Here is a 115343-nt window from a genome sequence, read left to right as displayed (position 1 = left end):
GGGCCCGGCGGTCCGAGGAGCGGATGCGGCAGTTCGTGGCGGACGCCTCGCACGAGCTGCGCACACCGCTGACCACCATCCGCGGCTTCGCCGAGCTGTACCGGCAGGGCGCGGCGCGGGAGCCGGGGGAGACCGCAGGCCTGCTGCGCCGGATCGAGGACGAGGCGTCCCGCATGGGGCTGCTCGTGGAGGACCTGCTGCTGCTCGCCCGGCTGGACCGGGAGCGGCCGATCTCCCTGGCGCCCGTGGAGCTGCCGGTGCTCGCCGGCGACGCCGTCCAGGCCGCCCGGGCCGTGGCCCCGGACCGCCGCATCGAGCTGGACATCGCGCCCGGCTCCGGGCCACTCGTGGTGTACGGGGACGACGCCCGGCTCCGGCAGGTGATCGGCAACCTGATGACCAACGCGTTGACGCACACGCCCGCGGACGCCTCGGTGACCCTGCGGCTGCGGGCCGAGCCGGGCAACCTCGCGGTCGTCGAGGTGGCCGACACGGGCCCCGGTCTCACCCGCGAGCAGGCGGAACGGGTCTTCGAGCGGTTCTACCGGGCCGACGCGGCCCGGACGAGGCGGGCCGGCGGCAACACCGGCACGGGCCTCGGTCTGGCCATCGTGGCGGCGCTGGTGGGCGCCCACCACGGCACCGTCGAGGTGGCGGAGACACCCGGCGGCGGGGCCACGTTCCGCGTACGGCTGCCGCTCGTTCCCGAGACCGACGAGAGCGGCGAGTGACTTTCAGCCAACTTCCAGGCCCGTTCCAGGCGGGTCGCAGTGGCACGGGAGAAGGTGGATCCATGACCGAGTACGAGTCCGACCCGCAGCACCGGCCGGCGACCACCGACGCCGAGCCGTCGCACCCCACCGCCGAGCTGCCGCGCGTGGAGCGCGCGCAGTCCGACTCCCCGACCACCGACCCGGCCCCGGCCGGCCCGGTCGCCCGGGACGCCGACCAGACCACCGCTCTCACCCCCGGCTCCGCCACCCCGGAGCCCGCCGGCACCGACGGCGCCCCCGCCCCCGACACCGCGGGCGCCGAGCCGACCGTGCCGGTCGCCACGACCGCCGGCGCCGCCGCGGGCGCCGAGCCGACCGCGCCGGTCGCCACGAGCCCGTACGCGCCCGGCGGGAGCTACCAGCCGCCGGCCACCCCGAGCTTCCCGGGGCAGCCGACCGCCGGCCAGCCGAGCCACCCCGTCTCCGGCCAGCCCGGCTACCAGCAGCCGGCCGGCGGCGCCTACCACCCGGGCGGCCACTGGTACGCCAACCAGCACTCCGGCTGGGCCGGCGGGGGCCAGCCGGGTGCCGCGCAGCACCCGTACGGCCAGCAGCCGCAGCACCCCGGTCACCAGCCCCAGCACCCCGGCCAGCAGCCGCAGCACCCCGGGCAGCCGGTGCCGCCGTGGGCCGCCGCCGCCCCCGGCGCCGGGCCCCGGCCCAGCCGGATCGCCAAGTTCGCGGGCGCCGGCGTCGCGGTCTTCGCGCTGATGCTCGGCTCCGGCGTCGCCGGCGGGGCGCTCGCCATGGCGCTCGACGGCGACGGCACGACCATCACCCGCACCTACTCGGCCGCGCCGGTCATCAACAGCGCGGACCTGCCGAAGATCGCCGCTTCGGTGCAGGACAGCGTCGTCTCCATCGCCACCGACAGCGGCGAGGGCTCCGGCGTGATCCTCAGCGCCGACGGCTTCGTCCTCACGAACAACCACGTGGTCGCCTCGGCCAGCGGCAACACGGTCCGCGTGGTCTTCGCCGACGGCACGACCGCCGAGGCGGAGATCAAGGGCACCGACCCGAAGACCGACCTCGCCGTGGTGAAGGCCAACGGGGTGAAGGACCTGAAGGCGGCCACCTTCGGCGACAGCGACGCCATGCAGGTCGGCGACCAGGTGCTCGCCCTCGGCAGCCCGCTGGGCCTGCAGGGCTCGGTGACCGCCGGCATCCTCAGCGCCCGGGACCGCACCATCCAGGCCGGTGAGGGCCAGCAGCAGGACCCGCGCCAGGCTGCCTCCTCCATCGCCGGCCTGCTCCAGACCGACGCGCCGATCAACCCGGGCAACTCCGGCGGCGCGCTGGTCAACACCCGCGGTGAGGTGATCGGCATCAACACCGCCATCGCCACCTCGGGCCAGAGCACCGGCAACATCGGCGTCGGCTTCGCCATCCCGAGCAACAAGGCCAAGGACGTCGCGGGCAAGCTCCAGCGCGGCGAGAAGGTGAGCCACCCGTCGCTCGGCGTCAGCGTCAACATGGCCGAGGGCGGCGGCGCGCTGGTCGCCTCGGTCACCCCCGGCAGCGCGGCCGAGAAGGCCGGGCTCCAGCGGGGCGACGTCATCACCCGCTTCGGCGACAAGGTGATCAACGACTCGGACGACCTGGTCGGCGCGGTCCAGGCCGGCAAGGTGGGCGACCGGGTCGAGGTGCACTTCAAGCGAAATGGCGCCGAGCAGAGCGCAACCGTGACGCTCGCCGAGACGTCGTAGTCCGTATCGAGACCTGCCTCCTCCCTCCGGCGGCGGGTGACGGGGTCAAGGGGGTTGGCTCCGTCACCCGCCGCCACCTTCTTCCGACGGCGGTTCACCCGGTCCGGGTGAACCGCCGTCACCCGTGCCGGGGGCAGTGTCGGCAGCACCGGCGAGGGGAGGGACGGAATGGGTACGGCAGCCGTCGCCCGCGAGGACCAGCGGATCCAGCAGGACGTCCTGGCCGAGCTGGCCTGGGACCCGCAGGTGCAGCCGAACGAGATCGGGGTGAGCGTCGACCAGGGGGTGGTGACCCTGACCGGCGCCGTGGACAGCTCGGCTCACCGGTGGGCCGCGACCCGCTGCGCCCACCGGGTGCGCGGCGTGCGGGCGGTCGCCGACGACCTCGAGGTACGCCTGCCGGGCAGCCCCGGCGTCACCGACTCCGACATCGCGATCGCCGCGAGCCGGGCCCTGGAGTGGGACAGCTTCGTCCCGGCCGATCGGCTGGACGTCACGGTCGCGAACGGCTGGGTGATGCTGCGCGGCGAGGTGGAGTTCGGCTGGCAGCGCCGCAGCGCCGAGCGGGAGCTGCGCCGGCTGCGGGGCGTACGCGGCATCACCAACCTCGTCGAGGTCCGCCCGCCCGCCCCGACGGACGCCGACCGGATCGTCCGCGACGTGCGGCACGCCCTGCGGCGTGTGGTCGGCACCGACGGGGTGTCGGCGGCCGTGGACGGGGACACGCTGGTCCTCAGCGGCCTCGTGCGCTCGTTCTGGGAACGGGACCAGGCGGTACGGGTGGCCTGGCAGGCGCCCGGCGTACGGGCTGTGGACGACCAGCTGGTCGTCGCCGACTGAGGGCGGGTGCCCGCCCCGGTCACCGGCTTCACCGGCGTCCGGGGCGTCCGGTTTACCGCACCGGCCAGCGGGAAAGCGCGACCACGCGCACCGGCGGACCGCAGGCGGGGAGCAACGGGGGAGGCACATGGCCCTGACCCATCCGACGCCCGACCAGGCGGCGGAGCGGCCGCTACGGATCGCCATGGTGGTTCCGCCCTGGCTGTCCGTGCCGCCGCCCGGCTACGGCGGGCTGGAACAGGTCGTCGCGGGGCTGGTGGACGCCCTCACCCGGCGAGGGCACGCCGTGACCCTGTTCGGCGCCGGCGAGCGGCACGGCACGGACGCGGAGGCGTTCGTGTCGACCGCGCCGGACCTCCAGTACCCGCGGCTCGGCGAGTCGCTCCCGGAACTGGCCCACCTGGCACGGGTACGCCACCTCATCAAGGCGTCGGACTTCGACGTCATCCACGACCACTCCACCATCGGTCCGCTGATCGCGGGGCGCCGCGAGGTGCCGACGGTCGCGACGGTGCACGGCAATCCCGTCGGTGAGTACGGTGACGTGCTCAGCGAAACCGACCGGGGAGTGGGCCTGGTCGCCGTCTCGCACGCGCAGCGCCGGCTGAACCCCGAGCTGCCCTGGGTCGGCACGGTGCACAACGCCCTGGACGTGGAGGACATCCCGCGCAAGGCCGTACCCGCGGCGGGCCCGGTGCTCTGGCTGGCCCGGTTCAGCCCGGACAAGGGCCCGGACGTGGCCATCCGCGCCTGCCGTGCGGCGGGGCTGCCATTGCTGCTGGCCGGCAAGTGCAACGAGCCCGCGGAGCGCCGTTACTACGACGAGGTGGTGGCGCCGATGCTCGGCGACGGCGTCGAGGTGGTGCTCAACGCCGACCGGGAGGCCACGCTGCGGATGCTGCTCGACGCGCGGTGCCTGATCATGCCGATCCAGTGGGAGGAGCCGTTCGGCATGGTGATGGTCGAGGCCATGGCGACCGGCACCCCGGTGGTCGCGCTCGGCCGCGGCGCGGCGCCCGAGCTGGTCCGCTCCGGGGTCACCGGGCTGATCTGCGGCACCGTGGAGGAACTGCCGGAGGCGCTGCGGGAGGTGGAGCGGCTCGACCCCGCGGACTGCGTGGCGCACGTGTCGGCGAACTTCTCCACGGGACGGATGGCGCAGGGCTACGAGGAGGTCTACCTGCGCGTGGCCGGCCCGAGCGGCGGCATCCCCGAGCCGGTGCGGGCGGCCACCCGCTGAACCGGCTCAGGTCCGGCCGCCAACCGCCGGGCCGGCTCAGGTCCGGGCGCCGCCCAGCTCGGCGATCGCCGCGTCCAGCCGGTCGGCGTACGCCGGGCTGATCCCGCCCTCCCGGAGCCGGACCGCGACCTTCTCGCGGAGCCGGGCCACCGGCGGCGCCAGGTCGTCGCGCCCGCCGCCCGCCGAGGCTCTCAGGTTGCGCAGCTCGTTGCGGAGGTCCACGCCCACGTCGGAGCGGATCTCCCCGGCCGTCAGCCCGGCGCCGATCAGCCCATCGACCCGATGGGCGGCCTCCATTAGTGGGCCGGTCGGTGGGGCCACGGTGGACGGTGCGGGCCCGCGGCCGCCGTCGGGTGCCGGCGCGTCGGCCGCCGTCGGCGCGGCGGCCGCGCCGGTGGGGGACGCGCCGGGTGTGCCGGACCGCTCGGGCAGCAGCGACGGTACGGCGAGCGCCGCGGCGACCGCGAGCAGCGCCGGGACCAGCAGGGCGGCCCGGCGCGTACGTCGGATCCCGCCGGCGTCGGGCGCGGGACGGGCCGGCCGCGGTGGTGGGGCCGGCAGCTGCTCCCGGAGGACGGCCGCGAGCTGGCCAGCGGTGGGCCGGCTCGCCGGGTCGCGGGCCAGGCAGCGCCGCACCGCCCGGGCCACCTCGTCCGGCAGACCCGGTACGCCGGCCGGCGTGGGCGGCGGCCGGTGCGCGGCCAGGGCGGCGCTCACCTGGTCCCAGGTGTCCGCCGGATAGGGCACCCGGCCGATCAGCGCCTCGTACAGCAGCACGCCGAGGGAGTACACGTCCGTCGCCGGCTGTGCGGGCGCGCCGTCCAGCCGCTCCGGCGCCACGTACGCCGGGGTGCCGAAGGTGCCACCGTCCTCGTCCTCGTCGGGGGCACCGATCCGGGTGGCGATGCCGAAGTCGAGGATCTTCGCGCCGGCCGGGGTGATCATCACGTTGGCCGGTGTGACGTCCCGGTGCACGATGCCCAGGCGGTGGGCGGCGGCGAGGGCGTCCGCGACCTGGACGCCGATCCCGACCGCCTCGGCCCACGGCAGCGCCCCGGCGGTGAGCCGCAGGTCCAGCCGCTCGCCGGCGAGGAGTTCCATCACCACGAACGAGGTGATCGAGCCGTCCGGCGCCACGGCCTCGCCGTAGTCGTGCACCGAGGTCACGTGCGGGTGCACGAGCTGCGCCGCCGCCCGGGCCTCCTCGCGTACCAGGTCGCGGAACCGGGCGTCGGCGGCGAGCGCCGGGGCGAGGACCTTGAGCGCGACCATGCGATCCAGGACCTCGTCGTGGGCCCGCCAGATCACCGACATGCCGCCGGCGCCGATCTGGTCGAGGAGCCGGTATCTGCGGGCCAGCAGCCGGCCCGGACGCAGTGCCTCCGTCACGGTTCGCACCTGCCTCGGGGTGGGAGCGGTATCAGGTTGCGTGAATGTGACCGGCATGTCAACGCGCCGGAAGGATCCGTCGAGAGGTCGACCGATATCGATCAGCACGGATCCGGGTGGCTCGTCGCGGCCGGGTGGCCGGCCCGCTCCCGCCGTCGCGCCGAACCCCGTGGCAGCGCGCGGGCAGCGGGGCCGTGCCAGGATGAACGGCATGGCGGGGGGACCGGTCGCGTTCGTGCTCGGCGGCGGCGGCGTGCTCGGCGCGGTGGAGGTCGGCATGCTGCGCGCGCTGTTCCGCGCCGGCATCCGACCGGACCTGGTGCTCGGCACCTCGATCGGCGCGGTCAACGGCGCGCTGGTCGCGGCCGATCCGACCGAGGCCGTCACCGACCGGCTCGTCCGGCTGTGGGCGTCGCCCGAGGCGAGCGAGGTGTACGGCGACTCGGTCGCCCGCCAGCTGCGCCGGTTCGCCGCCCGTACCCACCTGCACTCGCCCCGCCCGCTGCGTCGCCTGCTGGAGTCGGAGCTGGGGGCGGAGACCACCTTCGCCGACCTGCGGGTGCCGTTCCGCTGCTGCGCGGCCCACATCGAGCGCGCCGCCGAGGTCTGGTTCGACCGCGGGCCGGTGGTGCCGGCCGTGATGGCCTCCGCCTCGGTGCCCGGGCTGCTGCCGCCCACCGAGATCGACGGCGCGCACTACGTGGACGGCGGCATCGTCAACTCGATCCCCATCGGCGAGGCCGTCACGGCGGGCGCCACCCGGATCTTCGTCCTCCAGGTGGGCCGTATCGAGCGGGAGCTGTCCCCACCGCGCCGGCCCTGGGAGGTCGCGCAGGTGGCCTTCGAGATCGCCCGCCGGCACCGGTTCTTCCGCGAGATGGCCGCGCTTCCCGAGGGGGTGGAGGTGCACGTGCTGCCGACCGGCGGGCTCAACCCGCGCGACGACACGCCGTGGGCGTACCGGGACATGGCGGCGGTGGGGCGGCGGATCAGCCGCGCCTACACCGCGTCCCGGCGGTACCTGGCCAACCTGGAACGCTGATGTCGCTGCCGCCGCGCTGGGTGCGGCGGGTGCTGCTGGCACCCGCCGTGGTCCTGCTCGCCGTCGTGGTGGTCACCACGCTGCCGGTCTGGGCGCTGGTGGCCGCCGCCCTGTCGCCGCTGGTCCCCGGCCGGCTGCGACCGCTGCGTCTGCTCTGGATCGGCTGCGTCTACCTGGTCTGGGACGCGGCGGCGCTGCTCGCCCTGTTCGGGCTCTGGGTGGCGGCCGGCTTCGGCGCGCGGGTGCGGTCGCCCGGATTCCAGCGCGCCCACTACGTGCTCGCCGGGCGGTTCCTGCGGGTGCTGTTCTGGCAGGCCCGGTGGACGCTGCGGCTGCGCATCGACGTGGTCGGCGCCGATCCGGACACCGCGCTGGTCGGCCGCCCCGAGCTGGTGCTGTGCCGCCACGCCGGTCCCGGCGACTCCTTCATCCTGATCCACGCGCTGGTCAACTGGTTCAAGCGCGAGCCCCGGATCGTCCTGAAGGACAGCCTCCAGTGGGATCCGGCGATCGACGTGCTGCTCAACCGCCTGCCGAACCGTTTCATCGCGCCGTCGCCGGACCACGACCGGAGCGAGGTCGTGGTGCGCCAGGTGGGGCACCTGGCGACGGGCCTCGACGACGACGACGCCTTCGTGATCTTTCCGGAGGGCGGTAACTTCACCCCCCGGCGGCGGCTTCGTGCCATCGCCCGGCTCCGCTCGCTCGGCCTGGAACGGATGGCCCTGCGCGCGGAGCGGATGCGCCACGTCCTCGCTCCGCAGCCCGGCGGCCTGCTGGCCGCCCTGGACGCCGCGCCCGACGCCGGGGTCGTGTTCGTGGCGCACACCGGGCTGGACCGCATGCTCACCGTCGCCGACGTCTGGCGAGAGTTGCCCATGGACAAGCGCATCATGATGCGGTTCTGGTCGGTGCCGCCAGAGGAGATCCCCGCCGACCGGCAGGAGCGCATCGACTGGCTGTTCGACTGGTGGGCCCGGATCGACGCGTGGATCGAGGCCAACCGCGACGGCGTGCTCGCGGCCGACCGTGACATCGCCGCGTAGGGTGCGGTCGTGGACCAGATCAGTGTGGTGACGACCGTGGTGGACGCCCGTTCGGTCGCCGACGTGCTGGCGGCGGCCGCCGTCGCCGGCCGGCTCGCCGCCTGCGCGCAGGTCGGCGGCCAGGTGGACAGCACCTACTGGTGGCGGTCCGCGGTGGAGACGAGCAGCGAGTGGTCGGTGCAGTTCAAGACCGCGCCGGACCGGGTGTCCGCGCTGGTCGACCAGATCCGGTCGACCCACCCGTACGAGGTGCCGGAGATCCTCGTGACGCGGGTGGAGTGCGGGGATCCGGCGTACGCGACCTGGGTGTACGAGCACACCCGTCCCTGAGTACGCGCACTCTGGGCGGGGCGTGCCCGCTCCGTCCACGATGGCGCGGTGGAGGACACCTACCCCTGCCCCGCGTGCCGCGCCCCGGCCGACCTGGTCACCGGTTGCTCCGGTTGCCGGCGGCCTCCCGACCCCGAGGCCGCCGAGGTCATCCGGCTGGACCGGGAGATCGTCGCGCTCGGCGCCGACGTGGAGCGGGCGCGGCTCGCGTACGCCGATCTGATGGAGCGACAGCGACGTGCCCGGGAGCGGCGGGCGGAGCTGGCCGCCGCGGTGCGCGCTCGGGTGCCGGTCGTCGCGGCGCCCGCCCCGGCGCCGCCGCGGCCGCTGCTGGCCGTGCCGGGCGGGCCGGAGACCTCCACCCGTACCGTTCAGGGCCTGCTCTTCGTCCTGGGCGGACTCCTGCTCGGTACGGCCGCCGTGGTCTTCACGGCGGTGGCGTGGGCGTCCGTCGGGGTCGCCGGCCGCGCGCTGATCCTGGCCGCCGTGACCGTGCTCGCCCTCGCCGTGCCGCTGCTCGCGGCGCGGCGCGGTCTGCGCGGCACCGCGGAGACCGTCGCGGCGGTGGGGCTGCTGCTGGTCCTGCTCGACGGTTACGCGGCCTGGTCCGTGGACCTCGCCGGGGTCGCCGGCTGGCCGGGCACCCGCTACGCCGCGCTGGTCGGGGGGGCCAGCGCGGCGGTGGCGCTCGGGTACGCCCGGATCAGCCGGCTGACCGGCCCGTGGTTCGCGGCGCTGCTGGCCGCCCAACCGGTGCTGCCGCTGCTCGCCGCGGAGGCGCGGCCGACGGCGGCCGGCTGGGCGGTGGTGCTGGTCGGGGTGTCGCTGCTGGACCTGGCGGTCCTGATCGTCCTGACCCGGCGGGCGGCGGACGGGGGAGCCGCACGGGTCGGGCCGGCGGTGGTGGCCGGGCGGGCGGTGGCGTGGGCGGGGTTCGGTGGCGCCCTGCTGGGCGCGGCCGGCTGCGCACTGCCCCCACTCGCGCAGGGCCGGGCCGCCGGTACGCCCCTGCTGGCCGGGCTGCCGTTGCTGCTGGTGGCCGCGGCCCTGGCCGGCGCGGCCCTGCTGGCCGGCGGTACGGCGTTCCGCCGGATCGCGACCGGCCTGCTGGTGCCGGCGCTCGCCGCCGCGCTCCTGCGCCCGGTCGCCGAGCTGCGGCCGTCCCTGCTGCTGCTCGCCGCCGCGCTGGTCGCCGCCGGGCTGGCCGTCGCGGTACGCCTGCTCCCCGCCGGGTGGCGCGCCGGCCCGCGGATCGCCGCGCTGCTGGTGGCGCTCGGCGCGGCGGCGCTCACCGGTCTGCTCACCGCGCTGCTGGCCCTCGACGCCGTGGCTCGTTCGCTGCCGCCCTGGCACGGTGCCGCCCCCGGTCCGGACCTGCCCTGGGGGTGGCAGCTTCCGCTGGCCGTCGCCCTGGGCGTGGGTGCGGTGGCGCTGCTGGCGCCGCGCACCGCGCGACCGGTCGCCGGCCCGCCCGGCCTGGCGCTGGTGGCACTCGCCCTGCCGGCGGCCGTTCCGGCCGGCTGGCCGGTGGCGGTCGGGGCCGACCTCGTCGCGGCCGTGGCGCTGCTCGCCGCCGTGGTGCTCCGGCCGGCGGCCCGGGCCGGGTCGGCGGCTGTCGGCGTGGCCGTCCTGCTCGGGCACGCGCTGCTGGTGGGGATGGCCGCGCCGGGCGGCGCCCTGACCGTCCTCGCCGTGGTGCTCGTCCTCGGCCCGCTGGTGGCGGGGCTCGGTCGGCGGGCACCGGGGGCACCGCCGGCCGTCACCGGGTCGGCGCTGCTCGCCGGGCTGCTGGCGCTTCCGGCGGCGGTCACGGTGGCGCTCGTCGCCGCCGGGGCGCCCGCCTGGTGGCAGTCCCGGGCCGCGCTGGCCGCCGTCGGGCCGCTGCTGGTGGCCCTGTATGCGGTGCGCCGGCACTGGCCGGACCTGCGCGGGTACGCGGCCACCGGCCTGGCGGTCGCGGCGACGGTCACCGGCCTGGCACCGGCGCTGCCGTCGGTCGCGGACCCGCTGGCACCGTACGCGGCGCTGGCCGTGCTGCTGCTCGCGGCAGGGCTGCCGGCGCGTACGGCGGCGCGACCGACGGCCGGTGACACGAGCCTGTCGGTGCCGGCCGCCGCGATGGACGGTGCGACGGGCCTGCCGGCGCGCCCGCCCGCCGGGCCGACGGACGGTGTGGCGGTGCTCCGGCTCGCCGGCGCGGCCCTGCTGGCCGTGGCGGTGGTCGCCGCCGCCCCGGCGGTGCTGAGGGCGCTGCTGCTGCCGTACCGGCGGGTGGTCCCGGCGTGGTCGGGTGCCCCGGCGGCTGTGGCGGTGCCGGAACTGCTTCCGGCCGGGCTGGCCCTGGCCACGCTGGCCGTCGCCGTGGTGCTGGCCGCGCGCGCGGTCGGGGCGCGCCGGTCGGCGGCGCCGCTCGCCGCGCTGCCGTTCGCCGTGGCCGTGCCGCCCGTGCTGCTGACGGCGGCCGGGGCGCCGTGGCCGGCGGCTCCGGCCGTCGCGCTGCTCACCGGCCTGGCCGTGCTGCTGGCCGCAGCGCTGCTCGTTCCGCGACCGCTGCTCGTCCCGGTCGCCGTGCCCGTCGGGCTGCCGCTGGTCGCCTCGGGGATGGCGGGGCTCGTCGCCACCGAGGCGGGGACACTGGCCGGCCTCGGCGTGCTGCTGGTCGCCGCCGCGACGGCCGGCATCGCCGGCCGGCGTACGGAGGCGCGGGTCGTGGGCTGCCTGTCGGCGGTGGCGGCGGCCACCGGGCTCGCGGTCACCGCCCCGCTGGCCGGGGACCTGCCACTGCGCGACGCCGCGTTCACGGTGCTCGCCGTGGCCGCGGTGACCCTGGCCGCGGCGGCGCTCCCGGCCCGTGCGGCGCTTCCGGGTGATGCGGCGGCCCCCGGCGCGGCGCACCCCGGCGGCACGGTGCTCGTACGCCGGGCGCTGGACGCCGCCGCGCAGGGCGTGGCGCTGGTCGCGCTCCTGCTCACCCTCGACGCGTACCGGCACGCGGCGGCCGTCTCCGTCCTCTGGGGAGCCGCAGTCGGCCTGCGGTTGCTGCGCCGGGACGAGCCGGCCGATCGGCGGTGGGTGTTCGCCGGGATCGCGGGCGGCAGTGAGCTGCTCGGCGCCTGGCTGCTGCTGGCGGCCGGCGGCGTGGTGCTGCTGGAGGCGTACACCCTGCCGGCGGCCGCGCTCGCGCTCGCCGCCGGCCTGGTGGGGCTGCGGACCCGGCCGGGACTGACGAGCTGGCTCGCCCTCGGCCCGGGGCTCGGGGCCGCGCTGGTACCCAGCCTGGTCTCGGTGCTCGTGGCACCGGACCCGCAGCCGTGGCGGCGGTTGCTGCTCGGCACCGCGGCGCTCGGCGCGGTGCTGGCCGGCGCGTCCCGCCGCTGGCAGGCGCCCGTGCTGCTCGGCGGGTCGGGCCTCGCCCTGCTCGCGCTGCACGAACTCGTGCGCGGGTGGGACCTCCTGCCCCGGTGGATCTTCCTGGCCGCGGGCGGGCTCGCACTGATCGGGTTGGCCGCCACCTACGAGCGGCGCCGGCGCGACCTGCGCCGGCTCCGGGTGGCGGTCGGACGGATGACGTGACGGGTGGAGGTAGGGCGTGCCCTACCTCCGATCCGGGGGCTGTCAGGGTTACTCAGAGCAACGGATCTCCGGAGACTTGACGTCGGGGAGTCGAGCCGTACGGCCGGCCGGACGTCGAGGAACAGGAGCGATTATGGTGCTCGCAGCGGTGGCGGATCCGCCGGTACGGCGAGGGAGCGACTACTCACAGTTGTCTCGGCGGGTCAGCGGGGCCGGCCTGCTGGAGCGGCGCCCCGCCCGGTACGTGACCCGGATCGTGCTCACCCTGGGCGCCTTCGCGGCCGGCTGGGTGGCCGTGTTCCTGGTCGGCGACTCGTGGTGGCAGGCGCTGCTGGCGGTCGGGCTGGCGGCGGTCACCACCCAGGTGGCGTTCCTCGGGCACGACGCGGGGCACCGGCAGATGTTCCGCCGGCGCGGCCCGAGCGAGGCGGTCGGCCTGCTCTGCGGCAACCTGGCGGTGGGCCTCAGCTACGGGTGGTGGGTCGACAAGCACAACCGGCACCACGCCAACCCGAACCACGAGGACGAGGACCCGGACGTCGGCGCCGGCGCGCTGGTCTGGTCGTACGAGCAGGCGCTCGACACCCGTGGCTTCGGCCGCTGGCTGGCCCGGCGGCAGGCGTACCTGTTCTTCCCGATGCTGTTGCTGGAGGGGCTCAACCTGCACGTCGCGAGCATCCGGGCGGTCGTCGGCCGGGGGCCGGACGGCCGGTTCGAGACGCCGATGCGCCACCGGGCCGTCGAGGCGCTGCTGCTCGCCGTGCACACGGCCGGCTACGTGGGTGCCCTGCTGCTCGCCATGTCACCGGGCAAGGCGCTGCTGGTCGCGGCCATCCACCAGGGACTGTGGGGGCTCTACATGGGTTGCGCGTTCGCCCCGAACCACAAGGGCATGCCCATGCCGACCGCCGCGGACGAGCTGGACTTCCTGCGTAAGCAGGTGCTGACCTCCCGGAACGTGCGCGGCGGCCGGTTCGTCGACCTGGCGCTGGGTGGGCTGAACTACCAGATCGAGCACCACCTGTTCCCGAACATGCCGCGGGCGAACCTGCGACGGGCCCAGCCGATCGTCCGGGCCTACTGCGTCGAGCGCGGCATCCCGTACGCCGAGACCGGCCTCGTGGACTCGTACCGGCAGGCGCTGGCCCACCTGCACGAGGTGGGGCGACCGCTGCGCGGCTGAGAGAGCGCGACGGGGCGCGGCGCCGAACGGCGCCGCGCCCCGTCGTGATGCGCTCAGGTCAGTTGCCGAACGCCTTGATGAGCTCCTCCGGGGCTTCCTCGGTCTCGCCCGCCGGCGGCTTGTTGACCTTCACCTCGGTGCCGAAGTCGGAGTAGGTGGTGGTCATCTTGCCGAGCGACTCGTGCAGCACGCTGGTGTCGATGGCGAACTCGGTGAGCCGGCCCTCGCCGTCGACCTTCGCGGTGAACGGCACGGCCTTGGCCTTGTCGCCGAGGGCCGCGATGTCCTTGTCGTCCGGCACGCTCTTCGTGTAGTCCATCGTGCCGGAGAAGCTGCCGGAGCCGGTCTCCTCGACCTTGACCACGCTCTTGATCATCTTGTTGGCGCCACCCGGGTCACCCTCCGGCATGAGGTTGAGCTGACCGCTCTGGCCGAGCTTGGTGGCGTCCATGTGCAGCCACTTCTCGGGCAGCCCCTCCATCCCGGTGATCTTCAGGTAGGCGTCGTTGCCCGCGATCAGCATCCGGATCTTGCCCTGGCCGCCCAGGTCCATCGTCATGTCCCCGGCCTTGCTGGTCGGATCCATCACGCCACTGCCGTTGAGGATCGACGAGTCGATCTTCATCCGTACGCTCTGCTCGTTGAGCTTCTGCGCGGCGGCGGTGAGCTTGCCGAGCGCGTCCGCCGGGGCGCTGCTGGCGGGCGCGGCGCTGGTGTTGCCACCGGCGGCTGGGTCGTCCGCTCCCGTCTGGTTGCCGCAACCGGCCAGACCGAGCCCGAGCGCTGCGACGAGTGCGACCCCCGTGGTCGCCAGCCGTCGAGTTTTCATGATGGATAACTCCTACGTGAGGGTTGGGCCGGTGACGACGCGAGTCGATACCGGCCGGGCCGCTGGCCAGCCTAACCAAACGGCTCCACTGGCACATGTCGATACCGGGCCGGCGTGGCGCGGACGCGTCGCCTGCGGTGCCCACCGGCGTGGCGCGGACGCGTCGCGTGCCGTGCCCACCTGCACCGGTAGGGTCGTCCCATGGCAGACGTGCTCACCGCTGAGGCGGTGGAACAGGAGCCGGGCGGGCTGGCCCGTCGGATCGGCGAGATCATGCGGAGTGCCCGATGAGATTCGAGATCAGCAAGGTACTGGACGCCATCGAGGGGCGGGTCTGCACGGACCCGTCGCTGGTCCGGGCCGTGGTCGACCTGGCCGAGGTGATCCGCTACCAGGACATCGACGGTGGCCGGCCGGCGAGCCTGCTCCGGCTCGGCATGGTGATCGACGCGTTGTCACGGCAGCTGGAGGAGGACAGCGTCCCGGTCTACGCCGTGGTGCACCGGGCCCTGCTCTCGGACGCGGACCTCACCTCCAACGAGCGGATGGTGGTCCGACGGTGGGCCGACGACGGGCTCGTCGAGGTGCTCGACAACCCGGGCGACCGGATGCTGGAGGTGGCCGACCTGCTGGGCCTGCCAGTGCTCAGCCGGGTCCGCTTCGACGGGCTGCGCGGTCGCTTCCCGTGGCTGGTGGAGCAGCCCGGCCGGGTGCTCGCCCCGGTGCCCGGCGCGGGTGGGCCGGCGTTCGTGGCGCACGTGGGTGGCGGTGACACGCCCGTGTCGGGCGACCGTTCGTCGGTCGGGACGAAGTTGCTGGCCCGCGAGTGGCGGTGCCCGGAGTCGGGCTGCGCCCTCTTCGGCAGCGGCGGTGGTGGCTCCTTCGCGGACCTGGCCCGGGTGCAGCGCAGTCCCGCCGCACAGGCGCCGCCCAGCCTGCGGAACGGGGTGCCGACCTGCCCCCGGCACGGCACCCGGCTCCGTGACGTGGGGCCGCGCCCGCGTACGGAGGTGCTCGCGGTGCGGATCGGCGGGCTGGTCCGGCGCCGCTTCGTCCTCAGCGAGGAGCAGCCGGTGCTGGTCGGCCGGGCGCCCGACGGCGACGGCGGGATCGTGCTCGGGCAGTGGCTCAACGACGAGGCGCGGCGCTGGATCAGCCGCAACCACCTCCGGCTCGAGCTGCGCGTCGGCGAGGTGATCGTGACGGACGTCAGCACCAACGGCTCGGGCATCCGCCCGGGCGGCTCGATGGCGGAGGGCGACCGCGTGCCGCTCGCGCCGAAACAGTCCCGGGTGCTCGCCGAGAACGACATGGTGGAGCTCTACCCCGGGGTGCAGGTCGGCCGGGCCGAGGAACTGCCCACCGGCGCGCCGTTCACGCCGGCCTCGGTGATGGCCGAGGCCCCCACGATGGCGATGCGCCTACCCCGCCCCTGACCCGGCGCCCCGGGAGCGCCGACCGCGAGGCTTCCCGCGGTGATCATGAAGTTGTTGCCCGCCGATACGGCGTGTCGCGGCAACAACTTCATGATCGACGGGGCGAAGGAGCCGAAAGAAGGGGCGGGCGCTACCGGCGCCCGCCCCTTCTCGGTACGCCGGTTCAGCCGGCCAGGACGGCGGCCAGCTGGGCCACGGCGTGGTCGATCTCCTCCTCGGTGACCACCAGCGGCGGGGCGAGGCGGATCGTGGACCCGTGGGTGTCCTTGGCGAGGATCCCGCGCTCGGCGAGCCGCTCGCACGCCTCCCGGCCGGTCATCAGCGCCGGGTCGATGTCCAGGCCCGCCCAGAGGCCCCGGCCGCGTACGGCGACGAGCCCCTTGCCGATCAGGGCCCCGAGGCCGGCGTGCAGCCGGGCGCCCAGTTCGGCGGAACGGCGCTGGAACTCGCCGGTGGCCAGCAGCCGGACCACCTCGACGGCCACGGCGCAGGCCAGCGGGTTGCCGCCGAAGGTCGACCCGTGCTGGCCCGGCTTCAGCACACCGAGCACGTCGGCGTCCGCGGCCACGGCGGACACCGGCACGATGCCGCCGCCGAGCGCCTTGCCGAGCAGGTACATGTCGGGCGTGACGCCCTCGTGGTCGCAGGCGAAGGTCGCGCCGGTGCGGCCCAGGCCGGACTGGATCTCGTCGGCGATGAAGAGCACGTTGCGCTCGGTGCAGACCCGCCGTACGCCGGGCAGGTAGCCCTCCGGGGGCACCACGACGCCCTGCTCGCCCTGGATCGGCTCGAGCAGCACGGCCACCGTGTTCTCGTCGATGGCGGCGGTCAGCGCGTCCAGGTCGCCGTACGGGACCACGGTGAACCCGGGCGTGTACGGCCCGAAGTCGGCGCGGGCGTCCTCGTCGGTGGAGAAGCTCACGATGGTGGTGGTGCGGCCGTGGAAGTTGCCCTCGGCGACGACGATGTTGGCCTGACCGGTCGGCACACCCTTGACCTGGTAGCCCCACTTGCGGGCCACCTTGATCCCGGTCTCGACCGCCTCGGCGCCGGTGTTCATCGGCAGCACCAGGTCCTTGCCGCACAGCTCGGCCAGTTCCCGGCAGAAGTCGGCGAACTGGTCGTGGATGAACGCCCGGCTGGTGAGGGTGAGCCGGTCGAGCTGGGCGTGCGCCGCGGCGATCAGCTGCGGGTGGCGGTGCCCGAAGTTCAGGGCCGAGTAGCCGGCCAGGAAGTCGAGGTAGCGGCGGCCGTCCACGTCGGTCAGCCAGGCGCCCTCGGCCGAGGAGATCACCACCGGCAGCGGGTGGTAGTTGTGCGCGGTCCAGCGCTCCGCGTCCCGGACGGCCCCCGGCGTCCGCAGCATGTCGTCCACGATCACTTGCTTGCCTTTCCCTGTCGGAGTCGCAACGTGCAGCACTTCGGTCCGCCGCCGGCCTTACGCAGCTCGGACAGGTCGACACCGATGGTCTCGTAGCCCCGGTCCCGCAGCTTGGCGGCGAGGTCGGTGGCCTGCGCCGGCAGCACCACGTGCCGGCCGTCGCTGACCGCGTTCAGGCCGAGCACCTCGGCGTCGGCCATGGTGGCGTGCACCCCGTCGGGGAAGAGCCGGCGCAGCGCCGCCTGGCTGCCGGGTGAGAACGCCTCCGGCAGGTACGCCACCGTCCGCTCGTCGAGGACGGTCAGCGCGGTGTCGAGGTGGTAGAAGCGCGGGTCGACGAGCTGCATGGTGATCACCGGGTAGCCGAAGACCTCCTGCAACTGGGCGTGGGAGGCGTGCGCGGTGCGGAAGCCGGTGCCGGCGAGCAGCACGTCGCCGACCAGCAGGATGTCGCCCTCGCCCTCGTTGACGTGCTTCGGGTCGTACAGCTCGAAGCCGGCGGACTCGAACCAGGCGCGGTAGGCCGGCGCCTCGTCCGCGCGCTGCGGGTCGCGGAACTGCACGGCCATCGCCTTGCCGTCGATCACCGTGCCGCCGTTCGCGGCGAAGACCATGTCGGGCAGACCGGGCACCGGAGCGATCTCCTCGACGGTGTGGCCCAGGTCGCGGTAGACCTGCCGCAGCTGTTCCCACTGCCGGATCGCCAGGTCGGCGTCCACCGGCGCGGTCGGGTCCATCCACGGGTTGATCGCGTAGTCCACGGCGAAGTACGTCGGCCGGCACATCAGAAAGCGCTGGCGGATGGCGTCCATCGTCATTTGTCCTGCTCCCAGGGTCGGGCGCGCCCGGCCACCGTCGGCACGCGGGCTGGCGCCGTTGTTCAACGTTATGCGGTGCCGCCCGGCAGGATCCACCGCCGAGGATTGCGCAGGCCGACTGTTCGTTGCGTCTGGGGAGCAGTGAGCGCCGAATCGTTGCGTCTGAGGCGCCGAGGAGGCGCGGCCGGGCCGCCGGCTTCCGCCGCACCCGCCAGGGAGCGGGTCGGGCGGGTCGCTCCGGCGGGGCCCGGCAGGGTCGCCTCCGGCGGTCGCCCGCGCCGCCGGAGGCGGAAACACTTCAGGGGCGGCGAACCGCCGCCCCTGAACCTGTGTTCCGCCCCGCTGGTGAACCACCAGACTGGTCGGGCTCGCCCGGTGAACCACCGGTGCCGTTGCCGGCGCACCGCCGGCGGGCCGGACAGTGCCCGCTAGAACCTGTCCACAAACTGTGAATCAAGCCACTCGCGGAACCGCTGTACCCAGTCGCCGTCGGTGGTCGGCCAGTCGAACTGACCGGTCATGGCGAGCACACCCAGCACCACGGCGGCGAGGCCCAGCCCGATGCCGAGAAGCGCGTCGGTCTTGCCCGCCACGTGCCGCCGACGGGTGGCCATGAGGCCCAGCACGGCGAGCACCGCGCCCACCGCGCCGAGGCCGATGCCGTACCCGGCGAGCGTGCCGGTCAGCACGAACAGCACACCGGCGACCCCGACCACCAGGCCGAGGGTGGCGAGCAGGCTGGCCCGCGGCTTCGGCCCGACCGCCACCGGCCGCTCCGGCTCCGCCCGGTCGGCGTCCGGAACGACGGGGCGGTCGCGGTCCGCGCCGTCGGGGCGTACGGCCCGGTCCCGGTCGAGGTCGACGGTGGCGCCGTCGACCGTGCGCTCCAGGGTCGGGTCCGGGTCACGCCGGGCCCCCGACTCGACCGGCCGCGCCGTGGCGGCGCGCGCCACCGCGGCCCGTTCCGACGCCCGCGGGTCGGCCGCCGGCTCGGTGCCGGCGGCGGCCCTGCTGCGGTACGTCGTGCGGTCGGCGTCCCGCTCGGTCGCCGTCGCCCCCACGGGGGCGGTGCCGTCCGTCCGGGTCGCGCCCACCGGGGCCGTCGCGTCCGCTCCCGTGGCGACGGTCGCGTCACGACCGTCGGTGCGGCCGTCCAGGTTCTCGTCCCGCGTCGGCGCCGGCTCCGACCGGCGCGACAGCGAAGGAATTCTGACCACAACACACCTCCTGTCTCATGCGGGGTGGCCGTGGAACGGGTGGCACCCCCACGCGGTACCTCACCGGATTACCCAGATGGCCGTTTCCCGACACCGAGGCGTCCTCGTACGCCGAAGCCGGGAATCACCCTTGCTTAATGGTCAAGAATCGTTGACCATTAGCCGCATGCCTACCGACGATCTCCCCGAGGCGTTTCACGTCACCACTGACGAGCAGCTACGCGCCGTCTCCAACCTCACCCGTCACCGGATCATGGCCGTGCTCCGCTTCGAGCCCGCGACGATCACGCAGATCGCCGAGCGAGTCGGCCTCGCGAAGGGAAGTTCCAGCTACCACGTACGGCTGCTCGAGCGGGCCGGCCTCATCAAGGTGGTACGGACGCGGAAGGTCCGGGGGGTCACCGAGCGGTACTACGCGATGGCCGCGCGGTCGATCGTGCTGCCGGATCCGGGCGAGGGAGGGCCGGACGTGCTGATGCGGCACGCGGTGGCGGACCTGGAGGCGTCGCCGGCCGATGGCGAGCGGCACGTACGGATGGCGCACCTGCGGCTCACCGAGGAGCAGTTCGCGCAGCTGGGGGCGCGGCTGCAGGCACTGGCGGACGAGTACCGGGAGCTGTCGGATCCGTCGCTGCCGGACGCGTCACTCGTCTTCGCGCTGTTCCACCCGGCACGGCGCGAGCAGGCCGAAGGGGACGCCAAGTGACCTCAGACGCCCGGACGTTGCCGACCGGGTTCGGGCGGCTGTGGACTGCGCAGACGGTGTCCTCGCTCGGTGACGGGGTGACGCATGCCGCGCTGCCGCTGCTCGCGTTGACGGTGACGCGGGATCCGATGGCGCTCGCCGTCGTCACGGCCGCGGGGACGCTGCCGTGGCTGCTCTTCGGGGTGCTCGGCGGCGCGCTGGTGGACCGTTGGGACCGTCGACGCGCGATGTGGGTCGCGGACACGGCACGCGCGGTGCTGCTCGCGGCAACCGCGGTGGCAGCCGCGCTCGACGTGCTGAGCGTTCCGCTGCTCGCGGCCGTCGCCTTTCTGCTCGGCCTCGGCGGACTCTTCTTCGACACGGCCGCCACGGCCTATCTGCCGGATCTGCTCCGCCGCGACCCCGCACTCCTGGAGCGCGCCAACTCCCGCCTGCGCGGCGCCCAGACCGCCATGTCCGGTTTCGCGGGGCCGCCCGCGGGCAGTGCCCTGCTCGCGCTCGGGCGGGCGGTTCCGCTGCTCGCCGACGCGGTGTCGTTCATGCTCTCGGCGCTGCTCGTACGGTCGCTGCCCGCCATGCCCCGGCCCGTGCCGGAGGTCCGCGAGTCGCTGCTTCGGCAGGCGCGGGCCGGCGCGTCGTACGTCTTCCGGTACCGTCTGCTGCTCGGGCTCGCGCTCCGCCCGGCGGTCGGGAACATCGCCTTCCTCGCTGTGGGGACCGTCCTCGCCCTCTTCGCGCACGACCGCCTCGGCATCGGTGCCTTCGGCTTCGGCCTGCTCCTCACGGCAGAGGCCACCGGCGGTCTGCTCGGCGCGGGCATCGCCTCCTACCTTGGCCGACGACTCGGCACCGGCACCGCACTGACCTGCACGGCCGCCGTCGAAGGGCTCGCCATCCTGGGTCTTGCCGCCGCCCCGAACCCGTACGTGGCCGGTCTCGCGCTCGCCGTCTGCGGAGCCGGCATGGGCGCCACGATGGTGCTCGGGCCCTCGCTCCGGCAGGCCATCGTCCCCGCCCACCTGATGGGCCGGGTCGCCTCCACCTCCCGCATGCTCGCCATGTGCGCCGCGCCGCTCGGCGCCGTCCTCGGCGGCTGGCTGGCCACCGCCTACGACGTACGCACCCCGCTCTACACCGGCGCCGGCATCCTCCTTGCCATGACCGCCGTCACGGCGACCATGACCAGCAACCGCCGGGTCGAGGCGGCGCTACGTGCCTCTTCCGAGCGTGAGAGTCCGGCACCGGACAGCCGCCCCGCCCGGGTGACCGACGCCGCCGTCTCGGCCTGATCGGTGCACCCACCAGCTTCGAAATCACGACTACCGGAAAATCGTCAGATGCGCTATTCGACAGCCGCTTCGACATGACCGTCAAGGCCGGCGCGGCGGACTCCATCCGGGCGGTGGAGGACACCGTCACCCGTCACCTGCTGCGATTCGCGACCACGTGGCAGTCGTGAAAACGCCTGGCTACCCTTGTCGCTCGTGCCAGAGGGACACACCATCCACCGCCTGGCGGCCCGGCACGCCGAGCTGTTCGCCGGCGACAAGGTGCACGCCAGCAGCCCGCAGAGGCGGTTCGCCGAGGGCGCCGCCCTGCTCAGCGGCACGGTCCTCGAGGCCACCGAGGCGTACGGCAAGCACCTGCTGCACCACCATGCCGGCGAGATGACGCTGCACGTGCACCTCGGTCTGTACGGCAAGGTCACCGACGGCGCCGGCGAGCCGCCCGAGCCGGTGGGCCAGGTGCGGCTGCGCCTCACCAGTGACCGGCACTGGCTCGACCTGCGCGGTCCGACCGCCTGCGAGGTGCTCACCCCGCCCGAGGTGGATGCCCTGCGGGCCCGGCTCGGCCCCGACCCGCTGCGCGCCGACGCCGACCCGGAGCGCGCGTACGCCCGGATCTCCCGCAGCGCGACGCCGCTGGCAGCGCTGCTGCTCGACCAGTCGGTGGTGGCCGGCACCGGTCTGATCTTCGTGACCGAGGCGCTGTTCCGGGCGGGCCTGCCGCCGACGCTGCCCGGCCGCCGGCTGGGCCGCGCGGCCTGGGACCGGCTCTGGGCCGACCTGGTGACCCTCATGAGGCTCGCCGAACGGCAGGGCCGCATCGACACGGTCCGCGACGAGCACCTGCCCGAGGCGATGGGCCGGGCGCCGCGGGTCGACCGGCACGGCGGCGAGGTGTACGTCTACCGCCGCCCCGGCGCCCCCTGCCACGTCTGCGCGACGGCGGTCAGCCGCGGCGACATGGCCGGGCGCAACCTCTACTGGTGCCCCACCTGCCAGCGCGGCTGACGCGCGGGCCGCTCGGGTGGCTCACCCGATCGCGCGCAGTACGCCCCGGGACCGGCGGCGGAGCCGTTCGACGGCCTGCGTCGTCGCCTCGTCGGCGGGCAGGAGGACGACCAACTCCTGCGCGTCGCTGCTCGGCAGCTCCAGCGTCTCCCGGCGCCAGCGGAGCTCCTCGCCGCCGGGGTGGTGGAGCCGGAGGGGGACGCGCGGCGGCGGCAGGTGGCGGTTCAGCCGTCGGGTGAACTCCTGCCCGGCGACCGGCGCGAGTTCGGCCGTGAACCACTCGGACGTCTCCACCGAGGGGCCGAGCCACAGGTCGAAGGCCCGTTCGTCGGCGACCTGGTCCCAGTCCGGGAACAGGGTGCGGGCGCGCGGGTCGGTGAAGACGTAGCGCGTCAGGTTCGGCGTACCGGTGTCGAGCAGCCCGGTTCCGCGCATCACCAGCTCGAATCCGCTCGTGTACGCGAGCACGTCCCCGAGACGGTTGGTGACGAACGCGATCCCGGGCTCGAGAAGCCGGAGGGTCTCCCGCACGGTGGCGCGGACGTGGCGGTTGGGCGGCGCGGGGGGCTGGCGCCGGGCGCACTCACCACCGGTGATCTTGGCGAGGTAGCGCAGGTGGTTGCGCTCCGTGGGGTCCAGGCTCAGGGCGTCGGCGAGGGCGATCAGGATGGCGGAGGACGGGTTGCGGTCCCGGCCCTGCTCGATGCGCGTGAGGTACTCGACGCTGATGCCGGCGCGCGTGGCCAGGTCCGAGCGCCGCAGCCCGGGGGAGCGGCGCCGGTCGCGGGCGGGCAGCCCGAACGACTCCGGCTGGATGCTGTCGCGCTTGGCGCGGATGAAATCGCCGAGCGGCGTACTCATGATCCGAAGTCTAGGTCGGCTGGCCGCCGCCGGGAACGCCGTAGCGTGGCCCCCCGGGGGCCAGCCTGAGCCCGGTCTGGTTGCCACCGTCGCCACGGCGGACCGTGGAGCGCATGACGGAGAAGCACACCTTGGCCATCGTCGTCGGTAGCGTCCGCGAGGGCCGGTTCGGGCCGGTCGTGGCGTCCTGGGTCGCCGGGCAGGCGCGCGAGCACGGCGGGTTCGACGTCGACGTCGTCGACCTCGCGAATTTCGAGATCCCGCTGGCGTTGCCCGCGGTCTCGCCGAAGTTCGCCGGCGACGCCTACCCGCGCCCGGCGGCGCTGGCGTCGCTGGCCTCGCGCCTCGCGGAGGCGGACGCGTTCATCCTGGTCACCCCGGAGTACAACCACAGTTACCCCGCCGCGCTGAAGGCGGCGATCGACTGGCACTTCACGCAGTGGGCGGCCAAGCCGGTGGCCTTCGTGAGCTACGGCGGGGCCGCCGGTGGCCGGCACGCCGTCCTCCACCTGGAGAACGTCCTCACCGAGCTGCACGCGGTGACGATCCGCGACGGCCTGGCCTTCCCGAACTACTTCACGGCGTGGCAGGACGGGCGGCCGCTGGACCCGGCGGCGCCCGGGTACGCGAAGACCATGCTGGACCAGCTCACCTGGTGGGCCGGCGCGCTGCGTGCGGCCCGCGCCGCTACCCCCTACCCGGCCTGAGATCGCCGGCCGCCGATCCTGCGCGGCTCAGGAGCGGCGGCCCGGCGGGCGCCGGTCCCCGGGAAGGCTCCCGGGGACCGGTCACGCCTCGCCGAGCAGCCAGCGGACCACCTCGATGTGGCCCGGGACGGGCCGCCCGTCGGCAATGCCCCAGGCCAGGGTCTGCACGACCGTCCAGCCCCGCACCCGCTCCCGGTCGAGGCCCAGCTCGGCGCTGAGCCGGTCCAGCCGGTAGCGGACGGCCTGCCGGGAGTGCCCCAGCTCCGCGCCGCGCACCATCGCCACCACGCCGAACTCCCGCTCGCCGGCCAGCGGCTTCGGGTCGATGACGAGCCACGGGTCGCGGGTGGCCCGCAGCACGTTCCCGGCGTGCAGGTCCTGGTTGACGAGGACCTGCTCGCCCTGACTGGGCGCCAGCTCGGCGAGCAGCCCGAGCGCGGCGTCCAACAGCCGCCGCTCGTACGGGCGGCCGGCCCGGTCCCAGGTGACCGGCATCCGGTCGGCCCAGCCGGCCGCCTCCTCGGCGAGGGGCGTGAACGGCGGGCCGGCCGGCACGAAGAGCCGGGGGAGCAGCGCCACGACCGCGTCCAGCGCGTGCCCGGCCGGCAGGTCGTGCAGGGGCGTGCCGGGCATGCAGCGTTCGATGAGCAGCGCCCGGCGCTCCGCGTCGTGCGCGAGCAGCCGGACCGCTCCCGCCCCCGCCCAGTGCGTCAGGGCCGTGGCCTCGTGCTCGCTCTCGGCGTCGGGGTACTGGAGCTTGAGGACCGCGGGAGTGCCGTCGGGCAGCTCGGCGGGCGCCGCCAGCGAGGCGAAGGCGTACGGGAACGGCGGGCCGACCCGCAGCGACCAGCGCGCGGCGCACGCCGCGAGCCGGTCCGGCAGCTCGGACAGCCAGGCCCGTCCCGCGGCGGTCCCTCGTACCCAGCCCAGCCCTTCGGGAATGGGGACGTCTCCGTTCATCGGGCCATCCTGCACGAGCGTGCGGTCGGGGCGCGGATCAGCGCAGCCGGCGGATGTCCCCGTACGCCCGGTAGAAGCCGCCGCGGCCGGCCTCCCGGACCTCGGTGACCAGGTAGCGGACCCCCGGCTCGCGGATGCCCTTCGGGAACTGCACCGACCAGTCCGGCCGGAAACCGGGGGAGAGCACGTGGACGCGCAGTCGCCCGCGATCCTCCACGCACTGCACCACCACGCCGCCCGAGACGTCGCTGGTCACCTCGACCGTGGACCAGGCTGCCGGCTCGGGCAGTCGCGACGGCGCCTTCACGTCGACCACCTCCGGCACGCTGCCGGCCTCGGCCGCCCGGATGGCCGGCTCGCTCGCGTCGATGCAGGCGAGGTGACCGGTGGTGGTGACCACGTAGAGGCGCTCCTCGTGGTACTGCATCGAGTAGGCCGAGCCGCAACCGGTGCCGAGCTTCCACAGCCGGTTGCCGGCCTCGTCGAAGCAGTAGATCGAGGAGGCGCTGTCCCCGGCGAAGACGTAGCGGCCACCCTCTGCCGTGGCGCAGGAGAAGACCGCGGCGTCGCACCGGTACGTCCGCTCGGCCCGGCCGTCCTTGCGCAGCCGCACCACCTCGCGGCTGCCGGTGCCGGCGAACACGGTGTCGCGCTCCTGCCAGCCGAACAGCACCGCTCCTGTGCGGGTGTGCCAGAGTTCCCGGCCCGTGCGCCAGTCGTAGCCGGTGACGCCCTGCGAGTGGCCGTGGTAGAGCGCGTCGCTGTCGCAGCGGACCATCCAGGCGGACCGGCCGCGGCCCGGCCGTCGCCAGAGGAACTCGTCCTCGTGGTCGATGGCCGCGATCCCGCCCTCGCGGTCGGAGACGCCCAGCACCCCGTCGTGGATGTCCAGCCAGTAGATGTCGATGTCGGGCGCGATGGCGTACGCCACCCGGGGCACCTTGCCGGACAGGTCGTAGACGTTGCCGTCGTCGCAGCCCGCGTAGAGCCAGGCGTCGTCGGCCACGATGCACTTCACCCCGTCGGGGAGCCGGACCTGCCCGAGCACCCGGGCGTCGTGGTCGAGCGTGGTGATGACGCCGTGCTCGTTGCCGACCATGCAGGTCCGCCCGTCGACGAAGATGCCGAACGCGGGCGCCCCGGAGTCGTAGCGCCAGAGCACCGGCGCGGTGCGTGCCGTGGAGCGGGTGCTGACGATCTGCCGGCGGGACACCGCCCGCTTCTGGCGTACGCCCGGCACGGCCGGGGCGTAGCCCTTGCGGACCTTCTCGCCGATCTTCTTGGCCGCGGCCGCCCGGGCGCGGGCGTTGTCGGGGTACGTGGTCGTCTTGACCTGCCCCTGATCGCCGATCCGCCCGTAGCGGACCGTCATGGCGGTGTCGGCGACCACCACCTCATAGAACTTGTGCGCGCCACCGTCCACTTCGGACAGTTCGAGGTAGGTCTTCTCCTGGGACATGGGGGATGCCTCCGGATGGGGGTGGGCGACCGGCGGACCGCCGGTGCGACAACGCGAGCACGCTAACCGCGGCCCCCGACAAGATCCGGTCGCGACCGCCGCCTGGGGCGGGACGGTCAGCGGGCGGACGAGATGAGGGCGTCGACGGCCTTGCGGGCGGCGATCAGCACCGGATCCCAGACCGGCGCGTACGGCGGGGCGTAACCGAGGTCGAGGGAGGTCATCTCGTCGACCGTCATGCCGTTCCAGACCGCCACGGCGAGCGCGTCGATCCGCTTCGCGGCCTCGGACCAGCCGACGATCTGCGCCCCGAGCAGCCGCCCCCTCGGGCGTTCCGCGATCAGCTTGACCGTCATCGTCCGGGCGCCCGGGTAGTACCCGGCCCGGTTCGTCGACTCGGCGACCACCGAGACGAACTCGAAGCCGGCGGCCACCGCGTCCTTCTCCCGCAGGCCCGTGCGGCCCACCTCCAGGTCGCAGACCTTCGTGACCGCTGTGCCGATCACCCCGGTGAACGTGGCGTACCCGCCGCCGATGTTGATCCCGGCCACACGGCCCTGCTTGTTGGCGTGCGTGCCGAGCGGCACGTGCACCGGCATGCCGCTCACCAGGTGCAGACACTCCACGCAGTCGCCGGCGGCCCAGACGCCGGGCAGGTCCGGTACCCGCATCCGCCGGTCCACGCGGATCGCCCCGGTCGGCCCGAGCGGCAGCCCGGCCGCCTTCGCCAGCTCGGTGTTCGGGCGGACGCCCAGCCCGAGCACGACCACGTCGGCCGGGATCGGCCCCTCGGCCGTCACCACGGCCGAGATCCGGCCGTCGCGCTCCTCGAGCCCGGTCACGCCGAGGCCGGTGCGGATGTGGATGCCGATTCCGGTCATCGCGTCGGCGACCAGCTCGGCCATGTCGCCGTCCACCGTGGCCATCGGCTGGTCGGCCTGCTCCACGAGGGTCACCGAGAGCCCGCGCAGGATCAGCGCCTCGGCCAGCTCCACCCCGATGTAGCCACCGCCGACGACCACCGCCCGGCGCGGCTTCGGCTCGCTCTCCAGCCAGTCCCGCAGCGCCGCGCCGTCGTCGAGGGTCTGCATGCCGAACACGCCGCCGACGTCGGTACGGGCGAACGCCGGCTTGACCGGCACCGCGCCGGCCGCGTACACCAGCTCGTCGAAGCGTTCGCGGACCTCGCGGCCGCCCTCCAGGTCGCGGGCCACCACCTCGCGGCGGTCCAGGTCGATCGCGGTGACCTCGTGGCGTATCCGGACGTCGATCTGGAACTTCCCGCGGAACGTGTCCGGGTCGCGGGCGATCAGCGCCTCCGGCTCGGGCACCAGCCCACTGATCCAGTACGGGATCCCACAGGCCGAGTACGAGGTGTAGTGCCCCCGCTCGAAGGCGACGATCTCCAGGTCGGCGCGGTCGCGGCGACGGCGGGCCTGGGAGGCGGCAGCCATGCCCGCGGCATCACCGCCGATGACGATCAACCGTTGCGCCACGGAGTCATCCTGTCACGCCGAGCCCACCCCGCGGGTCTGTCGTGCCACGTCGCTCACCACGTCGGAGAGCTGCCCGCCGCGGGCGAACACGGCCCGCTGCCGGGCCGCGCCGGTGCCGTGGCGGCGCAGCCCGCCCAGCAGGTCGATCACCTCGGCCCAGTCGTCGTGCCGTTCCAGCGCCGGGCGGACCCGCTCGACGAACCGGTCCAGCAGCTCCCAGGCCGGCCGGATCTCACCGGTCGTCACGTCGACACCGTCGCCCTCCAACCCGTCGTGCGCGGCCCGCCAGTGCGCGCCCACGAGGAGGTGGTGATCGGTCCGGATGGCCGGCCGCCCGGCCGTGATGTCGTCGACCGCGGTGGCCACCATCGCCCGTACGAGTGCGGCCACCAGCACGGTGTCGTCCACCGACGGGCAGACGTCGCCGATGCGGATCTCCACGGTCGGGTACTTCGCGGACAGCCGGGCGTACCAGTAGAGCATCCCCTCGTCGAGCATCACCCCGCTGGAGATCAGCTGGCGGATCAGCCGCTCGTAGTGCTCGTGCGACTCCAGGTACGGCGTCGGCGCCACCGAGGGCCACCGCTCCCACTCCACGGAACGCCAGCTCGCGTAGCCGGTGTCCTCGCCCCGCGCGAACGGGGAGTTCGTGGTGACCGCGTGCAGCGTGGGCAGCCACGGCCGGACGTGGTTGAGCACCTGGACGCCGGTCTCCGGGTCGGGGATGCCGACGTGCACGTGCATGCCGTTGTTGCCCGGGCCGGGCACCAGCAGGCGGAACCGCTCGATCATGCGGTCGAAGCGGGGCTTGTCGACGACCGGCGGGACCGGGCCGTCCACCGGGCCGGTGCCGATGGCGAGCAGCCGCACGCCGGCGCGCTCGGCCGCGTCGGCCAGCGCGACCCGCAGCACCCCGAGCGAGTGGCGGATCGAGCGCAGTTCGAGACCGGGCGGGGTGCCGATCTCGATCTGGCTGGTCTGGAACTCCCGTTCCACCTGCCCGCGCAGTTCGGCCGGCACCTGCTCCATCACGAGGTCGACGGCGGGCACCGCGGCGCCGGTGTGCGGGTCGACGAGCAGGAACTCCTCCTCGACACCCACCGTGAACAGGTCGGTCCCGTTCGCCGTCCGGCCCGGCGCCTCCGCCAGTTGGCCCGTCATCGTCCATCACCGTCCGTTCGCGCCGGCCGCGGTCGGTCCGCACCGGCCTGGCCCGGTCGTTACCCACCGTGGCGACGCCGGGAAACGCGGCACCGGCGTGCCGACGGCGTGTCGACGGCGTGTCGCGGCGCACGTCCCGTTCGCGTTCGCGTCCGCCGCCACGGCAAGATCGTGCTCGATCCTGGAAGTAGTGGCCTCCGTGGCAACGGGAGGCCACTACTTCCGTTTTCGAGCGCGATCTTGCGGGTTGTCCACGCGTTCCGCGCCGAGGGGACGGCGTGACAGCGGGTTCTAGGCTGTGCCCGTGCCGTTCGGGTTCGGGTTCGCGCTGGGGCTGTGGGCGTACGCCCTCGCCCAGCTGACCCTGCTCGCCGACCGGCCGGCCGGGCTGCTCGCCGGAGCCGCCCTCGGCGCGGCGGTGCTGCTGGCCTCCGTCCTCGCCGCGCGTGCCCTCGCCCTCGGCGTGGCGCCCCGCGGCGGGGCCCGGGCCGCCGGCCTGCGCGCACGGTCCCGCCGTCGGCGGGTGCCCCGCCAGGTGGACCCGGACGCGCCGGGGCGGCCGCGCCCCCGTGCGCCGGGAGCCCGTCCCTCGGCCGCGTAGCACCCCGACGGTCCACCGCCACCGGCCGGACCGTCCGTGGCGGCCACGGACGGGACCGCCTGTGACGGGCCCGGTTCCCGCCGATCCGCCCCCGCCGCGCGGCCGATTCCGCCTGTCATCCGCCCCGTCCCGGCTCCGTTCCGGGCGGGACGATCCGGAATCGGACCGAGGGATCCATCATGCTCGCCTTCTCACCCGTGCACGACGCGGTCGGCGCCGCCGGCACCGTGCTCGCCCATCTCACGACCCTGCTCGAACCGATCGCCGGGGGCGCCGCGACGGCCGTCGCGATCGTGCTCTTCACCGTGGCCGTCCGGCTGGCGATCTCCCCGCTCACGGTCGCGCAGGTACGCGGGGAGCGGCGCCGGGCCGCGCTCGCACCCCAGGTCCGCGACCTCCAGCGGCGGTACGCGGACGATCCGGCCCGCCTGCAGACCGAACTGTTCGCGCTCTACCGGTCGGCCGGGGCCAACCCGGTCGCCGGCTGCCTGCCGGTGCTGCTCCAGGCGCCGTTTCTGCTGGTGACGTACCGGCTGTTCAGCACGGCCGAGGGCGGCACCGGGCTGCTGGACGAGCGGTTGGCCGGGGTGCCGCTCGGGCACCACCTCGGTGACGGGCTGGCCGGGGCGGCGGGGCCGCTCTTCGCGGTCCTGCTGGCCGCGCTCGTGGCCCTGGCCTGGTGGTCGTCCCGCCGGATGCGCCGCGCCGCCGCGGCATCGGCCGCCACCGCGGCATCGGCCGCCACCGGATCGGCGGCCACCTCCGCATCGGCCGCCACCGCCGCATCGGCCGCCGGTACGCCCAGCGAGGGGACCGCCGCGGCCGTGGTCGGCCGGCTGCTGCCGCTGCTGCCGTACACCACGGTGCTCGTGGCGCTGGTGTTGCCGCTGGCCGCGGTGCTCTACCTGGTGACCACCACGGCCTGGTCCGCCCTGGAGCAGGCCGTGCTGCGTCGGCCCCAGCGCAGCCCGGTCGCGGTCGACATCGATCGACGTTGACAACTGTCCGGGGAGCCCGTACAACTCGTGAGAGAGCGCTCTCTCGACCGTCCCCGAAGAGAGGCACGTCCATGGAAGCTGCCCCGGCGGCGCCCGCCGCCCCGCCCGCACGACGCCGGCTCCGGCTGGCGTTCGCCCTGCTCGCCGTCGCCGCCACCGCACTGGCCGGCGCCACCGTGAACGCGTACGCGGCGGTGCCGCCGCCCCCGTCCGGCTGGAGCCTGGTGTGGAGCGACGACTTCACCGGCGCGGCCGGCACCCTGCCGTCCTCGGCCAACTGGATCATCGACACCGGCACCAGCTATCCCGGCGGCCCGCCGAACTGGGGCACCGGCGAGATCCAGACCTACACCAACAGCACCGCCAACGTCAGTCACGACGGCGGCGGCAACCTGCGCATCACCCCGCTGCGCAACTCCTCCGGCGGCTGGACCTCGGCCCGGATCGAGACGGTCCGCAGCAACTTCAAGCCGCCCTCGGGCGGGGTCCTCGCCATCGAGGGCCGGATCCAGATGCCGAACGTGACCGGCGCGTCCGCCCTGGGCTACTGGCCCGCGTTCTGGGCGCTCGGCGCGCCGTACCGGGGCAACTACCAGAACTGGCCGGGCATCGGTGAGTTCGACGTGATGGAGAACGTCAACGGGATCAACTCGGTGTGGGGGGTGCTGCACTGTGGTGTGGCACCCGGGGGCCCCTGCAACGAGTTCAACGGCCTCGGCGCCTCTCGGGCCTGCCCGGGCAGCACCTGCCAGTCGGCGTTCCACACCTACCGCTTCGAGTGGGACGCCGCGGCCAGCCCGCAGCAGCTGCGCTGGTACGTCGACGGGCAGCAGTACCACACGGTGACGCAGACGCAGGTCGGTGAGCCGTACTGGAGCCAGATGACCGGGCACGCCGGTTACTTCCTGCTGCTCAACGTCGCGATGGGCGGGGGCTTCCCGAACGGGGTGGCCGGCACCGGCACGCCCACCGCGAGCACCGTGTCGGGCCGGCCGATGCTGGTCGACTACGTCGCGGTCTACAGCCGGGGCGGCGGCACCACCCCGCCGCCGACCGACCCGCCGCCGGGTGGCGTACGCGACGCGTACGCGACCATCCAGGCGGAGTCGTTCAACGCCCAGAACGGCGTGATCGTCGAGGCGTGCAGCGAGGGCGGGCAGAACATCGGCGCGCTGCGCAACGGCGACTGGGTCCGCTTCGACAACGTCGAGTTCGGCAGCTCGCCGCCCCGCGATTTCGTGGCCCGGGTCGCCTCCGGCGCCGGGAGCGGGGTCAGCGGGCTGGTCGAGGTCCGATTGGACAGCCCGACCAGCGCCCCGATCGGCAGCTTCGCGATCGGCAACACGGGTGGCTGGCAGAGCTGGCGCTCGGTGCCGGGCAACGTCGCGGCGGCCACCGGTCGGCACACCGTCTACCTGACCTTCACCAGCGGCCAACCGAACGACTTCGTCAACGTCAACTGGTTCACGTTCCGTCGTTGACCTCCTCCGCCGGGCTCCCCGCCGCCGACGGGGAGCCCGGCCCACCCGCACCAGCCGTGGCACGTGGCGCGACACCCCTGGACAGAAACAGTTAACTGTCCTAATAATAAGCGCCAACGTTGATGTCCATGGATGTATGTCCGGGTGCGGAGGGCCGCATGAAACGTGCCAGATACCTCGTCCTGTCCCTGGTCACCACATTGGCCGCCGCGGTCGGAGCGGTCTGGGTGGCGCTGCCCGCGTTCGCCGCCGGGGCCACCGCGACGTTCGTCAAGACCGCCGACTGGGGCACCGGCTGGGAGGGGAAGTACACCATCACCAACGGTGGCGGCTCGACCATCAACGGTTGGAGCCTCACGCTCGACCTGCCGACCGGCACCACGATCGGAAGCTACTGGGACGCGCTGCTCACCAGCGCCGGCCAGCACCACACCTTCACCAACCGGTCCTGGAACGGCACCATCGCGCCCGGTGCCTCGGTGTCCTTCGGCTTCCTCGGCAACGGCCCTGGCTCGCCGACGAACTGCCAGCTGAACGGCGCGCCCTGCGGAGGGGGCGGCACCCCACCCCCCACCGACCCGCCGCCCACCGATCCGCCACCCACCGACCCGCCGCCGCCCACCGGTGGCCTGCCGAAGCACCTGCTCACCGGCTACTGGCACAACTTCGTCAACCCGGCGGTCGAGCTGCGGCTGCGGGACGTGCCGGCCGAGTACGACCTGGTGGCCGTCGCCTTCGCCGAGGCCACCGGCACCCCCGGCGCGGTCACCTTCGGCGTCGACCCCGGCCTCTCGACCGCGCTGGGCGGCTACACCGACGCCGACTTCACGGCGGACGTACGGACGTTGAAGAGCCGCGGCAAGAAGGTGATCATCTCGGTCGGCGGCGAGGCCGGCCGGGTCGCGGTCAACGACGCGGCCTCCGCGGTCGCGTTCAGCGACTCGGTGTACGCGCTCATCCAGCGCTACGGGTTCGACGGCGTCGACATCGACCTGGAGAACGGGCTGAACCCGACGTACATGGGGCAGGCGCTGCGCGCCCTGCGGGCGAAGGTCGGCGCCGGCCTCGTCATCGCCATGGCGCCGCAGACCATCGACATGCAGTCACCGGCCGGCAGCTACTTCAAGCTGGCGCTCGACATCAAGGACATCCTCACCGTCGTCAACACCCAGTACTACAACTCCGGTGCGATGCTCGGCTGCGACCGCAACGCCGCGTACGCCCAGGGCACCGTGAACTTCATCGTGGCGCTGGCCTGCATCCAACTGGAGGCCGGGCTCCGGCCGGACCAGGTGGGGCTGGGCCTTCCCGCGGGGCCCGGCGCGGCCGGCGGCGGCATCGTGGCGCCCAGCGTGGTCAACGCCGCCCTGGACTGCCTGGCCCGCGGCACCAACTGCGGCAGCTTCCGCCCGCCACGCACCTACCCCGGCATCCGCGGCGCCATGACCTGGTCGGTCAACTGGGACGTCAGCAACGGCAACGGCTTCGCCCGCACCGTCGCCCCCCACCTCGACACCCTGCCCTGACGCATCCGGCCGGCCCGGCCCCCGGGCCCGGCGCACCACCCCGCCCGCCGGGCGCTGGGCGCACACGCCCGCGTACCCGATCGCCGCCCGGCGGGCGGCCCCCACCCCCACCACCGGTCCCGGGAGGCCACCGTGAAACTCCGCTCACCGCGCGCGGCGACGTTCGCCGTCGCGCTGGCCGCCGCCCTGGTCGCGGCCACCGTCGTGGCGCCACCACCGGCGTCGGCCGCCACCGCCGCCTTCGCCCGCACCTCCAGCTGGAGCACCGGGTACGAGGCGAAGTTCACCGTCACCAACGACACGACCACGACGATCACCTCGTGGAACGTCCAGTTCGACCTGCCCGCCGGCAGCACCCTCGGCACCTACTGGGACGCGCTGCTGTCCACCTCCGGCCAGCACGTCACAGCCGTCAACCGCTCCTGGAACGGCACCCTCGCCCCGGGTGCCAGCACGTCGTTCGGGTTCATCGTCACCGGCACCGGCGACCCGACCAACTGCACGGTCAACGGCGGGCCGTGCTCCGGCGGCAGCGGCCCCGGCACGCCCGGCACCCCGGGCGGCCTGCGGGTCACCGCCACCACCGCGTCGTCGGTGTCGCTGGCCTGGAACGCGGTCGGCGGCACGGTCACCGGCTACCGGGTGTACGAGGGGTCGACCGTGCGCGCCACGGTCACCGGCACCTCGGCGACCGTCTCCGGCCTGGCCGCCTGCTCGGCGCACAGCTACACGGTGGCGGCGTACAACTCCGCGGGCGAGTCGGCCCGGTCGGCGCCGGTCTCGGCCACCACGTCCGGCTGCACGGGCGGCGGTGGCGTGATGGCCGCAGCGCCCTACCTCTACCCGGGCTGGGGTGACCCGCCCGCGCCAGCGACGGTGATGGGCGCGACGGGCATCCGGTGGTTCACCATCGCCTTCATCCTCTCCGGCGGCGGCTGCACCCCGGCGTGGGACGGCTCCGGCCCGCTCACCGGCGGCGCCCACGCCGCGACCATCGCCGCCATCCGGGCGGCCGGTGGGGACGTCATCCCGTCCATCGGCGGCTGGAGCGGCAACAAGCTCGGCCCGAACTGCTCCTCCCCGGAGGCGCTCGCGGGGGCGTACCAGCAGGTCATCAACGCGTACGGGCTCCGGGCGATCGACGTCGACATCGAGAACAGCGACGAGTTCGAGAACGAGGTGGTGCAGGACCGCATCCTGGGCGCCCTGAAGATCGTCAAGCAGAACAACCCGGGGCTGAAGACCATCATCACCTTCGGCACCACGACCAGCGGTCCCTCGTACTGGGGCACCCGGCTGGTCAACCGGGCCGCGGCGCTCGGCGCGAACATCGACGTGTTCACGATCATGCCGTTCGACTTCGGCGGCGGGGCGAACATGTACCAGAGCACCGTCAACGCGGCCGAGGGGCTGAAGAACACGCTGAAGAGCGCCTTCGGCTGGTCGGACGCCACCGCGTACGCCCACATGGGGATCTCCGGCATGAACGGCCTGTCCGACCAGCAGGAGCTCACCTCTCCGGCCACCTGGACGCAGATCCGCGACTGGGCCGAGGCCCGCTCGCTGGCCCGGTTCACCTTCTGGTCGGTCAACCGCGACCGGCCGTGCCCGGGCGGCGGCGTGGTCGCCAACTGCTCCGGGATCGCCCAGAACACCTGGGAGTTCACCGCCATCACCGCCCAGTACGGCTGAGCGGGACGCGGTCAGCGGCCGGCGGTCACCGACTGCCGGCCGCGCCGCCGCGACCGGCGGCGCACCTTCTTCACCACCCAGAGCACGATCATCAGGGCGAAGATGCCGATGATGCCGTAGTCGAACCACGTGCTGTACCGCTCGACGTCCTGCCAGCGGGAGCCCAGCGCGTACCCGCCGCCCACGAAGAGGGCGTTCCAGATCCCGCTGCCCAGCGTGGTCAACGCGACGAACTCGGGCAGCGGCATGCGGTTCGCCCCGGCCGGGATGGAGACGAGGCTGCGCACCACCGGCATCATGCGGCCGAGGAACACGGCCCACCGGCCGTACCGCTCGAACCAGCGGTCGGCGCGTTCCAGGTCGTCCAGGTCGACCAGCGGGAGCCGGTCCAGCCACCGTTTGAGCCGGTCCTCGCCGACGGCGGCGCCCAACCAGTAGAGGATCAGCGCGCCCGCCAGCGAGCCGGCCGTGGCCGCGAGCGCCACCACGACCACGTTGAACCGACCCTCGCCGGCCAGGAAGCCGGCCATCGCGAGGACGACCTCGCTCGGGATCGGCGGGACGACGCTCTCCAGGGCGACGAGCAGGGCGACGCCGAGCACGCCGGTCGCGTCGATCACCCCGGCCACCCAGCCGGTCAGCCCGCCGAACTGCGCCGGGTTGACGTCCTGGGCAACTGACATGGCGATCCTTTCCGCCGCGGGGAGGGGATCGCCTTCCTGTACCCCGCGGCCCGGTCGTCACACCTGCCGGACCCGCCGTCAGTCCTCCGGGTGCAGGGACACGTCGGCCGGACCCCGGCGCCAGCCGGTGAACCGGACCCGGAGCCCGCCGCGCGTCGGCGAGCAGCAGAACGGACCGGCGGTCGCCTCGGCCTCGGGCGCCAGCGGGGCGAGCCGGACCAGCCGCCACGGCTCGCCGGCCACCCGGGCGCGGACGGTCAGCGCGTCGCCCGACCGGCTGGCCCGGACCGTCACCTCCCGGCCGGTCCACTCCGGCACCGGTGCGACCGACCAGTCCGAGAACTCCCGGGTGACGACGGCGCCGAGCTGCGGCAGCCCGTCGCTGACCTCCACGCCGGCCTTGGTCCACGTGCGCTCGTCCACCCGGACCAGCACGCCGGCCTGGTCGAACTGTTCCGTCCACTCCAGACGGAAGCTCACCTCGACGGCGGTGCCCGCGGGAAGCGGGGCGAGCAGCGCGGGGGCGTCGTCGTGCACGAACCCGTAACTGGTGTGCCGCCACAGGTCGCTGCCGGCGGCCGGCTCGACCACGAGGTCACCTTCGGGGGTGCGGTCGGCGTGGACCGGCGGGTGCAGCCAGCTGCCGGTGGCCCAGTCGACCGGCTCGGTGTGGGGTGCGTCGCGCATGATCCGCACCGTACCGCCGCGCCGCCGGCCGTGTTTGCCCGGGCGACGGATCGGAAAAGATGACCTGGCATGGGTGACAGGTGGTATTCGGAGGCGGTCATCTACTGCCTCGACGTCGACACCTTCGCGGACTCGGACGGGGACGGTGTCGGTGACATCCGGGGCCTCATCGGCCGGCTCGACTATCTCGCACGCCTGGGCGTGACCTGCCTCTGGCTGCATCCCATCCATCCCTCCCCGAACCGGGACGACGGCTACGACGCCACCGACTTCTACAACGTGAGCCCGCGGCTCGGCACGCTCGGCGACTTCGCCGAGCTGCTGCACCAGGCCGCCAACCGGGGCATCCGCGTGATCATGGACCTCGTCGTCAACCACACCTCGGACGAGCACCCCTGGTTCCAGTCCGCCCGGTCCTCACCGGACTCCCCGTACCGGGACTGGTACGTCTGGTCCGAGACGGAGCCGCCGGACCGCTACCAGGGCATGGTCTTCCCCGGCGAGCAGAACGAGACCTGGAGCTACGACCGCACCGCCAAAGCGTGGTACTACCACCGCTTCTACAAGTTCCAGCCGGACCTCAACATGGCCAACCCGGAGGTTCGCGCCGAGGTCAAGAAGATCATGTCCTTCTGGCTCCAGCTCGGCGTCGCCGGTTTCCGGATGGACGCCGTGCCGTTCATCATCGAGCTGACCGAGGCGGGCAACCCGAGTTCGCCCAAGGACCTGGACTTCCTCACCGAGCTGCGCCAGCACGTGCAGTGGCGCCGGGGCGACGCGATCCTGCTGGCCGAGGCGAACGTCGAGCCGGACCAGCTGCCCGTCTACTTCGGCGACAGCGGCGGCTCGGCCAACCGCCTGCACATGCTTTTCGACTTCATGCTCAACGGCCGGCTGATGCTCGCCCTCGCGCGCCAGGACCCGGAGCCGGTCATCGAGGCGCTGCGGGACACCCCGGCCCTGCCCGTCGGCGGGCAGTGGGCCACGTTCCTGCGCAACCACGACGAGATCGACCTGTCCCGGCTCACCGCCGAGCAGCGCAACCAGGTGTACGAGCAGTTCGGCCCGGACCAGGAGATGCGGCTCTACGACCGGGGCATCCGCCGGCGGCTCGCCTCGATGCTCGGCAACGACCGGCGGCGCATCGAGTTGGCGTACGCGCTCCAGTTCTCGCTGCGCGGCACGCCCGTCCTGCGCTACGGCGAGGAGATCGGGATGGGGGAGGACCTGTCGCTGCCGGGCCGGCAGGCGATCCGCACCCCCATGCAGTGGTCGTACCAGGAGAACGCCGGCTTCTCCACCGCCGCCCCGGAGAAGCTGGTCCGCCCCGTCATCGACAAGGGCGAGTTCGGCTACCAGAACGTCAACGTCACGGCACAGCGTCGGGACCCGAGGTCGCTGCTCGCCTGGTTCGAGCGGATGATCCGTACGCTGCGCGAGGCTCCGGAGATCGGCTCCGGCTCGACCACCCACATCGACGTGCCGATGCCGCCCGGCGTGCTCGCGCACCGCGCCGACGGTCCCACCGGCACCATGGTCTTCCTGCACAACCTCGGCACCGAGGACGCCGAGGTCGACCTCAGCCTGCTCCAGCCGGAGGCCGACCAGCCGATCGACGTGCTGTCCGACCGTGGCTACGGCGACGTGGGCAAGCTGGAACGCCTGCAACTGGGCGCCTACGGCTACCGCTGGATCCGGCTCTGCCGCGGCCGCGTGCGCTGACCCGGGGCCCGGGTGAGGCCCGGCCGGAGCCGGCCGGACCTCACCCGGCAGGGCGTCAGCGCACGCCGAACGCCCGGATCACCGTCTGGCTCACCGAGTCACCCGCGCCGTCCGCGGCCTCGGCACGCAGCGACACGTACGCCGCGCCCTTCGGTGCCCGCAGCGTCGCCGTCCAGGCGCCGCTCGTCGTGCGGCTCAGCGTCTGCCGCTGCCAGTGGGCGCCGTCGTCGTACGAGACCTCCAGCCGGACCTGCCCGACCCCGCCGCGCCCGGTGACACCGGGCAGGTGCGCGGCGGAGAGCGTCAGGTCCGTCGTCCGCCGCGCGGTGCCGGCGGCGTCGGCGTCGACCGTGTAGTCGAGCTGGAGCAGCGGCAGCACGCTCGACTCCACCCCGGCGGAGGGCGCCGTCGACCGGAACCGCCACTCGGATTCGGTACGGGTCGAGTAGGCGCCGGCGGTCGGGTCCTGGGTGGTCCGCACCACCAACCGGTAGGGCAGGTCGCCCGCGCGCGGGGCGGTGCCGCTGATCCAGGTGCTGCTGCTCTGGGCGAGCAGCGTGTCGCCCTGGTAGAGCTGGTTGCTCTGGGTGGCGCCGTTCATCGCCATGCCGACGTGGTCGGCGCCGCCCCACCCGGGCACGTCCAGGTTGAGGCTGTCGCCGGACCGCGTGGGCAGCTTGAAGTTGTTGTTCAGGTGCGGCCGCTCGATCGGCTCGAAGAACCGCTCCGCGCCGCGGCTGCCCGCCCGGTACGCCGTTCGCGCGTCGATCTGGTACGTGCCGGCCTCGACGTACGCCTCCTGGCCCCACTCGTACAGGTCGCCGACGGACACCCAGTCGGTGCGGACGGCAGCGAGCGGCCGGTTGCTGGTCTGGCCGATACCCCAGTCCGAGTACGACGGCCAGTCGAACCGGAACTCGCCGCCCCGCGTCTGCCCGGGCGGGAAGGCGAAGCCGACGTCGATGCGGGCCAGCGTCTTCGTCGTCTCGGTCCGGGTCAGCTGCGAGGGAATCCGGTCGTGGTACGCCTGGACCAGGTCGTACACGTAGTCGGCGACCGGCTGCGAGGCGACCTCGACGCGCGTCGGGCCGCGCTGGATCTGCCGGATCAGCGCCTCGCCCTCGTCCGCGCCGAGCAGCGCCACCTCGATCGGCGTGGGGGTGGCCCAACCGATCGAGTAGTCGCGTACCTCGCGCCACGGGTGGTCGTTCACCACGAGCATCAGCTTCGCCCCGGCCGCCGTGGCGGCGGCGGCCTGGTCGGCATCGCCGACGTCATCGTTGTGCCGGACCACCACGACCCCGCCCCGGGCGTCCAGACCGGCGTAGTCGCCCGCCGCGCCGTCGCCGGCGTACACGGCGGGCAGCGTCCACCGGCCCTTCGGCAGCTGGGTGGTTCCCTGCTGGCGGACCAGATCGTCGAAGTCGACGGTCCCGGTGCCCGCGCTCAGCACCGGCTGTTCCTTGCGCCAGCGGGCACTCACGTGGAAGTCGCCGTGGGTCACGTCCTGGCTGGTCGGCTGGGCCCAGAAGCTGTCGTAGAACACGCCGCCCTCGACGAACGAGCGCCAGCGGCCCTCGCCCTGCGAGCGCTGGTAGTCCAGCCGGGCGTACGTGTCGGCGGTCTTCTGCGGCACCAGGGACTGGATCCGTCGCGCCGCGCTTCCGTCCAGCCGGAGCGTGGTGTCCTCGCGCAGGTCGATGTCCGGGTCGCCGAGCAGGGCCAGGCCCAGTGAGTTCGGTCCGTGGCTGCCGGCGACGTTCACGAAGCTCATCGCCGAGTAGACGCCCTCGGGCAGGTAGAGCTGTGCCGTGCCGTCCGCGTCGGTCTCGACGAAGTCCGGCTCGTAGCTGCCCGGCCGGCCCAGCTCGACGACGCCCGGCGCCGGCTTGCCGGCCCGGTCGGTGACCTCCAGCCGGAGCACGTGGTACGGGGTGAAGGTGCCGACGCCGATCGCGGTGCGGGTCATCACGGCCCGGTCGGGTCCGCTGGCGACGACCTGCCCGGTGTACCGGCTGCCGGCGGTGGCCCGGGAGGTGTCCGTGGTCAGGGTCACCGTGGCGCTGCCGTGCGCCGGGACGGTCACCTGCGGGGCCGAGAGGCCGAACAGCCCGGCCGGCGCGGTCGCGGCGTCCACCGTGAGGTCCAGCGTGATCGCAGTGCCGGTGGTGTTGGTGTACGTCACCGGACGGGTGCTGCCGCCGGCCTTCGCGGTGTCGTACCGCACGCTGGTGTAGACGGTGCCGGTGGCCACGATTGCGGCGTCCACCGCGGCGGCGACGTCGACCCGGCCGGTACCGGCCTCGTACGCGTCGTACTGCGGGGTGGCCTTCGTCGTGCTGACCAGCGCGTCCTTGAGCTGCTGGCCGGTCCAGTCCGGGTGCTTCGCGGCGAGCAGGGCGGCCGCCCCGGTCACGTGCGGCGCGGCCATCGAGGTGCCGTCCATGCTCTGGTAGTCGCCCTCACCCGGCGCGTACCGGGAACGGGCGGCCAGCACCCCGACACCGGGCGCCGTCAGCTCCGGCTTGATGGCTTCGTCGCTGAGCCGCGGCCCCCTGCTGGAGAACGGGGCGAGCCGGTCGTCGGCGTCGACCGCGCCGACGGTCAGCGCCGCGTCGGCCGCACCCGGAGCGGAAACGCTGGCCGGCGCGCCGTTGTTGCCGGCCGCGACGACGAACAGGGCTCCGGTCTCGGCGCTGAGGCTGTTGACCGACTGGCTGATCGGGTCGGTGCCGTCGCTGGGCTGGTTCGAACCGAGGCTCATGTTGATGACGCGCGCGCCGGCGTCCCGGGCGGCCCACTCCATGCCGGCGAGGATCCACGAGTCCTGCCCGAAACCGGCGTCGCTGAGCACCTTGCCGACGGCGAGCCGGGCGTCCGGCGCGACGCCCTTCTCCCGTCCGCCGGAGGCCGCGCCGGTGCCGGCGATGGTGGAGGCGACGTGGGTGCCGTGCCCGGCCCGGTCGGCCAGTTCCTCGCCGGGCACGAACACGGCCGACTCGGCGATCCGGTCGGCCAGGTCCGGGTGGGTGGCGTCGACACCGGTGTCCAGCACGGCGACGCGGACGCCCGCGCCGGTGTCGCCGCCGGCCCACACCTGCGGGGCGCCGATCTGCGCCGTGGTGTCGGCGAGGTCCGCGTACACCCGTCCGTCCAGCCAGATCCTGGCGATCCCCGCGGAGAAGCGTCCTGTGGCGGTCGCCTTGAACGCGGTGGCGCCGCCCTCGGCGGGGGCGCCGGTGACGGCGGCCCAGAACTCGTCCGCCTTCTTCCGGTCCTCGCTCAGGGCGGCGCCGGAGATGCTGCTGAGCGCCCGGGTGCGGGTGGCCCCGGCCGGCGCGGCGGCGGCGCGCAGCCCGGCGGCCGCGTCGGTGTACGACACGATGAGCGGCAGGTGGTCGGTGTGCGTGTCGTCGTACCCGTCGGCGATCAGCCGCGTGATGTTGAACAGCCGCTTGTCGAGGGTGCCGGCGGCCACGTAGGAGAGCACGGACTGCGGGTAGACGTAGAGGTCGGTCCCCGCCTCGACCACCCGGACGAGGGCAGGGGTGCCGTCCGGGCGCCGGACGTCGATGGTCCCGCCGTTCGCCCCGCGGCGGGTGGTGACGATGTCACCGGTGACCAGCGTGACCGATTGGGTGCCGGGTGGGGTGGGCAGGTCGTTCGCGGATGTGGTGGTCGCGCCGGGATCGGCCGGCGCGCCGGGGGCGGCCAGGGCTGGTGAGCCTCCGGTCGCCGCGAGGGCCGTGGAGACCACGGCGGCCAGCCAGGCTCCACGGGTACGCAGGAACTTCACGTGACGTCGGTCCTTGTCTCGTCGAGTGCTCCGGTCGCTGCCGGTGCTGGCAGCGACGTCTCCGACCGTCCGTCCAAACACGATGGCTGGGGAACGGTGGACGGGGCCCGTCGGACGACGAGACGAGACGCTACGCCGAGATGATCAATTCGTATATAGACACGTGCGCGGCGCGGGGGCGGCGGACCGCGGCCAGAGGAGCGCCGTCGGCCCTGACGCCCGGCGCAGGCTGGGGGTTAAGCTCCTCCGATCGAGCCCACGTTACCGGGAGGTAATCATGTCGGAGGAGCCCCGCGTCGCCATCGTCACCGGAGCCGCGCGCGGTATCGGCGCGGCCACCGCCCGCCGGCTCGCCGCCGACGGCCTGGCGGTCGCCGTGGTCGACATCGAGGAGTCCGCCACGAAGGACACCGTCGACGCGATCGCGGCCGCCGGGGGCCGGGCGCTCGGAGTGGGCGCCGACGTGGCCGACCGGGGCCAGGTGGAGGCGGCCGTGGAGCGGGTCGCGGCCGAGCTGGGCGCGCCGACCGTCCTGGTCAACAACGCCGGGGTGCTGCGGGACAACCTGCTGTTCAAGATGAGCGACGCCGACTGGGACACGGTGATGGGCGTGCACCTGCGCGGCGCGTTCCTGTTCAGCCAGGCCGCGCAGAAGCACATGGTCGAGCGGAAGTGGGGCCGCATCGTCAACCTCTCCAGCACCTCGGCGCTCGGCAACCGCGGCCAGGCCAACTACTCGGCCGCCAAGGCGGGGTTGCAGGGCTTCACCAAGACCCTCGCCATCGAGCTGGGCCCGTTCGGGGTCACCGTCAACGCGGTCGCGCCCGGGTTCATCGTCACCGACATGACCGCGGCGACCGCCGCCCGGATGAAGGTGGACTTCGCCGAGCTGCAGAAGCACGCGATTGCCGAGATCCCGGTACGCCGGGTGGGCCGCCCCGAGGACGTGGCCCACACGATCTCGTTCCTGGCCAGCGAGGGCGCGTCGTTCGTGTCCGGCCAGGTGATCTACGTGGCGGGCGGCCCGAAGGACTGAGCCGGTCCCCGACGCGCGGCGGCCACCCTTCCGGTGAAGGGCGGCCGTCGCCGTCCGGAGGGCGTGGTGCGGTCAGCGGGACGTGTCGCGGGTCCGCCACAGCCAGAAGAGGCCGAGCAGCGGGAGGACCAGCGGGACGTAGCCGTACCCGCTGCCGAACTGCGACCAGACCGTCTCGTCGGGGAAGAGTTCCCGGTCGGCCAGGCTGAGCGCGCCGACCGCGATCACGCCGACCAGCTCGATCGAGCAGCAGGCCAGGGCCAGCCGCCGCCCGGCGTGCCCGGCCCGGGCCAGACCGACCGCCGCCACGATGTAGATGAGCGCGGCCACCGCCGAGAGCGCGTACGCCACCGGCGCCTCGTCGAACTTCGTAGCGATCTGGAGACCGGCCCGCGAGCTGGCGGCGATCGCGAAGAGGATGTAGACGGCGATCAACAGCCGTCCCGGCCCCCGGTTGGTCGTGCGCCGCGGCGCCGCCGTCTCAACCACCCAGCACCTCCCAGGTCTGCTGGAGCCGCACCACCACGACCGGGGTGACGAGGCACACCACGCAGACGATCGCCGAGCCCCACCGGGTCGGTTCCATCCGGGCCAGCACCGCGGCCAGCGGCGGCAGGCAGACCAGCGTCACGAGATACCCGAAGAAGGCGCCCGGTTCGCCCGGCCGCTCGCCGCCGCCGATGGCCACCAGCGCCACCACGGCCAACGCGAGCAGCGCCAGCTCCAGCACGACCAGACCGATCAGCTGCCAGCGGTCCGGGGGCCGGCTGCGCACCGCCGCCACGAGGCTCCACAACGCGAGTACGAGCGACAGCACGATCGACGCGGTGGCGAGGACGCCGTCCACCGGCGATCCCGCCGCGGCGGCGCCGGTCATCGGGGCCACCCGGTCCTTGGCTCGGTCACCGGCACAGCCTACTAACCGTTGTAGTAACCGCCCCTTCACCCCGCCCCCGGACGCCCCTCGCCTGCATCGACAGGGGCCGGAGGACTAGCGTGGATCACGTGCCGCGGCGTCCCCGCGGCGGACGACGACGGGAGTTCCTCGTGCTGCGGTTCGGCTTGTTCGGCACCGGTCACTGGGCGACGGAGACGCACGGTGCGGCGCTCGACGCGCACCCGCGCGCCGAGTTGGCCGGCGTGTGGGGGCGGAACCCGGAGCGCGCCGCCGCCCTCGCCGACCGGTACGGCGTACCGGCCTTCGACGACGTCGACGCCCTCATCGAGGCGTGCGACGCGGTCGCGGTCGCGCTGCCGCCCGACATCCAGGCGGACATCGCGGTCCGGGCGGCCACCGCCGGCCGGCACCTGCTCCTGGACAAGCCGCTGTCGCTCACCCTCGCCGACGCCGACCGGGTGGTCGACGCCGCCCAGAGCGCCGGGGTCGCCTCGGTGGTCTTCTTCACCCAGCGGTACCAGCCGAACGTGACGGCCTTCCTCGCGGCCACCGCCGCGGCCGGCGGCTGGCAGCACGCCCGGGCGACCATGTTCGCGTCGATCTTCCAGCCCGGCAGCCCGTACGGCGGGTCGCAGTGGCGCAAGGAGCACGGCGCGCTCTGGGACATCGGTCCGCACGCCCTCTCGATCATCCTGCCGGTGATGGGCCGGGTGGAGACGGTGACCGCGGTGGACGGCCCGAGCGGCATCGTGCACCTGCTGCTCACCCACGACGGGGGCGCCACGAGCAGCGCCTCGCTGACCTTGGACGCGCCGACCGAGGCGATGACCCGCGAGTTCGTCTTCTACGGCGAGAACGGCATCGAGTCCGTGCCGGCCGCGCAGAACGGCCCGGCGACGGCCTTCACGGTGGCGATCGACCAGCTGCTCGAAGAGGTCGAGGCGGGCACCCGCGACCACCGCTGCGACGTCCGCTTCGGCCGCGAGGTGGTGGCCGTCCTGTCGGCCGCCGAGACCGCCCGCGCCGAGTCCCGCACCGTCCCCGTGCCCTGACCCGGGGTACCCCCGACCTCGACCCCGTTGATCATGAAGTTATTGCCCTGTGCCCCGGCGTGTCGCGGCAATAACTTCATGATCAACCGTGTCTGACCGGGTGGGTGGTGGGGGAAAACGGGTGGTGGGGCACTCGCCGGGCCGTTAGCCTGCCGGCATGTTCACGCACGCCCTGATCCAGGTGGTCGGCACGCCGGCCGCCCGGGGCCCCCTGTTGGCGTCCCGCCCGCGAGTCCGGCGTCCGGCCCTGGCCGGCCGGGACGCGACCCGCGACTGACCGCAGGCGCACACCCGCGCCATCTCCAGGGCCGTCCGAGTCCCGATCCACTCGGACAGGCCCCGCTTCGGGCTGCCTGTCCGCCCCGTCGCCGCGAGGCGACAGACAGGACGACGACACGTGGCGCCCCGCCGTACCCGAGCAACCGAACGCGACCGGTCCCGTCGCGTACTCTCCCAGAACTTCCTCACCGACCCGGCCGCGACAGCCCTCGTGGTCCGGTCGGCCCGCCCCGACCAGCACGGCCTCCTGCTGGAGGTCGGCGCCGGGCGCGGCCAGCTGACCCGGCCGCTCGCCGCCCGCTGCGGGCGGCTGCTGGCGTACGAGGTCGACCCGGCGGCCGCCGCCGAGCTGGCCGCGGTCTGCGCCGGGCTGCCCAACGTCCGGCTCCGGCAGGCCGACTTCCTCACCGCCGTACCGCCCGCGGAACCGTTCGCGGTGGTCGGCAACATCCCCTGGTCGTTGACCTCCGCGGTGGTCCGCTGGTGCCTGGCCGCCCCGCGGCTGCGCTCAGCCACGCTGCTCACCCAGCTGGAGTACGCCCGCCGGCGCAGCGGTGACTACGGACGCTGGTCACGACTGACCGTCCTGACCTGGCCGGAGTTCTCCTGGCGGCTCGCCGGACGGGTGCCCCGGACGGCGTTCCGCCCGGTGCCCCGGGTGGACGCGGGCGTCCTGCGGATCGACCGGCGGCCGGAACCGTTGCTGTCCCCGGCCGCGCTGCCCGCGTACCACCGGATGGTGGAGCTGGGCTTCGGCGGTGTCGGCGGCTCGCTCGCGGCCTCGCTGCGACGGCACCACCCGCCGGCCCGGCTGGCCGCGGCGCTGCGCGCGACGCGGCTCGATCCGGCCACCCCGGTGGGGCACGTCTGGCCGGAGCAGTGGCTGGTCCTGTTCCGGCTGCTGCACGCGCGCTGAACAGGTCCCCGGGCCGGCCGGATCATGGTCCGCCGGCCCGGATCCGGCCGGATCCCGGCGGCCGGGGCACGCCGACCGGTGTCAGGCCAACGTGCCGAGCGCCTCGTGCAGCTCGGCGGGCGAGTCGAACTGTTCCGCGGGCAACGCCCGCAACATCTGCAACATCTCCGTGCTGGCCCCGTTCTCCTGCCCCCAGCGGACCAGGTCCTCTCGGGAGACCGGGTAGTCGAGCCCGGCCAGGAACTCCTGCCACTGCACCCCGGTGACGGTCATGCCCGGCGGCTACCCGCTCAGCACGCGGGCACACGGCCCGCCCGTCGGCGTGTCGCGCCCCGCCACGCCGACGGTTTGCCCGCCGACCCGCCGGGTAGCCGCTGGCATGCTGGTTCAGCGGCTCGGCGCGCCGAGCGACTTCGACCCCCTGCTGGAGCGCGTCCGGGACGCCCGGGTGGTGATGATCGGCGAGTCCACCCACGGCACCTACGACTACTACCGGCTCCGCGAGCAGCTCACCCGGCGGCTCATCGCCGAGTGCGGCTTCTCGTTCGTCGCCGTCGAGGGCGACTGGCCGGACTGCGACCGGGTGCACCGCTCGGTCACCGCGGCGCCGGGCGGTGCGGTGGAGCCACTGGCCGCACTGGAACGCTTCGAACGATGGCCGACCTGGATGTGGTCGAACGCCGAGGTGGCGCGCTTCAGCCGCTGGCTGCGGGCCTGGAACGCGGAGCGCCGGGCGGGGGAGCGGGCCGGCTTCCACGGGCTGGACGTCTACAGCCTCTGGGAGTCGATGCAGGCGATCTTCGACTACCTGGGCGAGGAGGACCCGACGTCGCTGGAGGCCGCCCAGGACGCGTACCGGTGCTTCGAGCCGTACGGGAAGCGTGAGGAGGAGTACGGGATCGCGAGCCGGTTCGTCTCCGCCCGCTGCGAGGAGGAGGTCGTCCGGCTCCTGGCCCGTACACGGGAACACGCCCTCGCCGACGGCGCGGACAGCTTCTCGGCCTGGCAGAACGCCGAGGTGGTGGCCGGGGCGGAGCGGTACTACCGGGCGATGGTCGGTGGCGGCCCCGAGTCGTGGAACATCCGCGACATCCACATGCAGGACACGTTGGACCGGCTGCTCGACCGCTACGGCCCGGACGCCCGGGGCGTGGTGTGGGCGCACAACACGCACGTCGGCGACGCGCGGGCCACCGACATGACGGCGGACGGGATGGTCAACATCGGCCAGCTGGCCCGGGAACGGCACGGCGACGAGGCGGTCGCGCTCGTCGGCTTCGGCTGCTACCAGGGCACCGTGATCGCCGCGCCGCGCTGGGGTTCGCCCGCCGAGGCCATGGTGGTGCCCCCGGCCCGGCCCGGCTCGATCGAGCGGCGGCTGCACGAGCTGATGCCGGACCGGGCGGTGCTGGTCTTCGGCGGGGACGACCAGCCCGGATGGGTCACCGACACCGCCGACCACCGGGCGATCGGGGTGGTGTACGACCCGAGCTTCGAGTCCTGGGGCAACTACGTGCCGACCCGGCTCGCGGAGCGGTACGACGCGTTCATCTGGTGCGACGAGACGACCGCCCTGCATCCCCTGCCCGCGGTCAGCACCCCGGGCGAGATGGAGACCTATCCCGCCGGGGTGTGACCGCCGGGCGTACCGGGGTTCAGCCGCGCTGGCCGACCGTGACGGGGTCGCGGTCGGCGAGGTGCGCCCGCAGGCCCTCGCCCTCGATGTCGACGTTCGGCAGGATCCGGGCCAGCCACCTTGGCAGCCACCAGGCCCGGTCGCCGAGCAGGGACATCACGGCCGGCACGATCGTCATCCGCACCACGAAGGCGTCGATGGCCACGCCCACGGCAAGGGCGAAACCGATGGACTTGATCACCGGGTCGTCGAGGAAGAACACGAAGCCGCCGAAGACCGCGATCATGATCAGCGCGGCCGCGGTGACCACCCTCGCGCCGTGCCCCATGCCGTTGATCGTCGCCTGCCGCGCCGTGTCACCGTGCACGAAGTCCTCGCGCATCCGGGAGACCAGGAAGACCTCGTAGTCCATGGCCAGCCCGAACAGGATGCCGATGAGCAGGATCGGCAGGAAGCTGATCAGCGGGCCGGGAGTCTCCAGGCCGACGAGGTCGGCGAGGTGGCCCTGCTGGAACACCGCGACCGTGATGCCGAACGTGGCCGCGACGGTGAGCAGGAAGCCCAGCGCCGCCTTGACGGGCACCAGCAGCGAGCGGAACACCAGCATGAGCAGCAGCACCGAGAGCCCCACCACCAGCAGGAGGTAGACGGGGAGCGCGTCGGCGAGCTTCTCCGAGACGTCGATGCCGATCGCGGTCGCACCGGTCAGCAGGACGTCGGCGTCGCGGATCCCGCCGACGGAGTCGCGGATGTCGTGCACCAGCGTCTCGGTGGCGGCGTCCGTGGGCCCGGTCTTCGGCAACACACCGAGCAGAGCGGTACGCCCGTCCGGGCTGAGCTGCGGCGGGGCCACCGCGAGCACGTTGTCGGTGCGCTGGATGAGGGCGGTCACCTGGGGTACGGCGGCGGCCGTGGCCTGCGGTGAGTCACCCGCCACGACGACGGCCAGTCGGCCGGTGAACCCGGGCCCGAAGCCCTCGGTGATCAGGTCGTTCGACGTCCGGGCCGGCGAGCCGACCGGCGCCGTGCCGGCGTCCGGCAGGGCGAGCCGCATGTCCGGCGTGGGGAGCGCGAGCAGGCCCAGGCCGAGCAGCCCGACGACGATGACCGGGATACGGAACCGCGTGACCAGCCGGGCCCAGCGGAAGCCGAACCCCGAGCGGTCCTCGGCCGGGGTGGCCTGAGCGTCCGCGCCGGCCCGCGTACCGCTGTCGCCGGCCGCAGCCGCGCCGCTGCCTGCGAGAGCCGCGCCGTCGCCGGCCGGGACGGCCGAGCGCAGCCGGCGCGGGAGCACCCGGCGGCCCGCGAAGCCCAGCAACGCCGGCTGGAGGGTGATGGCGACCAGCACGGCCACGGTGACCGTGCCCGCAGCGGCCAGACCCATCACCGTCAGGAACGGGATGTCGACCACGGCCAGCCCGGCGAGCGCGATGACCACGGTGGCGCCGGCGAAGAGCACCGCCGAACCGGCCGTACCCACGGCCCGGCCCACCGCCTCGTCCGGTGGCAGCCCGTCGAGCAGGTTCTGCCGGTGCCGGGAGGTGATGAACAGCGAGTAGTCGATGCCGACCGCGAGGCCCAGCATGAGGGCGAGGATCGGGGCGGTGCTGGTGAGTTCCACGACGCTGCTCAGCGCGAACAGGCCGGCCATGCCGACGGCCACACCGATCAGGGCGTTGAGCATGGTCATACCGGCCGCCACCAGCGAGCCGAACGTGATGACCAGCACGACGGCCGCCACCACGACACCGATCGCCTCGGTGGAGCCGACCTCCGGCTCGGCGTTGAGCACCTCGCCGCCCGCGGCCACCTGCCAGCCCTGCGCCTCGGCCGACTCGCCGACCCGCTCGTACGCGGCACGCTCCGTGTCGTCCACCTCGTCGGAGCCGGTGGCGAACTGCACCTGGATGAGCGCGTACCGGCCGTCCGGCGAGACCGCGCCCGCCGTGAACGGGTCGACGGCGCCGATCACGCCGGGCACCTGGCCGGCCTCCTGGACGATCTCCTTGACCACGGCCTGGCCCTGCGGGGTGCCCAGCTGACCCTCCGCGGGCGCCTTGACGGCGATCGTCCCCGTCGCGCCGCTCGCCGCCGGGAACTGCTGGGCGAGCAGGTCGAGCGCCCGCTGGGATTCGGTGCCGGGCATGGTGAAGTTGCTCGCCGTCGGCCCGCGCAGGAACGCGGCGGCCAGACCGAGAGCGACGAGTACGACGAGCCAGATCGCGACGACGAGTCGCCGCCGGCGCAACGAGCCCCGGCCGAGCCGGTAGAGCAGGGTCGCCATCAGGGTTCCTTGTCCTCAGTCGTGGATGGGGTCAGGGACGGGTTCGAGGGCCCGCCGGGCGAGGGCGAGCAGGGCGGGGCGCAGTTCGTCGTCGGGCATGTCGACGAACTCGGCGCACCCCTCGGAGATGCCGGCGAGCAGCACCAGCGCCGCGATCCGCGCGGCGGGTCGGTCGCTGGTGCCGGCCATGGCGTCCAGCAGCCGTTCGGACATCCGCTGGATGTGCGCGAACGCGGGCTGTTGCAGCAGCTCGGGGAACTCCCCGCGGAGCAGGGCGATCTCCCGACGGAAGCGGACCGCGAGGTCCACGAAGCCCTCGGCCGCGACCCGTTGGGCCGCGCCGCCGGTCAGCCCGGTGAGCCGGTCGTCGAGCGCCTGGAGCATCGCGATGGCCGGGGCCATCAGCTCGGTGAGCAGAGCTTCCTTGTTCGCGAAGTGGTAGAGCACGGTGGCCTTCGAGCAGCCCACCGCGGTGGCGATGTCCTGCAACGACGTACCCCGGTAGCCGGTCGCCGCGAACCGCCGCGCCGCCGCGGCCAGGATCTCGCCGCGGGTCTCCGGTTCCGCCCGTCGCATGCCGCTCACCTCCGCTGACCAGCATGCCTGACCGATCGGTCAGACCCTGACCGATCGGTCAGAAGAAAAGCGTGGCCTTCCCCACAGCGCTCAAAGGTTTACCCGCGCGCAGGCCTCCGCGCCCTGGGCCCGCGCCCTGGGACCCCGTCGATCATGCAGTTCTGGTGGGCTCTATGCGCCCATTCACGACTTTTGTCACCCACCACAACTGCATGATCGCCGGGGCGGAGGCGAGGGCGGGGGCGGGGGAGCGCGGGGCGGGGACTACGGGGTGGTGTGCTCGCGGTCGTACGTCTGGCGGGCGGCTGCGATGGCGCCGCGGTGCCGTTCCGCCCAGCTCGTGAGCGCGACCAGGGACTCGTAGAGCTCCAGTGCGATCGGGGTTGCCGTGTACTCGACCTTCGGCGGCACGGTCGGGTGGACGCGGCGCTCCAGCAGGCCGTCGCGTTCCAGATTGCGCAGGGTCAGGGTGAGCATCCGGCGGCTGATCCCCTCGATCTGCCGTTCCAGCTCGGTGAAGCGCACCGGGCCCTGGGAGGCGGCCACGAGGATGCCGATGCTCCACTTGCCGCCCACCCGGTCGAGCACCTCACGGACGGTGCAGGCCCTCGCCTGGCCGGGTGTGAACGGCGTCACGGCGTCGGGAGCGCAGCCCGTCAGCGCGTTGAGCTGCGCGGACACATCGGTGTTCCTCTGGGACATGACAGTGCCTCCTTCCGCCCCGCCTCATGGTCACAGACGATGGCCTCGGTAACAAACCGTGCACCATGGAGGCATCCGATGAACGCCCGTACCGACCGGTCCCGCTGGGTCGCCCTGCTCGTGCTCTGCGCCGGCAGTCTCATGATCATTCTCGACGGCAACATCGTGGCGGTGGCGCTGCCCACCATCCAGCGCGACCTCGGGTTCAGCGCGACGGGCCTGGCCTGGGTCGTCAACGCGTACCTCGTGGCGTTCGGCGGGCTGCTGCTGCTCGCCGGGCGCCTCGGCGACCTGCTCGGCCGGCGGCCGGTCTTCCTCGCCGGCGTCGCCCTCTTCACGGTGGCCTCGCTGCTGTGCGCGACGGCGACCGGGCCAGCGCTCCTGATCGGCGCGCGTTTCCTCCAGGGCGTCGGCGGCGCCCTCACCATGGCGGTCAGCCTCGGCATGATTGTCCGGCTCTACCCGGAGCCGGCCGAGCGGGCCCGGGCCATCGCGATCTTCAGCTTCACCGGGGCCGCGGGCGCCTCGCTCGGCACGGTGGCCGGGGGCGTGCTCACCGACCTGGCCGGGTGGCGGTCCATCTTCCTCATCAACCTGCCGATCGGCCTGGTCATCGTGCTCGCCGCCGTACGCCGGATCGACGCCGACCGCGGCGTCGGCCTGCGGGCCGGACTGGACGTGCCCGGCGCGGCCCTGGCCACCGCCGGCCTGATGGCGGCGGTGCTGGCGATCGTCGGCACCGGCGAGCACGGCTGGACCTCGGCCCGCACCATCGGATCCGCCGCCGTGGCGGTCGCCCTGCTCGGGGCGTTCGCGCTGCGCCAACGGGCCGCGGCCACGCCGCTGCTGCCGCCCCGGATCCTGCGTACGCCCGGACTGGTCGCCGCGAACGCCGTCCAGTTCCTCGCGGTGGCGGCGTTCTTCGGGTTCCAGTTCCTGCTCGCGCTGGATCTCCAGGTGGTGCTCGGGTTCGACGCGGCCGCCACCGGGTGGGCCTTCCTGCCCACCCCCGTCGTGATCGCGGCCGTCTCGCTCGGCGCGGCCGGCCGGCTCATCGCCCGGTACGGCGTCCGGACCGTGCTGGTCACCGGGCTCGGGTTGGCGCTGGTCGGGTTCCTGCTGCTCGCCCGGCTGCCGGCCGACGGTGCCTACGCGGCCGACGTACTCCCCGCGTTGCTGGTCTTCGGGCTGGCCGGCGGCCTGATCCTCCCCGCCGTGACCACGGCGGCGATGGCCGGAGCGGGAGAGGCGGACGCGGGGCTCGCCTCCGGGCTCGCCAACACCACGCAGCAGATCGGCGGCGCGTTCGGTCTGGCGGCGCTCGCCACGCTGGCCGCCGGCCGCACCGCCGGCCTGCGGGCCGAGGGCTGGGACGAGGTGGCCGCGCTGGCCGCCGGCTACCGCGGCGCGTTCACCGTGGCCGCCGGGCTGGTCACGGCCGCCGGGCTGGTCGCCGCGCTGACCCTGCGCCCGCGACCGGTCCCCGCCCCGGTCCCGGCGCCCGTCGGGCGGTAGCCGGCGCGGAGGGCGCGCGGCCCGATCCCGGCGCCCGTCGGGCGGTAGCGGGCACGAAGGGCGCGGCCCGGTCAGGCGGTGCGGAGGGCGTGCGCGAGCGCGTCGAGCGCGGCGGGGTAGGCCGGCGCGGGTGGGGTGGCGTACCCGACCACGAGCCCGCCCGGCCGCCCGTCCGGCCGCTGCCAGTGGGCGCCGAGCCCGGTGAGCGCCAGGTCGTGGCGGGCGGCCGCGGCGAGCACCGCGGCCTCGGTGGGTCCCTCGGTCGGCAGGTGCAGCAGGGCGTGCAGGCCGGCCGCCACGCCGCCGACCCGGTACCGCCCGCCGTCGCCCGCGCCCAGGCGCGCCAGCAGCAGGTCGCGGTGCTGTCGGTAGCGGCGGCGTACCGCCCGCACCTGCCGGTCGTAGTCGTGACCGCGGATCAGGTCGGCGAGGGCGAGCTGGCCGATCACCTCCGAGTGCAGGTCGAGGTGGCGCTTCGCCTCCACGACCGGCTCCACGAGCCGGGCGGGCAGCACGAGCCAGGCCAGCCGCAGCGCCGGACCGAGCGTCTTGGCGGCCGTGCCCACGTACGCGACCTGCTCCGGCGCGGTGCCCTGGACCGCGCCCACGGGTTGCCGGTCGTAGCGGAACTCGCCGTCGTAGTCGTCCTCGACGACCAGCCCGTCCCGCTCCCGGGCCCAGGCGGTGAGCGCGTGCCGCCGGCGGGGGTGCAGGGTGACGCCGGTCGGGTACTGGTGCGCCGGTGTCACCACGGCCGCGCCGGCTCCGGCCAGCTCCCCGGTGCCCAGCAGGTCGGTGCGGGCGCCCCGCTCGTCGACCGGCAGGGGCAGCACCGTGCCGCCCTGGCGGCGGACGACCTCCCGGTGGAACGCCAGCCCCGGGTCCTCCATGGCGAGCGCCGGCCGACCGACGTCCCGCAGCACTCCGGCGAGCAGGCCCAGCGCCTGCACATACCCGGTGGTGACCACGATCCGGTCCGGGTCGGCGACCACGCCCCGGGCCCGGCCCAGGTAGCCGGCGAGCGCGCCGCGCAGCTCGGAACGGCCGCGCGGGTCGCCGTAGCCGTAGACCGACGCGGGCGCCGCGGTCAGGGCCCGGCGGGTGGCCCGCAGCCAGGCCGAAACCGGGAACGCGCCCACGTCGGGGCTGCCGGGGCGCAGGTCGTACCGGGGCGTCACCGGGCCCCGCGCGGGGGCGGCCGGACGGGCGGTGGCCGCGGGCAGGGTGCTCACCGTCGTCCCGGAACCGATCCGCGCCGTCAGCCAGCCCTCGGCGACCAGCTGGTCGTACGCGGCGCTCACCGTGCCCCGGGACAGGTTCAGCTCGCCGGCGAGCGCGCGGGTGGCGGGCAACCGTGCGCCGGGTGTGAGCCGGCCGTCCCGGATCGCGTCGCGCAGCGCGCGCTCCAGCCCGGCGCGGCGACCACCCGTCGCGTCCAGGTCCAGGTGCAGGTCCACCCCGAAAGCGGCCCAGTCCATCGGCACGGAATTGGAGCTTAGAGTGGGCCGCCGCCGGACGGAGAATCGGCGCATGATCCCCACCCTCGCCGACCGGGCCGCCGCGCTGCGGGCGCTGCACCGACCGGGCGACCCGCTGGTCCTGCCCAACGCCTGGGACGCCGGTTCCGCCCGGGCGGTCGCCGCGGCCGGGTTCCCGGCCGTCGCGACCAGCAGCGCCGCCGTCGCGGAGACGCTCGGGTACGCCGACCACGAGGCCACGCCACCCGCCGAGATGTTCGCGGCCGTGGCCCGCATCGCCCGGGCCGTCACCGTCCCGGTCACCGCGGACCTGGAGCGGGGGTACGGGCTGCGCCCGTCCGAGCTGGTCGAGCGGCTGCTCGCGGCCGGGGCGGTCGGGCTGAACCTGGAGGACTCCGACCCGGCCACCGGCCGGCTGGTGGGCGTCGACGAGCAGGCCGACCTGCTCGCCGCCGTCCGTTCCGCGGCCCGTGCCGCCGGGGTGGACGTGGTCGTCAACGCCCGGCTCGACGTGTTCCTGCGAGGCGCCGGCGACCCGGCCGGACTCCTGGCCGAGGCGGTGGACCGCGCCCGGCGCTACCGCGCGGCCGGGGCGGACTGCGTCTACCCGATCGGCCTCACCGATCCGGAGGCGGTACGCGCCCTCGTCGGCGCGGTGGACGGCCGGATCAACCTGCTCGCCCGTCCCGGCGGTCCCGGCGTCGCCGACCTGGCCGCCCTCGGCGTGGCACGGATCAGCTACGGCCACCACGTCCACGCGGCCGTCCGCGCGCGTACCGACGAGCTGCTGGCCGCCGTCCGGGCCGGCGCCGACCCGTTCGCCGCGGCGCGTCCCGTCGCATCCGGTTGACCACGGCTTCCCGGGCCGGGAAGGTGGGCTGATGAGCGGGGCTGAGGAAACCCGGGACGGGGTGTCACTGACCAATCTGGACCAGTCGCTGTTCGAGGGGGCCGGCGCCAGCAAGCGGGATCTCGTCGACTACCTCGACGCGGTCCGGGACCGGATCATCCCGCAGTTGCGGGACCGGCCGTTGTCGGTGATCCGGGCCCTGCGCGGCCAGACGCCGTTCATGCAGAAGAACCTTCCGAAGTACACCCCGGAATGGGTGCGGCGGGTGCCGGTCTGGGCCGAGGCGTCGCACCGCGAGGTCTCGTACGCCCTCTGCGACGACCGGCGGACGCTGCTCTGGTTCGCCAACCAGCGGGCCATCGAGTACCACCCGACCCTGGCCCGCGCCGACGACCTGAGCCGTCCCACGCACCTGGTGCTCGACCTCGATCCTCCGGAGGGGGACTCGTTCCCCGCGGCGGTCGCCGCGGCGCTGCTGGTGCGCCGGGCTCTGGCCGACTCCGGCCTGGCGGGTGCCGTGAAGACCAGTGGCGCCAAGGGCGTGCACGTCTTCGTGCCGGTCGCGGCCGGTGCCGACGCGGAGGAGATGGCGGCCGCCACCCGGGCCGTCGCGGCCCGCGCCGAGCGGCTGGACCCGGCGCTGGCCACCACCGCGTTCATCCGGGAGGACCGGGGCGGACGCGTCTTCGTCGACTCGACCCGCGCCGGCGGGGCCACCGTGGTGGCCGCGTACAGCCCGCGGCTGCGGCCGGGGCTGCCGGTCTCCTTCCCGGTCGACTGGGACGACCTGCCCGACGTGACCCCGGCCGACTTCACCGTCCACACGGTTCCCGGGCTCGTCGCCGCGCGTGACCCGTGGCTCGACCTGATGCCCGCGCCGCAGGCGCTGCCGGCCGACCTGGTCGAGGAGGGACGGGCCATCCCCGTGGCGCGGGTGCAGGCGATGCACGAGGGCAAGCGGCGCGCCCGGGCCCGCCGCCAGGCAGGCTGACCGGCCGCGATTCCGCCGCCGGCCGGGCTAGCTGACCCGGCGCTGGATGCGCCACAGACCGACCGCCGCGAGCAGCGCGCTGAGACCGAGATACAGCGCTAGTTCGATCCATTGGAAGGGCCAGAATCGCCGGTTGGGCTGGTAGGCCACGTCGACGTGGAGGTCGAGCTTGCCGAGACATACCGCGGTGTCGCCGAACGTCCCGGTGGCGCCGGTCTTCGGTGCATTGCTGAAACACTCGTTGAAGGCGGCGTCGGACAGTTGCCGGCCGTCGGGTGTCAAGAGTTTGCTGGTATCCGTGATCCAGGCGTCCGGTACCTCCAGCCCACCGATGACCGGCCCGCCGGTGATGCTGCCCAGCATTCGGGCCTGGTTGATGGCGTCGGTACTCATCGCTACGGTGACCCGCTCGGCGGGCAGGTAGTGCGGTCGCAGCAGGTTCGGCACGGCGAGCTGCACCGCGATCACGGCGAGGAACACCATCGCCATCGCCGGCAGGGTGCGGCGGACCAACAGCCCGGTGACGGCGCCGAAGGTGAAGCCGAAGACGGCGTACCCGATGGGTGCGATACCGCGTGCGCCGAACAGCAGTGCGCTGAACCGGTCGCCGGTCACCTGGTCGACCGGGGCCGCCGCCCACGTCACCAGCGCGCTGAACGTACCGGCGACGGCCATGCTGGCAAGGCCGAGCACCGTCAGCTTGACCGCGAGCCAGCGGCGGCGGGGCACGCTCTGGTTCCAGACCAGTCGATGGGTACCGGCCTCCAGTTCCCGGGCGATGAGCGGCGCGCCCCAGAACGCACCGATGAGCGCGGGTACCAGGCCGAAACCGGCGGCGAGGAACAGCATCGTCTGCGTGTACTGGCTCGGAAGCTGGGACGTGTCGCGGACGGCACGGATGTCCCCGCCGAGGCGCAACAGGTAGACGGCGGCCAGGACCAGCAGGATCGCTCCGACGAGCGCCTGGATGCGGAACTGCCGCAAGCTCATCCTGATCATCGCGACACCGCCGCACTCGCGCGGGGCGCGGTAACCGTTCCGGCGGCCCGCGACATGTAGGCGAGGACCAGTTCCTCCAGCGTGACCGGCTCGGCGTCCCTGGCCCGTACCGCTGCATCGCCCCGAACCAGGGCGTGGCCGTGCTCCGCCCAGATGACCTCGATCCCGGCGCTCATCGTGGCCGGCATTTTCGCCGGATCGCCGGCGATCCGGCGGTGCGAGGCGAGCAGGTCCCGGACCGGACCGGCGATCTGGATGCGCGAGTCGCAGAGTACGACGAGGTAGTCACAGACCTGCTCGACGTCGCTCAACAGGTGCGACGAGAGCACGGCACTGGCGCCGAGCTCCCCCACGAACTCCACGAGACTGCGCATGAAGCCCTTACGTGCCAGGGGGTCCAGCGCGGCGGCGGGCTCGTCGAAGATGAGCAGATCGGGTCGCTTCGCGGCGGCGATGGTCATCGCGAGTTGCGCGCGTTGGCCGCCGGAGAGACGGCCCGCCTTCTGTGTGGGGTCCAGGCCGACCTCCGCGATCCGCCGCGTGGCCAGCGCCAGGTCCCAGGACGGGTTCAGCCACGCACCCATCTTCAAATGGTCGGCGATGGTGAACGAGGCGTACACCGGGGTGTCCTGGGCAACGAAACCGACCCGGGCCAGGTGCGCCGCGTTGGCTGCCGGCCTGGACCCGAGGACGGACAACGTACCTGAGGTCGGTCCGATCAGACCGCAGGCCAGTTGGAGGAGCGTCGACTTGCCGGCTCCGTTCGGGCCGACCAGCCCGACGACATGCCCGCGCGGGATCCTCAGGTCGCAGTCGGTCAATGCGGTGCGGCGGCCGTACCGTTTGGTCAGCCGCTCGGCGTGCAGGACGAGTGGTATTTGCATGGGCTCATCCTGTAAACGGCGGGCGGGCCGGGCATCAGTCCAAAGCATGGGGCGGTACGTCGGCGGCCCTACTTTTGACCGGTTCGCCTTGGGCGGCGATTCCCTAGCGTCCTCGGCATGAACACGACACACCGAACGACGACGAACGCCATCCTGGGGTTGGTCTTCGTCACCGGGCTTGGGCTCACGGCGTACCTCATCGCGGTCAGTTGGGGCGGGCTCTACTGGCTGTTCGACTGCCTGGTCGGGGCGGTGGCGGGAGTGCTCGCGCTGCTGCGCGGGCCGCGGCGGACCTGGCCGGTGGCGGGCGGGCTCGCGGTAGCGGCGGTGGCCGTCGTGGTGGCCCGGGTCGCGGACCTGCCGCAGGAGCCGGGACCGGTCACTGGACTCGCACTGGCCGTACTCGTCGGCTCAGGGATCCGGACGCTGCCGGGACCGCGCGCCGCGGCCGTCGCGGCGGGCGGGTTCACGGTGGTGGTGGGTACCTGGCTGACCGCTCTTCCGGACGCGGTGGGATTCACCGTGGTGACCATCGTGAACACGGTTACCTGGCTGGTTGCCGTGGTGCTCGGGACCAGCCTGCGTGTGACCGGACGGGGCCTCGTAACTTGAACTGGGTGAGCATCTGGGATCGGCTGTTCCGGGCCGCGGCCACGGCGGGACTCGCCGTGGTCTTCCTCGCCGCGATCGGCCTCGAGGCCGCGGCGATCGCTGAGACGTGGGGCACCCGGTACTGGCTGGCGGGCGGTGCGGGTGCCGTGGTGGTCTGTGTGCTGGCGCTGGTACGGCGGCGACAGCGTGCGTGGGCGGCGGTCGCCGGTCTCGGGATCGCTGGACTGGCCATCGCGGTGGCCCGGGTGTTCCACCTCCCGACCGAGCCAGGACCGGCGATGGCGCTGGCGCTCGCCGTCCTCGTCGGGTCGGCGGTGCGCGCCCTGCCTCCCGTACCGGCTGGTGTGCTTGCAGTCGGAGGGCTCGCGGTGGTCGGCGGCGCCCATCTCGCCGCCCGGCCGCATGCCTCGGGCGCCTCGGGGGTCGTGTTGATGAACGTCGTGGCCTGGCTCGGCGCGGTCGCGGTCGGGCTGGCGCTGCGGCTGCAGGACGACCGGGCGGCTGCCACCGCCGAGGAGGTACGCCGGGACGAGCGGCTGGAGCTGGCCCGGGAACTGCACGACGTGGTGGCCCACCACATCACCGGCATGCTGATACAGGCGCAGGCCGCCCACGTCGTCGCGCGGAAGAACCCGGGGCAGGTGGCCGAGTCGCTGACCGGGATCGAGGCCGCCGGCGCCGAGGCGCTGCGCGCGATGCGCCGCGTGGTCGGGCTGCTACGCGATGCCGAGGACGCGCCGCCGGCCTCGGCCGGGACGGAACAGCTCGACGTACTCGTCGAGCGCTTCAACCGGCAGGGGCCGCCGGTGCGCCTGCGAATGCCCGAGCAGAGGACGGCATGGCCGCCGGAGGTGACCAGCACCGTGTACCGGATCGTCCGAGAGGCGCTGACGAACGTGGCCCGCCACGCGCCGCACGCCCGCGGCGTCACCATCGCCGTCGACCAGAACCCGTCCAGCGTCACGGTCGACGTGGTCAACGATGCGCCACCGGGCCCCGCCCGCGCCTCCCATCGTGGCGGGTACGGCCTCCTCGGCATGCGCGAACGCGTCGAAACCCTCGGCGGCACGCTCCACGCCGGTCCCCGCCCCGACGCCGGCTGGTCGGTCCTGGCCACCCTGCCTATCCACGAGGGACGGCCTCGATGACGATCCGCGTACTGATCGCCGACGACCAGGCGATGATCCGTGGGGGCCTGAAGCTCATCCTCGAAGACCAGCCGGACATCAGCGTCATCGCCGAGGTGTCAGACGGTGTCGACGCAATCGCCCAGGCCCGCCAGTTGCGTCCCGACGTCTGCCTGGTGGACATCCGGATGCCCCGGCTCGACGGCATCGAGGTAACCCGGGCCCTGGCCGGGCCCGGCGTACCCCACCCGATGCGGGTCATCGTGGTCACCACGTTCAACCTCGACGAGTACGTGTACGGGGCGCTGCGCGGCGGTGCGGTCGGCTTCATCCTCAAGGACGCCGGTCCGGCTCTGCTCATCGAGGCCGTGCGTGCCGCGCACGACGGCGAGGCGCTGGTCTCCCCGTCGGTCACCGTACGGCTGCTGCGCCACCTGACCAGGCCGGCAGGAGTGCCTGACAAGGCGCTGCGGTCGTTGTCAGAGCGCGAGATCGATGTGGTGCGGGAGATCGCACGCGGCCGTACCAACCTGGAGATCGGGGCCGAGCTGTTCATCTCCCTGAGCACAGTCAAAAGTCACGTCTCGACCATCCAGACGAAGCTCGGCCTGCGCAATCGCACAGAGATCGCGGTCTGGGCCTGGGAAAACCGGATCGTCGAATCCGCCTGAACAGCAGGCACGCGGCAGTATCGCGCCGGCGGATGAACTGCACGACGGACTATTCGGAGGACACCGTCGCGGCAACCTGCTCCCTGACCAACTCGCAAGGAATCGATGTTTCCGCAGGTCAGTCAAGCGGCGATGCTACTTCCGCAATTGGGCATTAGCCACGTACTAGCAAGAAACGGTGCCCCCGGCAGGATTCGAACCTGCGCTCCCGCCTCCGGAGGGCGGTGCTCTATCCCCTGAGCTACGGGGGCTCAGCGACTGGAGAAGACTAGCAAACGTCCTCCGCGAACGACGAATCGGTATCCGCCGTGCGCGCCGCGCCGTCGCAGGCGTCCGTCGGCACGTGGCGGCGGCGGGGGTTCGCGGGCCCCCGCCGCCGTGGGTCTGCCGGTTCCCGCCGCGGCGGGTGAGGGCCGGTCCCCGGTTCGCGGAGCCGGGTCAGGCGGCGACGGCGCGGCCGCAGCTGGGCAGCGGGTGCAGCACGATCCGCCGGGGCAGCCGGCGCGGCCACTCGTTGCGGGCCCAGGAGCCGTCCACGATGAGGTGCACGGTGCGCTGTTCCTCGCCGCTGAGCCGCAGGACGAACTCGCGGGGGAGCGGCGGGTCGACGTTCGGCGTGGTGATCATGAACCGGACCCGGCCCCGGGAGGAGACGGCCGACACCACGTCGGCCGCGGGCATGGTGCCCCGCAACCGGACCCGGCCGATCCAGTACACCTCGGCGAGATGCTCCTGGGCGGCCCGGGTGATCGCGGGGTACTCGCTGCGTACCCAGCGCTCCACGGCGCCGACGCAGAGCCCGCAGGCGCGCTCGCGGGGCTCCCGCGGACCCAACCCCCAGGCCCGCAGGTACGCCCCGACCGCGCCGGCGTCCAACGGGACGTCGAACCGGTTCTGGATGAGAGCGGTGAGGCTCTGGCGCGTCCACAGCTCCTCGTCCAGGCCGAACGCGTCCGGGTGGGTGCCCCGCAGGGTGTCGATCAGTTCGAGTTCCTGTTCGCGGCTGAGCATCCCCGGCTCGCCCTGCCGCTGTCCGCGACGGACGGCTGCCACCGCCCCGTCACCGCCGATGGTGTGGCGCCGGCACCAGCTGGTGACGGAACGCCGTGCGTCTCTGAGTGCAACCCCCACGTCCTGCGCAACGAGCCCGAATCGCATCTGGTCACGATATGTGGGGAGAAAACTCCCCAAGCAACGTAATCGGACACACCGCCCAAAGCCACCGGGCTGGTCCCCGCGGCCGGTGTCGCCAAAATGATCAAGAGGTTTGCGTCAGCCGGCGGCCCGGTGGTGACGCAAACCTCTTGATCAACGTGGAGGGGCGGGGTCAGCCGCCCAGGCGCTTCTTGGCGTTCGTGAGATTGGTGAGGTCGGTCTGCTGGGTGTTCTTCATGATCTGCGCCGTACGGACCACGTCCGGCTCGTCGCTCTCGTCGAGCACACCATCGATCATGTGGATGCCGCCGAGGTGATGGTTGATCATCATGGTCAGGAACAGGAGGTCGAACTCCCGGCCCTGCGCGTCGCGCAGTTTCGCCATCTCCTCGGGCGTCGCCATGCCCGGCATCAGGCCGTTCTTGACCAGGCCCGCGCCGTCCGCCATCCAGGCCATCCGCGGCTGGGAGCCGGTCGGGTCGAGGCCCCACGACCGCAGCCAGGTCTGCATCGTGCCGATCTCGCCCTGCTGACCGGTGGCGATGTCACCACCCATGCTGCGCACCTCGGGATCGGTGGCGCGCTGGAAGGCCATGAGACCCATCTCGACCGCCTGGGCGTGGTGGGCCGTCATGTCGCGGGCGAAGCCGGCCTCGACCGAGTCGTCGCCCGGGCGGGTCAACCGGGGGGTCAGCAGCCCGCCGGCGTAACCGAGCAGAAGGGCGAGCACGACGGCGACGGCTCCCGCCACCAGGCCGAGGCGTCGACCGTTGCCCCGGCCGCCGTCGTCGGTGGCCGAGGTGTCGGGCGTGCTGTCCAGCGTCGCGGGAGCCGTCATCGGAGTCCTTTACTGGGTCGGCATCTGCACGCCGTCGCGCGGCGTGGTGCCGGTGGCGGTGATGCCCTGGTTGCACAGGGCGGTCGGACCCTCGATCGACGCGTTCACCCGCAGCGTCTTGATGAACTCGTCGATCCGGCTGTCGTCGGCGTTGTCGACCTTGAGCTGGTAGCCCCAGGCCTGCAGCGAGATCGGCTTGTCGAGGCCGTCGAACGGGCTCATGAGCATCTTCTCGTTGCCGCGCACCTTGTCGGCGAGCTTGCTGACCTGGTCGGCCGCCAGGTCCGGACGGTAGGTGACCCAGATCGCGCCGTGCTCGAGGCTGTGCACCGCGTGCTCGTTGGCGATGGGGGCGTCGTAGACGTCGCCCATGCAGTTCTGCCAGCTCTGGTTGTGGGGGCCGGCCACCGGGGGAAGGATCGTGTAGTTGACCTTGCCGGGCTGGTGGTTGCTGCCCTTGACCAGCTCCGGGTCCTTCTCCCGGTAGTTCACGATGCCGTCGATGGCGTCGGCCCGCTCCTCCCACGGCTTGGAGCCCTGGAACGCGGCCCACGCGCCGACGCCGATGATGCCCGCGGCGACCAGGCCCACGACGACGAAGAGGATGATCGGGCCCTTGGCGCGGCCCTGGCTGACCTTGACGGGGGTGATCGGCTTGCGGGGGCCCTTGCCGCCGCCACCGGCCCGAGGCGTGCCCGCCGGCTTGCCGGATCCGGCCTTGGCGCCCGACGCCGGACGGCCCGCGGCCGGCTTCTTGCCCGTGCTGACCACGGTCGGACGGCGCTGCTCGCCGCCCGGGGTGCTGATGCTCATCGTGCCTCGTCAGGTCGGTCGGTCAGGGGAGCCGGCGGTCTGGTGCAGACAACGGGTCGCCGCCGCGGGGACCGAGTCTACCCCCGATAACATGGATCGGTGACTCCCGCAGAACTCGCCGAGGCCGTCCTCGCCGCAGCCCACGCCGTCTTCACCCACCGGGGCCTGGACCCCGCCGTGCTGCCCGCGGAGACCACGGTCGAGCGACCCCGGAACCCGGAGCACGGCGACTACGCCTCGACACTGGCGTTGCAGCTGAGCAAGAAGGTGGGCCTGCCGCCGCGGGAGCTGGCGGGCGCGCTCGCCGACGAGCTGGGCCGGGCGCCGGGGGTCAAGTCCGTGGAGATCGCGGGGCCGGGCTTCCTCAACATCCGGCTGGACGCGGCCGCCGCCGGCCAGCTCGCGCGGGTGATCGTCGAGGCGGGCGCGGAGTACGGCCGCAGCGAGCGGCTCGCGGGGCAGCGGATCAACCTCGAGTTCGTCTCGGCGAACCCGACCGGCCCGGTGCACATCGGCGGGGTCCGGTGGGCGGCGGTCGGCGACGCCCTGAGCCGGCTGCTGCGCGCCACCGGCGCCGAGGTGGGCACCGAGTACTACTTCAACGACGCGGGCTCCCAGATCGACCGGTTCGCCCGGTCCCTGCTGGCCGCCGCGAAGGGCGAGGCCGTGCCGGAGGACGGCTACGGCGGGGCGTACATCTCGGAGATCGCCGCGGAGGTCCAGGCCCGCCGGCCCGACGTGCTCTCGCTCGACGACGCCGCGGCCCAGGAGGTCTTCCGGGTCGAGGGCGTCGCGCTGATGTTCGACGAGATCCGCTCGTCGCTGCGCGACTTCGGGGTCGAGTTCGACACCTACTTCAACGAGAAGGACCTGCACGACCGCGGCGAGCTCGACCTCGCGCTGGCCCGCCTGCGGGAGCAGGGCCACGTCTTCGAGGCCGAGGGCGCGACCTGGCTGCGCACCACCGAGTTCGGCGACGACAAGGACCGGGTGCTGCGCAAGTCCAACGGCGAGTGGACCTACTTCGCGGCGGACTGCGCCTACTACCTCGACAAGCGCGAGCGCGGCTTCGAGCGGGTCGTGATCATGCTGGGCGCCGACCACCACGGCTACATCGGGCGGATGAAGGCGATGGCCGCGTGCTTCGGCGACGACCCGGAGCGCAACCTGGAGATCCTCATCGGCCAGCTGGTCAACCTGGTCCGCGACGGCGCCCCGATGCGGATGAGCAAGCGGGCCGGCACGGTCATCACGCTGGAGGACCTGGTCGAGGCGATCGGCGTGGACGCCGCCCGCTACGCCCTGGCCCGCTACTCGGCCGACTCGCCCATCGACATCGACGTGGAGCTGTGGACCCGGGCCAAGAACGACAACCCGGTCTACTACGTCCAGTACGTGGCGGCGCGCACCGCGGGCGTCGCCCGCAACGCGGCCGAGATCGGCCTGACCCGGGGCGACGGCGACGCCTTCCGCCCGGAGCTGCTCGGCCACGAGAAGGAGAACGAGCTGCTCAAGGCGCTCGCCGAGTTCCCGGCCGTGGTGGCCACGGCGGCCGAGCTGCGCGAGCCGCACCGGGTCGCCCGCTACCTGGAGGAGAGCGTCGCGCAGGCGTACCACCGGTTCTACGACAACTGCCGGATCGCGCCGCAGGGCGACGAGGAGGTCAGCGACCTGCACCGCGCCCGGCTGTGGCTCAACGACGCCACCCGCACGGTGATCGCCAACGGCCTGCACCTGCTGGGCGTCTCCGCGCCCGAGAGGATGTGACCTGTCGTGCGTGCTCACGAGGCGGGCGCCCTGCACGGTGAGATCGGCACCCAGGGGCCGGCGTGGCTCCGTACGCCGGTCGACGTCAACGCGCTGGTGCCGGAGCTCTGGCCGCGCAACGTGACGCGCGGCGCGGACGGCGCCCTGGCCGTCGCGGGACTGAGCGTGCGGGACCTCGCGGCCGAGTTCGGCACCCCGGTGTACGTGCTCGACGAGGACGACCTGCGGTCGCGCTGCCGCGACTTCCGGGCCGCCTTCGACGACGTGGACGTCTACTACGCCGGCAAGGCGTTCCTCTGCCGGGCCGTCGTCCGCATGATCGCCGAGGAGGGCCTGCACCTCGACGTGTGCAGCGGCGGCGAGCTGACCGTCGCGCTGGCCGCCGGCATGCCGCCCGAGCGGATCGGGTTCCACGGCAACAACAAGTCGATCGCCGAACTGACCCGGGCCGTGGACGCCGGGGTCGGCCGGATCATCGTCGACTCGTTCGCGGAGATCGACCGGCTCACCGCGCTGGCCCGGGAGCGGGGCGTCCGCCCCAAGGTGCTGATCCGGGTCACCGTCGGCGTGGAGGCGCACACCCACGAGTTCATCGCCACCGCGCACGAGGACCAGAAGTTCGGCTTCTCGCTGGCCGGCGGCGCGGCCGCGGCGGCCGCCTTCAAGATCCTCGACGAGGACGTGCTGGAGCTGCGCGGCCTGCACTCGCACATCGGCTCGCAGATCTTCGACGCGAGCGGCTTCGAGGTCTCCGCCCGGCGCGTGCTCGCCCTCCAGGCGCAGATCCGCGACGCCCGCGGGGTGGAGCTGCCCGAACTGGACCTGGGCGGCGGCTTCGGCATCGCGTACACCACGCAGGACGACCCGGCCGCGCCGCACGACCTGGCCAAGCGGCTGCGCAAGATCGTCGACTCCGAGTGCGAGGCGGAGCGGCTGGCCGTGCCGCGCCTGTCCATCGAGCCCGGCCGCGCGATCGTCGGCCCGGCCGTGTTCACGCTCTACGAGGTCGGCACGGTCAAGGACGTGGACGGCATCCGCACGTACGTGAGCGTCGACGGCGGGATGAGCGACAACATCCGCACCGCGCTCTACGGCGCGTCCTACTCCGCGACGGTGGCCTCGCGGGCGTCGGACGCCGAGCCGATGCTCGCCCGCGTGGTGGGAAAGCACTGTGAGTCCGGGGACATCGTGGTGAAGGATGAATTCCTGCCCGCCGACGTGCAGCCCGGAGATCTTGTGGCGGTGCCCGGCACCGGCGCCTACTGCCGGAGCATGGCCAGCAACTACAACCACGTGCCGCGTCCCCCGGTGGTCGCGGTGCGCGACGGCCAGGCGCGTCTGATCGTCCGGCGGGAGACCGAAGAGGACCTGCTCGCATTGGATGTCGGATGACCTCACCTGTACGCCTGGCGCTGCTCGGCTGCGGCACCGTCGGCGGGGAGGTGGTACGGCTGCTGCACGAGCAGTCTGCCGACCTCGCCGCCCGCATCGGAGCCCCGCTGGAGATCGCCGGCATCGCCGTACGCCGGCTCGGCCGTGACCGCGGTGATCTGCCCGTCGACCCGGCGCTCTTCACCACCGACGCGCTGGGCCTCATCAAGCGGGACGACGTGGACGTCGTGGTCGAGGTGGTCGGCGGCATCGAGCCGGCGCGCGGCTGGCTGGTCGAGGCGCTGCGCGCGGGCAAGAGCGTGGTGACGGCCAACAAGGCACTGCTGGCCGAGGACGGCGGGGCGCTGCACGACGCGGCCGCCGAGGGCGGCGCCGACCTCTACTACGAGGCCGCGGTGGCGGGCGCCATCCCGCTGCTGCGCCCGCTGCGCGAGTCGCTGCACGGTGACCGGATCACCCGGGTAACGGGCATCGTCAACGGCACCACGAACTTCATCCTCTCCGCCATGGACGCCACCGGCGCCGGCTTCGCCGAGGCGCTGGAGGAGGCCACCGAGTTGGGGTACGCCGAGGCCGACCCGACCGCCGACGTGGAGGGTTTCGACGCGGCGGCCAAGGCGGCGATCCTCGCCTCGCTGGCGTTCCACACCCGGGTGGGTGCGGCCGACGTGCACCGGGAGGGCATCACCGAGGTCACCGCCGCCGACGTGGCCAGCGCCCGGGCGATGGGCTGCACCATCAAGCTGCTCTGCATCGCGGCGCGGGGCGTGGACGCGGCCGGCGGGGAGACGGTCAACGTCCGGGTGCACCCGGCGATGATCCCGCGCACACACCCGCTGGCCAGCGTCGGCGACGCGTTCAACGCGGTCTTCGTCGAGGCGGAGGCGGCCGGCCAGCTCATGTTCTACGGCCGGGGCGCCGGCGGCGCCCCGACGGCCAGCGCCGTGCTGGGCGACGTCGTGGCGGTGGCCCGCAACCGTCTCGCCGGGGTGCGCGCCGCCAGCGAGAGCGCGTACGCCGACCTGCCGGTGCGGCCCATGGGGGAGGCGCTCACCCGCTACCACGTGAGCCTCGACGTGACCGACCGGCCCGGCGTGCTGGCCGCGGTGGCCGGTGTCTTCGCCCGGCACGACGTGTCGATCGCGACCGTGCGGCAGGGCTCGGCGGGCGACGCGGGCACGCCCGGCCGCGGCGCCGACGCCGAACTCGTCATCGTCACCCACGTCGCGCCGGACGCGGCGCTCGCCGCCACGGTGACCGAGCTGCGCACCCTCGACATCGTCCGCTCGGTGACCAGCGTGCTGCGGGTCGAGGGCGGCGTGTGAGTCGTTGACCCCGGTGGGCGGCGCGGGGCGTCCCGCCAGGTGGGTATCCGGGGGCGTGGTCCGGGCAGGTCGGGCACGCTGGTCCACCCTGGAGGCGCCCCCGTTCGGCGGGGCCGTAGAGGCGAGGAGAGCGACATGTGGCGGGGCCTGATCGAGGCGTACCGGGACCGGCTGCCGGTCACCGACGCCACGCCCGTCGTGACGCTGCACGAGGGGAACACCCCGCTGCTGCCCGCGCCGGTGCTCTCCGCGCGGCTCGGTTGCGACGTCCACCTCAAGGTCGAGGGCGCCAACCCGACCGGCTCGTTCAAGGACCGCGGCATGACGCTCGCGGTGTCCAAGGCGGTCGAGGCGGGGAACAAGGCGATCATCTGCGCCTCCACGGGCAACACCAGCGCCTCGGCGGCCGCGTACGCGGCGCGCGCCGGCCTGACCTGCGCGGTGCTCGTGCCGCAGGGCAAGATCGCGCTGGGCAAGCTGGCGCAGGCGCTGGTGCACGGCGCGCGGTTGCTCCAGGTGCAGGGCAACTTCGACGACTGCCTGTCGCTGGCCGCCAAGCTCGCGCAGGACTACCCGGTGGCGCTCGTCAACTCGGTCAACATCGACCGGCTGCACGGCCAGAAGACCGCGGCGTTCGAGATCGTGGAGGCGCTCGGCGACGCGCCGGACATCCACTGCCTGCCGGTCGGCAACGCCGGCAACATCTCGGCCTACTGGATGGGCTACGCCGAGGAGCTGGCCGACGGCCGCGCCACGCGCGCCCCCAAGATGTACGGCTTCCAGGCGTCCGGGGCGGCGCCGCTGGTGAGCGGCGAGGTGGTCCGCGAGCCGTCGACGATCGCCACCGCCATCCGGATCGGGAACCCGGCCAGCTGGACGCGGGCCATCGACGCCCGCGAGGCGTCCGGCGGCCTGATCGCGGCGGTGACCGACCGGGAGATCCTCTCGGCGTACCGGCTGCTGGCCCGGGAGGTCGGCGTCTTCGTGGAGCTGGGCAGCGCGGCCAGCGTGGCCGGGCTGCTCCAGCAGGGGGCGGCGGGCCGGATCCCACCGGGCGCCACCGTGGTCTGCACGGTGACCGGGCACGGCCTCAAGGACCCGGAGTGGGCCATCTCCACGGCACCGGCCCCGATCACCATCGCCAACGACCCGCTGGCCGCCGCCCGCTCGCTGGATCTGGCCTGACCCACCCGCGCCCTCCGGGCCGCCGCGGCGTTGATCATGAAGTTATCGCCGTTCGTCGCGGCGTGTCGTGACAACAACTTCATGATCAACGCGAGGTCGGGTGGCATACGGGTCCCGTCGCCGGGACCGCCGCGTACCCGGCTCGGGGAGGTTGGATCGCGTCGGGCACACTTTGCGTGCCCCGCAGACGTCCCTAGGAGTGGGTCAGGTCGATGTCGCTGCTCGCCAGATTCAGTCTCGCCAACCGAGGGCTGATCGCCCTCATCGCGGTGGTGACCACGGTGTTCGGAGTGTTCGCCGTGCCGTCGCTGAAGCAGCAGCTGCTGCCGTCGCTGGAGTTCCCGGCCGCGTTCGTCATGGCCCCGTACCCCGGTGCGGCGCCGGAGATCGTCGAGTCGCAGGTCGTCGAGCCGATCGAGAACAGCCTCCAGGGCATCCCGGGGCTGGAGAAGGTCACCTCGACCTCCCGTGAGGGTATGGCCACCGTCCAGGTGCAGTACGAGTTCGGCACCGACCTCGACGACGTCGTCAACAAGATGCAGACGGCGCTCAACCGGATCGACGCCCAGCTGCCGGAGGGCGTGGACCCGCAGGTGATCGCGGGCAGCACCGACGACCTGCCGGCCGTGGTGATCGCCGCCAGCGGCGGCGGGGACGAGCGCGCCCTCGCCGACAAGCTGCGCGCCGGCGTGCTGCCGGACCTGGAGTCGATCGAGGGCGTCCGCGCCGTCGAACTCACCGGTACGCGCGACGACGTCGTCGTCGTCACCCCGAACCTCGCGAAGCTGGCCGCCGCGAAGCTCCAGCCCACCGCGATCGGGGCGGCTCTGAAGAGCAACGGCGTGGCCGTGCCGGCGGGCACGGTGACCGACGGCAGCCAGGCGCTGCCGGTGCAGGTCGGCACCCCGGTCACCACGCTGGAGGACCTGCGGGGCATCGTCGTGGCGCCCGGGCCGCGGCCGGTCCGCCTCGGCGACGTGGCGACCGTCGAGCAGACGCTCGCGCCGGCCACCGCCATCACGCGGACCAACGGCGCGGACAGCCTGGGCATCGCCGTCACCGCCGCGCCCGACGGCAACGCGGTGGAGATCTCCCACGAGATCCGGGACCGGCTCGACGGGCTCCGGGACGCGTCCGGCGCCGACCTGACCGTGGTCTTCGACCAGGCGCCGTTCGTGGAGAAGTCGATCGAGAGCCTGACCACCGAGGGCCTGCTGGGCCTCGTCATGGCCGTCATCGTCATCCTCGTGTTCCTGCTGTCGGTGCGCTCGACGCTGGTCACCGCGGTCTCCATCCCGCTGTCCGTGCTCGTCGCGCTCATCGCGCTGTGGATCGGCGACTACTCGCTCAATCTGCTCACCCTGGGCGCCCTGACCATCGCGGTCGGCCGGGTGGTCGACGACTCGATCGTCGTACTGGAGAACATCAAACGACATCTGGAGTACGGCGAGGCCAAGCGCGACGCGATCGTCGCGGGCGTCCGCGAGGTGGCCGGCGCGGTGACCGCGTCCACCCTCACCACGGTCGCCGTGTTCGCGCCCATCGCGCTGGTCGGCGGCTTCGTCGGGCAGCTCTTCGCGCCGTTCGCCATCACGGTGACGGTCGCACTGCTGGCCTCGCTGCTGGTCGCGCTCACCGTGATCCCGGTGCTCGCGTACTGGTTCCTCAAGCCGTCCGGCGGGACGCCGGACGACGAGGCCGTGCGCCGGGCCGCGGAGGAGAAGGAGCTGCGCAGCCCGCTGCAGCGGACGTACCTGCCGGTGATCGGGTTCGCCACCCGCACCCGCCGCACCCGCTGGATCACCCTGGGGCTGGGCGTGCTGGTGCTCTTCGCCACGTTCGGGCTGGCCAGCCAGCTCCAGACGAACTTCCTCGACGACTCGGGGCAGGACACGCTGAGCATCCGGCAGGAGCTTCCCGCCGGCACCGCGCTGGCGGCGACTGACGCGGCGGCTCGCGAGGTCGAGGCTGTGCTGGAGCGGACCGACGGCGTCGAGACGTACCAGGTGTCGGCCGGCGGGAGCGACATGGCGTTCCTGGGCGGCGGTCGTAACAACGTCGCCTCCTGGTCGCTGGCGCTCGACGGCGAGACCGATGCCAAGCAGATGCGCGAGGTGCTGCGCAAGGAGTTCGACGCGCTCGGCCCCGACGCCGGCGAGTTCACCTTCGGCGGCGGCCAGGACGCCTCGGCGAGCCAGCTCGAGGTGGTCGTCCAGGCCGCCGACCCGGAGGTGCTGGCCCGCGCCGCGGACGCCGCGGAGGAGGCGGTGGCCGGTACGCCGGACGTCGAGGACGTGACGACCAGCCTCGCCGACCGGGTGCCGCGGGTCGACGTGACCGTGGACCGGGTGAAGGCCGGCCAGGCCGGTTTCACCGAGGCCGCCGTCGGCCAGCTCGTGGCCCAGGCGTTCCGGGGCGCCCCGCTTGGCCAGGTCACGCTCGACGGCACGCAGCAGGACGTGGTGCTGCGCCTGGCCGCGAAGCCGCCGGCCGGCGTCGAGGAGCTGCGCGCGTTGCCGGTGGGGCCCGTGAAGCTGGGCGACATCGCCACGGTCGAGCGGGCCGAGGGGCCGCAGCAGGTGAGCCGCATCGACGGCGAGCGCAGCGTGACGGTGAGCGGTACGGTCACCGGCTCGAACCTCGGCGCCACCACCCAGGCGCTGCGTGAGCGGCTGGACGCGATCGACGTGCCGGGGGCGACGTTCGCCGTGGGCGGCGTCAGCGCCGAGCAGGAGGACGCCTTCGGCGACCTCGGCCTGGCGGTGCTCGTGGCGATCGCGATCGTCTTCCTGATCATGGTGGCCACCTTCCGCAGCCTGACCCAGGCCCTGATCCTGCTCGTCTCCATTCCGTTCGCGGCGACCGGCGCCATCGGCCTGCTGCTGATCACCGGGACCCCGCTGGGCGTGCCGGCGCTCATCGGCGTGCTCATGCTGGTCGGCATCGTGGTCACCAACGCGATCGTGCTGCTCGACCTGATCAACCAGTACCGGGCACAGGGTCTGGGCGTCCGCGAGGCGGTGGTCGAGGGCGGACGCCACCGGCTGCGTCCGATCCTGATGACCGCGGTCGCGACGATCTTCGCGCTGCTGCCGATGGCGTTCGGGCTCACCGGCGAGGGCGGCTTCATCTCGCAGCCGCTCGCGGTCGTGGTGATCGGTGGCCTGCTGAGCTCCACGCTGCTCACGCTGATCCTGGTGCCGACCCTCTACGCCATGGTCGAGCACACCAAGGAGTCGATGCGGGAGCGCCGCCGCCGCCGGCGCGGGGGCGACGCGCCCGCCGGTGCGGCGGAGCCGACCGGGCCGTCGCCCGAGCCCGAGCCCGAGCCGGCGCTGAGCGGCGCCCGGGCGGGCGGCGACCGCCCGGCGGAGCGCTCCGCGGCCCCACGGCCCGCCCCGTCGGCCGCGCTGGTCGACGGTACGGACCAGTTCGAGGTGCTCCGCCTGCCGAAGAGCCGCACCTCGCCGCTGCCGCCCACCGAGTAGGCACGGCCTGACGCGTACGCCCCCGACCGGCTCGGAGCCCGTCGGGGGCGTACGCCGTTTCGGAGGCCGTCCGGGCCCGCGGGGTAGGGTCCTGCTCCGTGGCGTCCACCCTGTCCGTGCTCACCCGCAACCGGAACTTCCGCAACCTCTTCCTGGCCGAGCTGGTGGTCTTCGGGGCCGACTGGTTCGTCATGGTCCCGCTCCTCGTGCTGCTGCCGAAACTCACCGGCAGCGGCGTGTGGGGAGCGCTGGTGCTGGCCGTGGACACGGGTGTCGTGGCGCTGCTGCTGCCGTTCACCGGCACCATCGCGGACCGGTTCGACCGACGCCGGATCATGATGATCGCGAACGTGGCCGCGCTCGCCGGGGTGCTGCTCCTGCTCGCCGTACGCAGCGCCGGCACGGCCTGGCTGGCCATGCTGGCGATCGGCGTGATCGCGGTCGCGAAGGGCTTCTACTCGCCGGCCGCCCAGGCCGCCCTGCCCAACGTGCTCGACCCGGAGGAACTGGCCGCCGGCAACGCCATCGCCGGCTCGGCCTGGGGCACCATGACGGTGGTCGGCGCCTCGCTCGGCGGTGTGCTGAGCGACCGGGTCGGGCCGTACGCCTGCTTCTGGATCGCCGCCGTCGGCCTCGCGCTCGCCGCGGGCCTCGCCGCGACGATCCGCCGGCCGTTGCAGGCGCCCCGGGACGCCGACGCGCCACCGCAGCGCGCCTGGGCGGCGGTGGGCGAGGCGCTGAGCTACATCGGGCACCGGCCGCGGGTGCTGGCGCTGGTCACCGTGAAGTCCGCGGTGGGCCTCGGCAACGGCGTGCTGACCGTCTTCCCGCTGCTGGCCGGGGTGTACGGCGCCGGGCCGGCCGGCGCCGGCCTGCTCTTCGCGGTGCGCGGCGCGGGAGCCCTGGTCGGGCCGATCCTGATGCGCCGGGTCCTCACCAACCGGTCGTGGCTGCTGCCGGGCCTCGCGCTGTCGATGTCGCTGTACGGGCTGGCCTACGTGGGCACGTCGGTGGTGCGTTGGTTCCCGCTCGTGCTGCTGCTGGTCTTCGTGGCCCACTTCGCGGGCGGCAGCAACTGGGTGATGTCGAACTTCGCCCTTCAGGGCGAGGTGCCGGACCGCTTGCGGGGCCGTGTGTTCGCCACCGACATGATGCTGGCGACGCTCGCGATCTCGGTCAGCCAGCTCGCGGTCGCCGCCGTGGTGGACGTGGTGGACGAGCGGGTGGTGCTGGCCGGCTGCGGTCTGGTCACCCTCGTGTACGCGGTCGGGTGGCGGATCGCGACCCGGCGGCTCTCCCTCGTCGACCCGGTACCCGAGCCGGCGCCCGGCGCGGCCCGGTAGCGGTCCCACCGGTCGGGCCGGTGGCGGGGATCGTCGGACCCCCGCCCTAGCATGAGCCCGTGCCGACGAACTTCACCGCCGGGCCGGTCCGGGTCCGGGTGCCCGCCACCAGTGCCAACCTGGGGCCGGGATTCGACGCGCTGGGGCTCGCCCTCGGGCTGCACGACGACGTCGCGGCCGAGATCGCCCCGGCCGGCGTGCGGGTCACGGTCACCGGTGAGGGCGCGGGTGAGCTGCCCGGCGACGACCGGCATCTCGTGGTCCGGGCCATGCGCGCCGCCTTCGGGCGCCTGGGCGGGGAGCCGTCGGGGCTCGTCGTGGAGTGCGTCAACCGCATCCCGCAGGCCCGGGGGCTGGGCTCCTCGTCCGCCGCGATCGTCGCCGGTCTGCTGCTGGCGCGGGCCCTGGTGGCCGACGGCGACAGCCGCCTCGACGACGCCGCCGTCCTCCGGCTCGCCGCCGAGCTGGAGGGTCATCCCGACAACGTGGCGCCGTGCCTGCTCGGTGGCTTCACCCTCGCGTGGACCGAGCCGGCCGGGGCCCGCGCCGTCACCCGCCGGGTCGCCGACGGGGTTCGGCCCACGGTCTTCGTGCCGACGGAGCGCGGGCTCACGGCGGCCGCCCGGGCGGCGCTGCCAGCCACCGTGCCGCATGGCGACGCGGCCTTGACGGCGGGCCGGGCCGCCCTGCTCGTGCACGCGCTCACGGTCGACCCGGCGCTGCTGTTCCCCGCCACCGTCGACCGTCTCCACCAGGATTACCGGGCGGCCGGCATGCCGGGCACGGCTGCCCTGGTCAGCGCGTTGCGTGCGGCGGGTGTGGCGGCTGTGGTCAGTGGGGCGGGTCCGACTGTCCTGGCGCTCAGCGACCCGCCCGAGGGCTTCGACCCGGGAACAGACTGGCAGGTCTGGCGGTTGCCGATAGATGTCAGCGGCGCCCGGGTCGCCCGGGGTAGACTTGGACACGCCGAGCGGGACCCTGTTGCCGCAGGTCGGAAGAGTTGATTACGCTCTAGACTTAGCACAGCCGCGAAGCATGCGATCTCCTGCGGGTCGGCGCACCCCCGAAGCTCTCGGCGGTCAGCCCGTCACCCCTGCCAAGGCCCACGCCGCACCGCAGTTTCCACAGGTCGCCGCAGACGGCGAGACCTGCTCACCGATGCTGGTGAGTCGGGAAACCGACCGGCTGCTGTGTCACAGACTCCCGCGACGCGTTCATGCGAGGCGGGTGCACCGAGGCCGCCCGGCCACCTGCTTGTCGACTCCGGGCAGTCCCGGCCTATCGAGGGAAGGAATCCATTGAGCGACACCACCGACGTGACGTCGGATGTTTCCAACGTCGCTGGCGAAGCCACCACCGCCGCCCCCGCCCGTCGTCGGCGTAGCGGCACGGGTCTGTCGGCGATGCTGCTGCCAGAGCTCCAGAGCCTGGCCGCGTCGCTCGGCATCTCCGGCACGGCTCGCATGCGTAAGGGCGAGCTGATCGCCGCGATCTCCGAGCGGCAGGGCGGCGCCGCCGCCGGGACCCCTCGACCGCGGGCCGAGGTCGCGGCCGCGGCGGCTCCCGCCCGTGAAGAGGTGCACGCCGAGGTGCGGGAGACCACCGAGCGGCCGGAGGCCGATCGGCGCACCGCCGAGCAGCCGGCGGCCGAGGCGGCCCCGGCCGAGACCGAGGGCCGTGGCCGGTCCCGGCGTCGGGGCGGCGCGGCCGCGGAGGCGCGGGCCGCCGAGGCGCGTACGGAGGAGGCCGAGGCCGGCGAGCGTACCGACCGGGGCGAGGGCCGCGGTGGGCGCGACCGCAACGAGCGGGCCGAGCGCGGTGAGCGGGCCGAGCGCGGTGAGCGGGCCGAGCGCGGCGACCGCAACGAGCGTGGCGACCGTGGTGAGCGGGCCGAGCGTGGTGAGCGGGCCGAGCGCGGCGACCGTGGTGAGCGGGCCGAGCGCGGTGAGCGGGCCGAGCGTGGCGACCGCAACGAGCGTGGTGAGCGGGCCGAGCGTGGCGACCGTAACGAGCGCAACGACCGCGGCGACCGCAACGACCGGGGCCAGCGCGCCGAGCGCGACAACGACGGCGACGAGGACGGCGAGGGCGGCGGCCGGCGCGGCCGGCGCAGCCGCTTCCGGGACCGCCGCCGCGGTCGGGGCGAGCGCGCCGAGGGCGGCGAGGGCGGCCGCGAGCCGCAGGTCGGCGAGGACGACGTGCTCGTCCCGGTGGCCGGCATCATCGACGTCCTCGACAACTACGCCTTCGTGCGGACCACCGGCTACCTGGCCGGCCCGAACGACGTGTACGTGTCGATGTCCCAGATCAAGAAGTACGGCCTGCGCCGCGGTGACGCCATCACCGGTGCGGTCCGCGCCGCCCGCGACGGCGAGCAGCGGCGGGACAAGTACAACCCGCTGGTGCGTCTCGACACCATCAACGGCATGGAGCCGGAGGAGGCCCGTCGCCGGCCGGAGTTCTACAAGCTGACTCCGCTGTACCCGCAGGAGCGGCTGCGGCTGGAGACTGAGCCGCACATCCTGACGACGCGCGTCATCGACCTGGTGATGCCGATCGGCAAGGGTCAGCGGGCGCTCATCGTGTCCCCGCCGAAGGCGGGTAAGACGATGGTGCTGCAGGCGATCGCCAACGCGATCACCCACAACAACCCGGAGTGCCACCTGATGGTGGTGCTGGTGGACGAGCGGCCCGAAGAGGTCACCGACATGCAGCGTTCGGTGAAGGGCGAGGTCATCGCGGCCACGTTCGACCGTCCGCCGCAGGACCACACGACGGTGGCGGAGCTGGCGATCGAGCGGGCGAAGCGGCTCGTCGAGCTGGGGCACGACGTGGTCGTGCTGCTCGACTCCGTGACGCGGCTCGGCCGGTCGTACAACCTGGCGGCGCCGGCCAGCGGCCGGATCATGTCGGGTGGTATCGACTCCACGGCGCTCTACCCGCCGAAGCGCTTCCTCGGCGCGGCCCGCAACATCGAGAACGGCGGGTCGCTGACCATTCTCGCCACCGCGCTGGTCGAGACCGGCTCGATGGCCGACACGGTCATCTTCGAGGAGTTCAAGGGCACCGGTAACGCGGAGCTGAAGCTGGACCGGAAGATCGCCGACAAGCGCACCTTCCCGGCCATCGACATCCACCCGTCCGGTACGCGCAAGGAGGAGATCCTGCTCGCGCCGGAGGAGCTGGCCATCATCCACAAGCTCCGCAAGGTCCTGCACTCGCTGGACTCGCAGGCGGCGCTCGACCTGCTGCTGGACCGCCTCAAGCAGTCCCGCACCAACATCGAGTTCCTCATGCAGATCGCGAAGTCGACGCCGGGGGAGTGACCCCTCCCGGTTGAGGATCCACGAAGGGCACGGCCGTTCCGGCCGTGCCCTTCGTCGTGCGCGTGGCCCATGCGGCCTGGCGGCCTGCCTTGAGGCGGCGTCGAGGCGGCGTCGGTCATGCGCGGCGCGCCGCGGCCGCACGACGACCGTCTCGTCCGGGGCGGCGACCCAGGTGCGGGGGCGTCGGGTGGTCACTCTCCGTGCGATCGGCGTCCCCCAGCCGGATTCTCACTCTCCGTGGTCGGCTCGGCGAGGTTCACCGCCGCCGGGGCGCGGTCGCTCCGGCCTCTCGGCTCTGACCAGCGGTTTCCCGTGGGTCGGGCTCGAGCCCGGACCGAGCCCCCGTCGTCCTTTGCTCTGCACTCCTATATGCATCGGTGACGGACCGTGCCTGGTGCCTATGGGGGTGCAGAGCAAAGGAGGTGAAGGGTGGGCCGGCTGGTCCGGGTCTGGTAGCTCTGCGTTATGTGGGCGGCGGCGGAGTTACGTGGGCGCCGGCGGGATTGTGTGGGGCCGGCGGGAACGTGGTGGGCCACCATTACCGACCAGCCCGAACGGCGGGCGTCGTCAGGCAACGGCGCCAGGCACAGCCGGCAGCCCATGCAGTTTTCTTTCAGTTCAGGCGTAGCCTATTGAAACTTCTGTTCATTGTCGGGTTGACTGTCGTCCATGCGTACCCGCAGACGATCCCTCGCCGGCGTCCTGCTGCTGACGCCGCTGCTCACCCTGGCCGGTCCGTTCCCGGCCGTGGCCACCGCCGCGCCGACATCGGCGGCCGCCGCCGACCGGGCCACCGCCGGCCCGGCCACCGACCGGGCCGACACCCTCGCCGAGGACGCGCCACCCGCCTCCTCCCGGTTCACCGAGCCGGTCAGCTTCGCCCTGGTCCGGCCGGCCGGGAGCGCCAGCGCCGGCGGCGTCGAGCCGGCCGGCGGCCTGGAGACCGCGAAGACCACCCGGCCGGTCGCACCGGGGGTGCAGCTCACCTCGTTCGACAGGTACGACGCCGACGGGTGGCTGCGCGCCGACGCGATCACTGCCGACCTCACCGGCGGCGTCACTGTCGACTATGTCAACTCCGGCGAGGTGAGCCGGGCCGAGCCGCTGCGCGCCGCCGCGGACCGGACCCGCGCGGTCGCTGCGGTCAACGGCGACTTCTTCGACATCAACAACTCGGGTGCCGCCCAGGGCGTCGGCATCCGCGACGGCGAGCTGATCCAGTCGGCGGTGAGCGGGCACCGCAACGCGGTGGCGGTCACCACCGAGGGCATCGGCCGGGTGATCGAGGTGAACTTCGACGGCAGCGCCGTGCTGCCCGCTGGCCCGGTGACGCTCACCCAGTTCAACAACATGGTCGAGGCGGGCGGCATCGGCGCGTTCACGGCGCTCTGGGGGACGTACACCCGGCAGCGTGCCGTGGAGGGCGCGGCCCGCGTCACCGAGGTCGCCGTGGCCGGCGGCCGGGTGACCGGCGTGAGCCCGACGGCCGGCAGCGGGCCGATCCCCGCCGGCACCACGATCCTGCTCGGCCGGGACGCCGGCGCCGACGCGCTGGCCGGGCTGCGGCCGGGTGACCCGGTCGACGTGACCTGGCGGCCGAAGCCGTCGGACGGCAGCACCCTGCACGCCGCGGTCGGCGGCGGCAACGTGCTGGTCCGCGACGGCGTGGTGCAGGCCATCGCGGACGCGTCGCTGGCCCCGCGCACCGCGGTGGGCTTCACGGCCGACGGACGCAAAATGATCATGATGACGGTGGACGGGCGCCAGGTCGACAGCCGGGGCGTGACGCAGACCGAGATGGGCCGCATGATGGCCGAGCTGGGCGCGTACACGGCGCTCAACCTCGACGGGGGCGGCTCCTCGACGCTGCTCGCCCGCGAGCCCGGGGCCGCGGCCGTGCAGGTGGAGAACAGCCCCTCCGACGGCTCGGAGCGCGCCGTCCCCAACGGCCTCGCCCTCTACGCGCCGCAGGGCAGCGGCCGTCTCCACGGGTACTGGGTGCGCACCGCGAGCGACCCGACGGCCGCGCCCGGCGTGTCCCCGGTCCGCGGCGGACGCCCCGACCGGGTGTTCCCCGGCCTCAGCCGCCGGCTCACGGCCGCCGGCCACGACGAGACGTACGGCCCGGCGGCCGGCGCGCCGACCTGGCGGGTCGACCCGGCGGTGCACGGCCGGGTGGACCGCGACGGTGTGTTCCACGCCCTGGTCCCCGGTGCCGCGAACGTCACCGCGCGGCGGGGTGCGGCCAGCGGCAGCCTCGGCCTCACGGTGCTCGGGCCCCTGGCCCGGATCGACTCCACCGTGGAGCGCGTCGGCCTCACCGGCCGCGACGGCTCCGCGCTGTTCGGCGTGGTCGGCTACGACGGCGAGGGGAACACCGCGCCGGTGGAGCCCGCCGACCTGAAGCTGGAGTACGACCACGACCTGCTGCGGATCGCCCCGACCGAGGACGGCAACCTCGCGGTGACCGCGCTGCGCGACACCGGCGCCGCACTGGTCACCGTCCGGGTGGGACGCCAGAGCACCGTCGTCCCGGTCACCGTGGGTCTCACCGACCAGCCGGTGGCCGACTTCGAGGACGCGTTCGCGTGGAAGTTCAGCCAGGCACGGGCGAGCGGCTCGGTCGCGCCGGCGCCGGGCCACACCGGCACCGGCCTGAAGATGTCGTACGACTTCAGCCAGTCCACCGGCACCCGCGCCGCGTACGCCGACCCGCCCGCGTGGATCGAGGTGCCCGGCCAGCCGCAGGCGTTCGGCATGTGGATCTACGGCAACGGCCGGGGGGAGTGGCCGAGCCTGCACCTGCACGACGCGCAGGACACCCAGCACGTGCTGCGCGGGCCGTACATCACCTGGACGGGCTGGAAGTACGTCGAGTTCGCGGTGCCGGCCGGCGTGCAGTACCCGGTGCGGGTGCGGCGGTTCTACGTGGCGGAGACCAACGCGGCGGCGCAGTACACCAACGAGATCGTCATCGACGACCTCGTGGCGAAGGTGCCGCCGTCGGTGGACGCGCCGGCCGAGGAGCCGCGTACGGACCGCGTGGTGGTGCGCGACGGCACGGTGGACGGCGCGCCGTGGCGCTTCGCGGTGATGTCCGACGCCCAGTTCGTGGCCGCCGACCCGGACAGCGACCTGGTGGCCCAGGCCCGCCGGACGCTGCGGGAGATCAGAGCCGCGAAGCCGGACTTCCTGGTGATCAACGGCGACCTCGTCGACACCGCGTACCCGGCGGACTTCGCGCTGGCGAAACGGGTGCTGGACGAGGAACTGGGCAACCAGCTGCCCTGGTACTACGTGCCGGGCAACCACGAGATCATGGGCGCGCCGATCAGCAACTTCCAGGCCGTGTTCGGCGCCACCTCGCGGGTCTTCGACCACCGGGGCACGCGCTTCGTGACCCTCAACTCCTCCACCGGCTCCCTGCGCGGTGGCGGCTTCGACCAGATACGGATGCTGCGCGAGGCGCTCGAATCGGCGGCCACCGACCGGTCGGTCGGCTCGGTCGTGGTGCTGCACCACCACCCGCCGCGCGACCCGAGCCCCGCGAAGGCCAGCCAGCTCGGCGACCGCAAGGAGGCGGCGCTGCTGGAGCAGTGGCTCGCGGACTTCCAGCACCGCACCGGCAAGGGCGCGCTCTTCGTGGGCGGGCACGTGGGCACGTTCCACGCCGAGCGGGTGGACGGGGTGCCGTACGTCATCAACGGCAACTCCGGCAAGACGCCGTCGACGCCCGCGGACCGGGGCGGCTTCACCGGCTGGACGGAGTTCGGCGTCGACCCGGTCAGCCCGGCCGAGGCCGACCGGGCGCGGCGGAACCCGCTGGCCGAGGGTCCGCGCTGGGTGGACGCCGAGGTCCACGCGCACACCGACCGCCTCGCGGTGACCGCCCCGGCCGGCGTCGCGCTCGGCACACCGGTGACCGTCACGGCCACGCTCACCCAGCCCGGCGGGCGGACGGTCCCGGTCGCCGCGCCGGTGAGCGCCGACTGGTCCGCCTCGCCGAGCGTGCACGTCGGCGCGGCGACCGGCCTGCGCCCGTGGCACGTGGCCTGGTTCGACCCGGCCACCGGTCGGCTCGTCGCGCTGCGAGCCGGCGCGTCGGTGGTGCTCGCGGTGACGGTCAACGGCGTACGCGCCGAGGTCACCATCGCCACCGCGGCCCGCGCCGCCGCCTGAGCGCACGGACGGGCCCCCGGCCGACCGAGGGCCCGTCCGGCGGGCAGCGAACCGCCCGCGGCCTCAGAAGTCGCCCTCGGCCACCTGGAAGACGGTGAGGCCGAGGGCGCGCCACATCCGGACCACCTGCATCCGGTCGTCGAAGACGCCGACGACCCGGTAGCGGTCGCGGATCTCCCGCTCGTAGATCTCCTGCTTGACCACCGAGTCCTTGCGGGAGTCGCCGAGCGCGCGCAGGTGCAGCGCCAGGTACGGCACCCGCACGTGCCGGGCCAGCCACGCCACCGTGTCGGCGCGGGCCGAGGCGTCGCGCCCGGAGCAGAAGACGACCCCGTACCCGGCGGCGTGCATGGCCCGCACGGCGGCGATCACGGCCTCGTTGGGGCGGTCCTCGCCGACCCGGGTCATGTCGTACGGGCTGCGCGAGACGTTCAGCGCCACGGTGCCGTCGATGTCGACGAGGACGATCTCCGGCGGCCCGGTGTCGGGCGCCTGCACCCGCGCGGGACGCCCGGTGCGGGCCTCCGGCACGGGAAGGGGCAGTGCCCGCCCCTCCAGGTAGCGCTCGTGCAGCCGGCGGATGGCCGCCTCACCGACCCGCTCCGCCTCCGGCCGCGTGGCGTCCCGGCGCAGGCACTCGTCCAGCGGCACGTCGGTGAAGTCGTGCACCTCGAAGTCGGCGCCGTACCGGGCGGCCAGCTCGGCCCAGTCCCGCAGCGTGCGCGAGCGCAGGTTGGTGTCGTCGACGCAGACGTCGGCCCGGGCGCGCAGCAGTGCCTCGACCTGGGCCCGCTGGGCCGTGGTCACCTGCGCCTCGGCCCACTGGGTGAAGAGCCGCTCGCCGTGCAGCATCCGGCGCAGGTCGTCCCGGTTGACCCGGACCACGGACGGCTGGAGCGTCCGGGCGAAGGTGGTCTTCCCCGAGGCCGGCAGGCCCCTGGTCGCGATCAGGCGGGGCATCGCTCACCTCCGTCTCGTCGCCGCGCCGGTCGCCCCGGCGCCGCCGCCGGCCGTGCGCGTACCCCGTCCGGGGTACCTTGCCGGGCGCGCGGCCTCCCGTGAATGCCCCGCCGACCGGCGGGAATGCCAACCCGATGGTGCGCGTTACCGATCCTGGACCGGTGTGCCGCCCGATGACGGGCTGGGCGCACGCCCATGGCACACTGGTCAATCGGCCACCGGTTCCGGTTCACGCCCGAGCCCGCCGCACGGGTGCGGTGGGCGGTGACGGCGACCCGGCGACCACCGACGAGAGGACCGAGGCGACATGAAGCCCAACATCCACCCGGAGTACGTGACCACCGAGGTCACCTGTTCCTGCGGCAACACCTTCACGACCCGCAGCACCGCCAAGGGCGGCGCGATCCACGTCGAGACCTGCAGCGCCTGCCACCCGTTCTACACCGGTAAGCAGCGCGTTCTCGACACCGCCGGTCGGGTCGCGAAGTTCCAGCAGAAGTACGCCAAGGTTCAGGCCAAGAAGGCCAAGTAACTCCTCGTTCGGCGCCCGCGTCCGGTTTCCCACCGGCCGCGGGCGCCGTCCGTATTCCCGCCGGTCGTGCCACCGAGACCCGGCGGGACCCGTCCCTCCGGCCGTCGAAGGAGCATCCCCCGCATGAGCAGCGAGCGCCTGGCCGCCCTCCTCGACGAGTACGCGGACCTGGAGAAGCGGCTCGCCGACCCGGCCATCCACGCCGACCAGGCCACCGCGCGTCGCGTCGGCCGGCGGTACGCCGAGCTGGTGCCGCTGCACAAGGCGGCCGGTGAGCTGGCGCAGGCGCGCGCCGACCTGGCCGCGGCCCGGGAACTGGCCGCCGAGGACCCGTCGTTCGCCGGGGAGGTCGAGTCGATCTCGGCGTCCCTGCCGGCGCTGGAGGAGCGCCTCGCCGAGCTGCTGATCCCGCGCGACCCGCACGACGCCAAGGACGTGATCGTCGAGATCAAGGCCGGTGAGGGCGGCGAGGAGTCCGCGCTCTTCGCCGGCGACCTGCTGCGGATGTACACGAGGTACGCCGAGCGCCGGGGCTGGCTGGTCGAGGTGATCGACGCCCAGGACTCGGACCTCGGCGGGGTGAAGGACGTCTCGCTGGCGATCAAGACCAAGGGCGTGCCCGAGGGCGGCAACGGCGTCTGGTCCCGGCTCAAGTGGGAGGGCGGCGTGCACCGGGTCCAGCGGGTCCCGGTCACCGAGTCGCAGGGCCGCATCCACACCAGCGCGGCCGGCGTCCTGGTGCTGCCCGAGGCCGAGGAGGTCGACGTCACCATCGACCCCAACGACCTGCGGATCGACGTCTTCCGGTCGTCGGGCCCGGGCGGGCAGTCGGTGAACACCACCGACTCCGCGGTCCGGATCACCCACGTGCCGACCGGCATCGTGGTCTCCTGCCAGAACGAGAAGTCGCAGTTGCAGAACCGCGAGCAGGCCATGCGGATCCTGCGCTCCCGGCTGCTGGCCGCGGCCCAGGAGCAGGCGGACGCCGCGGCCTCCGACGCGCGCAAGGCGCAGGTGCGGACGGTCGACCGCTCCGAGCGGATCCGCACGTACAACTTCCCGCAGAACCGGATCACTGACCACCGGATCGGCTACACCGCGTACAACCTGGACCTGGCCCTCGCCGGTGACCTGGACGGCGTGCTGGACGCCCTGGCCGAGGCCGACCGGGCCGCCCGCCTGGCGGGCGACACCGAACTCGCCCGCCGCTGACGGTCACCTCGACCAGCGACGGCGGGTCGCCGGTCAGGACGCGCGGGGGCGGGTCTTCGCGCGGAGCATCTCGCGGTCGGCGACCTCGAAGGCGATGCTGAGCGCGTCGCGCAGCGTCGCCCCGGTGCCGGAGACCTCCGCGAAGCCGATGCTCACCCCGACCGGGGTGCCGGGTACCAGCGCCTCCCAGTCCTCCCCGGCCACCGCCGCGCCGATCCGCCGCGCCACCTCGGCGGCCTCCGCCATGCCCGCTCCGGGCAGCACCACCACGAACTCGTCCCCGCCGTAGCGGGCCACGAAGTCGCCCCGGCGCATCACCCGGTTGATCACCCCGGCGATGCGCTGGAGCACCAGGTCACCGGAGTGGTGCCCGTGCCGGGTGTTGACCGCCTTGAAGCCGTCCAGGTCGCAGACACCGATCACCACCGGCTCGCCGCGGGACACCACGCTGGCGATGTAGCGCTCCAGCCGGCGCCGGTTGGGCAGCCCGGTCAGCGGGTCGGTCAGCGCCTCGCCCTCGTAGCGGGCGGCCTCCCGGCGCATCTCCTCGTGGTCAATCCGCGCCGCGATGCCGTCGATGTAGACGTCGCGCAGCCGGTCGTTGCGCTGTGCGGCCAGCCGGAACGCCAGCCGGTCGGCCCGGTGGGCGGCGGCGTGGTCGCCGGCCCGGGACAGCGCGATGCTGCGCAGCCGGGCGCCCTCGGCCGCGCCGAGGGTCTCGCTGGAGACCCGGACGGTGTCCAGCCGGGCCACCGCCTCGATGGGCCGGCCCGCGGCGATTGCCAGGCAGACCTGACCGAGGTCGCGCATGTCCCGCGCCCGGGCGCTGTCCCCGCCGTGGGCGAGCAGCCGCGCCGGGTCGGCCTCGGAGTCGGTTTCCAGCCGGTCGCCGAGCGCGGCCCGGCGGGCGGCGGCGTAGCCGTACGCGGCCAGGCTGCTCGGACGCAGCTGGCTCGCCCGGCCCGCCCGCAGGAACCGGCCGAGGTCGGTCGCCACGTCGCGCAGCACGCGCAGGCAGCCGTCGCTGTCGCCGTTGTGGTCGAGCGCCACCGCGTTGCGCAGCCGGATGCCGGGCGCCGCGAACGTCTCCTCGGGTATCCCGGCGGCCAGGCCGAGCTGCCGGGCGCGTTCGATGGCGCCCAGCGCGTAGCCGTGGAAGCTCAGGTACGAGTAGGCCATCGCCAGGTCGTGCCAGCCCCAGGCGGTGTCCCGGTCCGGGTCCTCCACGGCGCCGAGCGCGCGGGCGGCCTTCACGAGGTGGGTGACGCACCGGTCGAGCGCACCCTGGTGGTGGGCGGCGAGCGCGGCCAGCGCGTTGAGGTGCCCGTGGAGGTAGGGCTCGGCGAGGTCGCGGACGGCCGCCGACGCCTCCTCGATGGCCCGGGTGAACTCCGCCGTGCGGCCGAGATTGATCAGCGCCGAGAGCCGCTGCACGAGGGCGTCGGCCCGGGTGCGGGGATCGGTGGTGGTGGCCAGGACGCGTTCCAGCACGGTGTACGCCTCGGCGGACCGGCTGGCCTCCTGCAACGCCCGCGCCTGCGTCAGCGCGTCAACCTGGTCATCGACCCGGTCGAGCCAACCCACCAGCGACCTCCTGTCGGCGTGCGTCTGGACGCACCCGCTCGTGACGTGACCCGCGACGCCTCATGATTATGTCGTGACCATCGAGCCGCAACACCCCTCCGAAGGGACGAACCGGAAACGACCCTCGGCCGCCGTGGCGCAGGCGGCCCGCCGACTCGGCGAGGCCGGTGTCGAGGCGGCCCGGACGGAGGCGGAGTTGCTGGCCGCGTACGTGCTGGGTGTGCCGCGGGGCCGGCTGGCGCTGGTCGACGGGTTCGACGCCGGTCAGCTTGCCACCTTCGACGCGCTGGTGGCCCGGCGGGCCCAGCGGGAGCCGTTGCAGCACCTCGTGGGCAGCGCCGCGTTCCGGCGTCTCGAACTGGCCGTGGGGCCGGGCGTCTTCGTGCCCCGCCCGGAGACCGAGCTGCTCGCCGGCTGGGGGATCGAGCAGGGCCGGGCGCTCGCGCGGGGCCGGGGGCCGGAGGAGCTGCTGGTGGTGGACCTGTGCAGCGGTTCGGGAGCCATCGCGCTGTCGGTCGCCCAGGAGCTGCCGTCGGCGCGCGTGGTGGCGGTCGAACGTTCCCCGGACGCGCTGCGTTGGCTGCGCCGCAACGCGGCCGACCGGGCGGCCGCCGGGGACCGGCCGATCGAGGTGGTCGAGGCGGACGTCACCGCACCGGACCTGCTGGCCGACCTGGCCGGCCGGGTCGACGTGCTGCTCTGCAACCCGCCCTACGTGCCCGCCGACACGGTGGTGGCACCGGAGGTGGCCGGGTACGACCCGGCGGAGGCGGTGTTCGGCGGCGTGGACGGCCTGACCGTGATCCGTCCGGTGGTCACCCGGGCGGGTGCGCTCCTGCGTCCCGGCGGGGCGCTCGGCATCGAGCACGACGACACACACGCGGCGGACGTGCCCGCGCTGCTCGTGGCCGACGGCCGGTTCACGGCGGTCACGGCCCACCGGGACCTGACGGGACGGCCCCGATTCGCCACCGCGTCCCGCCGGTCGGACGGCCGCCGAGCCGGCCCCGGGTCGGCGTGGCAGACTGGCTCCTCGTGATGCTCTACGACTGCCGGTCGCCCGCCGACCGGGACCGCGGCATCGCCGCGGCCATCGAGGCGGTCAAGAACGGAGAACTGGTCGTCCTGCCGACGGACACCGTTTACGGCATCGGCGCGGACGCGTTCACCCCGTACGCCGTGAAGGCGCTGCTGGACGCCAAGGGCCGGGGCCGGCACATGCCGCCCCCGGTGCTGATCGGCAGCCGGCACACGCTCGACGGCCTGGTCCTGTCGCTGCCCCGCGCGGCCCGCGACCTGGTCGAGGCGTTCTGGCCGGGTGCCCTGACCATCGTGGTCGAGCACTCGCCGAGCCTCCAGTGGGATCTCGGCGACAAGAGCGGCACGGTGGCGGTACGCATGCCGCTGCACCCGGTGGCGCTGGAGGTGCTGCGGGAGACCGGTCCGATGGCGGTCTCCTCGGCCAACAAGACCGGCCAGCCGGCCGCGCTCACCGCCGAGGAGGCCCGCGACCAGTTGGGCTACTCGGTGCGGGCGTACCTGGAGGCCGGCCCCTGCCCGGATCCGGTGCCCAGCACGATCGTCGACCTCACCGGCGAGGTGCCGCAGGTCCTGCGCCAGGGCGCGATCCCCATGGAGAAGCTCCGCGACGTGGTGCCGGACATCGTCGAGGGGGTCTAGGTGCCGCCGTTCACCGTCCTGCACGTCTGCATGGGCAACATCTGCCGGTCCCCGATGGCGGAGCGGCTGCTCGCCCTGGCGGTGCGGGAGCGGTTGACGCGGCGCGGGCTGGACCCGGCCGGCGCCGACGGGCTGGTGCACAGCCACAGCGCCGGCACCGGCGGGTGGCACGCCGGCGAGGAGATGAACCCGCCGGCGGCCCGGCAGGTCACGGCGCGGGGCGGCGACGTGGAGGGCTTCGCGGCGCGGAAGCTCCGCTCGGAGCACATCGACGCCGCGGATCTCGTCCTCACCGCCACCGCGGACCAGCAGGAGTACGTGGTGGCGCTGCGTCCCGACGCGGCGGCGCGCACGTTCGTGCTGGGCGAGTTCGGCCGGCTGCTGGGTGCCGTGGACACGGCCGGGCTGCCGGCGGCCGAGGCCACGCCGGACGCCGTGCACGCGCGGGGCGTGGCCCTCGTGGCGGCGGCGCACGACGCGCGCCACGGCGCGACCCCGCTGGCGACCGACGACCTGGACGATCCGTGGGGTCGGGGCGACCAGTGCTTCAGCCGGGTGGCCGACGAGATCGAGGAGACCGTTCAGCCGCTCGCGGTCGCCCTTCTGCCCTGACGCGTCCCTCCTCGCGAATTTCCTCCGGGTTTAGGGAAAACCAGCGGCAAACGGGGCTTTCCGGGTCATTCTGAACGGGTCCTAGCGTGACCGGCTCCTGCGGGGAGAGCTGATGATCCGGGCCCATCTCGACAAGGTGTTGACCGTGCTGATCGCCGGCCTGCTGGCCGGACTGGTGCTGGCGGGGGCCGCGCTACCGGTCGCGCTGGTGTTCGGGATCGGCTTCAGCGCGCTCTCCACCCCCTACTCGGAGCTGCCCAACACGCTGCGGACGCCACCCACCGCCCAGCGCTCCAACCTCTACGCCAACGACGGCACCACGCTGATCACCTCCTTCTACCAGGAGGACCGGGTGGACGTGCCGCTGCGCGACGTCGCACCCGTGATGCGGCAGGCCATCGTCGCGGCCGAGGACGTCCGGTACTACCAGCACAGCGGGGTGGACCTGCGCGGCGTGGCGCGGGCCTTCACGGTCAACCAGCGCGACGGCGAGACGCGGCAGGGCGCCTCGACGCTGACCATGCAGTACGTGCGCAACGTGCTGAGCAGCGACCCGCGGCTCTCCGAGGAGCAGCGCCGGGCCGCCACCGAGGTCTCCACCGCCCGCAAGGTCCAGGAGATGCGCTACGCGCTCGCCCTGGAACGGGAGCTGAGCAAAGAGGAGATCCTCTCCCGGTACCTGAACATCGCGTACTTCGGGGCGGGGGCGTACGGGATCGCGGCGGCGAGCAAGCGGTACTTCTCCAAGTCGCCCGCCGACCTGACCCTGCCCGAGGCCGCCCTGCTGGCCGGGCTGGTGCGCTCGCCGCACACCGACGACCCGATCAACGGCGACGCGGACGCCGCCCGGGAACGCCGGACGTACGTGCTGGACCGGCTCGTCGAGACCGCCCAGGTGCCGCCCGACCAGGCGGCGCGGGCCAAGGCCGAGCCGCTGGACCTGCGCCCCAGCCAGACCCCGAACGACTGCACGGCGGTGCCCGCGGCACACAACGACTGGGGCTTCTTCTGCGACTGGTTCACCCGGTGGTGGAGCGCCCAGTCGGCCTTCGGCGCCACGGCGGACGAGCGCCAGCGCACCCTCCGGCGGGGTGGCTTCTCGATCGTCTCCTCCCTCGACCCGGCCGTGCAGCGCGCCACCGTCGAACAGGTGCAGCGCGTCTATCCCACGGCGGACCCCCGCACGGCGCCGACCGCCGTGCTGCAGCCCGGCACCGGCCGGGTGCTCGCCATGGCGGTGAACCGCACCTACAGCGTCGCCGAGAACCCGGACGGGCAGGAGAACCGCCCGAACACGGTCAACCAGCTGGTCGCGGGCGGGGGTGCGATCCAGGGCTACCAGGGCGGCTCGACGTTCAAGCTCTTCACCATGCTGGCCGCGCTGGAGTCCGGGCTGCCGCTGCAGACCGAGTACGACGCCCCGGGCCGCCTCGTGACCCGGTACCCGGTGACCGGGCCGGCGAGCTGCGGCGGCCGGTGGTGCCCGGAGAACGCCTCGGCGTCCATGGGCGGCCGGCAGAGCATGTGGACGGCCTTCGGCCGCTCGGTCAACACGTACTTCGCCTGGCTCACGGAACAGGTCGGCGCGGACCGCGTGGTGGAGATGGCCGAACGGCTCGGCATCGTGTTCCGGGCCGACTCGGACGCGCGGCTGGCCCGCTACGGCGCGAAGGACTGGGGCCCGTTCACCCTGGGCGTCTCGGCCACCACCCCGCTCGACCTGGCCGGCGCGTACGCCACCGTGGCGGCGGAGGGGACGTGGTGCGCGCCCCTGCCCGTGGTGTCGATCACCGACGCGGGCGGGCGGCCGGTGACCGCCGCGAAGCCGGACTGCCGCCAGGTGCTGGACACCGACGTGGCGCGGGCGGCCGCGGACGCGGCCCGCTGCCCGGTGGGGGACCAGTCGATGTACGGCCGGTGCGACGGCGGCACGGCCGACGGGCTGCGCACGCGGCTGGGCCGGCCGGTCGCTGGCAAGACGGGCAGCTCGGAGGGGTACGCCACGGAGACGGTGGTCGCCTTCACGCCGCAGCTCACGGTCGCCACGATGGCCGCGAACCCGGACGACCCCCGGGACGCGGTCGGTCAGGCGGTGCAGTCCCGGCTCGTGGAGGCCGTCGGCGAGGTGCTCTCGTTCGCCCTGCGCGACGAGCCGGTGCGTGACTTCGTGCCGCCCAGCGAGCGGACCGCCTTCGAGGTCACCGGGGCACGGACGGGGAACTGAGCGCCGCGGCGTCGTGCTCCGCCCCGCGCGCGATGTTGCGGGCCATCCCACCGAACACGACGGCGTGGAACGGCGCCACCGCGCCCCAGTAGGCGTGCCCGGCGAGCCCGCGCGGCAGGAAGACGGCCCGCTGCTGGTACCGGCTGCGCCCGCCGTCGGCCGGCAGCGCCCGCATCTCCAGCCAGGCCCGCCCGGGCAGTCGCATCTCGGCGCGCAGCCGCAGCAGCCGGCCCGGTTCGATCTCCTCGACCCGCCAGAAGTCCAGCGCCTCGCCGACCTGGAGCCGGTGCGGGTCGCGCCGCCCGCGGCGTAGCCCCACGCCGCCGACCAGCCGGTCCAGCCAGCCCCGCAGTGACCAGGCCAGCGGGAACGAGTACCAGCCGTGCTCGCCGCCGACCCCCTCGATGACCCGCCAGAGCGCCTCCGGCGGCGCGTCCACCACCCGCTCGCGCATGTCCGTGTACGCGGTGCCGCCGGACCACGACGGGTCGCTGGGCAGCGGCTCGGCCGGCGCGTCCGGGACGCTCGCGGTCGACCAGCGGGTCTCCACCTGGGCGTCCCGCACCCGGGCGAGGGCCAGCTCGAGCGCCCGGTCGAAGCCGGTCAGCCCTTCCGGCGGGTCGGGCACGAACGTGGCGATGTCGTGCTCGCGGGCCACCGCCTCGTGGATCAGGCTCTCCACGAGCGGCCGGGCGATCGCGTTCGGCACCGGGGTCACCATCCCGACCCAGTACGACGAGAGCGTCGGGCTGAGCGGCCGGACCGGCAGGATGATCCGCCGGCGCAGCCCGGCCACCCGGGCGTAACGCTGGATCATGTCCTGGAAGGTGAGCACCTCCGGCCCGCCGATGTCGAACCCGCGGTTCACCTCGGGCGGCAGGGTGGCGCAGCCGACCAGGTAGCGCAGCACGTCCCGGACCGCGATCGGCTGGATCCGGTTGCGTACCCAGCGCGGGGTCGTCATGGCCGGCAGCCGCTCGGTCAGGTACCGCAGCATCTCGAACGACGCCGAGCCGGACCCGATGATGACCGCCGCCCGGAGCACGGCCGTCGGCACGCCGCTGTCGAGCAGGATGCGACCCACCTCGGCCCGGGAGCGCAGGTGGGCCGAGGCCGCGTCGTCGCCGTGGGCCGGCTCCGGCCCACCCAGGTAGACGATCCGGCGTACGCCCGCGGCGCGCGCCGCCTCGGCGAACTCCTGCGCCGCCTCCCGGTCGGCCTTCTCGAATCCGGCCTGGCCGAGCGAGTGGACCAGGTAGTACGCCACCTCCACACCCGCGAACACGGGCGGCAGCGTCTCCGGCCGGCGCAGGTCGCCCTCGGCGATCTCGACCTGCGACGCCCACGGGACGTCGCGCAACCGGCCGGCGTGGCGGGCCAGGCACCGCACGCGGTGCCCCTCGGCCAGGAGGCGGGGCGCCAAGCGCCCCCCGATGTAACCGGTCGCGCCGGTGACCAGGCATCTCACGGTCTCCAGTCTGCGGCCCCATAGACTGCTTCGTCGTGGACACCGTGACGAGCACCTTCTGGGGGCCGGATTTCGACGAGCTCCGGGCCACCGACCCCGAGATAGCCGGGGTGGTGCTCGGTGAGCTGGACCGGCTGCGCGGCGGGCTCCAGCTGATCGCCAGCGAGAACCTCACCTCGCCGGCGGTGCTGGCCGCGCTCGGCTCGACGCTCACCAACAAGTACGCCGAGGGCTACCCCGGGCGGCGCTACTACGGCGGCTGCGCCGAGGTGGACCGGGCCGAGGAGATCGGCATCGCCCGGGCCCGCGAGCTGTTCGGCGCCGACCACGCCAACCTCCAGCCGCACTCCGGCGCCAGCGCGAACCTGGCCGCGTACGCGGCGCTGGTGCAGCCCGGCGACACGGTCCTCGCCATGGACCTGCCGCACGGCGGGCACCTCACCCACGGCAGTCGGGTGAACTTCTCCGGCAAGTGGTTCGCCACGGTGGGCTACCGGGTGCGGCGGGACACCGAGCTGATCGACTACGACGAGGTCCGGGACCTGGCCCGCGCCCACCGGCCGAAGATGATCATCTGCGGCGCCACCGCGTACCCCCGGCTGATCGACTTCGCCCGGTTCCGCGAGATCGCCGACGAGGTCGACGCGTACCTCATGGTGGACGCGGCGCACTTCATCGGGCTGGTCGCCGGGCGCGCCATCCCCTCGCCGGTGCCGTACGCCGACGTCGTCACCTGCACCACGCACAAGGTGCTCCGGGGCCCGCGCGGCGGCATGATCCTCTGCCGGGAGTCGCTGGCCCAGCGCGTCGACAAGGCCGTCTTCCCGTTCACCCAGGGCGGCCCGCTGATGCACGCGGTGGCCGCCAAGGCGGTCGCGCTGCGGGAGGCCGCCCAGCCCGAGTTCCGGGCGTACGCCGAGCAGGTGGTCGGCAACGCGCGGGCGCTCGCGGCCGGGCTGGCCGCGGAGGGGATGCGCCCGGTCTCCGGCGGGACCGACACCCACCTCGCCCTCATCGACCTGCGCGAGACCGGGGTGACCGGCGCGGACGCCGAGGCGCGGTGCGACGCCGCCGCGATCACGCTGAACAAGAACGCCATCCCGTACGACCCGCAGAAGCCGATGGTCGCCTCCGGCATCCGGGTGGGCACGCCGAGCGTGACCACCCAGGGCATGCGGGAGGCGGAGATGCGGCAGGTGGCCGCGCTGATCGCCCGGGCGGTACGCACCGACCCCGGTGCCCCGGGCGGCACCGACGAGCTGGCCCGGATCGGCGCCGAGGTGGCCGACCTCGTGGCCGCGTTTCCGGCGTACCCCCGTGGCTGAGCCCGCGGCCCGGGCGGCGGACGCGGCCGAGGACCGGAGCTGGCGTCTGCGGCACCTGCCGGTGCTGCTGGTCGCGTCGGCTGTGCTGGCCGCGGCCGCCGCGGTCGTCGGCGGGGTGACCGGTGGGGCGGACGCCGCGCTCGGCGCCGCCGTCGGCGTGGCCGTCACGGTGGTCAGCTACACGCTCACGACCGTGGTGCTGGCCTGGGCCGACTCCCGCGACTCGCAGCTGGTGCTGCCGTTCGGCCTCGGCCTCTACGTCGCCAAGTTCACCCTGCTCGGCGCGGTGATGGTCGGGGTCGCCTCGACCGGCTGGCCCGGCCTGATCCCGATGTGCCTGGGCATCGCCGCGGGCGTGGTGGTCTGGACCGGCATGCACATCTGGTGGCTGACGACGGTCCACGCCCGGCGGGCGCAGCGCTGAGCGATCGGGGCGTCTCACCTTTCGGGCGGCGCGCCGATGTGTCCGTGATCGGTCATTCTCTCGCTGGCGGAAGGGGAGTAGCGTGCCTCCAGACGACTTCGCCCACCCGTGTCCCACACAACCAGGTTGTGCGGGGGGTGAGGCACAGCCTCGTGTACTCGACTGATATCGTTCGCCCCGTCATGGCCGGTGACCAGAAACCCCCCAACGCTGGCGGCCCGGGCGACGTTCCGCCCGGTGCCGGTCAGGGTTGGACCGCGCTCAGTTACCTGATCGCGGGCATGCTCGTGTGGGGCTTCATCGGCTGGCTGGTCGACCGGTGGCTGGAGACCGGTGGCGTCGCCACCGGGATCGGGATCGTGCTTGGCATGGCCGGGGGGATCGTCCTGGTCGTCCGCAGGCTCGGTACGCCTCAATAGGAAGGGACGCGGTGTTCGGACAGTCGAACGTCCTGGCACAGGGCGAGGTCAATTTCCCACCCAGCGTGGAGGACTTCTACCTGCCCAGCATCGCCCCGTGGGGCGCGCACAACAACTACTGGTTCACCAAGATCACGCTCATGGTGTGGCTGGCGGTCGGGATCCTGATCCTGTTCTTCCTGCTCACCTACCGCAAGCCCCAGCTCGTACCGACCAAGAAGCAGTGGCTCGCCGAGTCGATCTACGGCTTCGTGCGGAACAACATCGCGGTCGACATGATCGGGCACCAGGGGGTGCGGTTCGCGCCGTACTTCACGACGCTCTTCTGCTTCGTCCTGCTGACGAACTTCTTCGCGATCGTGCCGTTCTTCCAGATCTCACCGAACTCGCACATCGCCTTCCCGGCGCTCCTCGCCGCGATCAGCTACGTGCTGTTCAACTACGTGGGCATCAAGCAGCACGGCTTCGTCAAGTACTTCAAGAACGCGCTGGTGCCGCCGGCGCCGTGGTACATCCTGCCGCTGCTGATCCCGATCGAGGCGTTCTCGACGTTCCTCGTCCGGCCCTTCTCGCTCGCCGTTCGTCTCTTCGCGAACATGTTCGCCGGCCACATGCTCCTGCTGGTCTTCACGCTCGGCGGCTTCGCGATGCTCAACGCCAACGCCCTGCTGGCGCCGGTCTCGGTGGTGTCCTGGCTGATGACCATCGCGCTGACCTTCCTCGAGTTCCTGGTGATCGTCCTGCAGGCCTACGTCTTCACGGTGCTGACGGCCAGCTACGTGCAGGGCGCGCTCGCCGAGGAACACTGATCCACCTCGCACCAACCGTTGTCGTCCCGCGTGACCGTCACGCGTGATAACCAGGAGGAACCCACTAATGGACATCGTCGCCGCGGTAGAGGGCAGCACCGCCGCCATCGGCTACGGCCTCGCCGCCATCGGCCCGGGTATCGGCGTCGGCCTGGTCTTCGCCGCCTACATCCAGTCGACCGCCCGGCAGCCGGAGTCGTCCCGGATGACCCTGCCGTACGTCTGGATCGGCTTCGCCGTCATCGAGGCGCTGGCCCTGCTGGGCGTCGCGTTCGGCTTCGTCTGGTCCGGCGCCTGATCCCGTCTGAGTAGACCGGGAGGTCTTCCATGTTCCTGCTCGCCGCAGAGGGTGGTGAGACGACCCACAACCCGATCCTCCCGCTCTGGCAGGAGATCGTGGTCGGTGGCATCGCCTTCATCGTGCTCTGCTTCGTGCTGATGAAGTTCGTCTTCCCGCGGATGGAGCAGACGTTCCAGGCGCGGGTCGACGCCATCGAGGGTGGCATCAAGCGTGCCGAGGCCGCGCAGGCCGAGGCGAACCAGCTGCTCGAGCAGTACCGCGCGCAGCTCGCCGAGGCACGCACCGACGCCGCCAAGATCCGGGACGACGCCCGGGCCGACGCCGAGGGCATCCGGCAGGACATCCTCGCCAAGGCGCGGGAGGAGGCCGACCGGGTCATCCAGGCCGGCAAGGACCAGCTCGCCGCCGAGCGGGCCACCATCGTGCGCGAGCTGCGCGCGGAGGTCGGCACCATCGCGGTCGACCTGGCCAGCAAGATCGTTGGCGAGTCGCTCGCCGACGAGGCGCGTCGCAAGGGCACCGTCGACCGGTTCCTGAGCAGCCTCGAGAGCACGGGGGCCCGCTGATGCAGGCCGCCAGCCGGGAGTCGTACAAGATCGCGGCCGAGCGCCTCGACGAGTACGTCCGCGGCGCGGAGCCGTCGGCGGTGGCCACCACCGCCGACGACATCCTCTCCGTCGCCGCCCTGCTGCGGCGGGAGCCGCGGCTGCGCCGGGCGCTCTCCGACCCGGCCCGGTCCGGCGAGGACCGGTCCGGGCTGATCGAGGGGATGCTCCGCGGCAAGATCGGCGCGGACGCGCTCGCGCTGCTCACCGCGCTGGTCTCGGGCCGTTGGTCGGCGCCGTCGGAACTGCTCGACGGCGTCGAGCGGCTGGGCGTGGAGGCGCTGCTGGCCAGCGCCGACTCCGCCGGCGAGCTGGGCGAGGTCGAGGACGAGCTGTTCCGTTTCGGGCAGGTCGTCGCCGGTTCTCCCGAGCTGTCCAGCGTGCTGTCCGACCCGATGGTCCCCGCCGACCGGCGGGGGACCCTGGTCGACCAGCTGCTCAGCGGCAAGGCCAGGCCGGTCACCGCCTACCTCGTCGGGGTCGCGCTCGCCGGCTTCGGCGGGCGCTCCTTCACGGGGGCGCTCACCCGGCTGGTCGAGCTGGCCGCCGACCGGCGGGACCGGCAGGTCGCGTACGTCACGGTGGCCTCCCCGTTGAGTGACGAGGAGGAGCAGCGGCTGGGCGCTCGCCTCTCCGCGATATACGGTCGGGAAGTATCCGTCCGACAGACGGTGAACCCCGACGTCCTGGGTGGCGTGAGCGTGCGGGTCGGCTCCGACCTGTACGACGGCACCGTCCTGCGCCGCCTCAACGAGACCCGCAACGCGCTCGCGAAGCGCTGACCGGCTCAGCCGCACAGCGCCCTGAACGACAGACGCCACTCGGACCGGTCGGTACTAGGTATCCCGGGCCCCTGATACATAAGGAAGCAGAGGATGGCCGAGCTGACCATCTCGACGGAGGAGATCCGCGGCGCCCTGGAGCGCTTCGTCTCCTCCTACTCGACCGACGTCTCCCGCGAGGAGGTCGGCACCGTCGCTGACGCCGGCGACGGCATCGCCCACGTCGAGGGCCTGCCCTCGACCATGACCAACGAGCTCCTGGAGTTCGAGGACGGCACGCTCGGCGTGGCGCTGAACCTGGACGTCCGGGACATCGGTGTCGTCGTCCTCGGTGACTACAGCGGCATCGAGGAGGGGCAGCGCGTCAAGCGCACGGAGCGGGTGCTCTCCGTGCCGGTTGGCGACGCCTTCCTCGGCCGGGTGGTCAACGCGCTCGGCCAGCCGATCGACGGCCTCGGCGACATCACGAACGAGGGCTACCGGGAGCTGGAGCTCCAGGCCCCCAACGTGATGTCCCGGCAGTCGGTGTTCGAGCCGCTGCAGACCGGCATCAAGGCCATCGACGCCATGACCCCGATCGGCCGTGGCCAGCGCCAGCTGATCATCGGCGACCGCAAGACCGGCAAGACCACGGTCGCGCTGGACGCGATCCTCAACCAGCGGGACAACTGGCGTTCCGGCGACCCGAAGAAGCAGGTCCGCTGCATCTACGTCGCCATCGGCCAAAAGGCCTCCACCATCGCCTCCCTCAAGGGGACGCTGGAGGAGGCGGGCGCCATGGAGTACACGACCATCGTGGCCTCCCCGGCGTCCGACCCGGCCGGCTTCAAGTACCTGGCCCCCTACACCGGCTCGTCCATCGGGCAGCACTGGATGTACGGCGGCAAGCACGTCCTGATCGTCTTCGACGACCTGAGCAAGCAGGCCGAGGCGTACCGGGCCGTGTCGCTGCTGCTGCGCCGCCCGCCGGGCCGCGAGGCGTACCCGGGTGACGTCTTCTACCTGCACTCCCGGCTGCTGGAGCGCTGCGCCAAGCTCTCCGACGAGCTGGGTGGCGGCTCGATGACCGGCCTGCCGATCATCGAGACCAAGGCGAACGACATCTCGGCGTTCATCCCGACCAACGTCATCTCGATCACCGACGGCCAGATCTTCCTCGAGACCGACCTGTTCAACCAGGGCGTCCGGCCGGCCATCAACGTCGGCACCTCGGTCTCCCGGGTCGGCGGCGCCGCCCAGGTGAAGCCGATGCGGAAGGTCGCCGGTTCGCTCCGGCTCAACCTGGCCCAGTACCGCGAGCTGGAGGCGTTCGCCGCCTTCGCCTCGGACCTGGACAAGGCCTCCCGCGCCCAGCTGGAGCGCGGTTCCCGCCTGGTCGAGCTGCTGAAGCAGCCGAACTACTCGCCGTACCCGGTGCAGGAGCAGGTCGTCTCGGTCTGGGCCGGCACCGAGGGCAAGCTGGACGACGTCCCGGTCGGCGAGATCCGGCGCTTCGAGTCGGAGTTCCTCCAGTACCTGCGGCACAAGAACGCGGGCGTGCTGGCGGCCATCGCCGACAACAAGTGGGACGACGACATCATCGGCTCGCTCGAGTCGGCCATCACCGAGTTCAAGCAGGTCTTCCTCGGCCGCGAGGACGAGCGCCAGATCAACGAGGCGCCCGCCGCTCCGCTGGAGGGCGAGGAGAACCGCGAGACGGTGACCCGGTTCCGTGACGGTGCGACCGACCGCCCGGTCGAGAACCAGTAAGGGCTGACCCATGGCGGCCCAGGTACGCGTTCTTCGTCAACGGATCCGCTCGGCGAAGTCGATGAAGAAGATCACCAAGGCGATGGAGCTCGTGGCGACGAGCCGGATCGCCAAGGCCCAGGCCCGGGTCGAGGCGTCCCTGCCGTACGCCCAGGCCATCACCGGCGTGCTCACGGCGCTGGCGTCCAACGCGCGGATCGACCACCCGCTGCTCACCCCGCGCGAGCGGGTGCGCCGGGCGGGCGTCCTGCTGGTCACCGCCGACCGGGGTCTGGCCGGTGGTTACAGCACCAACGCGATCCGGACGGCGGAGTCGCTGATCGCCCGGCTGCGGGCCGACGGCAAGGAGCCGGTGCTCTACGTCGTCGGCCGCAAGGGCGTGACGTACTACCGGTTCCGCAACCGGCCGATCGAGGCGAGCTGGACGGGCTTCTCCGAGCAGCCGGCGTTCGCGGACGCCCGCACGGTGGGCGAGACGCTGATCAAGGCGTTCTCGGCCGGTGCGGACGACGTGGACGGCGGCGCCGGGGCGGACGGGGTGCTCGGGATCGACGAGCTGCACATCGTCTACACCGAGTTCCACTCCCTGATGACGCAGACCCCGGTCGCGAAGATCATCGGCCCGATGCAGGTGGAGGACCGCCCGCGGTCCGAGGGCCTGCTGCCGGCGTACGAGTTCGAGCCGGAGGCGGAGGCGCTGCTCGACGCGCTGCTGCCGAAGTACATCAACACGCGGATCTACGCGGCGCTGATCGAGTCGGCGGCGAGCGAGTCGGCGGCCCGGCGGCGCGCCATGAAGGCGGCCACGGACAACGCCGAAGAGATGATCGAGAAGTACACGCGTGAGATGAACTCGGCCCGCCAGGCCGGGATCACCCAGGAGATCAGTGAGATCGTCGGCGGCGCGAACGCGCTGGCCGCGTCGGGAAGTGAAGTGTGATGACTGCCCCAGTAGAGACCAAGACGGCCACGGGTCGCGTGGTCCGGGTCATCGGCCCGGTCGTCGACGCCGAGTTCCCGCGCGACGCCATGCCGGACCTGTTCAACGCCCTCAACGTCGACGTGACGCTCTCCGGCGGCGAGAAGACGCTGACCCTCGAGGTCGCCCAGCACCTGGGCGACAACGTGGTCCGCGCCATCTCGATGCAGCCGACCGACGGCCTGGTCCGCGGCTCGGTGGTGCGTGACACCGGCTCGCCGATCACCGTGCCGGTGGGCGACGCCGTCAAGGGCCACGTGTTCAACGCGATCGGCGAGGTCCTGAACCTCACCGAGGGCGAGACGCTCGAGGCCGACGACCGTTGGCAGATCCACCGCAAGGCCCCGGCCTTCGCGGACCTGGAGCCGAAGACCGAGATGCTGGAGACCGGCATCAAGGTCATCGACCTGCTCGCCCCGTACGTCAAGGGCGGCAAGATCGGCCTGTTCGGCGGCGCCGGTGTGGGCAAGACGGTGCTCATCCAGGAGATGATCACCCGCGTGGCCCGCAACTTCGGTGGTACGTCGGTCTTCGCCGGCGTGGGTGAGCGGACCCGTGAGGGCAACGACCTCATCGCCGAGATGACCGAGTCCGGCGTCATCGACAAGACGGCGCTGGTCTACGGCCAGATGGACGAGCCGCCGGGCACCCGGCTGCGGGTCGCGCTCTCCGCGCTCACGATGGCGGAGTACTTCCGCGACGTGAAGAAGCAGGAGGTGCTGCTCTTCATCGACAACATCTTCCGCTTCACCCAGGCGGGTTCGGAGGTCTCCACCCTGCTCGGCCGTATGCCGAGCGCCGTGGGTTACCAGCCGACCCTGGCCGACGAGATGGGCGAGCTCCAGGAGCGCATCACCTCCGTCCGGGGCCAGGCCATCACCTCCATGCAGGCGATCTACGTGCCGGCGGACGACTACACCGACCCCGCTCCGGCCACCACGTTCGCCCACCTGGACGCGACCACCAACCTGGAGCGGTCGATCTCCGACAAGGGCATCTACCCGGCCGTGGACCCGCTGGCGTCCTCGTCCCGGATCCTCGCCCCGGAGTTCGTCGGCCAGGAGCACTTCGCGGTGGCCACCGAGGTGAAGCGGATCCTGCAGCGCTACAAGGACCTGCAGGACATCATCGCCATCCTCGGCATCGAGGAGCTCTCCGAGGAGGACAAGGTCACGGTCGGCCGGGCCCGCCGGATCGAGCGCTTCCTGTCGCAGAACACCTACGCGGCGGAGCAGTTCACCGGCGTTCCGGGCTCGACGGTCCCGATCAAGGAGACCATCGAGGCCTTCCGGAAGATCAGCGAGGGTGAGTACGACCACTTCCCCGAGCAGGCGTTCTTCATGTGCGGCGGTCTCGACGACCTCGAGCGCAAGGCCGCGGAGCTCATGAAGGGCTGACGCGCCCGTAACGAAAAGGCCGCCCCGGTAACCCCGGGGCGGCCTTTTGTTCATCTTCGGGCCCTATCATCGCCGCTGCTCGGTTCTCCGTGGTCGGCAGTCGCCGGCCACCGGGGTACCGTTCATCGCGCGTTTACCAGGATCAGCGTTGATCGGTGCAACTTTTCAACGACGCGCGCCGTCTTCACAAGAAGAAAGCGGCGTGACGAACGGAGATGCTCGTGGCCAAGGCCGGCAAGAACGGCCGCAAGTCGTCCATCTGGCGGGGCGTACCCCGGTGGGCGCGGATCTGCACCGTCTTCGGGACCGTGCTCATGGTGCTCAGCGGCGGGGTGCTCGTCGTTACCGAGGTGCTGACGGCCCGGTACGAGGGCGCGGTCGGCAAGGCTGACCTCTTCGGTGACCAGGCCGCCGGTGCCCAGCCCCGCAAGAGCGACATCAAGGGTCCGCTCAACATCCTGCTGGTGGGCATCGACCCCCGGAACCCCGAGACGCCGCCGCTGGCCGACTCGATCATGGTGCTGCACGTGCCGTCGTCGATGGACCGCGCGTACCTGTTCTCGATGCCGCGGGACCTCTACGTCGACATCCCGGCGTTCGAGCCGGCGAACTTCCACGGCGAGCGCACCAAGCTCAACGCCGCGATGTCCTTCGGCAGCCAGATCCCCGGCAAGAACCCGGACGCCGCCCGCGGCTTCGAGCTGCTCTCGAAGACCGTGCAGAGGGAGACCGGGATCAAGCGGTTCGACGCCGGCGCCATCATCAACTTCACGGGCTTCCAGAAGATCGTCGACGCGATGGGCGGCGTCACGATGTACATCGAGCGCGAGGTGCGCTCCGAGCACCGCGAGCCGAGCGGACGACACCGCGAGGGCAAGCCGGGCGGCGGTGGCTACATCGGGCCGCAGGCGGTCTACAAGAAGGGCACCCAGCACCTCAGCGGCTGGCAGGCGCTGGACTACGTCCGGCAGCGCTACCCGAAGAACGGCGTGCCCGACGCCGACTACGGCCGGCAGCGGCACCAGCAGCAGTTCGTCAAGGCGATGGCCGGGCAGGCGTTCAGCGCCGACGTGGTGGCCAACCCGATCAAGCTGGACAAGGTGCTCCGCGCCGCCGGGCAGTCGCTGATCTTCAGCGGCCGGGGCAACAGCGTCGTCGACTTCGCGCTCGCGCTGAAGAACATCCGCCCGAACACGATCCAGATGATCAAACTGCCGGGCGGGCCGGTCTTCGACGGCGACAAGTACAAGGGCGAGCAGTTCAAGGCGGGCGTGGACGACTTCTTCACCGCCCTGCACAACGAACAGCTCGACCCGTTCCTGCTGGAGCACCCGGACTTCGTCAACAAGAACAAGTGATCGGGGCCGCTCTCGCCACCCGCGTTGGGTGCGCTGCGGCGGCGGGACTAGAATTTGCCCAACCCGCCGCCGCAGCAAGGAGACAGCGTGGCACAGCAGCTTCACGTCGAGCTCGTAGCCGTCGAGGAGAAGGTCTGGTCCGGTGACGCCGAGATGGTCGTCGCCCGGACGACCGAGGGTGAGCTCGGCGTGCTGCCGGGGCACGCGCCGCTGCTCGGCCAGCTCGCCGAGCCGGGTCAGGTCCGCATCAAGCTTGCAGGTGGCGAGCAGGTCACCTACGACGTGGACGGTGGCTTCCTCTCGGTCAGCGCCGAGGGCGTGACCGTACTCGCCGAGAGCGCCACCCCGGCCTCCGCCGCGCAGGCTCGCTGAGCCGCACCGCCGATGGAGATCGTCGAAGGGATCGGAATCGGCATCGCCGTCGTCCTCGGCGCGCTCCTGATCCTCTTCGTGCGGCGGGCCCTCGTCACCCGTAGCGGTGGCATCATCCGGCTCAGCGTCCGGGTCTCCACCCTGCTCGACGGGCGCGGCTGGTCGCCCGGCTTCGGCCGTTTCGTCGGCGACGAACTCCGCTGGTACCGGATGTTCAGCTTCGCGCTGCGTCCCAAGCGGGTGCTCTCCCGCAAGGGGCTGGCCGTCGAGCGGCGGCGGCTCCCGGAGGGGCAGGAGCGGCTCTCCATGCCGGCCGACTGGGTCATTCTCCGCTGTACCAGTCACCACGCGCCGGTGGAGATCGCAATGGCGCGTTCCACGGTGACCGGTTTCCTTTCCTGGCTCGAGGCCGCCCCACCCGGGGCGGCCTCGCCGCGTCTGGCCTCCCAGGACTGGCCGGCCGCCTGACCCGACCGCGTCCCGACCGGGTGGGCCCGGTCACTCGTCCGGGTACTGAGGGGCGGGGCGCTCACCTCACGTCGGCGACCAGCTCGACCTCGTACCCCTGCCCGTCGGCGAGGTAGCCGGCGTAGGTCTCCGGGCCGCCGGCGTGCGGGTGCCGGTCGGGGAAGAGCAGCGTCCAGCCGTGCGCCGGCGCGGCCGCGACGAGCCGGTCCACCGCCGCCGGCGGACCGGCGTGGAAGGCGAGGTGGTTGAGGCCGGGGGCGAGCCGGTCGTGCCGCCGCCCGCTCAGCGCCGGGGACTCCTCCAGCACGAGGTACGTGGGGCCGAGCCGCCAGGAGCGGCCCGCCGGCCACTCCTGGAAGCGCGTCCAGCCCAGTTCGGCGAGCAGCCAGCCCCAAGCATGTTCGGCGGCCCGCAGATCGGGGACCCACACCTCGACGTGGTGCAGGCCGCCGGTCAGCGCTCGCCTCCCGGGACCCATAGCACATCTCCGGCCGGATTTGCCGTTCTTGCCAGAATAAAGAGCAAATCGGAGAGCCGGTTGAGATACTTGGCCGGGACGCTGCTGGTCCGCTCCGGGTCGTGGCTGACCAGCGCCCATGCCGCACGCTCGGCGCGCCGGGCCACGGTCCGCGCCACGTGCAGCAGCGCCGCGCCCGCGGTGCCGCCGGGGAGGATGAAGGAGTCGAGCTTGCTCAGGCGTGCGTTGAAGTCGTCGCACCAGCCCTCGAGGCGCTCGACGTACTCCTCGGTGACGCGCAGCGGCGGGTACTTCGGCTCCGGCTCGACGGGGGTGGACAGGTCGGCGCCCACGTCGAACAGGTCGTTCTGGATCGACCCGAGGACCGCCCGCAGTTCGTCGTCGAGCTGGCCCAGGGCGAGCGCCACGCCGATCGCGGCGTTGCACTCGTCCACGTCGGCGTACGCGACGATCCGCGGATCGTTCTTCGGCACCTGCTCGTTGTTGTTCAGCCTGGTCGTGCCGGCGTCGCCGGCCCTGGTGTAGATGCGCGTGAGGTGGACGGCCATGACGCACAGCCTACGGATACCGGACCTGACGATCCCGGTGCGGCCGGACGCCGGGTGGCCGGCCACGGTCGGCCCCGGCGACGCCGGGGACACGGCGGTCAACGACGTCGACGTCATCCGCGTCCGCGGTGGCGCCCGGCTGGCCGGCACCGTGCACGTGGTGGGCGCGAAAAACTCCGCGCTGAAACTGATGGCCGCCGCGCTGCTCGCCCCCGGCCGGAGCGTGATCACCAACGTTCCGCGGATCACGGACATCGCCATCATGGGGGAGGTGCTGCGCCGGCTCGGCTGTGACGTCCGGTTCGACGCGGACGACCCGGTGGACCCGATGGTGGCCCGGGGCGGGGTGGCCCGCTCCCGGTCGGTGAGCATCGACGTGCCCGCGCGGCCCGGCACCGACGCCGACTACGACCTCGTCCGCCGGCTGCGCGCGTCCATCTGCGTGCTCGGGCCGCTGCTGGCGCGGCTGGGCTACGTCCGGGTGGCCCACCCCGGCGGCGACGCCATCGGCTCGCGCGGTCTGGACATGCACATCTCGGGGCTCACCCGGATGGGCGCGGAGATCTCCGGCGAGCACGGATTCGTGATCGCATCCGCGCCGCAGGGGCTGCACGGCGCCGAGATCACGCTCGACTTCCCGAGCGTGGGGGCCACCGAGAACCTGGTGATGGCGGCGGTGCTGGCCCGTGGCGCCACGGTCATCGACAATGCGGCCCGGGAGCCCGAGATCGTCGACATCTGCACGATGCTGCGGCAGATGGGCGCGCAGATCTCCGGCGCCGGCACGTCCACCCTGCACATCGAGGGGGTGCCGGAGCTCCGGCCGGTGCGGCACGCCACGGTGGGGGACCGGATCGTCGCCGGCACCTGGGCGTTCGGCGCCGCCATGACCCGCGGCGACGTGACGGTGACGGGCGCCGACCCGGCCTTCCTCGAGGTCGCGCTGGACAAGCTGGTGGCCGCCGGCGGGCTCGTGGAGACCCGGGCGGACGCGTTCCGGATCCGGATGCCCGACCGGCCCGCCGCGGTCGACGTGGTGACCCTGCCCTTTCCCGGCTTCGCCACCGACCTGCTGCCCATGGCGATCGGGCTCGCCGCGGTGAGCGACGGCGCCTCCCTGATCACCGAGAACATCTTCGATGGCCGGTTCATGTTCGCCAACGAGATGATGCGGCTCGGCGCGGACATCAAGACCGACGGGCACCACGCCCTGGTCTGCGGCCGTGACCGCCTGTCCGGCGCCCCGGTGCGGGCCACCGACATCCGGGCCGGCGCCGGTCTGATCATCGCGGGGCTCTGCGCGGACGGGGTCACCGAGGTCTCCCACGTGCACCACGTGGACCGTGGCTACCCGGACTTCGTGGCCGACCTGCGGGCGCTGGGCGTCGAGGTGGAGCGCGGAACCGCACCGGAGGAACCCGACCTCACCATCTGACCCCGATCCGGCTTAGCCATCGTTCAGTCCCGCCTACTAGGGTCTGTTCGACAGGACTCGCCCGAGCGAGTCTTGTCGGACAGACCTTTCGGGTGCTGGCAGACACTCATTCAGGCGAGGGAGAGAGCAGATGGCGGGTCGACTCGCGGTCGTCGGGGCCGGGCTGATGGGCTCCGGGATCGCCCAGGTGGCGGCGCAGGCGGGCTGGCAGGTGACGCTGCGGGACCTGGACGACGCGGCCACCGCGCGGGGCGTCGACGGCATCCGGCGGTCGCTGGAGAAGTTCGCCGAGAAGGGGAAGATCGAGGCGTCCGAGGTCGAGGCGACGCTCGGCCGGATCACCCCGACCACCGACCTGGAGGCCGCCGCCGACGCGGACATCGTGGTCGAGGCGGTCTTCGAGCGCCTGGAGATCAAGCACGAGGTGTTCCGGGCGCTCGACAAGATCTGCAAGGCCGACGCCGTCCTCGCCACCAACACCTCGGCCATCCCGGTCACGCAGATCGCCGCGGTGACCGAGCGTCCCGAGTCGGTGGTCGGCACGCACTTCTTCTCGCCGGTGCCCATGATGAAGCTCTGCGAGCTGGTCCGCGGCTACAAGACCAGCGACGCGACGCTGGCCACCGTACGGGCGTTCGCCGAGGAGATCGGCAAGACGGTGGTCGTCGTCAACCGGGACATCGCGGGCTTCGTCACCACCCGGCTGATCGCCGCCCTCGTGGTCGAGGCGGTCAAGCTCGTCGAGTCGGGGGTGATCTCCGCCGAGGACCTGGACACGGCGTGCAAGCTCGGCTTCGGCCACGCCATGGGCCCGCTCGCCACCACCGACCTGACCGGGGTCGACGTGCTGCTCCACGCCGCGAAGAACATCTACACCGACACCGCGGACGAGAAGTTCTTCCCGCCGGAGCTGCTCCAGCGGATGGTCACCGCCGGCGACCTGGGCCGCAAGACCGGCAAGGGCTTCTACACGTACTGAGCCGGACGGCCGGTGGGAGGCGCCGGTGGCCCCGAGCGGGTGGCCGCCGGCGCCTCCGCCGTTCTCAGGGGGCCGTGGTGGCCCGGCCGGGGGTGGTCCGTTCGCCGGTGTCGCGGCCGTCGCGAGGTGGTGGTGCGGCTCCGGGCGCCGTCCGCCGCAGGCCGGAGGTGAGCGCGACGGTGGCGGCCAGCGACGCCGCGGCCAGCAGCGCGACGGCACGGTACGGCGAGAGGAGGTCCGCGACCGTGCCCGCGAGGGCCGCGCACACCGCCTGCCCGGCCAGCATGCCGTTGCCGTGCAGGCCGAGCACCTGACCGCGGGCCTCGGGCGGCGAGTGGGTGATCAGCCGCTCCTGCAGGGGCAGCGCGGCCGCGTAGCCGACGGAGGCGATCAGTGCGATGGCCATGGCCAGCGGCAGCGGAGGCGAGAGCACGAAGGCCAGGTACGGGACGGCGAGCAGCAGCCGCAGCGGACGGATCAACCGCTCCCGGCGGGCGGCGGTCAGGAACCGCCCCACCACCACGTCCCCGGCGAGCATGCCGAGGGCGGCGGCGGCGAGCAGGAAGCCGGCGCGATCACCCGCGTACGGGACGAAGAGCGCCTCGCAGCCGACGATCAGACCGCCGGGAACCCAGAGGTTGAGCAGGAGCGACCGGCGACCGGGGTCGGCCCAGAGTTCCCGGTTGACGCGGAGGGTGCGGGCCACCGTCACCCGTTCGGCGGCCCGGGCCGGATGCTCGGAGAGCCCGAACCATCCCACCGCCGCGGCCACCGCGCGCAGGGCCAGGGCGAGCAGGAACACCTGGTACGGGCTCAGCCAGACGAGCAGGACGCCGGCCAGCCCGAACCCGGCGATCTGCATGACGCCGACGCTGGTGTTCATCGTGGCCCGGGCCAGCACGTAGGCGTCGACCGGCACGATGTCGGTGAGCAGCGCCCACCGGGCGCCGGCGGTGATCGAGCCGACGTACGCGCTCCCGAAGATGACCGCGAAGCGGGCCCACAGGGGCAGCCCGGGGACGGCCTGTAGCGCCGCCCCCGCGGTGACCAGCAGGGCGGCGAAGGTCAGCGCCCGGCGGGGTGGCACGCTGTCCGCGGCGGAGAGCAACGTGAGGCTGCCGAGGACGCCGGCCAGCGGCGCGCCGAACATGCTCAGGGCGGTGAGCAGGGCCGAGCCGGTCGACGCGTACGTCAACGCGCCGAGGGCCAGCGCCGACGTCGTGTGCGCCGCGATTCCGGCGCAGTTCGCGAGGAACAGGTTGCGGAACTCCCGGACCGCGAACAAGTCTGCGTACGTTCTCACGGAAGGATCGTCCGGTGGTGCCGGGCCGATCCCCAGAGTTACGTCTGGAGGCGAAAGGTGGGCGTCTGGCAGGTGCCGTCCGACCTGGTCGCGCGGAGCCGGTTCACGGTCTCGCCGATGGCCGAGACGGTCGCGGCGCTGAAGGCGCTGCGCCACGCGCACGTCCCGTGGGAGCAGGCCTGGCGGCGACCCCACGTCGACGCGTTCCGGGAGATGCTGGCCGCCCGGCCGGCGGCCCGGGCGCTGGTGTCGGCGTCGTTCAACTTCCGGTGGATCGCGGACTTCCTCACCATCGCGCCCACCTCGCCGGACCCGACGTTCGCGGCGGAGCTGGCGACCGTCGAGGGGCTGTCCGACGAGCGGATCCGGGCCGACCTGCGCGCCACCCGCCCGGAGCCGCTCGCCGCCGAACTGCTGGAGGACGGCCTCACCGGGCAGGTGGTGGACCTCCTCCGGTGGGTCTGGACGCGCACCGTGGAGCCGGAGTGGCCGGAGCGGGAACGCCGGCTGCGGGCGGACATCGTGGCCCGCACCGCCGCTCTCAGCACCCACGGCTGGGCCGGGGCGTTGGCCGACATCAACCGCAACGTGCGGTGGCTGGGCGACGGTCGCCTGCAGGTCAACGACTACCCGGAACCGTCCCTGTCGCTGCACGAGGCCGAGCAGTTGGTGTTCGTGCCGGCGCACTGCCGACGGGGCTGGGTGCTCTGGGACGTGCCGACCCGCTTCGGGATGGTCTATCCGGCGCGCGGGATCCTGGTCGACCCCACCTCACCGGCGCCCGACGGTCTCGCCCGGCTGATCGGGGCGAACCGCGCCGACATCCTGGCCCGGCTGGACGCGCCGCTGAGCACCTCGCAGCTCGTGGCGCTGACCGGGCTGTCCCTCGGCACGGTGAGCGACCACCTGCGGGTGCTGCTCGACGGCGGCGCGGTGAACAGGCGGCGGTCCGGCCGCGAGGTGCTCTACTGGCGTACGCCGCTCGGCGACTCGCTCGTGGCCGGCGGGTGAGCGGGGCCCGCGGGGCCGTCGCGCCGGCGCGTGGCGGCGGTCAGCGGCCCTGGCGCGTGGCGCCGGTCAGCCGTCGCGCCGGGTGGTCCAGCGGAAGGTGGTGAGGCAGAGCACCAATCCGATCACGCACCAGGCGGCGAGGACCAGCGCGACCCGGCCCAGCTCGAACGAGCCGGCGGGCTCCTGGCCACCGAAGCTGTCCGGCAGGAAGACCGACCGGAGCCCCTGGCACATCCACTTCAGCGGGAAGAGCGCCGCCACCTGCTGCATCCAGCTCGGAAGCTCGGTGAAGACGAAGAACACGCCGGAGATGAACTGGAGCACGAGCGCCACCGGCGTCACCACGGCCGAGCCGCTGCGCGCGGTGCGGGCCAGCGACGAGATGGCGATGCCGCAGAGCGTGCAGGCGGTCACCCCGAGCACCGACACCCAGCCGAAGGTGAGCCACCGTCCCGCGGTGGCCGGCAGGTCGAGGTCGAAGAAGGCGACCGAGACGGCGAGCAGCAGCAGGGTCTCGGCCACGCCGATCGCCACCACCATGAGGACCTTGCCGGCGAAGTACACCCACTTCGGCATGGGCGTGCCCCGGTAGCGCTTCAGCACCCCGCGGTCGCGCTCGATGGGGATCCAGATGCCCAGGTTCTGGAAGCTGACCGTCATGAGACCGGTGGCGATCATCCCGGTGATGAAGTACTGGGTGTAGCTGACTCCGGGAGCGATCTCGTCGTTGAAGATCGCCGCGAAGATCAGGATCATGATGACCGGGAAGCCCATCGTGAACACGACGGACTCCCGGCTGCGCAGGAACTGGGTGATCTCCAGCCGGCCCTGGCGCAGCCCGAGCGCGACCGGGCCCACCCGCCGGGCCGGGGTGGTGGCGACCGGGGCCGCCGGCTTCGTGGTGGTGGTCATCGGTGTCCGATCATCGTGAGGTAGATGTCCTCCAGGGTCGGCCGGGTCACGGTCAGGCCGGGCACCTCACCGCCGAAGCGCGCGGCCAGCTCCGCCACCAGCGCCGTCGGCGTCGCGCTCTGCGCGCTCTCCACCGCGCCCTCCGGCGTACGCCAGGAGACGGTGGGCAGCGCCTCCTGCCGGTTGCCGAGCTGGGCCGGCGCGGCCACCTCCACGAGCTGGCCGCCGGCGATCACCCCGACCCGGTCGGCGAGCGCCTCGGCCTCGTCCAGGTAGTGCGTGGTGAGCACGATCGTGGTGCCCGCGGCCGCCAGGTCGCGGATCAGGTCCCAGAACTCGCGGCGCGCCTCCGGGTCGAAGCCGGTGGTCGGCTCGTCGAGGAAGAGCAGGTCGGGCCGGCCGACGATGCCCAGGGCCACGTCGAGGCGCCGCTTCTGGCCGCCCGAGAGGGTGTGGGTCCGGGCGCGGGCCTTGCCGGCCAGCCCCACCCGCTCGATCACCTTCTCCGGGTCGTCGGCGTCGGCGTAGAAGCCGGCGAAGTGGCGGACCACCTCGCCCACGGTCAGCTCGTCGAACTCGCCGGTGCCCTGGAGCACGATGCCCACCCGCGACCGCCAGTCCGCGCCGGGCGCCGCCGGGTCGCTGCCCAGCACGGTGACCTCGCCGGCGTCGCGCTGGCGATAGCCCTCGAGGATCTCCACCGTCGTGGTCTTGCCCGCCCCGTTCGGGCCGAGCAGGGCGAACACCTCACCGCGGCGGACGTCGAGGTCCAGGCCGGCCACGGCGGTGGTGTCGCCGTACGCCTTGCGCAGCCCCCGTACGGAGATCGCCAGCTCGTCATCCATGCCGTCAAGTGTGCGACCTGGTCACGGCCCGCGACCGCGCGGGGTGTGGTGCTGCGACCCATGTCGCGCCCTCTGCGCCCGGGCGTCCGCTCCATGGACGTGTGTGGTTTTCCACAGCCCGTTTTACTGAACGGTAACTTAGACTCCCGCCATGGACGAGAAGGGTCTCCCCGGACGGCTGCCGGAGCGCGACCGCCCGTGGGTGATGCGCACGTACGCCGGGCACAGCTCGGCCGCCGCGACCAACGCCCTCTTCCGCCGCAACCTGGCCAAGGGGCAGACCGGTCTCTCGGTCGCCTTCGACCTGCCGACCCAGACCGGGTACGACCCCGACCACGAACTCGCCGCCGGCGAGGTGGGCCGGGTCGGCGTGCCGGTCGCCCACCTGGGCGACATGCGGGCCCTCTTCGAGGGCATCCCGCTCGCCGACATGAACACCTCGATGACCATCAACGCGCCGGCCATGTGGCTGCTCGCCCTCTACGCCACGGTCGGCGCGGAGCAGGGCGCCGACTCGGCCCGGTTCGCCGGCACCACGCAGAACGACATCATCAAGGAGTACCTGTCCCGGGGGACGTACATCTTCCCGCCAGCCGCGTCGCTGCGGCTCACCGCTGACGTCATCGCGTACACGCTGCGCGAGATGCCGAGATGGAACCCGGTCAACATCTGCTCGTACCACCTGCAGGAGGCGGGCGCGACGCCCGTGCAGGAGGTCGGCTTCGCTCTCGCGACCGCCGTCGCGGTGCTCGACACCGTCCGCGACTCCGGCCAGGTGCCGCCCGAGCGGATGGGTGACGTGGTGCAGCGGATCTCGTTCTTCGTCAACGCCGGGGTGCGCTTCGTCGAGGAGATCGCCAAGATGCGGGCCTTCGGCGCGCTCTGGGACGAGATCACCCGGGAGCGGTACGGCGTCGCGGACCCGAGGCAGCGCCGCTTCCGGTACGGCGTGCAGGTCAACTCGCTCGGCCTCACCGAGGCGCAGCCGGAGAACAACGTCCAGCGCATCGTGCTGGAGATGCTGGGCGTGACGCTCTCCCGGGACGCCCGGGCCCGCGCCGTGCAGCTACCCGCCTGGAACGAGGCGCTCGGCCTGCCCCGACCGTGGGACCAGCAGTGGTCGCTGCGCATGCAGCAGGTGCTCGCGTACGAGTCGGACCTGCTCGAATATCCCGACCTGTTCTCCGGCTCGCACGTGATGACCGCGCTGGTCGACGGGATCGTGGCCGGGGCGCGGGTCGAGCTGGACACGGTGCTGGAGATGGGCGGCGTGGTCGCCGCCGTGGAGACCGGCTACCTGAAGAGCGCGCTGGTCGCCTCGCTGGCCGACCGGCGGCGCCGGATGGAGGCCGGCTCGGACGTGGTGGTCGGCGTCAACCGGTTCACCGAGACTGAACCCTCGCCGCTGACCGCGGCCGGCGCCGAGGCGATCGAGCAGGTCGACCCGGCGGTGGAGGCGCAGGCGACGGCAGCCGTACGCGAATGGCGGGCCGCGCGGGACGGCGCGGCCGTGGACGCGGCGCTGGACCGGCTCCGGGCCGACGCGGCCACCACGACGAACCTGATGCCGGCGACGCTCGCCTGCGTGCGGGCGGGCGTGACCACGGGGGAGTGGGCGGGCGCGCTGCGGCAGGTCTTCGGGGAGTACCGGGCGCCCACCGGGCTGGCCGGCGCCGCCGGCTCGGGCGCCGACGTGGGCCTGGCGACCGTGCGGGACCGGGTCGCCGCGACCGCGCGCGAGCTGGGCAGCGGGCGGCTGCGGCTGCTGGTCGGCAAGCCGGGGCTGGACGGGCACTCCAACGGGGCGGAGCAGATCGCCGTCCGCGCCCGCGACGCCGGCTTCGAGGTGGTCTACCAGGGCATCCGACTGACCGCCGGGCAGATCGTCGCGGCGGCCGTGGAGGAGGACGTCGACCTCGTGGGGCTCTCGGTCCTGTCCGGCTCCCACCTCGCCGCCGTGCCGGCGGTGCTGGACGGGCTGCGCGCCGCCGGGCGGAGCGACCTGCCGGTGGTTGTCGGCGGCATCATCCCGGCGGGCGACGCCGAGCGGCTGCGGGCGGCCGGGGTGGCCCGCGTCTTCACCCCGAAGGACTTCGCCCTCACGGGCATCATCGACGAGCTGGTCACCGTGATCCGGGAGGCGAACGGCCTGGCCTGACCTCAGCGCTCGTCGTAGGTCATGCAGTCGGCCATGTCGTTGTCGGGGCCGACCCGGATCGCCGGCGCGTGGCACTCCAGGTGGTCGTTGTGCCGGCAGTCCGCCCGCTGGCACGCGCCGACCTGGGCGATCAGGTCGGCCACGCCCGCGCTCACCGTCGACTCCACGAAGGTGTGGCAGTGCGCGTGGTCCATGCTGCCGATCGTGATGGCGAAGGCGTGGCAGTCACCGGCGCGGTTGTACGCGCAGGCCGCCACCACGCACTCCTCGACGCGGGGCATCTGCATCGCTGCGGTCATTCCGACCTCCTCTGACGCGTTGCCCCGATTCTAGGGTTTTGCCAGGTTTGCGACGTCGTTGCCGCCAGATCGGCGATCCGGCGGCCGCTCCGGTGCTCGATCGACACGGGTTCCCTGTATGTCGCGGTGTCCGGATGTGGGGGACAGCGCGACTTCCAGCATCCCGAGTCGATCACCCGGGACACCGCGCCGGGTCTGGGGCGTGCGTCCGGTTCGTCCCGCGCTCGCATCCGACGGTGGGCGGTCCGTGCCGGTTCGGGGTGTGACCGGCGGCACGCTGGCGGCGGAATCGTCGACGGGCCGGGGTCGTTGACATCCCCGACGGCCGAGGGAGCACGCCGGCCGGGGTCGCGGGATGCGGGCCCGGCGGAATGCCGGCGGGTGCCCGGTCGTTACACGTGGACCCGGCGCCGCGAGGCACCCCCGCCCGCGGGCCGCCCGTGACGGCCACCGAGCCGGTCGCGGATCCCCCCAAGTCTCGAGCGCCCGACGAGGTGCTTACGCCCGTACGCCGCCCCCTGTTCGGCGCGCGGGTGTCAACCCCCGAAGGAGCTTGTCATGAACACCATCATGCGGAAGAGCGTTCTGGGTCTGGCCGGTCTGGCCTTCGCCGGTGGCGTGGTCGGCGGTCCGATCGCGGCACACAACACGCAGTCGGTCGACGCCCGGCCGGTCGCGGTGCTCCAGGCCGACAAGCCGGCCGTGGACAAGGCGAAGCTGATCCCGCACGGCGTGCAGGGCGAGCAGTCGCACATCGACCTGAACGACGAGCAGATCGCGAACGTCAAGGCGATCATCGCGGCCACGAAGAAGTCGGGCCTGGACGAGCGGGCCGCGGTCATCTCGATCGCGACGAGCCTGCAGGAGTCCAAGCTGGAGAACCTGGGTCACCTGGGTGACGCCAACGACCACGACTCGCTGGGCCTGTTCCAGCAGCGTCCGTCGAGCGGTTGGGGCACGCCGGAGCAGATCACCGATCCGGAGTACTCGACCATGGCGTTCCTCAAGGGCCTCAAGCAGGTCGACGGCTGGCAGGACATGCCGCTGACCGAGGCGGCGCAGACGGTGCAGGTGTCGGCCTACCCGGACGCGTACGCGCAGTGGGAGCAGCAGGCTGCCGACCTGGTCGCCCAGTACTGGAACAGCTGACCCAACCGATCACCGGCCGGGTCCCCACCACGGGGACCCGGCCGGTGGCGTCTACGGGGTCGGCCGACGGCCGGGTCAGACGCGGAAGCCCGCAGCCCGGGCCGCCCGCCGTTGCTCGCGCCGGTCCGAGCGACGACGCCGGAACCAGAACACGAAGGCGACCAGCCCGACCAGGAAGAGCAGCACGAGCACGGGCAGCAGGATCGCCACCACGGACATCAGGACGCTGGTGGCGTCCTCGGCGGTGCTGGCCACCGGGGCGCCGACCCCGGCGGTGGTCGCGTTGATCACTGGACGGGCCGCGGACTTGAGCAGGTGCACGCCGAGCGCGATGAGCACGCCGGTGACCACCGGCACCCACTCGTGGGACGAGAAGAAGCTCCCCGGGTCGCTCACCGTGACCGTCTCGGCGCTCGACCCGGCGCCGAAGGCCAGCCCACCCGCGGTGGGGCGGACGACGGTCTGCACCACGTCGTTGACGTGGTCGACCACCGGCACCTTGTCGGCGACCACCTCGACCGCGAGCAGCACCGCGAGGATGGCGAGAACCCAGCCGTTGCCCAGCCACGTCCAGCCGCCCGGCAGGTCGATCAGGTCGGTGTACCGGGCCAGCAGACCCATGGTGAGCAGAGGGATGTAGGCGTTCAGCCCCGCCGAGGCGGCGAGACCGGTTCCGGTGAGGACTTCGAGCACCGTCTCAGCATCCCACCGGCACGCCAGTGCCGCTCGCCGGCGAACGCCGGCCACTCCGCTACCCTCGTCGGGTGCGGTTGGTGATTGCGAAGTGCTCGGTGGACTACGTCGGACGGCTCTCGGCCCACCTGCCGCCGGCCACCCGGTTGCTCATGGTGAAGGCGGACGGCTCGGTGTCCATCCACGCCGACGACCGGGCGTACAAGCCGCTGAACTGGATGAGCCCGCCGTGCCGGCTGGAGGAGGCCCCGGGCGTGTGGCGGGTGGTCAACAAGGCCGGCGAGGAGCTGCGGATCACCCTGGAGGAGATCTTCCAGGACACGTCGTACGAGCTGGGCGTCGACCCGGGTCTACGCAAGGACGGCGTGGAGGCGCACCTGCAGGAGCTTCTGGCCGCCAACCCGGAGACCCTCGGCGAGGGTTTCACGCTGGTCCGGCGCGAGTACATGACGGCTATCGGGCCGGTCGACCTGCTCTGCCGGGACGCCAACCAGGGCGCGGTCGCGGTCGAGGTGAAACGGCGCGGTGAGATCGACGGCGTGGAACAGTTGACGCGCTACCTGGAGCTGATGAACCGCGATCCGCTGCTGGCACCGGTCGCCGGGGTCTTCGCGGCGCAGGAGATCAAGCCGCAGGCGCGGGTGCTCGCCACCGACCGGGGCATCCGCTGCGTGGTGGTCGACTACGACAAGCTGCGCGGCATCGAGCGCGACGAGCTGACCCTCTTCTGAGGCCGGGGCCGGTCAGCCCCGGCCGTACATCATCTTCACGACCTTCACGAGCCGGGCCACGTCGGCCGGGGTGCGCTCGAAGGTCATGGACGGCAGCAGCGACCGGGCCCGCCGCCGGGTTATCGCCTTGGCGCGGCCGAACTCGCGCAGCCCGTCCTCGCCGTGGATGCGGCCGAACCCCGAGTCGCCCACGCCGCCGAAGGGCAGCGTCGACATCCCGGCGAAGGTGAGCGTCGAGTTGACCGACGCCATGCCGGAGCGCAGCCGCCGGGCGATCGCCACGGCGCGGCGGCGGCCGAACACCGAACCCCCCAGGCCGTACGGGAGGGCGTTGGCGCGGGCCACGGCCTCGTCGGCGTCTCGTACCCGGTTGATCGTGAGCGTCGGGCCGAACGTCTCCTCGCGCACGGCGGCCGAGTCTTCCGGGACGTCGACCAGCACGGTGGGCCGCACGTACGGTGCCTGCACCGCGTCCGTGCCGCCCAGCACGGCCCGCCCGCCCCGGGCGAGCGCGTCGTCGATGTGCCGGCGGATCACGTCGACCTGGGCCGGCATGGTGATCGGGCCGATGTCCTCGCCGTCCGGCCCCACG

99 protein-coding genes, 1 tRNA gene and 1 pseudogene (2 of these 101 running past the window's edge) are annotated in these 115343 nt (G+C 73.4%); 64 read left to right on the top strand and 37 right to left on the bottom strand.

All coding sequences use genetic code 11. The features are described 5' to 3' along the window. From D7193_RS17810 to D7193_RS17795, 4 genes are all read left to right on the top strand, one after another. Positions 1-731, top strand: the 3' end of a protein-coding gene (locus D7193_RS17810) for a sensor histidine kinase (protein WP_120780655.1). 826 nt of this gene lie to the left of the window's left edge; 731 of the gene's 1557 nt are visible here — the last part of the coding sequence; its start codon lies beyond the left edge, outside the window; its stop codon occupies positions 729-731. Positions 732-793: 62 nt separating this feature from the next. After that, positions 794-2479: a S1C family serine protease gene (locus D7193_RS17805; RefSeq protein ID WP_120780654.1), complete on the top strand. Its 1686-nt coding sequence runs from the start codon at positions 794-796 to the stop codon at positions 2477-2479. A gap of 168 nt (positions 2480-2647) precedes the next feature. Further along, positions 2648-3319 (top strand): BON domain-containing protein, encoded by a 672-nt coding sequence (locus D7193_RS17800; protein WP_120780653.1) that lies wholly within the window; start codon positions 2648-2650, stop codon positions 3317-3319. Positions 3320-3446: 127 nt separating this feature from the next. Beyond that, positions 3447-4559 carry a glycosyltransferase family 4 protein gene (locus tag D7193_RS17795; protein WP_120780652.1) on the top strand — a complete coding sequence of 371 codons (1113 nt, stop codon included), beginning with the start codon at positions 3447-3449 and terminating at the stop codon, positions 4557-4559. Between the two features lie 36 nt (positions 4560-4595). Here the strand turns inward: D7193_RS17795 and D7193_RS17790 are convergent, their stop codons facing one another. After that, positions 4596-5948, bottom strand: a complete 1353-nt coding sequence (locus D7193_RS17790) for a serine/threonine-protein kinase (RefSeq protein WP_241563166.1) — start codon at positions 5946-5948, stop codon at positions 4596-4598. 211 nt (positions 5949-6159) lie between these two features. Here D7193_RS17790 and D7193_RS17785 point away from each other — a divergent pair, with 211 nt between their 5' ends. The 5 genes from D7193_RS17785 (at position 6160) to D7193_RS17765 (ending at position 13122) form a co-directional block, all read left to right on the top strand. Next, positions 6160-6990, top strand: coding sequence for a patatin-like phospholipase family protein (locus D7193_RS17785; RefSeq protein WP_120780650.1), 831 nt, complete (start codon positions 6160-6162; stop codon positions 6988-6990). Continuing rightward, positions 6990-8036, top strand: a complete 1047-nt coding sequence (locus D7193_RS17780; protein ID WP_120780649.1) for a 1-acyl-sn-glycerol-3-phosphate acyltransferase — start codon at positions 6990-6992, stop codon at positions 8034-8036. The genes D7193_RS17785 and D7193_RS17780 overlap by 1 nt, the downstream gene beginning before the upstream one ends. Positions 8037-8045: 9 nt before the next feature. Further along, positions 8046-8366: a divalent-cation tolerance protein CutA gene (gene cutA / locus D7193_RS17775; RefSeq protein ID WP_120780648.1), complete on the top strand. Its 321-nt coding sequence runs from the start codon at positions 8046-8048 to the stop codon at positions 8364-8366. 48 nt (positions 8367-8414) lie between these two features. Further along, on the top strand, positions 8415-11939 hold the full coding sequence (locus tag D7193_RS17770; RefSeq protein WP_120780647.1) for an SCO7613 C-terminal domain-containing membrane protein: 3525 nt from the start codon (positions 8415-8417) through the stop codon (positions 11937-11939). Positions 11940-12072: 133 nt separating this feature from the next. Further along, positions 12073-13122, top strand: coding sequence for a fatty acid desaturase family protein (locus D7193_RS17765; protein WP_120780646.1), 1050 nt, complete (start codon positions 12073-12075; stop codon positions 13120-13122). Between the two features lie 58 nt (positions 13123-13180). Here the strand turns inward: D7193_RS17765 and D7193_RS17760 are convergent, their stop codons facing one another. Beyond that, on the bottom strand, positions 13181-13951 hold the full coding sequence (locus D7193_RS17760; protein WP_120780645.1) for a hypothetical protein: 771 nt from the start codon (positions 13949-13951) through the stop codon (positions 13181-13183). Between the two features lie 287 nt (positions 13952-14238). Here D7193_RS17760 and D7193_RS17755 point away from each other — a divergent pair, with 287 nt between their 5' ends. Next, complete coding sequence (locus D7193_RS17755; RefSeq protein ID WP_120780644.1) at positions 14239-15387, top strand: FHA domain-containing protein; 1149 nt, start codon at positions 14239-14241, stop codon at positions 15385-15387. Positions 15388-15550: 163 nt separating this feature from the next. Here the strand turns inward: D7193_RS17755 and rocD are convergent, their stop codons facing one another. The 3 genes from rocD to D7193_RS17740 form a co-directional block, all read right to left on the bottom strand. Further along, positions 15551-16753 (bottom strand): ornithine--oxo-acid transaminase, encoded by a 1203-nt coding sequence (gene rocD, locus D7193_RS17750; protein ID WP_120781350.1) that lies wholly within the window; start codon positions 16751-16753, stop codon positions 15551-15553. 11 nt (positions 16754-16764) lie between these two features. Continuing rightward, entirely contained in the window at positions 16765-17580 is an 816-nt protein-coding gene (ddaH, locus tag D7193_RS17745; protein WP_174242696.1) for a dimethylargininase, read from the bottom strand. Positions 17581-18014: 434 nt separating this feature from the next. Then, entirely contained in the window at positions 18015-18803 is a 789-nt protein-coding gene (locus D7193_RS17740) for a DUF4383 domain-containing protein (protein ID WP_241563164.1), read from the bottom strand. Positions 18804-18969: 166 nt separating this feature from the next. Between D7193_RS17740 and D7193_RS17735 the strand changes: the two genes are divergently transcribed. From D7193_RS17735 to D7193_RS17725, 3 genes are all read left to right on the top strand, one after another. Further along, entirely contained in the window at positions 18970-19509 is a 540-nt protein-coding gene (locus D7193_RS17735) for an ArsR/SmtB family transcription factor (RefSeq protein ID WP_120780642.1), read from the top strand. Further along, positions 19506-20798, top strand: a complete 1293-nt coding sequence (locus D7193_RS17730; protein WP_120780641.1) for an MFS transporter — start codon at positions 19506-19508, stop codon at positions 20796-20798. The genes D7193_RS17735 and D7193_RS17730 overlap by 4 nt, the downstream gene beginning before the upstream one ends. Before the next feature lie 195 nt (positions 20799-20993). Next, positions 20994-21803 carry an Fpg/Nei family DNA glycosylase gene (locus D7193_RS17725; RefSeq protein ID WP_120781348.1) on the top strand — a complete coding sequence of 270 codons (810 nt, stop codon included), beginning with the start codon at positions 20994-20996 and terminating at the stop codon, positions 21801-21803. A 21-nt stretch (positions 21804-21824) separates the two neighbouring features. On the opposite strand, the gene D7193_RS17720 is transcribed toward D7193_RS17725, so the two are convergent. After that, complete coding sequence (locus D7193_RS17720; RefSeq protein ID WP_120780640.1) at positions 21825-22664, bottom strand: helix-turn-helix domain-containing protein; 840 nt, start codon at positions 22662-22664, stop codon at positions 21825-21827. A gap of 113 nt (positions 22665-22777) precedes the next feature. On the opposite strand from D7193_RS17720, the gene D7193_RS17715 reads away from it, so the two are divergent. After that, on the top strand, positions 22778-23371 hold the full coding sequence (locus D7193_RS17715) for an NADPH-dependent FMN reductase (protein ID WP_120780639.1): 594 nt from the start codon (positions 22778-22780) through the stop codon (positions 23369-23371). 81 nt (positions 23372-23452) lie between these two features. Here D7193_RS17715 and D7193_RS17710 read toward each other — a convergent pair whose 3' ends face one another. From D7193_RS17710 to D7193_RS17695, 4 genes are all read right to left on the bottom strand, one after another. Beyond that, entirely contained in the window at positions 23453-24331 is an 879-nt protein-coding gene (locus D7193_RS17710) for an aminoglycoside phosphotransferase family protein (protein ID WP_120780638.1), read from the bottom strand. A 37-nt stretch (positions 24332-24368) separates the two neighbouring features. Next, positions 24369-25790, bottom strand: a complete 1422-nt coding sequence (locus D7193_RS17705) for a WGR domain-containing protein (RefSeq protein WP_120780637.1) — start codon at positions 25788-25790, stop codon at positions 24369-24371. Between the two features lie 116 nt (positions 25791-25906). Next, positions 25907-27286: an FAD-dependent oxidoreductase gene (locus D7193_RS17700; protein WP_120780636.1), complete on the bottom strand. Its 1380-nt coding sequence runs from the start codon at positions 27284-27286 to the stop codon at positions 25907-25909. A gap of 12 nt (positions 27287-27298) precedes the next feature. Then, positions 27299-28447, bottom strand: a complete 1149-nt coding sequence (locus D7193_RS17695) for a carboxylate-amine ligase (RefSeq protein WP_120780635.1) — start codon at positions 28445-28447, stop codon at positions 27299-27301. A 304-nt stretch (positions 28448-28751) separates the two neighbouring features. Here D7193_RS17695 and D7193_RS17690 point away from each other — a divergent pair, with 304 nt between their 5' ends. The 5 genes from D7193_RS17690 to D7193_RS17670 all read left to right on the top strand — a co-directional run bounded on the left by D7193_RS17690 (position 28752) and on the right by D7193_RS17670 (position 34745). Beyond that, complete coding sequence (locus D7193_RS17690) at positions 28752-29048, top strand: DUF6412 domain-containing protein (RefSeq protein WP_206611926.1); 297 nt, start codon at positions 28752-28754, stop codon at positions 29046-29048. A gap of 179 nt (positions 29049-29227) precedes the next feature. Beyond that, positions 29228-30046, top strand: coding sequence for a YidC/Oxa1 family membrane protein insertase (locus D7193_RS17685; protein WP_120780634.1), 819 nt, complete (start codon positions 29228-29230; stop codon positions 30044-30046). A gap of 71 nt (positions 30047-30117) precedes the next feature. Continuing rightward, complete coding sequence (locus tag D7193_RS17680) at positions 30118-31527, top strand: carbohydrate-binding protein (RefSeq protein ID WP_120780633.1); 1410 nt, start codon at positions 30118-30120, stop codon at positions 31525-31527. 158 nt (positions 31528-31685) lie between these two features. After that, entirely contained in the window at positions 31686-33053 is a 1368-nt protein-coding gene (locus D7193_RS17675) for a chitinase (protein WP_120780632.1), read from the top strand. Positions 33054-33185: 132 nt separating this feature from the next. After that, on the top strand, positions 33186-34745 hold the full coding sequence (locus D7193_RS17670) for a cellulose binding domain-containing protein (RefSeq protein ID WP_120780631.1): 1560 nt from the start codon (positions 33186-33188) through the stop codon (positions 34743-34745). A gap of 11 nt (positions 34746-34756) precedes the next feature. Here D7193_RS17670 and D7193_RS17665 read toward each other — a convergent pair whose 3' ends face one another. Beyond that, complete coding sequence (locus D7193_RS17665; RefSeq protein WP_120780630.1) at positions 34757-35428, bottom strand: DedA family protein; 672 nt, start codon at positions 35426-35428, stop codon at positions 34757-34759. A 78-nt stretch (positions 35429-35506) separates the two neighbouring features. Next, a complete protein-coding gene (locus tag D7193_RS17660; RefSeq protein ID WP_120780629.1) occupies positions 35507-36115 on the bottom strand; it encodes a DUF1349 domain-containing protein in 609 nt (202 codons plus the stop codon). Positions 36116-36184: 69 nt separating this feature from the next. On the opposite strand from D7193_RS17660, the gene D7193_RS17655 reads away from it, so the two are divergent. Beyond that, on the top strand, positions 36185-37837 hold the full coding sequence (locus D7193_RS17655) for an alpha-amylase family protein (protein WP_120780628.1): 1653 nt from the start codon (positions 36185-36187) through the stop codon (positions 37835-37837). Between the two features lie 55 nt (positions 37838-37892). Here D7193_RS17655 and D7193_RS17650 read toward each other — a convergent pair whose 3' ends face one another. Further along, on the bottom strand, positions 37893-41633 hold the full coding sequence (locus D7193_RS17650; RefSeq protein ID WP_206611925.1) for a S8 family serine peptidase: 3741 nt from the start codon (positions 41631-41633) through the stop codon (positions 37893-37895). A 277-nt stretch (positions 41634-41910) separates the two neighbouring features. Here D7193_RS17650 and fabG point away from each other — a divergent pair, with 277 nt between their 5' ends. Then, the gene (fabG, locus tag D7193_RS17645; RefSeq protein WP_120780627.1) at positions 41911-42669 is read left to right on the top strand and encodes a 3-oxoacyl-ACP reductase FabG; all 759 of its coding nucleotides are present in this window, start codon (positions 41911-41913) and stop codon (positions 42667-42669) included. Here fabG and D7193_RS17640 read toward each other — a convergent pair. Together D7193_RS17640 and D7193_RS17635 are read right to left on the bottom strand one after the other, a co-directional pair. Next, positions 42642-43158 (bottom strand): annotated as a pseudogene (locus tag D7193_RS17640) (hypothetical protein). The gene fabG and the pseudogene D7193_RS17640 sit on opposite strands and share 28 nt — an antisense overlap. Beyond that, the gene (locus tag D7193_RS17635) at positions 43151-43546 is read right to left on the bottom strand and encodes a hypothetical protein (RefSeq protein WP_120780625.1); all 396 of its coding nucleotides are present in this window, start codon (positions 43544-43546) and stop codon (positions 43151-43153) included. Before D7193_RS17635 ends, D7193_RS17640 begins: the two are co-directional and overlap by 8 nt. Positions 43547-43719: 173 nt before the next feature. Between D7193_RS17635 and D7193_RS17630 the strand changes: the two genes are divergently transcribed. Together D7193_RS17630 and erm are read left to right on the top strand one after the other, a co-directional pair. Then, positions 43720-44619, top strand: a complete 900-nt coding sequence (locus tag D7193_RS17630; protein WP_120781345.1) for a Gfo/Idh/MocA family protein — start codon at positions 43720-43722, stop codon at positions 44617-44619. 397 nt (positions 44620-45016) lie between these two features. After that, positions 45017-45814: an ErmE/ErmH/ErmO/ErmR family 23S rRNA (adenine(2058)-N(6))-methyltransferase gene (erm, locus tag D7193_RS17625; RefSeq protein WP_120780624.1), complete on the top strand. Its 798-nt coding sequence runs from the start codon at positions 45017-45019 to the stop codon at positions 45812-45814. Between the two features lie 81 nt (positions 45815-45895). On the opposite strand, the gene D7193_RS17620 is transcribed toward erm, so the two are convergent. After that, positions 45896-46087 (bottom strand): DUF2795 domain-containing protein, encoded by a 192-nt coding sequence (locus D7193_RS17620; protein ID WP_120780623.1) that lies wholly within the window; start codon positions 46085-46087, stop codon positions 45896-45898. Positions 46088-46193: 106 nt separating this feature from the next. Here D7193_RS17620 and D7193_RS17615 point away from each other — a divergent pair, with 106 nt between their 5' ends. Beyond that, positions 46194-47450: an erythromycin esterase family protein gene (locus D7193_RS17615; RefSeq protein WP_120780622.1), complete on the top strand. Its 1257-nt coding sequence runs from the start codon at positions 46194-46196 to the stop codon at positions 47448-47450. 19 nt (positions 47451-47469) lie between these two features. On the opposite strand, the gene D7193_RS17610 is transcribed toward D7193_RS17615, so the two are convergent. The 3 genes from D7193_RS17610 to D7193_RS17600 all read right to left on the bottom strand — a co-directional run bounded on the left by D7193_RS17610 (position 47470) and on the right by D7193_RS17600 (position 51012). After that, the gene (locus D7193_RS17610) at positions 47470-49734 is read right to left on the bottom strand and encodes an MMPL family transporter (RefSeq protein WP_120780621.1); all 2265 of its coding nucleotides are present in this window, start codon (positions 49732-49734) and stop codon (positions 47470-47472) included. Between the two features lie 15 nt (positions 49735-49749). After that, the gene (locus D7193_RS17605; RefSeq protein ID WP_120780620.1) at positions 49750-50310 is read right to left on the bottom strand and encodes a TetR/AcrR family transcriptional regulator; all 561 of its coding nucleotides are present in this window, start codon (positions 50308-50310) and stop codon (positions 49750-49752) included. A 264-nt stretch (positions 50311-50574) separates the two neighbouring features. Next, positions 50575-51012, bottom strand: coding sequence for a winged helix-turn-helix transcriptional regulator (locus tag D7193_RS17600; protein ID WP_120780619.1), 438 nt, complete (start codon positions 51010-51012; stop codon positions 50575-50577). Between the two features lie 78 nt (positions 51013-51090). On the opposite strand from D7193_RS17600, the gene D7193_RS17595 reads away from it, so the two are divergent. Continuing rightward, positions 51091-52527: an MFS transporter gene (locus tag D7193_RS17595; protein ID WP_174242656.1), complete on the top strand. Its 1437-nt coding sequence runs from the start codon at positions 51091-51093 to the stop codon at positions 52525-52527. 71 nt (positions 52528-52598) lie between these two features. Here the strand turns inward: D7193_RS17595 and pdxR are convergent, their stop codons facing one another. Then, positions 52599-54005, bottom strand: a complete 1407-nt coding sequence (gene pdxR, locus D7193_RS17590) for a MocR-like pyridoxine biosynthesis transcription factor PdxR (protein ID WP_120780617.1) — start codon at positions 54003-54005, stop codon at positions 52599-52601. Positions 54006-54057: 52 nt separating this feature from the next. On the opposite strand from pdxR, the gene D7193_RS17585 reads away from it, so the two are divergent. Both D7193_RS17585 and D7193_RS17580 read left to right on the top strand, forming a co-directional pair. Continuing rightward, positions 54058-54855, top strand: coding sequence for an isocitrate lyase/PEP mutase family protein (locus D7193_RS17585; protein WP_120780616.1), 798 nt, complete (start codon positions 54058-54060; stop codon positions 54853-54855). A 31-nt stretch (positions 54856-54886) separates the two neighbouring features. Next, positions 54887-55846, top strand: coding sequence for a DNA polymerase domain-containing protein (locus D7193_RS17580; protein WP_120780615.1), 960 nt, complete (start codon positions 54887-54889; stop codon positions 55844-55846). A 27-nt stretch (positions 55847-55873) separates the two neighbouring features. Here the strand turns inward: D7193_RS17580 and D7193_RS17575 are convergent, their stop codons facing one another. Together D7193_RS17575 and D7193_RS17570 are read right to left on the bottom strand one after the other, a co-directional pair. Beyond that, a complete protein-coding gene (locus tag D7193_RS17575; RefSeq protein WP_120780614.1) occupies positions 55874-56845 on the bottom strand; it encodes an ABC transporter permease subunit in 972 nt (323 codons plus the stop codon). Beyond that, a complete protein-coding gene (locus D7193_RS17570; protein ID WP_120780613.1) occupies positions 56842-57729 on the bottom strand; it encodes an ABC transporter ATP-binding protein in 888 nt (295 codons plus the stop codon). Before D7193_RS17570 ends, D7193_RS17575 begins: the two co-directional genes overlap by 4 nt. A 117-nt stretch (positions 57730-57846) precedes the next feature. Here D7193_RS17570 and D7193_RS17565 point away from each other — a divergent pair, with 117 nt between their 5' ends. Genes D7193_RS17565 through D7193_RS17555 form a run of 3 tightly spaced genes read left to right on the top strand, consistent with a single transcriptional unit; the run spans position 57847 to position 60139 of the window. Then, a complete protein-coding gene (locus D7193_RS17565) occupies positions 57847-58341 on the top strand; it encodes a metal transporter (RefSeq protein ID WP_120780612.1) in 495 nt (164 codons plus the stop codon). Positions 58342-58346: 5 nt separating this feature from the next. Beyond that, on the top strand, positions 58347-59489 hold the full coding sequence (locus tag D7193_RS17560; RefSeq protein ID WP_120781344.1) for a sensor histidine kinase: 1143 nt from the start codon (positions 58347-58349) through the stop codon (positions 59487-59489). Further along, positions 59486-60139, top strand: a complete 654-nt coding sequence (locus D7193_RS17555) for a response regulator (protein ID WP_120780611.1) — start codon at positions 59486-59488, stop codon at positions 60137-60139. Before D7193_RS17560 ends, D7193_RS17555 begins: the two co-directional genes overlap by 4 nt. A 179-nt stretch (positions 60140-60318) precedes the next feature. Here the strand turns inward: D7193_RS17555 and D7193_RS17550 are convergent. The 4 genes from D7193_RS17550 to D7193_RS17535 all read right to left on the bottom strand — a co-directional run bounded on the left by D7193_RS17550 (position 60319) and on the right by D7193_RS17535 (position 62945). Beyond that, positions 60319-60390: transfer RNA gene (locus tag D7193_RS17550), tRNA-Arg, on the bottom strand. 187 nt (positions 60391-60577) lie between these two features. Continuing rightward, positions 60578-61270, bottom strand: coding sequence for a winged helix-turn-helix domain-containing protein (locus D7193_RS17545; RefSeq protein ID WP_120780610.1), 693 nt, complete (start codon positions 61268-61270; stop codon positions 60578-60580). Between the two features lie 196 nt (positions 61271-61466). Further along, complete coding sequence (locus tag D7193_RS17540) at positions 61467-62132, bottom strand: DUF305 domain-containing protein (RefSeq protein WP_120780609.1); 666 nt, start codon at positions 62130-62132, stop codon at positions 61467-61469. A 9-nt stretch (positions 62133-62141) separates the two neighbouring features. Further along, positions 62142-62945, bottom strand: coding sequence for a DUF3105 domain-containing protein (locus D7193_RS17535; RefSeq protein WP_120780608.1), 804 nt, complete (start codon positions 62943-62945; stop codon positions 62142-62144). A 99-nt stretch (positions 62946-63044) separates the two neighbouring features. On the opposite strand from D7193_RS17535, the gene argS reads away from it, so the two are divergent. The 9 genes from argS to D7193_RS17490 all read left to right on the top strand — a co-directional run bounded on the left by argS (position 63045) and on the right by D7193_RS17490 (position 80950). After that, a complete protein-coding gene (gene argS, locus D7193_RS17530) occupies positions 63045-64712 on the top strand; it encodes an arginine--tRNA ligase (protein WP_120780607.1) in 1668 nt (555 codons plus the stop codon). A 6-nt stretch (positions 64713-64718) separates the two neighbouring features. Then, positions 64719-66104 (top strand): diaminopimelate decarboxylase, encoded by a 1386-nt coding sequence (gene lysA / locus D7193_RS17525; protein WP_120780606.1) that lies wholly within the window; start codon positions 64719-64721, stop codon positions 66102-66104. Further along, a complete protein-coding gene (locus D7193_RS17520; protein ID WP_120780605.1) occupies positions 66101-67429 on the top strand; it encodes a homoserine dehydrogenase in 1329 nt (442 codons plus the stop codon). The genes lysA and D7193_RS17520 overlap by 4 nt, the downstream gene beginning before the upstream one ends. Positions 67430-67564: 135 nt before the next feature. Next, complete coding sequence (thrC, locus tag D7193_RS17515; RefSeq protein WP_120780604.1) at positions 67565-68614, top strand: threonine synthase; 1050 nt, start codon at positions 67565-67567, stop codon at positions 68612-68614. Between the two features lie 212 nt (positions 68615-68826). Continuing rightward, positions 68827-72102, top strand: a complete 3276-nt coding sequence (locus D7193_RS17510) for an efflux RND transporter permease subunit (protein ID WP_120780603.1) — start codon at positions 68827-68829, stop codon at positions 72100-72102. A 98-nt stretch (positions 72103-72200) separates the two neighbouring features. Then, the gene (locus D7193_RS17505) at positions 72201-73445 is read left to right on the top strand and encodes an MFS transporter (protein WP_120780602.1); all 1245 of its coding nucleotides are present in this window, start codon (positions 72201-72203) and stop codon (positions 73443-73445) included. A gap of 59 nt (positions 73446-73504) precedes the next feature. After that, complete coding sequence (gene thrB / locus D7193_RS17500; protein WP_120780601.1) at positions 73505-74449, top strand: homoserine kinase; 945 nt, start codon at positions 73505-73507, stop codon at positions 74447-74449. A gap of 294 nt (positions 74450-74743) precedes the next feature. Next, positions 74744-76771: a transcription termination factor Rho gene (rho, locus tag D7193_RS17495; RefSeq protein WP_120780600.1), complete on the top strand. Its 2028-nt coding sequence runs from the start codon at positions 74744-74746 to the stop codon at positions 76769-76771. A 669-nt stretch (positions 76772-77440) separates the two neighbouring features. After that, complete coding sequence (locus tag D7193_RS17490) at positions 77441-80950, top strand: phosphodiester glycosidase family protein (RefSeq protein ID WP_120780599.1); 3510 nt, start codon at positions 77441-77443, stop codon at positions 80948-80950. Positions 80951-81013: 63 nt separating this feature from the next. On the opposite strand, the gene D7193_RS17485 is transcribed toward D7193_RS17490, so the two are convergent. Then, on the bottom strand, positions 81014-81910 hold the full coding sequence (locus D7193_RS17485) for a phosphatase domain-containing protein (RefSeq protein WP_120780598.1): 897 nt from the start codon (positions 81908-81910) through the stop codon (positions 81014-81016). Positions 81911-82217: 307 nt separating this feature from the next. On the opposite strand from D7193_RS17485, the gene rpmE reads away from it, so the two are divergent. Further along, positions 82218-82442, top strand: coding sequence for a 50S ribosomal protein L31 (gene rpmE, locus D7193_RS17480; RefSeq protein ID WP_120780597.1), 225 nt, complete (start codon positions 82218-82220; stop codon positions 82440-82442). A gap of 123 nt (positions 82443-82565) precedes the next feature. Further along, positions 82566-83654, top strand: a complete 1089-nt coding sequence (prfA, locus tag D7193_RS17475; protein WP_120780596.1) for a peptide chain release factor 1 — start codon at positions 82566-82568, stop codon at positions 83652-83654. Between the two features lie 33 nt (positions 83655-83687). Here prfA and D7193_RS17470 read toward each other — a convergent pair whose 3' ends face one another. Continuing rightward, on the bottom strand, positions 83688-85238 hold the full coding sequence (locus tag D7193_RS17470; protein ID WP_120780595.1) for a GGDEF domain-containing protein: 1551 nt from the start codon (positions 85236-85238) through the stop codon (positions 83688-83690). 73 nt (positions 85239-85311) lie between these two features. On the opposite strand from D7193_RS17470, the gene prmC reads away from it, so the two are divergent. The 4 genes from prmC (at position 85312) to D7193_RS17450 (ending at position 89754) form a co-directional block, all read left to right on the top strand. Then, positions 85312-86277 (top strand): peptide chain release factor N(5)-glutamine methyltransferase, encoded by a 966-nt coding sequence (gene prmC / locus D7193_RS17465; RefSeq protein WP_120780594.1) that lies wholly within the window; start codon positions 85312-85314, stop codon positions 86275-86277. Beyond that, positions 86277-86918: an L-threonylcarbamoyladenylate synthase gene (locus D7193_RS17460; RefSeq protein ID WP_120781343.1), complete on the top strand. Its 642-nt coding sequence runs from the start codon at positions 86277-86279 to the stop codon at positions 86916-86918. The genes prmC and D7193_RS17460 overlap by 1 nt, the downstream gene beginning before the upstream one ends. Then, positions 86919-87530, top strand: a complete 612-nt coding sequence (locus tag D7193_RS17455; RefSeq protein ID WP_120780593.1) for an arsenate reductase/protein-tyrosine-phosphatase family protein — start codon at positions 86919-86921, stop codon at positions 87528-87530. A 112-nt stretch (positions 87531-87642) separates the two neighbouring features. Then, positions 87643-89754 carry a transglycosylase domain-containing protein gene (locus tag D7193_RS17450; protein ID WP_120780592.1) on the top strand — a complete coding sequence of 704 codons (2112 nt, stop codon included), beginning with the start codon at positions 87643-87645 and terminating at the stop codon, positions 89752-89754. Here the strand turns inward: D7193_RS17450 and D7193_RS17445 are convergent. Beyond that, positions 89729-91222: an SDR family oxidoreductase gene (locus D7193_RS17445; protein WP_120780591.1), complete on the bottom strand. Its 1494-nt coding sequence runs from the start codon at positions 91220-91222 to the stop codon at positions 89729-89731. The genes D7193_RS17450 and D7193_RS17445 overlap by 26 nt on opposite strands. 35 nt (positions 91223-91257) lie before the next feature. On the opposite strand from D7193_RS17445, the gene D7193_RS17440 reads away from it, so the two are divergent. The 13 genes from D7193_RS17440 (at position 91258) to D7193_RS17380 (ending at position 102210) form a co-directional block, all read left to right on the top strand. Beyond that, positions 91258-92547, top strand: a complete 1290-nt coding sequence (locus tag D7193_RS17440) for a serine hydroxymethyltransferase (RefSeq protein WP_206611924.1) — start codon at positions 91258-91260, stop codon at positions 92545-92547. Further along, positions 92540-92971, top strand: a complete 432-nt coding sequence (locus D7193_RS17435) for a hypothetical protein (RefSeq protein WP_120780590.1) — start codon at positions 92540-92542, stop codon at positions 92969-92971. The genes D7193_RS17440 and D7193_RS17435 overlap by 8 nt, the downstream gene beginning before the upstream one ends. 182 nt (positions 92972-93153) lie before the next feature. Further along, positions 93154-93390 carry an AtpZ/AtpI family protein gene (locus tag D7193_RS17430; protein ID WP_120781341.1) on the top strand — a complete coding sequence of 79 codons (237 nt, stop codon included), beginning with the start codon at positions 93154-93156 and terminating at the stop codon, positions 93388-93390. 11 nt (positions 93391-93401) lie between these two features. Next, complete coding sequence (gene atpB, locus D7193_RS17425; RefSeq protein ID WP_120780589.1) at positions 93402-94199, top strand: F0F1 ATP synthase subunit A; 798 nt, start codon at positions 93402-93404, stop codon at positions 94197-94199. Between the two features lie 67 nt (positions 94200-94266). Then, the gene (locus D7193_RS17420; RefSeq protein WP_120780588.1) at positions 94267-94497 is read left to right on the top strand and encodes an ATP synthase F0 subunit C; all 231 of its coding nucleotides are present in this window, start codon (positions 94267-94269) and stop codon (positions 94495-94497) included. A 29-nt stretch (positions 94498-94526) separates the two neighbouring features. Then, on the top strand, positions 94527-95066 hold the full coding sequence (locus D7193_RS17415; RefSeq protein ID WP_120780587.1) for a F0F1 ATP synthase subunit B: 540 nt from the start codon (positions 94527-94529) through the stop codon (positions 95064-95066). Continuing rightward, complete coding sequence (locus D7193_RS17410; protein ID WP_120780586.1) at positions 95066-95887, top strand: F0F1 ATP synthase subunit delta; 822 nt, start codon at positions 95066-95068, stop codon at positions 95885-95887. Before D7193_RS17415 ends, D7193_RS17410 begins: the two co-directional genes overlap by 1 nt. Before the next feature lie 93 nt (positions 95888-95980). Next, on the top strand, positions 95981-97636 hold the full coding sequence (gene atpA / locus D7193_RS17405; RefSeq protein WP_120780585.1) for a F0F1 ATP synthase subunit alpha: 1656 nt from the start codon (positions 95981-95983) through the stop codon (positions 97634-97636). A gap of 10 nt (positions 97637-97646) precedes the next feature. After that, complete coding sequence (locus tag D7193_RS17400) at positions 97647-98576, top strand: F0F1 ATP synthase subunit gamma (RefSeq protein ID WP_120780584.1); 930 nt, start codon at positions 97647-97649, stop codon at positions 98574-98576. Continuing rightward, a complete protein-coding gene (gene atpD / locus D7193_RS17395) occupies positions 98576-100012 on the top strand; it encodes a F0F1 ATP synthase subunit beta (protein WP_120780583.1) in 1437 nt (478 codons plus the stop codon). Before D7193_RS17400 ends, atpD begins: the two co-directional genes overlap by 1 nt. 215 nt (positions 100013-100227) lie before the next feature. Beyond that, positions 100228-101370: an LCP family protein gene (locus D7193_RS17390; RefSeq protein ID WP_120780582.1), complete on the top strand. Its 1143-nt coding sequence runs from the start codon at positions 100228-100230 to the stop codon at positions 101368-101370. An 87-nt stretch (positions 101371-101457) separates the two neighbouring features. Further along, the gene (locus D7193_RS17385) at positions 101458-101742 is read left to right on the top strand and encodes a F0F1 ATP synthase subunit epsilon (protein WP_120780581.1); all 285 of its coding nucleotides are present in this window, start codon (positions 101458-101460) and stop codon (positions 101740-101742) included. Between the two features lie 12 nt (positions 101743-101754). Then, on the top strand, positions 101755-102210 hold the full coding sequence (locus D7193_RS17380) for a DUF2550 domain-containing protein (protein ID WP_120780580.1): 456 nt from the start codon (positions 101755-101757) through the stop codon (positions 102208-102210). A gap of 61 nt (positions 102211-102271) precedes the next feature. Here D7193_RS17380 and D7193_RS17375 read toward each other — a convergent pair whose 3' ends face one another. Continuing rightward, entirely contained in the window at positions 102272-102688 is a 417-nt protein-coding gene (locus D7193_RS17375; RefSeq protein ID WP_120780579.1) for a VOC family protein, read from the bottom strand. Then, the gene (locus D7193_RS17370) at positions 102664-103236 is read right to left on the bottom strand and encodes a cob(I)yrinic acid a,c-diamide adenosyltransferase (protein WP_120780578.1); all 573 of its coding nucleotides are present in this window, start codon (positions 103234-103236) and stop codon (positions 102664-102666) included. The genes D7193_RS17375 and D7193_RS17370 overlap by 25 nt, the downstream gene beginning before the upstream one ends. Between D7193_RS17370 and murA the strand changes: the two genes are divergently transcribed. Further along, a complete protein-coding gene (gene murA, locus D7193_RS17365) occupies positions 103235-104671 on the top strand; it encodes a UDP-N-acetylglucosamine 1-carboxyvinyltransferase (RefSeq protein WP_120780577.1) in 1437 nt (478 codons plus the stop codon). The two genes, D7193_RS17370 and murA, sit on opposite strands and share 2 nt — an antisense overlap. Positions 104672-104801: 130 nt before the next feature. Beyond that, positions 104802-105650, top strand: coding sequence for a 3-hydroxyacyl-CoA dehydrogenase family protein (locus D7193_RS17360; protein WP_120780576.1), 849 nt, complete (start codon positions 104802-104804; stop codon positions 105648-105650). 64 nt (positions 105651-105714) lie between these two features. Here the strand turns inward: D7193_RS17360 and D7193_RS17355 are convergent, their stop codons facing one another. Then, a complete protein-coding gene (locus D7193_RS17355; RefSeq protein ID WP_120780575.1) occupies positions 105715-106953 on the bottom strand; it encodes an MFS transporter in 1239 nt (412 codons plus the stop codon). Positions 106954-107010: 57 nt separating this feature from the next. On the opposite strand from D7193_RS17355, the gene D7193_RS17350 reads away from it, so the two are divergent. Then, complete coding sequence (locus tag D7193_RS17350) at positions 107011-107964, top strand: ArsR/SmtB family transcription factor (protein ID WP_120780574.1); 954 nt, start codon at positions 107011-107013, stop codon at positions 107962-107964. 66 nt (positions 107965-108030) lie between these two features. On the opposite strand, the gene D7193_RS17345 is transcribed toward D7193_RS17350, so the two are convergent. After that, a complete protein-coding gene (locus D7193_RS17345) occupies positions 108031-108876 on the bottom strand; it encodes an ABC transporter permease (protein WP_120780573.1) in 846 nt (281 codons plus the stop codon). Continuing rightward, positions 108873-109721: an ABC transporter ATP-binding protein gene (locus D7193_RS17340; RefSeq protein WP_120780572.1), complete on the bottom strand. Its 849-nt coding sequence runs from the start codon at positions 109719-109721 to the stop codon at positions 108873-108875. Before D7193_RS17340 ends, D7193_RS17345 begins: the two co-directional genes overlap by 4 nt. A 151-nt stretch (positions 109722-109872) precedes the next feature. Between D7193_RS17340 and D7193_RS17335 the strand changes: the two genes are divergently transcribed. Beyond that, positions 109873-111879 carry a protein meaA gene (locus D7193_RS17335; protein ID WP_120780571.1) on the top strand — a complete coding sequence of 669 codons (2007 nt, stop codon included), beginning with the start codon at positions 109873-109875 and terminating at the stop codon, positions 111877-111879. A 2-nt stretch (positions 111880-111881) separates the two neighbouring features. Here the strand turns inward: D7193_RS17335 and D7193_RS17330 are convergent, their stop codons facing one another. After that, positions 111882-112178 (bottom strand): DUF1540 domain-containing protein, encoded by a 297-nt coding sequence (locus D7193_RS17330; protein ID WP_120780570.1) that lies wholly within the window; start codon positions 112176-112178, stop codon positions 111882-111884. A gap of 558 nt (positions 112179-112736) precedes the next feature. Between D7193_RS17330 and D7193_RS17325 the strand changes: the two genes are divergently transcribed. Continuing rightward, a complete protein-coding gene (locus tag D7193_RS17325) occupies positions 112737-113327 on the top strand; it encodes a hypothetical protein (RefSeq protein WP_120780569.1) in 591 nt (196 codons plus the stop codon). 75 nt (positions 113328-113402) lie between these two features. On the opposite strand, the gene D7193_RS17320 is transcribed toward D7193_RS17325, so the two are convergent. After that, positions 113403-114020 carry a DUF4126 domain-containing protein gene (locus D7193_RS17320; RefSeq protein WP_120780568.1) on the bottom strand — a complete coding sequence of 206 codons (618 nt, stop codon included), beginning with the start codon at positions 114018-114020 and terminating at the stop codon, positions 113403-113405. Positions 114021-114091: 71 nt separating this feature from the next. On the opposite strand from D7193_RS17320, the gene nucS reads away from it, so the two are divergent. Beyond that, the gene (gene nucS, locus D7193_RS17315; RefSeq protein ID WP_076472317.1) at positions 114092-114751 is read left to right on the top strand and encodes an endonuclease NucS; all 660 of its coding nucleotides are present in this window, start codon (positions 114092-114094) and stop codon (positions 114749-114751) included. A 12-nt stretch (positions 114752-114763) separates the two neighbouring features. On the opposite strand, the gene D7193_RS17310 is transcribed toward nucS, so the two are convergent. Beyond that, positions 114764-115343 carry the 3' portion of an aldehyde dehydrogenase family protein gene (locus D7193_RS17310; RefSeq protein WP_120780567.1) on the bottom strand. Its footprint extends 920 nt past the window's final position, so 580 of the gene's 1500 nt are visible here — the last part of the coding sequence; the start codon falls outside the window, past its right edge; the stop codon is at positions 114764-114766.

This window comes from Micromonospora costi, from assembly GCF_003626655.1.
Classification (GTDB): domain Bacteria; phylum Actinomycetota; class Actinomycetes; order Mycobacteriales; family Micromonosporaceae; genus Micromonospora; species Micromonospora costi.
This window is presented reverse-complemented; position numbering and strand designations above follow the sequence as displayed.

Excerpts from the sequence above, each read along its gene's own strand:
- D7193_RS17805 (WP_120780654.1), top strand. The coding sequence starts at position 794 with ATGACCGAGTACGAGTCCGACCCGCAGCACCGGCCGGCGACCACCGAC.
- D7193_RS17800 (WP_120780653.1), top strand. The coding sequence starts at position 2,648 with ATGGGTACGGCAGCCGTCGCCCGCGAGGACCAGCGGATCCAGCAGGAC.
- D7193_RS17795 (WP_120780652.1), top strand. The coding sequence starts at position 3,447 with ATGGCCCTGACCCATCCGACGCCCGACCAGGCGGCGGAGCGGCCGCTA.
- D7193_RS17785 (WP_120780650.1), top strand. The coding sequence starts at position 6,160 with ATGGCGGGGGGACCGGTCGCGTTCGTGCTCGGCGGCGGCGGCGTGCTC.
- D7193_RS17780 (WP_120780649.1), top strand. The coding sequence starts at position 6,990 with ATGTCGCTGCCGCCGCGCTGGGTGCGGCGGGTGCTGCTGGCACCCGCC.
- D7193_RS17765 (WP_120780646.1), top strand. The coding sequence starts at position 12,073 with ATGGTGCTCGCAGCGGTGGCGGATCCGCCGGTACGGCGAGGGAGCGAC.
- D7193_RS17760 (WP_120780645.1), bottom strand. The coding sequence starts at position 13,951 with ATGAAAACTCGACGGCTGGCGACCACGGGGGTCGCACTCGTCGCAGCG.
- D7193_RS17755 (WP_120780644.1), top strand. The coding sequence starts at position 14,239 with ATGAGATTCGAGATCAGCAAGGTACTGGACGCCATCGAGGGGCGGGTC.
- rocD (WP_120781350.1), bottom strand. The coding sequence starts at position 16,753 with ATGCTGCGGACGCCGGGGGCCGTCCGGGACGCGGAGCGCTGGACCGCG.
- ddaH (WP_174242696.1), bottom strand. The coding sequence starts at position 17,580 with ATGGACGCCATCCGCCAGCGCTTTCTGATGTGCCGGCCGACGTACTTC.
- D7193_RS17735 (WP_120780642.1), top strand. The coding sequence starts at position 18,970 with ATGCCTACCGACGATCTCCCCGAGGCGTTTCACGTCACCACTGACGAG.
- D7193_RS17720 (WP_120780640.1), bottom strand. The coding sequence starts at position 22,664 with ATGAGTACGCCGCTCGGCGATTTCATCCGCGCCAAGCGCGACAGCATC.
- D7193_RS17715 (WP_120780639.1), top strand. The coding sequence starts at position 22,778 with ATGACGGAGAAGCACACCTTGGCCATCGTCGTCGGTAGCGTCCGCGAG.
- D7193_RS17710 (WP_120780638.1), bottom strand. The coding sequence starts at position 24,331 with ATGAACGGAGACGTCCCCATTCCCGAAGGGCTGGGCTGGGTACGAGGG.
- D7193_RS17705 (WP_120780637.1), bottom strand. The coding sequence starts at position 25,790 with ATGTCCCAGGAGAAGACCTACCTCGAACTGTCCGAAGTGGACGGTGGC.
- D7193_RS17695 (WP_120780635.1), bottom strand. The coding sequence starts at position 28,447 with ATGACGGGCCAACTGGCGGAGGCGCCGGGCCGGACGGCGAACGGGACC.
- D7193_RS17685 (WP_120780634.1), top strand. The coding sequence starts at position 29,228 with ATGCTCGCCTTCTCACCCGTGCACGACGCGGTCGGCGCCGCCGGCACC.
- D7193_RS17680 (WP_120780633.1), top strand. The coding sequence starts at position 30,118 with ATGGAAGCTGCCCCGGCGGCGCCCGCCGCCCCGCCCGCACGACGCCGG.
- D7193_RS17675 (WP_120780632.1), top strand. The coding sequence starts at position 31,686 with ATGAAACGTGCCAGATACCTCGTCCTGTCCCTGGTCACCACATTGGCC.
- D7193_RS17665 (WP_120780630.1), bottom strand. The coding sequence starts at position 35,428 with ATGTCAGTTGCCCAGGACGTCAACCCGGCGCAGTTCGGCGGGCTGACC.
- D7193_RS17660 (WP_120780629.1), bottom strand. The coding sequence starts at position 36,115 with ATGCGCGACGCACCCCACACCGAGCCGGTCGACTGGGCCACCGGCAGC.
- D7193_RS17655 (WP_120780628.1), top strand. The coding sequence starts at position 36,185 with ATGGGTGACAGGTGGTATTCGGAGGCGGTCATCTACTGCCTCGACGTC.
- fabG (WP_120780627.1), top strand. The coding sequence starts at position 41,911 with ATGTCGGAGGAGCCCCGCGTCGCCATCGTCACCGGAGCCGCGCGCGGT.
- D7193_RS17635 (WP_120780625.1), bottom strand. The coding sequence starts at position 43,546 with ATGACCGGCGCCGCCGCGGCGGGATCGCCGGTGGACGGCGTCCTCGCC.
- D7193_RS17620 (WP_120780623.1), bottom strand. The coding sequence starts at position 46,087 with ATGACCGTCACCGGGGTGCAGTGGCAGGAGTTCCTGGCCGGGCTCGAC.
- D7193_RS17615 (WP_120780622.1), top strand. The coding sequence starts at position 46,194 with ATGCTGGTTCAGCGGCTCGGCGCGCCGAGCGACTTCGACCCCCTGCTG.
- D7193_RS17610 (WP_120780621.1), bottom strand. The coding sequence starts at position 49,734 with ATGGCGACCCTGCTCTACCGGCTCGGCCGGGGCTCGTTGCGCCGGCGG.
- D7193_RS17605 (WP_120780620.1), bottom strand. The coding sequence starts at position 50,310 with ATGCGACGGGCGGAACCGGAGACCCGCGGCGAGATCCTGGCCGCGGCG.
- D7193_RS17600 (WP_120780619.1), bottom strand. The coding sequence starts at position 51,012 with ATGTCCCAGAGGAACACCGATGTGTCCGCGCAGCTCAACGCGCTGACG.
- D7193_RS17595 (WP_174242656.1), top strand. The coding sequence starts at position 51,091 with ATGAACGCCCGTACCGACCGGTCCCGCTGGGTCGCCCTGCTCGTGCTC.
- pdxR (WP_120780617.1), bottom strand. The coding sequence starts at position 54,005 with ATGGACTGGGCCGCTTTCGGGGTGGACCTGCACCTGGACCTGGACGCG.
- D7193_RS17585 (WP_120780616.1), top strand. The coding sequence starts at position 54,058 with ATGATCCCCACCCTCGCCGACCGGGCCGCCGCGCTGCGGGCGCTGCAC.
- D7193_RS17580 (WP_120780615.1), top strand. The coding sequence starts at position 54,887 with ATGAGCGGGGCTGAGGAAACCCGGGACGGGGTGTCACTGACCAATCTG.
- D7193_RS17575 (WP_120780614.1), bottom strand. The coding sequence starts at position 56,845 with ATGATCAGGATGAGCTTGCGGCAGTTCCGCATCCAGGCGCTCGTCGGA.
- D7193_RS17570 (WP_120780613.1), bottom strand. The coding sequence starts at position 57,729 with ATGCAAATACCACTCGTCCTGCACGCCGAGCGGCTGACCAAACGGTAC.
- D7193_RS17565 (WP_120780612.1), top strand. The coding sequence starts at position 57,847 with ATGAACACGACACACCGAACGACGACGAACGCCATCCTGGGGTTGGTC.
- D7193_RS17555 (WP_120780611.1), top strand. The coding sequence starts at position 59,486 with ATGACGATCCGCGTACTGATCGCCGACGACCAGGCGATGATCCGTGGG.
- D7193_RS17540 (WP_120780609.1), bottom strand. The coding sequence starts at position 62,132 with ATGACGGCTCCCGCGACGCTGGACAGCACGCCCGACACCTCGGCCACC.
- D7193_RS17535 (WP_120780608.1), bottom strand. The coding sequence starts at position 62,945 with ATGAGCATCAGCACCCCGGGCGGCGAGCAGCGCCGTCCGACCGTGGTC.
- D7193_RS17520 (WP_120780605.1), top strand. The coding sequence starts at position 66,101 with ATGACCTCACCTGTACGCCTGGCGCTGCTCGGCTGCGGCACCGTCGGC.
- thrC (WP_120780604.1), top strand. The coding sequence starts at position 67,565 with ATGTGGCGGGGCCTGATCGAGGCGTACCGGGACCGGCTGCCGGTCACC.
- D7193_RS17510 (WP_120780603.1), top strand. The coding sequence starts at position 68,827 with ATGTCGCTGCTCGCCAGATTCAGTCTCGCCAACCGAGGGCTGATCGCC.
- D7193_RS17490 (WP_120780599.1), top strand. The coding sequence starts at position 77,441 with ATGCGTACCCGCAGACGATCCCTCGCCGGCGTCCTGCTGCTGACGCCG.
- D7193_RS17485 (WP_120780598.1), bottom strand. The coding sequence starts at position 81,910 with ATGCCCCGCCTGATCGCGACCAGGGGCCTGCCGGCCTCGGGGAAGACC.
- rpmE (WP_120780597.1), top strand. The coding sequence starts at position 82,218 with ATGAAGCCCAACATCCACCCGGAGTACGTGACCACCGAGGTCACCTGT.
- prfA (WP_120780596.1), top strand. The coding sequence starts at position 82,566 with ATGAGCAGCGAGCGCCTGGCCGCCCTCCTCGACGAGTACGCGGACCTG.
- D7193_RS17460 (WP_120781343.1), top strand. The coding sequence starts at position 86,277 with ATGCTCTACGACTGCCGGTCGCCCGCCGACCGGGACCGCGGCATCGCC.
- D7193_RS17450 (WP_120780592.1), top strand. The coding sequence starts at position 87,643 with ATGATCCGGGCCCATCTCGACAAGGTGTTGACCGTGCTGATCGCCGGC.
- D7193_RS17430 (WP_120781341.1), top strand. The coding sequence starts at position 93,154 with ATGGCCGGTGACCAGAAACCCCCCAACGCTGGCGGCCCGGGCGACGTT.
- D7193_RS17420 (WP_120780588.1), top strand. The coding sequence starts at position 94,267 with ATGGACATCGTCGCCGCGGTAGAGGGCAGCACCGCCGCCATCGGCTAC.
- D7193_RS17415 (WP_120780587.1), top strand. The coding sequence starts at position 94,527 with ATGTTCCTGCTCGCCGCAGAGGGTGGTGAGACGACCCACAACCCGATC.
- D7193_RS17410 (WP_120780586.1), top strand. The coding sequence starts at position 95,066 with ATGCAGGCCGCCAGCCGGGAGTCGTACAAGATCGCGGCCGAGCGCCTC.
- atpA (WP_120780585.1), top strand. The coding sequence starts at position 95,981 with ATGGCCGAGCTGACCATCTCGACGGAGGAGATCCGCGGCGCCCTGGAG.
- D7193_RS17400 (WP_120780584.1), top strand. The coding sequence starts at position 97,647 with ATGGCGGCCCAGGTACGCGTTCTTCGTCAACGGATCCGCTCGGCGAAG.
- atpD (WP_120780583.1), top strand. The coding sequence starts at position 98,576 with ATGACTGCCCCAGTAGAGACCAAGACGGCCACGGGTCGCGTGGTCCGG.
- D7193_RS17390 (WP_120780582.1), top strand. The coding sequence starts at position 100,228 with ATGCTCGTGGCCAAGGCCGGCAAGAACGGCCGCAAGTCGTCCATCTGG.
- D7193_RS17380 (WP_120780580.1), top strand. The coding sequence starts at position 101,755 with ATGGAGATCGTCGAAGGGATCGGAATCGGCATCGCCGTCGTCCTCGGC.
- D7193_RS17375 (WP_120780579.1), bottom strand. The coding sequence starts at position 102,688 with ATGGGTCCCGGGAGGCGAGCGCTGACCGGCGGCCTGCACCACGTCGAG.
- murA (WP_120780577.1), top strand. The coding sequence starts at position 103,235 with ATGACGCACAGCCTACGGATACCGGACCTGACGATCCCGGTGCGGCCG.
- D7193_RS17370 (WP_120780578.1), bottom strand. The coding sequence starts at position 103,236 with ATGGCCGTCCACCTCACGCGCATCTACACCAGGGCCGGCGACGCCGGC.
- D7193_RS17360 (WP_120780576.1), top strand. The coding sequence starts at position 104,802 with ATGGCGGGTCGACTCGCGGTCGTCGGGGCCGGGCTGATGGGCTCCGGG.
- D7193_RS17345 (WP_120780573.1), bottom strand. The coding sequence starts at position 108,876 with ATGACCACCACCACGAAGCCGGCGGCCCCGGTCGCCACCACCCCGGCC.
- D7193_RS17340 (WP_120780572.1), bottom strand. The coding sequence starts at position 109,721 with ATGGATGACGAGCTGGCGATCTCCGTACGGGGGCTGCGCAAGGCGTAC.
- D7193_RS17335 (WP_120780571.1), top strand. The coding sequence starts at position 109,873 with ATGGACGAGAAGGGTCTCCCCGGACGGCTGCCGGAGCGCGACCGCCCG.
- D7193_RS17330 (WP_120780570.1), bottom strand. The coding sequence starts at position 112,178 with ATGACCGCAGCGATGCAGATGCCCCGCGTCGAGGAGTGCGTGGTGGCG.
- D7193_RS17325 (WP_120780569.1), top strand. The coding sequence starts at position 112,737 with ATGAACACCATCATGCGGAAGAGCGTTCTGGGTCTGGCCGGTCTGGCC.